Genomic DNA, 115,343 nt, shown 5'->3' with positions numbered 1-115,343 from the left:
CATATCAGCAGTCATATTCTTGGCTATGTGAGTCAACAACCTGGCGTAATTGTAATTTTCATTATAGGGTGGAGTCGACATCCACGACTTCTGAAATTCACTAACTGACTTCAGAGCAAGTGCCATAGTACCCTCAATGTAAACTTCCATATCTAATAGGTCTCTACGTACTAACGGATGTTCAATTAAGGGTTTTCCAAATGCTTTCCTCTTTTGTGCGTAGTAGTAAGCCTCAAGATACGCTTTCCTGGCTAATCCCAGAGCTCCAAATGCATTAGCTATTCTGGACACAGTTAAGGTCTCGACTGTGTAGTATATTCCCTGATTTAACTCTCCTATAGGTTGGGCTTCAGAACCATGAAACTCTACCTCTCCAGTAGGAACACTGATAGTAGCACTTTTTTCCTTTAATCTCCTGATCAAAAAGTTCCTTCTCCCTGAGGAATCTAATTTAGGGGCTAAGAAGAGACCTAACCCTTTTGCTCCTGATGGAGCTCCCTTAGGTCTGGCTGTAACTAAAGCGTAATGAGCTAACCCTGCATCACTGGCGAAATACTTGGTGATTCCGTTTAATTTCCAAGTATTCCCATCTTTATAAGCCTCAACGAGGTTAGCACCTAAATCACTTCCTCCCTGAACTTCTGTAAACCATGTTGCACCAAAGAGTATCTTATCGTTTTCACCGATCATTCCGTCTACAAGTGTTCTCTGATAAGCGTCTCCGTACTTGTATAGGGTATAAGCTGTTTGATTTGTCACAGTCAGGATACACGCTATTCCGGGATCTGAGATTAGGTATATTGATGCAAAGTGCTGGAACCAATCCCCTCCCTTATACGGATAGGCATTAACGTGGTACTCTTTTAACAATCTCTCTAGAACTAACCTTTGCATAGGTGAAATCCAGACCTCATCAACTCTTTGTCCGTCTATACTCCACATGATGTGTTTAGGGTGAGCCCCTTTATCTATATAATCTGAAATTTCCAGTAACTCCCCTCCAGCAAATTCACCTAATGGTGTCAGATCGGGGACAGCCCCTCTAAAGTACTTCAAAAGTTGTTGAAATGGTTTATCAATAGTGAAGTGGTTTTTGCCGTAAGAGTTAGAGAGGTATGAATAAACGTTTTTCCATGAGTCCTCAGACATCATTATACATAATGTACTTTTTGAATATTAAATTTTCCTATATTTGAAATTTATTTTATAAATTCAAGATTGTCTTCAAGTTTCCTTATGTAAAGATAATTAAAATTTTTAATCCCAATTTGTCTAGTTAACAAGAAGTGAAAAGTCAGTTATTAGCTGCAGATATTTAATTAGTTAAATATATCTATAAATTAGATCATTATGAAGAAAAACAAACCACTTCTGAGTTTGTCCTTAAGAAACCGAGACGTTGAAAAAGATACAACAATCTTGGGATCAACAGGGAGCGTATGTGGGACAGACCACCATTCTAAATTATCTCCCTCGACGATTGTGCAACTAGGAGATAAATACGCGATAAATACTCTCCTTAACCATATCAGAACTTCAACACCCACTGGACAGTTTTAGGAGGTGATGTAAAATTAGTATTAGGAATTACGTATTTGCAGGCATTTTAGTAGTTGTGTTAATACTAGTATCTCTGTTCACTCTACCCCTTGCGATTTTGAACCCTTACTTAGGAGTCTGGGTTACAACAGGAAACACTAAGGAATTAACTTACGTAACCCATATTAATGGGCTTCAGGGTAACGTTAATATATATGTGGACAACAATGGTATTGCCCACATTTACGCTGATAACCTTCATGACCTTCTCCTGGCAGAGGGTTATTACGAGGCGAGCCAGAGACTCTTTCAGATGGAGTTTTTCGGTCTACTTGCCATGGGAAACCTGAGCTCATGGGTAGGTAGTAGGGGACTGAGCTCAGACATTGCCATGCACTTAATTGGTATACCTCAGAACGCTAATATGAGCACCAACTATATAAGGGAAAATTATCCTACCGTTTACTCTTACCTCGTAGACTTCTCTGAGGGGGTCAATGATTACATTAGCACTCTGAGTTACAGGAATTTACCACTCGAGTTTAAGTTTTTAGGGGTTAAGCCGTATAACTGGGCACCGATATATTCGCTGGCGTTCGGAGAATACATGGCATGGAGTTTAACCTCAGGTTTTTCGGACGAACTAGCATCTGCCCTCCTCTACGCATATTTCAACTTCTCAGAGGTCAACGAGATAAATCCTTACTATCCGCACTTCATTGATGGTAATCTCACAGTGATGCCTGGTGATGGGACTGTTAACGGTTACAATCTCACAAGTCAGGGGATATCTCCGTCATATCTATGGTCACTGGACTGGTATCAGTCATGGGCAACAGGCTTAACTAAACAACAGCTGATAAGTCTAGTGCCCTTAATGAAATATGCTCTACTAAACATCTCAGACCCTTACGTTGATTTCACTGCACCTATTCTGGCAAGCAACTCATGGGTAATTACATCTAACTTCTCATCTCAAGGACCTATATTAGCCAATGATCCACATTTACCATTACTTTACCCTTCAGTGTGGATACCCTTACAACTAGTTGGGGGAGGATTTAATGTTACAGGTTGGGGACTAGTTGGAATCCCTGGAGTACTTATAGGGCATACACCTTACACTGTGTGGGGGTTGACAACTCCAGAGGGGAGCTCGTCTAATGCCTATGTGGAAAGGGTTAATGGGACTTACTATTACTTTGACGGTAAATGGTATCCGATGCAGGAATATAACTACACACTTATGGGAAAGACCTATACCGTTTATTACACTAATAACGGACCATTAGTTGCAAGAGAAGGAAATTACGGGATAAGCCTTTATTGGACTGCTATGAAAGAACCAATACTTACTGTTATTGCAATACTTCTGCTAGACAACTCCACTTCCTTCAACGACTTAATAAATGCTGCTAAGTACTGGGTAATACCACCGCAGAACATAGCAATGATAAGCAGAAACCATGCGGGCTACATTGTGGCTGGCTCTTATCCCCTTATAAACGAGACCTTACCCAACGGGAAGACCGTCTTAGTCATTGGTGCAAGAACACCCCTAAACGGTACCACCAGTAAGTTTGAACCAGTAGGTTATGTTCCGTTCAAGTACTTACCCCAAGTGTTTGACCCGTCAAGAGGTTATGCCTTCGCTCCAAATCAGCCAACTGCCTGGATAAATTATCCTTATCCATTTATAGGTGGTTATTGGAGTTCTGGAGGAAGAGCAGAGGACATATATCATTATCTTAAGTACCAGAAGTCTGTGGACGTGAGCGATATGATGTCATTACAGTCAAATGTGACGGATTATTGGGCTTCTCAGCTCACACCTCTTCTACTTAAAGCCATAGGTAACGGGAATACGACAATTGAGGCTCAAGCAGTACAATACCTTAAATCATGGAACTATACATTCTACCAGGGAGAGGTCGCACCCACAATATATACGTATATAGTGGCAGAAATGGTAAACATGAGTATGGCTAGGATACTTGACAACTATGGTCTAGGAATTATAGGCATCTCCGGTATACCTTATGTTGTCCCTGACCTTATCTATATTGCTCTAAATGATCCTACATCAATATGGGTTAACGGTAATTTCAATAGCCTTGTTCAAAATGCCTTTGCCAAAGCTATCTCACTGCTCCAACAAGAGTTAGGAACTAATGTAAGTGGCTGGAACTGGGGTAAAGTACACTTCCTTGAGATCTATGATCCATTACAGTTAAGTCAGTTATCCATAGGTCCAATACCCATATTTGGAGACCCTCACACTTTGGCAGTGGGTTCAACCCCATACGTACCGACTGTTCCACTACCATATGTTACTGTAGGGTCCTCACTTAGATTTGTCGCATGCATTAACTCCTCACTGTTCTACGGGATATTCCCAGGAGGACCATCAGAGGGAATATTCAATCAGTACAGCCAAAACCAACTACCACTTTGGCTAAACTTTAGGTATGTATCATACTCCGGGTATGGTTACACTACTATCGCTAACATAACATTGGAGGCTGATTGAAATGAAGACTAGATCAATAATTTACATAGTTGTGTCCATTATTCTAGCTTACATCTTTGAACTGTTTGTACTTTACCCATTTACTGCCATACTAGTTGGTATTCCTTTGGGATTACTGAGTAGAAAATACTCAGCTATCTCAGGGTTCCTAGTAGGGTTTATAGCCTCACTTTCGCTTTACCTTTTATATCCCCTAGGGAACGTTCTTCAATTGGCAGATAAAGTTGGTGGAATTTTAGGATTGAATGGGGTTGTAGTGGTATTGCTTTACCCATTGATCTATGGCATAATATCGTTACTGACAGCGTTAATAGTGAATTTAATAATTAAAAAACCCTCCACCTCAAACAAGTAAATTAATCTTTTTTCACTTAGATCTTAATTTACCTGAAATCTCGCTCTAGTTTTTTTGATTACTTGAAGAGAATATAACTGAGTGTGTATACTTTAACTTAAATTAAGGGTCTCAAAAACTCCGTGGTTTTAGGCACTGTTAACTTAATTTAAGGGGATAATGCTTATTCTTTGTGATAATAGAAGAAGACTCGATAACAAAAATCCGTGATTTAATCGTTCAAGGTTCATATACCGACTTAAAGAACTGGTCAGACAATGTTGAGAGCTTATTCCTCAGTTTTTGAAATAGCTCATATGCCTCGTAACCTACCCAATTTGGCGGTAGTAGATCTTTAGGTAAGTTTGGATCAATGTGTAAAAATTTCCTGTATTCATGAACCAATCTAATTCTGGTTATGAATGCCTCATTTGGTTTCAGAGAAGATATGTTCTCCATAACTTTGCCCCATTGGTTCACAAACTCCTTATATTTCTCCTCGACCTCTTTCAGATCCCAACACTTCCTTACTATCTCAAGGGGATTTCCAACAAAGTCCGAAATAAAGAAGAATATGTCAACATTGGTTCTACTATCTTTTAATTCATTAATGAATTTAGTTAGGCTCTCCTCAACTGGGTTTGGCGATATCCATGTCGATTGAGCCAGGTATCCAAAGCCCAACCACTTTAAGGTTTTTCTCATCTCGTCTCTGACACTCCTATTTGACTCAGGTATATTGTAAACTACTATTCTCCATTTTCCGTCCCACTCTCCGTTCCTCTTCTCGTAGACTCTTTTCATACCTTCCTGTAACCTATATAACCCAGCTTCGGATAAACTACACCTCCTCCTGTCAATCATGTCCACCAGTCCCTTTTGCCTTAAACGGAATAGACCTGCCCTTATTGCCCCCTCTGTGAAACCGAACTCTCTCATTATCTTTATCAAACTCCTCACAGTTATGCTATTTCCGTAGTTTATAATGTAGTCTCCATAAATCGTGAAGAACAGCGTTTGAAACTTCATATTACTCACTTAATGCAACAGAAATTAATTTAGATATCTCTCCCTCGAATGTCATACTTTTTATTTTTGATTTAGAAAGACGACATAATACACAATCTTGTGTAAAATTATGTGTGAATATAAATACGTCAGAAATATTTGAAACCTTCATAATATCACATTCTTCACAAAGATAAGTAAAAATTTAAATTTTTAGTCATAATATTCAGTAACAACATGTTAACATACATCTCCTAGTGGTTGGACAATAATACTTAAGATTTCACTTCACCGGTTCTGAACTTATAACGTTGAATCTTTCCTGTAGCTGTCTTAGGTAATTCATTAACAAACCTAATCTGTTTTGGTATTTTATACGAAGGAAGTTTGCCCTTCAAATACTCCTTTATTCCCTCCTCTAATTTTTCATTAGCCTCATATCCCTGCTTAGGTACAACAAAAGCGACCACCTTAGTCAATCCCACCTCATCCTTTATTCCCACAACTGCTGCCTCTAGCACTGCTTCATGGGTGAGTATAACTGACTCCACCTCAATGGGGGAAATCCACATACCCCCTGCTTTGATCATGTCGTCAGACCTCCCGATATAGTACAAATATCCATTATCGTCAAAGTAAAATTTGTCTCCACTTCTAAACCAATAACCTTGCATGTTTTTTCTGGTGTCCTCATACTTGTGTAAATAATACATGGCTACACTGTCACCTTTCACATACAAGTCACCTATTTCCCCAGCCTTAACCTGGTTACCATTTTCGTCAACTATTTTAACCTCATAGCCAGGGACTACTTTTCCCGTGCAGTTAGGTCTTGATTCTCCAGGAAAGTTCGATATGTATATGTGAAGAGCTTCCGTTGAACCTATTCCGTCTAAGATCTCAACAACATACCTCTTCTTCCACTCTTCATAAATTTTTCCAGGTAATGGCTCTCCTGCTGATACGCAAAGCCTTATTGAGCTTAAATCATATTTTTTCCACTCCTCCACGTTAAGTAGAGAGTTGTAAATTGTCGGAACTGCGAAGAATATTGTGGGTTTATATGTCTGGATATAATGAAGGACTCTCTTTGGTTCTACTCTCTCAGGCATTAAGACCACTGATGCACCATTTCCGAAGGCAAAATAAGAGGAGTTACCTAGCCCATATGCGAAGAAGAGCTTTGACGCGCTAAAGAGCTTATCATTTTCATTAATTTTCAGAACGTTCTTAACGTATGTATTTAAAACAACTATTATGTCCTTGTGGAGATGGACAGCACACTTGGGATGCCCTGTGCTCCCTGAAGTGTATAGTCCAAATGCAGGTTCGTCAGGGGACGTCTTTGCTGGATTTAAGTCAGTGGATTCGTGGGGGACTATATCCTCATACAGCATAACCTTAGCTGGGTGAGGGGAAATATGTAACTGTTCCCTATGTCCTCCGGGCAATATCATGACATACTTCAACTCCTCAGTTCTACCGTTTAATTTACTGGCTAGCCTGTCCCAAATTTCAGGCTCTACGACTAGGACTTTAGCTTTACTGTCCTCCAAGTAGAATATGTGGTCATCGGGTATTGTAAATGTATTAACTGGAATTGGGAAGGCTCCTATTTTCATTGCGCCATAAAACACTGATATGAAGTATGGCGAGTCATAAGAAATCATGAGGAGTCTCTGTTCTCTCTCTAAGAACTTCTTCAATGCATTACCTACTCTATTTATTTCGTCTATCAACCTCCTATAGGTCCATATCTCGTCTTTGTAGTATATAGCAGGTCTCCCTAGCTCATTACTCCTTTTCGAGAAAATAGCATCTGTTACATTTAAAATGTCCCCATACTTACTGCTCATGCTATTTCCTAAATATATTTTTTATAATTCAGTATTTAAGTATTTTATTCTAAAATTGTTATACGTAAAATTGTCGTATATATCAAACTACTGTTACAATGACCCCAATCAGGAGGAGTTTTGAGGATTAACATGGGTCCACAGATTCGTAGAGCAGGAACTTTTTATCTAAATGATCAAAACAAGAACTACTGGTCTTGGGGAGATCATTAACTCCTTTCTTCAGACATGGAGTAATGCGTTAGTAAGATGGTTTATATAAACTGATTAGATTTCCTAAACTTGTCACTCTTATGACAAGTTTTACCTTAAAGTTGTCAACCAATGACAAAGTTTATATTAAACTTGTCAATACATTAACAATGTGTCACTCATATCACGAATGGTCTTTCAAAACCCTTGGTGGAGTGATAAGAGCAAAATTTATGAGGACGAAACAGTGAGAAAGGTAGCTAATTCCCCTTATAGAATACCTCCCATCCGAGAGAACATTCTGTTACTGGGTCCCAGGCAGGTAGGCAAGACGACCTTTCTGAAGACTACCATAATGGAGGTTCTAGAGAGCGAGGCTAATCCTAAAAAAGCCCTTTTCTTCTCATGCGATTCTATGAGGGACATGGAAGACCTAATAGAGCTAATACATGAGTACAGGAATTTAATTAATCCCAACAATGGTTACATCTTCCTTGACGAGATAACCTTTGTAAAGGACTGGAATGTTGGGCTTCTACACTTATTTAATGCTGGATACTTTAGAGACTCAATAGTTTACGTTACTGGATCTACGTCAATGTACTTAATGAAGGAGACACTACCAGGAAGACCACTAAAGAAATTAGTCTTTTACCCACTTGACTTTAGGACTTATTTCAACGTATTCTTCCAAAATAAGATCAACGTAGACAGGATAAACCTGTTCAACCTTAAGGAAAGTTATGAGAAGGCTAAAGACTTATTACCATACTTACAGGAGTTAAATACTGCGTTATTAAGATACGTTGAAAGAGGAGGCTTTCTAGCCACAAACTTAATCGATAACCCATTAGAGTTATATAGTGTCTATAAGGATGCAACATTAAGCGATTTAGCGAAATTAGGCAGGGACGAGAGAATATTTATTGATATTATAGGGGAGATAATTGACTCTCTTGGTAGCAGAATCTCCGAAAACACCATAGCAAAAAAGACCTCAATAGGTTCACACAATACGGTTAAGAGCTACCTTGAGCTGGGTGAAAATTTATTCACTTTCAGAGTGTTCAGGAAAATCGAGAACGGACACTTTAACAATAAATCCTTTAAGAAGGTTTACTTTATTGACCCCTTTATATACAGGGTTATGAAAATGTATACCAGAGGAATCGGTGATATCAGTAGGGAGGAGTTGCCCAGAGTCGTTGAGGGAATAGTAGGTGAACATTTGGCTAGAGAGTACGGACGTGAAGTTGGATATACTTTCACTAAGAGCGGTAAGGAAGTTGACTTTGTGGTAAGAAATGTGGGAGTGGAGGTGAAGTATGGGAGTGCAAACTATAACGACTTAAGGTTAAGTGAGGGGTACATATTAAGTCTCGATGAAATAGGGATGAAAGACAACAAGGTAATAATGCCCATATCCATCTTTTTATACCTGATATCTTCAGAAAGAGTGTTTTACGAGATTTTTTAAACTTCCGATAGCGATGAACGTTAGAGAGCTTCAACAAAAAGAGGAAAGAGAACAGTTATAGACTTGTTTAGCCATAAAACGGACTTCCTCAACTAACTTAAAATGTGTTGACATTTGTTGTCCCTCAAGTGTGGAGTGGAGTTGTTTTGGAAGCTAAGATCAATATAATGTTAAAATAACTTTAACTATTTGCCCCTGAACACTGGTTTCCTCTTTTCAAAGAATGCCCTTGCACCCTCCTTGGCATCTTCTGAGGCTAACGCCTGATTCTGCATTTCTCTCTCTAGTGCAAAAGCAGTGTACAGAGGTATATCTAAACCTTCATTAACAGCCAACTTCGCAAATCCCACTGCCTTAGCAGGACCACTAGCAACCTTCCTTGCAAAGTCCATGGTTTCTGTATACAACTTCTCTGGTTCCACGAGTCGCTCAACAAGTCCCAACTCATAGGCTTCCTTTGGAGTAAGAGTCTTGCCTGTAGTCATAAGATATATCGCCTTAGACCTACCTACTATCCTAGCTAAAAATTGTGTTCCTCCTTCCCCTGGGATAAGAGCAAGGTTAGAGACCTCTGGCATACCTAATTTAATGTTATCGTCATTGGCAATGAACCTTATATCGCAAGCCATTGCTAGTTCCAATCCACCACCCATACAATGTCCGTTTATAGAGGCTATTATCAGCTTCCTCGTAGACATCATCCTAAGCATAACTTCCTTACTGTACTGGCTGGATAGACCAATGTACTCAGGGGATTTGTCCTTTATCTCGTTTATATCGAACCCAGCAGAGAAAAATCTAGGAGTATTGCTGGTTATCACTATAACCTTTACATTGTCATCAAACCTCGACTCCACTATTATGTTATCAAGCTCTCTTAGCATTTCCAGATTATGAGCGTTTGCTGGAGGTCTATTTAGCTTCACTATACCTACTCCGTCTTCCACTTCTATCTTGAAGAACTTTGGTGATAACTCTGACAGACCCATGATAGATGACTGTAATTCCTTATTTATATATTTTATGTTATGTTTAATGCGCGTAAAATAAACGTATAGAAATTATTCATAAATCTCAAAAATTACAAGATTTTCGCTAAAAACGTAACACGTATAGAAAGCGTTATATACGCAAAATGTGAAAGTTATAACATGGTAACAAAGTGGGAGTATAAGAAACCAAAGAGGGTTATTAACTGGGGCGACTTCACAGGTATTAGGAAGTTTGAGTCAGTTTACGAGTTGCCACAGGAGGCTGTGGAGGTTCTATTAAAATTATTGAGTGTCCAAGGGGATACTGAATTTGCCTCAATTGAACAACACCTATATTGGCTATTTCACGCCCCTAGTCTCACCGAAAGGGTTACCATAGCAAGAATTATGGCAGACGAAATGAGACACGGATGGCAGATCATACAAGTGCTCAAGGAGTTTGGCGAACCGGGGAAAAGAATCGCGGAGGAACTCCTAGCCACTAGGATGGGTAAGCACAGGTTAGACGCCTTTAACATGCCTTTCAACTTATGGGAGGATACAATAGCCTTCACGTTCTTAATTGACAGGGTCGGTCTTTACCAATTAATGGCTTTTGAAGATTCAAGTTTTGGTCCCCTCTCAAGGATAATACCAACAATGCTGATGGAGGAGGAGTTTCACATAAACTTTGGCTACACTGGAATAAAGAGGCTCGTAGAGAGCGGAAAGAGGGACATAGCCCAAAAGTTAATTAATAAATGGTACCCTAGGGGCTTAGACATGTTTGGGCATTCCAGATCTAGAACTATTGAGTTAGCTTACAAATACGGCTTAAAGAAGTGGAGTAATGAGGAGATGAGAAAGATGTATATGAAAGACGTAGAGGAACTAGTATCGCCTCTCGGTTTAGAATTACCTGATCCCTACAAGAACAGGAGAGTTCTTTAGGGACATATAATGACAATCAAAACTCCCAGCGATATAAAAGATGAGGAGCTGAAGACGGAGCTCTTAGATCTAATTTTTGTGATCGCCGATTCTAAACTAGCTATTGTGGAGCAAACATCTCCATGGCTAGTTAACTCCCCAACTGTGGACTCCAGACTATTCACTGCTAGGTTTGTCGCAGATGAGCTGAATCACGCATGGCAGATGTCTCGTATGATCGAGGACTTTGGTGAAAAGGATAAGGTTAAAGAGCTACAAGAACTGAGGCTTGGATTACATAGGTTAGAGCCCTTCAATTTGCCCTTATTTACATGGGAGGACGCCGTGGCGTTTGTTTTCGTAATTGACAGCTACAACGTAATTCTGATGAATTCACTTATGGATTGTGAATACGAACCATTAAGTAAGTTGGCAAAAAGTATAGTAAAGGATGACGAGTACCACACTATGTTTAGCGAGAACGAGATAATCAGACTTTCAAGAGAGAACAGAAATAAGATACAGGGAGCACTAAACTTCTGGCTACCTAGACTAAACGACGTCTATGAACATATGAGGAAACTGAGACTGGATAAGTTATTCTCTCTCAGAGTAAACAACTGGCTTACAGAGGAGAGCGAAAGTAGTTTAGTAAGTAAATTAAATGAAAAACTAGTGAAAATTGGCTTAGATTCGGTTGCTGTGAAAAAATATACACGTAATTAAAATTGAAAAAATTAGAGTGAGTGAGGAAAAAACAACTTCTTCCTCTACTTCAACTTCGCTTAATTCTAGCCAAATTACTTTGCTACCTTCACTTTAATTACCTTGATCAGACTAAAGACAGCAGTAAAGGGAACAGCAATTAAGGTTATTGGCAATAAGAGAGTGGAAATTCCTGGCTGTCCTAGTGCTATGTATTCGTTCGCTATTACAACTGTTGTTAGAGATGAAAGGATTACTAAAACAGGGATTAACACCCACTTTCTTTTGCTGAATTCCCTTGAGACCAAGAAGGAAATAAGTATTGAAGGAGAGGCTGAAAGAAATGCGCCAAATCCTAACAGTGTGTCGCCAAATACGTAGATTTGGCTAGCTTCCAGATAGAAAATCACGTAGTCTATTATAGGTAGTACCACAGTAAGCAAGATGGGTATCCAAGAACTCCTGATAAATTTACTCAGAAGGTAACCTACAACACTAAGGACGAGTATACCTATGATTACTCCCTCTAGAATTGGTATGGATTCACCCACATAACCTCCGTAGTCAATGACACCAATGAAATCTAGAATGGATCCTCCCACGCTTGAGATTAATAGAAAACCGAGAATACATATGGCTAGTTGCTCCACCATTCTAATCACCTTACTTGACTCTCTCAGTGAATACTTCTGTGAGACAATCACCGCTAACAACTGTACACTTCCAATTAATAATAAGAATTGAGGGGTCAAGAATAGGGGAGTGAAACTCACATCATTGCTTATGTAAACTTTCGAAGATATAGAGGCTAAAGTGAGGTTAGTAGATCCTGAACGTTGATAACCAAGTTTATTAAATGGTATTTGTGGTGGGAGAGGAAATAGTTTACCCAAATTACTGTACTCCTGTATAACGCTATTATTGAATGTAAAATAAGGTGAGGAGGGAATTGGAAAACCTGACATGTTTATTGGAGGTCTTGGAGGTTGAGTGAAATTGAAGAAATCGAGAGGGAGATAACTGTTTAATACAAACTTGTTAAGAGCTGGTAAACCCCAATTATAGTCTATGAAGGCTATTAAACTAGCGTGGGTTAAGAGTGTATTTGAGACGTAATCTTCCTTACTGTAAGGTGATATAACTATTAAAGGAACTCTCTCACCTAACTGTTGCCCTTGAAATACAGGAGGAGGTACGTGGTCATAATAACCTCCTGCCTCATCGAAGGTTATAAATATGGCGGTACTATTCCACTCAGGGCTCCTCATTACTGCATTAACGATGTAGAGTAACCACATTTCACCTTGTAGCACATTTGCAGGAGGACCCATATCTGTCGTCGGACTTGGTAAAATCCATGATACTGATGGGAGAGTACCGTTATTTAATTGGTCTATGAAGGTAGACCAACTGCCCACGTGGTTAAGGTAGTCCTTTACTCCGCTGAAGTACTTTAAGTCAGATTGACCCCAATCAGAGGCGTTAAAGATGTAATATCCCCAGCTTACTCCATATTGGCTTAATTCAGCAAATATTGTCTCATTAAACGGTATGTAAGGAGGAGGACCATAGTCATCTATAACTGGTGAATAAGCTGTGTAGAGGTAAAGGTGATTGGGTGCACTCTCTGACATCACAGGAGAGAAGTAATTGTCTGCCAATCCATATTCCTCTGTTAAATCCCACAGTGGAGCTAACTGTGACACTGTGTAGTAAGTGAGACCTTGTGGACCTGAACCTTGAAGAAAGCCATCCATCTTTCCCCCGTTCCAGTCCTGGTGATACGGGATATACCCTTCGTTGGGGTCCACTGTAACATAAGTGCCGTTAGGGACAGGCTTAAGCTGGCTTAGAACAGGTAATCCCAGTAAATTATTGGGTTTTGTTAACTCATTGCTCAAACTTTCATTTACTCCTCCAGTTGGATAAACTCCAAAGAAGTTGTCAAAGCTGTGATTCTCCATGAAGATTATTATCACATGTTTAATTGGAGTCCTGGTTTCGCTTTCAGCATAGGATATGTTTGAAATAAGGAGTAAAGCTATAAGTAGGAAGACAAACACAAGAATAGTATATTTCATTAATAATAATTATATTAACTTCGTCTATTAATTTATACTTGCTTCGATAATTTTATTTCAACATGACTGAGGAGGAGATTCAAGAGTCCGGTGAATGTAGTGCATCATCAAGTAACTAACCATGTGCTTTGCTCAGTACATCTCGGACTCTGTAGATACAAAAGATTATTTCTTATATAACACCCATGCGGACAATAGACCTTGATACCTTTTTACACTGTCAGGAAATAACGAGAATAACTCTTTGGCGCTTATATTCCTGGGGTCAGGACCGAATCCCTTCCGAATTGAAACAAACGCTAAACCGCCAGGCTTTAAAACTCTCTTTATTTCATCAGCCAACTCTTTATGCAAAACAGTACAGCATAATACGTCCTTGGAAAGGACAAAATCAATGGAGTTTGATGGTATTGGAGAAAGGTCTCTTGACACGAAGGTTTTCACATTTGTTATCCCTTCTCTCTCCAGTTTGCTGGATAGAATCCTTATTTGCCTTTCATCAGAATCTAAAGCATAAACTAACCCTTTATTACCAACCTTTCTAGCCAAGGAAAATGTATAGTAACCTGGACCACAACCATGGTCCAGAACTACCATACCTGGTTTAACGTAATCTATGAAATCGTCTTCACTTTCAATTAACCTCCTTAATGGTAAAGAAAGTATAAATGGACTTATTTTTCTGTCTTCTACGTTCTTCATACGATTACATTTGTAAGTACCGTTATAAAGATTTGTGAGTGCTTTTGAAATAAACTGAATATGTACCGTTGAAAGGAGCATGGATTTAATTTTCGTTATACTTGTTCAACCGCCTTTACGTTTCTAGTTTTTTCTCTCGTGATATTTAGTTGTCCCTAGCTCGGTGAATTCAGTGTTATGTAAATGAGGAGAGTTAAAAATAGACTTTCTTCCTATTTTTCTTCTATAAGGTTATTCCTGAGTACTCCGATTTTACTTATTTCAGCTTCCATGACGTCTCCTGGCTTCAAATATTTCCCTGTTGCTAGTGCTACTCCAGATGGAGTACCTGTAGATATCACATCTCCTGGCTTAAGGGTTATTCCATTAGATAAGTACTCTATTATCTGCTCTACCTTAAATATCATGTCCTCAGCGTAAGCGTCTTGTCTTATTTCGCCATTGACCCTTAATTTAAGTCTCAGGTTGTTAATGTTGTCTATTTCGTCCTTAGTTACTATCCATGGTCCCATAGGTGCAGCAGTGTCTAAACCTTTGCCATGTACCCATCTCATACCGTAGGGTATTTCAGGGGGGAACTGCTTATCTCTAAAACTGATATCGTTAAATATAGTGTAGCCAAAGACGTAATCTAATGCTTTTGATGAGTTCACATACTTAGCCCTTTTACCCATTATCACAGCTAACTCTATCTCATAGTCTACCTTATTTGATGCCCTAGGAAATAGTACAGGTTGATTGTGCCCAATTAAAGTGTTGTTGAATTTTGTGAAGATATATGGTTCCTTTGGAGGGTTATTATTCGTCTCCTGACCATGAGCCCTGTAATTCACCGCTAACAAAAATATTTTCTCAGGGTCAGTTACTGGAGGATAATATATGATGTTTTCAGGGTCTAACTCAGCACTTCTTTTTATAACACTGTCCAACTTGTTAAAATCGTCTAAGACCCTTCTTACGAGGTATAATGAACCCTCTCCTCCTTCTATTAGATCTCTCATGTTGAAAAACCAGTTTGGAGGTGTAGCATCGTAAACCATCTCATAAGCCTTCACCAAGTCTACGACTTTTCCTTCATGGTACACTCCAATCCTTTTCTGCTCACCTAAGTTTGGTGAGAACTGAAGTAACTTCATAATATGATATTCTCATATAGTTTGTTATAAAACTTATTAATCCCACACTACAAGCCTTTTTACCTATCAAACTTTGTTAAACCCCTCAAATAACGTGACAAATGAAAAAAAGTAATAAATGACTTAAACTTATTTGTCTCATATACTTGCTAATGATTTCCCTTCTTAATAAAGGGCTGTATAGCCTCTCATGAAAGACATTTAAAAGGTATGGAGATATATCGCTGACGATGCCTTATTATGCTTTCACTTCTCTATTTTCCAGCCATACTCTTTCATCAACACCTCATCACCGTAGTTTACCCACTTATAGAACTTCCTAAGTTTGCCACCAGTCTCCCTCTCCACCAATTGCTGAAGGATGAATTCTAATACATTTGAGAGAGGCCATGCCATAACGAATGCCATAGTTACACTTATCCATGGAAGTGGGGGGAGGAAGACCGACAATATCATGGGACCGAGTATAATCAAGATTATAACAGCTAGACTCCTGTTTGCTTCTCTTTTACTTGTCCTATACTTGGGTTCGTAAGTTATAACTCCCTTGCTTATCAGTTCCTTAATCTTCTTTAGCATCTTCCAATCCTTAAAAAAGAGGAGAAATGCTGAAAGAGGAACTATCACGGTAAAAAGGGGAAGGTAAGAGAAAAATGCTACTAAAAAACCTAGAATTACAAACGTTGATGAAAAAACTACCTCCTTAAGCGTAGTTAGTGGTCTTTCCTCAGTATAAGAAGCACGCGACATAGTGGTCATTCGTCCCGCCGGTCAATCCCGGTTCCTTCTGTCTACAGACATCCATGGCAAAGGGACACCTTGGATAATACCTACAGCCCTTGCCATTATATGGCTCTGTCTCTTCTTTAACCGTTAAGGAAAATAGGGTCGTTCTACCAGAGGGATCAGGAATAGGGACTGCCGAAATAAGTGCCTTAGTGTAAGGGTGTAATGGATTCCCTAGAACCTCATCTGCTGGACCGCTCTCTATTATTTTACCTTGGTACATCACATAAATCCTGTCTGCAACATAACCTATAGTTGAAATATCGTGAGTTATCATTAATACACTCTTTCCCCTCTCTTCCTTTAACTTCAAGAATATGTCTAACACGCCAGCCCTAATTGACATGTCTAGCATTGAAACTGGTTCGTCTGCAACTATGAAACTAGGATCTAACACTAAGGCTCTGGCTATGGCTACCCTTTGCAACTGCCCTCCAGATAACTGGTTTGGTAGAGAGTTGGCGTACTCCTCTTCTGGTGTAAGCCCAACGTCCTTCAAAGCTTTTAATATCATTTCTCTTTCCTCATCCTTACTCTTAGTGATGCCATGAACCCTTATTCCCTCAGCAACTATATCGTATACTTTTAGCCTTATATCTACCGCTTCATATGGGTTCTGGAATATAATCTGGTTCTCCTTCCTAAAGGCCTTCTCCTCTTTTCCCTTTAACTTAAACACATCTTTTCCGTTCCATAATACCTTGCCTGCTGTAGGCCTTTGTAAGTTAAGAATTGTCCTTCCCAGAGTCGTCTTCCCGCTACCTGACTCACCAACCAGTCCTACTATCTCCCTCTCCTTTACCTTAATGTCTACACCGTCTACAGCCTTAACTATAACATCCCTGGATTTGAAGTAAACCTTAAGTCCTTGAGTCTCTATCATTGTTTGGTCACCGCATGACAAGCAACATAGTGAAATCCCTCAATCCTTGTCAATGGAGGTTCCTTCTGACTACATATGGGCATTGCTATTGGACATCTGGGAGCAAACCTGCAACCCTTGGGTGGGTTCTCTAGGTCTGGAGGATAGCCTGGTATAGAGACCAGTTTCTTCTTTTTTCTCAACCTTAAGTCCGGTATTGCATCAACAAGTGCCTTTGTATAGGGATGAAGAGGATTCCTGAATAACTTCTCGACATCGCCAAACTCCACTACTTTCCCTGCATACATAATGAGAATACTATCACTTATATTGGCTAATAGAGCTAGGTCATGAGTAACAAACATCATACTAAACTTTCTGCTCTCCTGTAAGTCCTTCATTATCTTCAAGACCTTTGCTTGCGTTATAACGTCTAAGGCTGTAGTAGCCTCATCTGAGACAACCATAGAGGGGTTCAGAAGTAGTGCCATGGCAATTACCACCCTCTGCCTCTGTCCTCCAGAGAGTTCATGTGGAAACATATCTGCTTTTTCTGGGGGAACCCCTACACTCTCTAATGCCTTATATATCCTCTCAGTTGCCTCAGCCTTTGATACATCCTCATGGGCTAAGATTGTCTCTATCATCTGATCTTTTATCTTGTATACAGGGTCAAGTACATCCATGGAAGCTTGCGGAATATATGCTATATCTCTCCATACTATGTTCTTCCTAAACGTCTTCAGGTCCATTTTCAGAATTTCCTGACCTTTAAATTTCACTTCCCCTTCTACAATTTGTGCATTTCTGGGAAGCACTCTAAATATGGTAGTAACTAAAGTAGATTTGCCACACCCAGACTCTCCTGCGACCCCTAAAATTTTAGCCCTGTCAACAAAGAGCGAAACTGAGTCAACTGCCTTTACGTTACCAGTTTTTGTCTTGTAATAGGTTTTTAGAGAGTCCACTTGGAGTAAAGGTTCCGTTGATTCCTCAAATATCAACTTCACTCACCCCTGAGCTTGTATGGGCTCAATGCGTCTAACATGGCTGAGCCGAAGAAATAAAACGCCATGCTCAGCAGGACTATACCAATTCCAGGTGGCAATACCCACCACCAGGCGAAGCCATTTACGAAGGATATGTTATATGTAGCATAACCAAGCATGTTTCCCCAAGTAGGGAAACCTGAAATTCCGAGCCCTAAGAAATCTAGACCCGATTCGGCTAATATTACCCCAGGTACGTCATAAGCTAACTGGGCAAAGAGTATACCCATCAGGTTAGGGAGTATATGCTTGAAAAGAATTCTAGTCCTTCCCTCACCTAAAGCCCTTGAAGCCTCAATAAACGTTCTGTTCTTGAGAGAAAGTGTCTGTCCTCTTATAATTTTTGCCGTACCTGGCCAGGACAATAGAGATATTATGAGAAGTATAAGCAATGGCTTACTTATGTTGACTATAGTACCAGTTACATCGAAAATACTTATAAGAACTATAAGTAACGGTAATCCAGGTATTAGGAGGAAGAAATCTGTTAACGCGTTAAGTGAAAGATCTGTAAACCCACCTACATATCCGGCTAATAAGCCTATCACAAGGCCTATCCCTATAATTAAAACAGAAGCCACTACTGAAAGATATAGGTCAAACCTCCCCCCATACACAAATTCAGCGAATACACTGGCTCCGTTATCATCTGTACCGAGTAAACCATATTTATATCCCTGTGATTTATATGTAGGCAAAGACATTATGAATGTCTCCTGCGTGTTACCTGTATTGTTGAAAGAGACTACTATATAGTAAGTTCCAGGTTTAGGTAATGCATCTGCCGGAAATTCGTATGCAGCCAAAGCCTGCTTGGACGAAGGAAGAGTAGAAACATACGGAGAATTACCTACATTAATTTCTTGCGAGTTAAATACTATAAAACTTGCTTTCCCTGGAGTAATCGAGACAGCTGGCGGAAGTGGAAAAGGTAGTGGGGATAACTCCATTGCATATATGTTGTTAAAATATAAGTTTATGATGAAATTTTCAGAATTTGGAGATAAAAGCTTAAATGAGACAAGTATATTATACGGGTGGCTCCAGTTCCAAATTAAAGGAAAAGATACATTCACTGTTTCATTCGGAGGAACTAATACTTTTATATATGAAGAATTAACCATTGTTACATAATTACTATTGGAAGAACTAAACTTACTAAAGGTAAACATTACGTTTGGGGGTAAGTCCTTATATTGTGGAAATATCGAAGCCCAATAGGGAACGGCATAAGGTGCAGCTATCTGTTGTTGGGACGGTAAATATGGATTGTTATATTGTGTCAATACAGGAGCAGCTAAAGACAAAATAACAAAGAACCCAATGATTATTATTGAGAACACGAAGGACTTTTTAGAAAACAGATATCTAATTGTCTTGTTCATTCGTACTTCACCCTAGGATCTATAAGCGGATATAACAGGTCTAACGCAAGTAGGATAATAATAGCAAATAGGCTTATTATGTAAAAATCTCCCTCCAGTAGAGGCACATCTAGGTTTGCCGCTGCGTTTACTAATAGCCTCCCTAGGCCAGGGATATTGAATATGTCCTCAATAAACACTACGCCCGCAAACAAGAAGGCTAAGTCGATGCCTACCCTAGTCACTACCGGTATAATGGCGTTTCTTGTGACGTGTTTATAAAGTATCTTTCTATCGCTTATACCCCTAGCTCTCAGATAGTTAACAAAGTTGCTACCCATTAACTCTACGCCATTATTTCTAAACAGGATATTTCTAACTCCATAGCTTATAATGGTTATAAACAAAATTGGAAGAGTTAAGAACTTCATCAAGCTAACCCAGTACGTAAAGCCTTGAAGTGCCATGCCATTACTAGTGGTTATTGCCTGTGCTATATTAGTTGGAAATATGTTTAGGTAGAACCCTAGGATGTAAAGTAGTATTTCGCCAAGCCAAAATGCTGGGATGAAATAGGTCATTATAGCTGTAAAGCTAATCACACTATCACCTATCTTACCCTGCCTGGATATGGAGTAAAGGCCTAGTACTACTGCCAAAATGGTACTTAAAATCAAGCTTGGGACTACCAAAAGTGCAGTTACGGGAAACCTTTCCACTATTAACGTCAATACTGACCTATCATAATGCATGGATATTCCCAGGTGGAACGTTAATAGGGACTCAATGTAAACGAAGAACCTCTCCTGAAGTGGTAAATTAAGCCCGAATTGTCTATCAAGCGCTTGCACAAGCTCACTTCTTGGGAGTCCTTTGTAAGTTAAGGGTACATAAAGTTCAGCAGGGTTAATATGGTAAAGGGTGGGTAAAATTTGGAATATGAAGAAGTTGAAGACGAGGATGCCAAATAATAACACCAACCTTTCAAATACTCTCTTCAAGATATACCTCTTCAGGCCTGTTATTCGAAATCCTCTTCTAGCCTCCTTGTTGTCGACGGCTGTTGAGGAGCTCATCTTAATTCCTGATACATTAATACTCCTCGCCTTTTAAAAACTTTGTCACTGCAATGTCTATATTCATATATGGTCTGTCAATATTAGAAATAATATCTATGTAAATATTATACATACAAGCTCTACTTGGTTAAACATAATATATCGTACTATTAGGTTAAAGTTCATGTAAAGGAATTATGAAAATATGTATTTTTGATAAATTATTTTTAATGTATCAATAATTAAAAACGTATTATTACAAATCTTTTCTTCTGACAAATGTTTAACGCTATGACTTCCTAAGTTTCATAAGACACGCAAAATAGCTATTATGAAAACTTATGTTAAAAGATATAGTCTATTGATAAAAGATTAATACCCAATTGACAACTGTTTTTCCAGGTCTGATATAATGCTAAGACCCTTCAACGAAAGCAAGAAGAAATGGCCCAACGGTAAAAAGATACTTATAGGCCTAACGTTGCTCGTGGTAGTTATAGCTGTAATAGGGTTTTATCTTTATTATAATTCCTCATTACTCTTTAACCCTCCAGAGGTGAAGGTGATAGAAGGTACGTATACTCTAAATGACGTAATAGCAGTGAGTAATAACGTAGTCGCGTTTGCTGGAGCTAACCTATCAAACAACATATCAGAAGGAATTGCGGGAGAATATTTCCTCCAGAACTCCTCTTATTTATTTTTTAACTTGGGAGAATACTTGCAAGATGGGACAATATACTCAATAGCATATAACGGGTCTTCATTCTTGCTTGCTGGAGCGCAGAGTATAAAAGAAAATAATGTAACAGTGCTTCAACCTGAGGTAGTGCTTTACACAAATGGTAAGGCAATTAACATATCTAAATTAATACCTGACACCTATACCCCTGGTCAAGCTTATGCAGCTTCATGGACTGGTAGCTACTGGTTAGTAGGAGGAAGTTCACTTGTTATAGAGGGGACAGCACAGTACAACGTACCTTTTCTGGTAAAGATCTTACCGAATCTTACTTCTATAGACCTTACTCCAAAGCTACCTAACTATTTCTATAGCCCACTTAGTGTAGGCTCTGGAATATATACTGTATCTTCTCATAATGGACAGTTCCTGGTTGGTGGGAGTCATCTTTTTAATTATAGTGTTACGTTATTTAACGGTAGTTCCTTCCAGAAGTATCCACAAGATCCTGGATCTATACTGTCTTCAGTCTATTCTCCTGAAGGATGGATAATAGGGGGTTACAATTACAGCTCTAACCCTAACGTTTCGTTAACTATGCTGGGCGTAGTTAACGGGAGCGATATAGACTTTATTAACCTAAAGTACTCCGTAGGGATTGTTGTTGCAGTGGGTTACGGTGATGATACATACGTAATCTCCCTAAGGGTACCAGCAATAAATGAAGGAACCGGTACAGCTTCCGAGGAGGGCATTATATTGATGGGGAAGACACTCACCTCCCTTTCAGAGATATATAGTGCGACTAACACAAGCATTAATTCAGTGACCATAGCGGGGAACCATTTGGTAGGAGTAGGCTACACAGTGACTAATCAAGAGCGACATGGGATTATTTTGATCCTTAGGATGACGTAAGGCTCAAGATTCTCGGACAACGTAGATGTGGGACAAAGAAGACAGATAACTTCGCCATTATCAATTGCTAGAGAACATGATGTACCTAAACACATTCTTTAATCAGAAACAATTTCCTACATGTAAACTAATTATCATTTTAATTCTAGCCTTGAGGTACCAAAAGTCATTTTTTAATGACTTTAAATTAAAGAAGAGTCTTGTTTTAAATAATTTCTTTCAATTTTATCAAAGTATATTCGTCGTTTAATATTCTCGTTATGAAAAGATTTAAATAGATTACTATTAAAACTTATTATACGCAAGTGATTAAGAAATGAAAAAAATGTTCCTTATTATAGGTCTTTCTCTGATTTTAGCATTTTTAATAGCAATACCAATCCAAGTTTCGGGATTTGCAATTGCAAACTTCAACGCCCCTATACTTAATCCCTCACAGGTAATATACAACGAACCTTGGGTAGGAACTATTGTGTACACATATGCATATAGTACACATACAGACGAGTTCAATGCACTCCTGGACGGTAAGGTCGATTTTATAACTCTTACACACGTGTCAGAGATCCAAGAACTAGAAAAAGCTCCTTATAATAACACTGCGTTTTTGGCCATAGCCCCAGCAGAAAGCTTCGCACAGGTAGCATTCGCTTTCGGTAATAACTTAACAGCTAACTTATACTTCAGGTACGCTATCGCCTCTCTGATAAACCCACAGAACGTAACCTCTTACGTCTTGGACAACGGAGTGCTAGGCACGGATTACCCCTTCTTCGTAAGCCCATCACTACAAGTTTACAAGGCTTGGTTTAATTCTCAGGTTGAATCATACTACGAGCAGTACCAGTCCTATAACTTGACCAGAGCTATAATGTACCTCGAGAGAGTACCTGGAATAACACATGTAAATGGACAGTGGTACTACAATGGACAGCCGTTAAAACTTACCTTCTATTATACCTACCCACCAGAGACACTAAAGAAGTTCGCTGACCTACTCCAGTCTTCAGCAGCTGCTATTAACCTAACTATCGTACCTGTGCAAGAGACCTTTGCAGCATTAGAAAATCAAATTCAAACTCCACCTTATAATGACTTTAACATGAGTACATTCGGATGGACAAACATAGGACCGTTCCCCAACTCTTGGATGGACGGTATATATACATCGCCAGCCAATGTGGCAGGGTTCTCAAATTCTACCATTGACGCTACATTACAGAAAGCCCTTAACGCACCAACTCTAGCTCAAGAGATAGCCTACACAAAAGAAGCTGAACTTCTACTACAACAACAGCTTCCTTACGTCATTTATGTCTGGTCCAACGCGATACAAGCTGTCTACCTGCCAGGCTGGGCCGACTATATATACCTACAGTACGGTACTCCTACATATGCTATAAACATAATGGATGTCCATCCTACCAACCAAGCCCTTAACGGAACATTCATATTCTCTTCTATTACTAGCGGCTTCCCAAGGCACATAAACATTTATGCGAGCGTGAGTGTATATGCCTTTAATACCCTAGATGATATGTACGACTCTCTGGCCATTACTAGCTTCGCTAACGAGACTCAACTCATGCCTTGGGTAGCGTCTTCTTGGACCATAACGTCACCAGTAAATATGACTCTGCCGAATGGCGATAAGATAGTAAATGGGACTATACTCACGGTAAACTTGGTACATAACGACACCTGGATAGACGGTTATCCTCTTACTGCGTATGATGTAAACTTCACAGTCTGGTACTATGACCTGCCAGGAATGATGGGTACTAATACATTTGACGGAGTCCACTTGAATTATACCTACTTATCTCAGGAAGACTTCATTAATGGAGACTTATTCGGAACTATAACGGCATTAGTATGGACAAACGTAACTAACCCGTACCAGATAGTATTCTACCTAAACTCTTCCTCTTATGTTAATGATTACCTAGTATTATCAGAATACCCCATAATGCCTTTACATGCAATAGGACCAGTTAATGTTGTGACACTCTATCACAGCACTCTAGCCCCTGAGATTTCTTCTGGTCCATACAGGTTCGTTTCCTTGAATGAGGAAGCAAAGACAGTGACAGTTACTTATAATCCTTACTACTTCAGGATAAATCCATCTATCTTTATGCAAAACGTTACTCAAGGTCAAACCTACACATTCACCGCTAACTTTACTTACTACACCTGGGACGACGCAACATCATCTCTAGTCCCACACCAAGTAAGTAATGGCACTGCAACCATGTGGCTTAACTACTTGGAGGTACCTGGAAAAAGCTACACTAATGCTACACCTCCAATGCCCATGAAGATGGTAGCTCCTGGAGTATATCAAGGATCGATAAACACTTCTAACCTAGCTCCTGGAGTGTACGAAGTAGTTAGTAAAGTAACCTGGAATAATGGTGCCAATGAGCTGTTCTACTATGGTTCAATTAACGTAACGAAGCCTCTAACCACTGTTCCCCCAGCCACTAGTTCAACAGCTCCACCTACCAGTTCAACAACTACTTCAACATCATTACCCTTAACAGCCATAGTTGCAGTAATAGTCGTAGTGATAATAATAATAGCGGCTGTAGTGATATTGAGAAGAAGGTAAATTAGACAAGGTATCATCGAATTTTTTCCTTCTTAGTTTTTCTTGCTTAAGATCTCTTGCTTCTATGGTAATTACTCAAAGGGATTATCGATAAGCAAATTCTATGATATCTAGAGACCTAACCTTAGAATACTTCTTATGCCTAGACTAAGTTTAGGAGATATTAACTCTTCGTACATAAAGATAACATTATGAATTAACACACCTTTAATCGAAAATTTTCATATCAGAAGCTTTACCGTCAATTCTTATTACCAATCAACTAATAAGAAATTCTTATGATTGTAGGTTTTTCAGGTAAACTCTACAAGAGATATGACGGTGATGGAATAGATCTCATTAAAGAAGTCGTAGATGAAGCGTTAGATATGGCAGGACTGGAGTACAAGGACATAGACGGAGTGCTATCTACCTTTGGAAGAGGGGGGTTCCTTGGAAATAAGAGCTTCATAAGTGGTTCAGATCAACTGAGCGAATACTTAGGAATAAGAGCAAGATATCTCGACAATATACAGTACGGAGGACCCTCAGCGTTAACCATGATTTACAGGGCTTACAAAGCAATCAGATCAGGTGAAGCCAATACTGTGCTTTGTGTTCAGGGTGGGAAAATATCACAGTTTAGAGATGGACTAGTGACTCCACAAAAGACAGACTTCGTGGACACTGCCTTCGACGAATTCATAAAAGTGTATACTCAGATGTCTCCCATATCAGATTACGCTATGGTTGCTTATAGACACTCTAAGTTGTTTGGAACCACGGATGAGCAAAGGGCATTGGTCTCCGTGTCGCAGAGGTACAACGCCATGAGTAATGAAAAGGCTATGTTTAAAACTCCCTTAACTGTTAAAGATGTCCTCAGCTCCAGAATTGTCTCTTATCCACTTCACCTACTAGAAATAGTTTATCCTGTTGACGGTTTTCACGCATTCATCGTGAGCAAAAAGACCTCTAAATCTAGTCTGAGAAATGTGGACATATTAGGATATGGGGAGGCTCATTGGTCGAATCCACCTCCAGAGTGGGAAGACATAATTTACACTCCTGCTGTTGAGAGCTCAAAAATGGCGTCGTTTAACTTAAACAGGGTCGATGTCTTTGAGTTATATGACTCATTTACTATAACAGTTATGCTTCAAATGGAGGATATAGGCTTAGTTGAAAAGGGTAAAGTGGGGAAGTTTGTGGAATCGAATGACCTCACATATAAGGGCAATATACCCTTAAATACTGGCGGGGGATCTCTTAACACTGGACAGCCTGCATACATGAGTGGAGGAGTTATACTGGAAGAGGCTCTTCTCCAATTGAATGGGATGGCTAAGGGAAGACAAGTAAAGGATGTTAATACCGCCTTCCTAAATGGTATTGGATGGTGGAGTAGAAGACACTCAGTAACGTTAGTTTTAGGTGAGAAGAAGTGAGATATGAGGAGTTAATTAAAGCGTATTTTGACAGTTTTGAAAGTGAGAGATTACCCTACATTAAATGTACCAAATGCGGTAAGGTCTTTTACTACCCAAGGACGTTCTGCATCAATTGTAACAGCACTGATTTACAGGTGAAAACAAGTGAAGGAAAAGGGAAAATATTCACTATGACTAAGTTCAACAATACTATCTATGGAATAGTTGAGTTAAAAGAAGGATTTAGATTATACACTAACATTATTGATGAAAATGGTAAAGCGGACATAGGAGTTGATGTGGAGGTAAGGTTTACAGTTGGTAATGGTGGAAAGAAGTTCCCAGTATTTAGGGTAGTCTGAGTTTAAATCCTCAAATAGAAAAGAAAACAACTAATCCATTAAGCCTTGACTTTATTTTAAGTCACTTTATTCTCTCAAATTCTTCATAGAACTTTAGAGCGTGCTCTATTGCCTTATAGTAGTTGTCCACTGTTATGTTTTCATTTGGTGCATGGGCATTTGAGGACGATGTTCCTGCTCCTATGGCACTCACAATCTCGTCAATACCTAGGTCGTAGAATATCCCCATTGGCTGGGTACCTGCAGAGTTTGGTATCACCACAGGTTCTACTTTGTACACCTCTTTTGCTGAACTGATCATCGCTCTAGCCACTTTAGTCTTAGGACTAGTTCTAACAGGTTTTTCTAGCCCCATGTCTATAATTTCCACCTTCGGATCGATCCTCTTCACATGTTCAACTAGTTCATTGAAGATCTTCTTGGGGTCTTGTTTAGGCACTAAGCGGAAGTCCATCTTAACGTATACGTGTGATGGTACTATAGTTTTACTCCCCTTACCGATGTAGCCTGAGTATATACCGTCAATATTACATGTGGGCTCGGTAAACAATGCCTTAACTACCTCTTTTCTCTCTTTATGCTTTAGAGCATAAGCTCCCAATGACTTTCGTAATTCCTCGACATCCACATCGTATTTGTCCAACAACTCCTCCACATCCTTACTGATAGGCTCAATCTCGTCATAAAATCCTTTGATCTTTACCTTCTCGCCGTCATATATTGAGTTTAGTATTTCTACCAATCTCCACACTGGGTTATAAACGATCGGTGCATTTGATGAGTGAACATCCCTCTCCCCTGTCCTAACCCTAATTTCAACGTAAACTAAGCCTTTGACTCCAAGGACTATCATTGGTCTGCCTTTGGTATCAAGTCCTGCACCCTCCATTATTACAGCATCAGCCTTTAACCTGTCCTTGTTTCTGTCTACAAAATGATGTAAGTTTATACTGCCTATCTCCTCTTCCCCTTCAAAAACAAACTTGAAGTTAAGCTTTCCCTTATACCTGGAGAAAGCCATGAGCCTAGCCATTAGAGTCCCTTTGTTATCAGAAGCCCCTCTAGCGTAAATGTAGTTATCCTTTACCGTAGCAGAAAATGGATCATATTTCCACTCATTTAGAGGATCGACAGGCTGGACATCATAGTGATTGTAGACCAATAATGTCTTATCTCCACCATTATTAGCCTCTCCATATACAACAGGGTGACCTGGTGTCTCCTCAATCCACGCATTAATCCCCAAGTCTCTCATGAAATCCTTTAACCATAACGCAGTGTCCCTTACCCCTTCCCCTGTAGCAGAAACTGAGGGATGTTTTAAAAAGTCCAAGAGATTTTTTAATGCTTTTTCGTTTTCCATACATAAATATCTGTGAAGAGATAAATAAGCATGATTTTAAATTTAAACTCTTTTTACTAATTTTAAAAGAAATTGCGGAGAGACCTCAATAGGCAGTGTAAATTTCTTAACAACGTGCTTCTCTTCATGGGCTATTTTCATCTTTTCCATAGTTGCGTGTAAAAGATGAACTTAAACGTTTCTCTAAAACGTCTATTTCTCGTTGTACTTCCGTTTAAATCTAAGATTCCTAAAGTAAATACACGTAAATAAGAATGTATTAATGTCAATTACATAGTCTTACTCAGCATTTTGTTATAACAATGACTTGGCAGTCTCGAATATTTCTTCTAACATTTCTATTGTTAGTCTTCTTGTCCTAACATTCCTAGGGCTAGGGTGATAAGAACCTATCAAATAAACTATGTTTCCATCTTTCACTAGTTTAACTATTTTCCCGTGACTGAATTTACGGTCACCGTTCAATTCGTATCCTTTACTCTTAAACAGATTTATGAGAGAGTCCCAAGCTACCTTGCCCAAAGCCACGTAAACTTTAGCCTCTGTTAACATTCTTGTCTCTTCCTCAAGGTACGACATACAATTTCTGATTTCTCCTGTAGTGGGCTTATTCTCAGGTGGAACACACTTTACCACTGCAGTTATGTACACATCATTAAGTTTTAGTCCATCATCACGCGATACAGAATATGGTTGATTTGCTAGTCCAGTGTCGTAGAGAGCTTTAGTGAGGTTGTTTGAGCTTTCGTCCCCCGTAAATACCCTTCCTGTACGGTTACCTCCATTTCCCGCAGGCGCCAAGCCGACAATCACAATTCTGGAACGAAGGTCACCATTGGGAGGAACTGGTTTCCTCCAATAGTTTTGTGGAAAGGAATTCCTATGCTGTACTAACCTGGGGCACTTACTACAGGATAGCAGACTTGATAAAAAATTTTGATAACTAGACATAATATGATACTGGCATTACTTGAAATAAATGTTTTTGACTACATAATGGAACATCTGTGATTGCTTACCTTTACGTAGATACAGGGTAGTCATGTGAAAAGTAGTGTTCTAAATCCTTGTGGCTATATATGTTACTCCCTAGTGATGAGGTTTCTGAAACTTATGCTTAAGCTACAACTATGATCCACTTGTTTACCTCTTAAGCATTAAATATTCTAGCGAGAAAACCTAACAGTTTGATACTACTCTAATCTACCAACTTTTTGACCACATTGTATAACATTAATGAAGTTTGATATACTAGTGCAACTGATCCCACAAGGATAAATATATCTGGAATTAGCATTGGGATATTGAGATTAACATATCTTATAAGTAAGAATGAGGACGTAGCGTACATACCCATAGGGAATACAGCCCCCCAGAACTGTGGATCATATACGAGTAGAGGTACTCTGTTTATCACATGCTTCCATATTCCCATATATATGAGCCATGGAATCCACCAAGTTCCTGTAGACCATAACAGTATTATAAACGTTAGAACGATTGTCCTTAAATCTCCAATATATGCTGACTGAAGGTTAACCTCGTTTAAGTAAATGAGGAGATCTATACCGGCCAACGCACTCAATGCTGCTGCGCCAGTGATTATCCAATACGAGCCTGAGGCGTCTTTAGGTTTTAGACCCTTAAGTACAATTCTTCCTAAAATAAGGGAAGTCATAACTATGTATTGGGCAACACCTATAAAGAATAAGATCAGTGATAGAGTGTAAAGGTAAGTATGGAAGGGTGAAAGTATTGAGCCCAAATCCACCACGGATTGTGTGGAGGCTGGGATTAATTCCCAAATACCGTTAACATACTCTATATTTCTATCATTAATGTTGAAGGAAATTGCTGATAAGACCGCATATTGGTAAAAGATCCATAGGATCAATCCGAACATAAAGAATGCATATGCTAAACTGTAATCTTTGAAAATCAACATATACTCTGAGCCAATTGTGTTGGTTGCAATTACCTTTGATAAGAAACCTGGGCTTCTGCCTAAATCTTTTAACTCATTTAAATAACTCCGGGGGTAGTAAACCCACCTAATTACTGTAATCACCCATAGTGCGAAGTATATAACATTACTCAGATATGATAATAAGTAAGATAAGACGTTGTAATTGTATAGAAAAAATGCTATTGAAAAGATACCAATCGCCATTACTGAGGCAAAATATGAGGGAAGTAATTTAGAGGATTCGATTTTCAGCTTACTCCAAAAAGACTGCACATTCTTATTTTGATGATAATACTGATAAAATTTTATTGAGGAGGTCTATCGTTTTATTTACTCCAGGGACTCTTTTCACTTATAATCTGAAATTACCTCAGAAGTAATGAGAAAAATTAAATTTAGTTCAACAAAAATAGTTTTATATTATTATCTCATGAGCTTATTAAGCTTATTAATTGAGTCAGACTAGGTAAATTGGAGTTGCTTGCGCCTATATAACTTATGTAGTACACACTATTTCCTTTCAGAGCATACAAGGACTCAGATAGCCCGTGGGTGTAGGATGAAACTAAGTAACCATCAACACTCTGTGGACTGCTCAGAGCGTTGCTGTAGAAGAAGTCTGATGCCTGTGAGACTGATGGAAAAGTGTACTTAACAACTATTAACACGTCTCCTGAGGAGTCATATAGCGTTTCAGATGTAGTATTGCTTCCCACGTGAAAACTCTGGATGAACCAACTTCCTCCTAATACACTACTAACAGCACTACTTGAAATGAACGGGTTCCTACCCACGAGAAATCCAGAGGTACCAATTATCAAGACCGCTAAGACTATTAAAACCGGAATAATGACATTCTCTCTTTTCATTATCACTCAATATAATATACGCAAATATCATTTAATAACTTTTCTCTTTAATCATTAAAACTAGTATAAGTATCTAAAGTTTTTATATAATATACACATATCTTAACATGTTAAAAACTAAGATATCAAGTTGGGGGGAGATAAAGATTATACCATTTCACTATTTTTTGGTATCCGGAATTCAGTTCTATATACTTGACATAAAAGCCTATGGGCAAATATACACATAAGTTACAGTTCCATTTAGGTTGACATAACATATATATGGTGAATAGTTAGTTTACATGAACTACATTTAACTTCTAACTTATTACTTCAACTGGAATTACTTACAGATTTTTGCATGACCAAAAATGTGAGTACATACTTTTTACGTTTCTGTTAAAAATAGGTCTAGAAATCCCGGGCTTACTTAGAATAAAATTCTCAAATTTCACAATAGGAGGGACAAGTTATTTATTAATACTATTAATGAAATTCCTGTCCCGACTAGTAAAACCATGTCCATTTTAGTGTACTTGTAAAGCATGTAGACTGCACCCAATACTCCCACTTTAATAAGCAAGAAGATAACGACAAATAATGAAAACGGAAGTGTTGAGTATAGTCCACTTATTAGAGGATTACCTTCAACGAGCCCTTTAGATAGACCAATGACAGTAGTCAAAACGTCCAATGTCATCAGCGTACTTAAAGGATATATCAGAAATTGCTTCATGGGATTATTTTAGTTCATTTTCCTTAAAAATACGATATATAAACTTACATGCATTTATGTTCAGATATCTACATTTATATTTTTCAAAAATATCATTTAATAAAGAAAATGAAAAATATAATAGATTAAAGAAGAATACGAATGGACTAGTGTAGCGTTATTGATAGCCAACTCTTTTAGGGTAATAACGTTGGACAGTCATAAAGAGTGAGAGGTCAGTGGAAATTTCCCCTAAGTCATGTTAAAACTTATGGCTTTTATATTCTCTTAGATATACTTCTATATATGTGGATAAAAGACCCAATTGACCTCATCTATTTTGAACATTGCGTCTTGAGGGTGAGGTACTCCATTGGTTTATCTCTATTAAACGACGACGAGAAAAATGCCATTAACGTAATAATGACAACCCATGACTTCGTCGTTAACTGGCATGCTAAAATTGAGGATAAATATATCTTCCCTCTGTTTGGTGAAAAAGCAAAACCTTATTCCAATGATCACTTGCTTATTGAAAGGTATGGAAACTCAGCCATTCAACAGAGAAATGTAGAGTGGATAAAAAGATATGTGAAGATAGTGTTGGACCATAACCTAAATGAAGAGCGTAATATCTTCATAGACAAAGTTCAAGCCAAAGATATTATGAATGCAATACTGAAGGAAATGAGGAATTATCCCTCCTATGAGGAGATAACTGGGCTGAAAATTGACTTTGAATAGGTACCACGAGTCAACTAACTATAAAATAAAAGCTCACACACCCGTAAGTTTAAGGGTCGGTGTTTTATAATTATAAATACTGAAGTTCATTTATGAAAAGCTATATCCCTATCCTGAGTAATGAAACAAGAAGAGCCATATATTCAGAAGTTTTAAAGTACCTTCCTCCAGTAAGAGTCAAAGAGATAGTGGGTGAACATACTAAAACCTATTTTTGGAGTAGCAGAGCAAAAATCTCTGATGAGACAATAGAAAAGTTAATGCAAAATCTTCCTCCAGAACTGAAATTGAGAATACTTGATATGATTGAATCTGAGATTAAGATGGTTTTAGAGCAAATAGAAGATGAGAAAAGGAGATTGAGAAATCAAGCATGACAATATGGAGGTTTCATATTTCACTTTAATCCATGATCATCTTTGCCCTTAATGAGGGTAAAAGCTTTCCTGAAGAGATTAACGTGTTAGAAGAGTATACGATTCTTAGACTTCTAGCTTAATGTTGTCATATCCTTAACCCGCATACAAATTTTATTAATTTAGATTCTCTAAATTATATTGTGCCTAAAGAACTAACTCCGTTAGAACAACTACAGTTGCTTATTCCAGGGTATAGAGGGTATAAAATCAAGGATTTGATAAGGCAAGATGACTTTCTGATAAGGCAGTCAACAATAGCAAAACTACAGAATACAATAAACAATTTATCAACCATAGAATCACAAATTGCCTCCTCTAACCCCTTTTCACCTATCCTGAAACGCATAGAGTCCATAATTTCTGAAATTAGAACCTTAATAGGCATGATCCAGTCTTCGCAAGGAGGAGGAGCAGATATTTATGCGCGATATAAGATCCAGACAGAGCAACTAGATGAAATAGTTAAGAATGACTTACAGATGATATCTATAGCTGATCAAGTTTATAATCTATCCCTTTCATTGGACAACCTTGAGGGAATTATCCCTTTATTGGGACAAATTCGTCAAGTAATAATTTCAAGACAGAAGTTGTTCTTCCCTGCAGAATATAGATAGAAAACTTTAATTGTTGCACAAAATAAGTTTATAAGATGAGTATATGTCCATATCAATAAGGGGTCAAGTTATATCAACCGAAATGGAAAACGGAACTTCGTTCATGGCTCCAGATGTGATTATTTTTAGATATCCCAAAGAGAACATCACTTCAAAATCACTAATAATCGTTCAACCAACAGAGCAGGCTGTTGTACTTATACAGGGGCAAATCGCCGCTGTCTTACCTGCTGGAACTCATAATATACAATCTCCACAAAACCCACTTTCAAACATCTTATCAAAATTTAAATATAATACATTACCTTACGACACTATTGTCTACTTTGTCTCCCTTACCAGACATGAGGTCAGAGTTTCAGGTGTTAGCCAAACTGATGACCTAGTCCCTTTAGAATATGAGGTGGCTGTGTATTACAAAGTGTCAAACCCAGGACTCCTAGTGACAAACATACAGTTTGCCTCTCAGTATTTTAGAGATGGGGAACTTGCAAATTACATTTCTCCGATAATTGACCAGGAAGTAAGCCAAGTACTTAACCACGTTAAATTGGTGGACGTGTTCAAAAAGTTCGCAGACATTTCCACTGCAGTGACAGCAGGGTTAAAGACTTTTCTAGCTGAAATAGGTGTTGATTTAATATCAGTAAGAATAACAAAGCTAATCCCACAAGATCCTGAATTGAGAAGGATTCTGCAGTTAAGAGACCTGGGCATAGAAGTATATGATGCAGTCAGACTAGGGCTGGCTAGGATTTTAGCTGAGAGTAGAGACCCATCTAGCGTAAATATGGCTCTGGGAGTACCATATTTCCCACAGCTCTCAAGTCTAGTATTAGGTAGCTACTTCCCATATGGCTTACCCCCAACTGGTACACAACAGCAACAACTTCCACAATTACAGACAGTTCTAAGACAGGTTTTAGGAGGAGGTAGTCAAAGTAGTGAGACCAGCAACAAGTAGACTATTAGGATGGAATATAATAGCTGGGATAGGCTATTCTTTTATTTTAACAATTGCCATGTTTATCATATCGTTAGTGATAAAGGCATTTTATCCTCCCACAAGTATACAAGTTTCTCCTATAATTTCACTTTACATTTCACCTGCTCTAGGTATTATACAACTAATTTTACTTGGATTATTTGGAGCTTTCGTGAGCCCCATCAGGACAAGTGTTGCGGAAGAGAGCTTAAAACAGGTAAGAAAGTTAGGAATATATACTGTGATAGGTTATTTAGGTTTCTCATTACTTCCTTACTTATTTGTTGTACCATACCTACAAACTTACATCGGATTAGTAATAGCTTTTAACATCTTAAATGGTGCCTTCTCAGGGACTTTAACCTCAGTCTTATGACAAAATATTAATAGATAACGAGACAAGGACTCACTTGAGCTATTTTTATTACTAAATACGAAATAAAAAATAATAAACTAAAAAATATCTTCACACTACCTGGCTAACCCCACATATAACCTGGGGCTGACGAGGAAGACGATGTGGACGTGGTAGTTGACGAAGATGGCAGTGTAATAGAATTGGAGATTATAGCATATGGAGTGGAAATAGTACTTGAAACTATTAAGTCAACCCACATGCCGTTTTTTGCATGACCTGGAAGTCCACACGCTATCCAATAGTATCCAGCTGGAATATTCTCTAGCATTCCAGATGCCTCATTACCGCTTGAAACACCAGAACTGTAGTAGTTGGAAGGACCGTCTCCTACATAGAGTATTATCTTTCCGTCGCTTGATATATTAATGCTATTAGGTATTGGCGTGTTATTCTGCACAATGTTAGCATTATGAGGAAGAGATTCTGTGTTCTTTAAAATTACCATTACGTTCCATCCTGCCGGGACATATATTTTAAGAGAGCCGTCAGAAGTACCATTGAAGTTGAACAGATTAGAGGAAGATGATGAGACAACTAGATATATAAAGACTGTCTTATTGTTGGAGTTATAAGGTAAGGCATAAGCTCCTGAGGGCAATGATGAAGATATGGATGAGGAGCTCGATGACAACGAGGAGCTTGATTGCGAAGTACCACTTGAGGTACCACCTATCCTTGTTGCCAAGTATACCACAACGCCGAGTACAACTATTATTACAACTATTATTGCTATTAATGTTGAAGTTTTCATAAATGATGATAATTAGATAGATAGCTTTAAATTTTTGCCAAAATTAATTCTCAAGCCCTGAAATACGGAACTTTACTTCTAAACATTTACCATTTCACGTAATGAAACTAATTTAAAGGACAAAAAATTGATTTAAAATTTGGAATAAAAAATAATAAACAGTATATATTCGATCTACATAATGAAAAGAATACTATTATTTTCACTTATAATGAGCACATTAGCCCCTGGAATTCTGGCTACAGTACACTTTTCTCCTTTTATTTCCTTGTTCTCTATAGCTCTAGGTTTCGACATTGCCTACATAACCTACTTATTAGTTAACGTGGACTGGAACTACTCCGGTCTTTACGGTTACACTAAAAGACTAAGCCCTTTGGTGTCTAAAGTTTTTCTGGGCAGTTGGCTAGTAAGTTATTATCTTTATGTTATATACACGCCGTTGTATATTGCATATTATGTTTTAAACCTGTCAGGGTTAACCGCTATCCTCTTAACGTTTATCCTGGTAAGCCTGTCCTCAATTTTAGCGGTTACTGAATATGGTTACTACGCCTTTCCAGTTATAATGTTGGCACAAATTGTATTTGTCTTACCTGTGGGGTGGAAGTTTAACGTTAGTGTCCTACCTGCTTCCATATCGTACCTATTCCTTAACATACTCTCGTCGTCATTAGTCGTAGTATGCGTAACTCTTTCCACATTTATAAAGGGCGATAAGCGTTTTTCCCATTATATTCTTTTAGGCTATGGTATCTCGTCAATATTTTTACTTTATGGATCCTTTATGATGCCTAATTCTATCTCCGTGTATGGTATAAGCTTAGGTAACTTCGGTCTAGTCCTAGCTGAATTCCTCATGCTAAATAATCTTTTAAGACATGAACTAAGAGTAAAGAAGAACAATATATATATTCTCTCTGTTGTAGCAACTGTCCTCTCTACGCTAGGGACTTTAGATTATGAATTTTTCTATACGTACTTAATATACCCCTCAGTAATGTTATTATACTTGAGTCTCCTCCTCTCTTTTCCCTCCTTATTCAAGTTTTATAAATCCATTTTATACCGATTTCTAGGATTTCTCTCCCTGTTACCTTTTTCCTATGGGATTTATAGTGTGGTAACTTCATCAGGTACACTCTCAATTCAGATTGTGACTTTGAGTACCTTAGCCCTAATAGTTACCCTTGGCTTAGTCCTTGGTAAAAGATCTAGTTCTCGGTTACAACATCGTGATACCAAATGAAGTTAAACAAATAGAGCGTAAAATATTCTTAAAGAGGAAAAGGGGTGGGAAAAAACTTGGTTATATTTTTGGTCACATGTCTTTTACACTAACTCCTCTGTCTTAACCCCCGTTCTAGGTCTCCAGCCCACTCCATATGCTATAGCTGTACCGATTAGTCCTATTGCAACGTTAATTATAACAGAGATTGCACCTATGTACATAACTCCTATGGGTGTTATAAAGGATGTTGTCTTTATTGGTCCAAAGTGATTTGCTAACATTGTTAAATATATTCCGCTAAACATTCCTGCCACCCAACCTGCAATCAGTGAATGACTATTAAGCTTGTGAGTATATAATCCAAGGAAGAGTGGTGGAAGGGTTTGAAGTATTATTACACCGCCCAATAGTTGTAGTTGTATTGCATAAGTTGCGGGCACAGTGAATACAAGCGCTAGTGCAATGAACTTGAACGCAGTAGATATCCATTTGGCTAATGATGACTCAGTGTTAGGGGACATATTAGGCTTTAACTCCTTTATTATATTTCTGGTCAGTAGATTTGCTGCACCTATAGCCATGATTGCAGCAGGAACGAGCCCACCAATGAATATCCCCAGTAATGCTACACCCACAAACCAGTCTGGCATGGTGTAACCAATTAGGGCTGGAACTGCAACTGCTCCGCTCTTCGCATGAATGATAAAATTCAAGACATTGGTATTTGCGTAAACTAAGATTCCAAATAAGGCTATGATCGCTAATATTAGTGAGTAAAATGGTTGCAGAGCTAAGGATATCTTTAACGACTTTTTAGAGTCTGCACTAACACTTCCATTGACCGCATGTGGGTAAAGATATAGTGCGAAAGCACTACCTATAGCTAACGAGATGTAGGCAAGATTATTTGACACTGTGCTCTGCAGATACTGGTAAAATATTGGCTTGTTAACACCATTTAAAGCACTGTTCACTTGACTACTGTATGTTGCAGCATTACTAAAGGCAGCTGAGAACCCTCCAAATGCTAAAGGAACGTAAATTGCAACTGTGATAACTGTAGCTAGTATTATTATGTCCTTATAAACTGCAGTAAGTGCGGCTCCTCTTAGTCCGCTTGTAAATACAAACGCAGCCAAAATTATAAACGATACTAGCAGACTGAGGTCATTCACCAACGATATATTGCTAACACCTAAGCCTAAAAGTAATATTGAGAGGGCAGCTTGCATTCCAACTATTTGTAAAGCTATGTAAGGTAACTCTGCAACTACACCAGTAACAGCAACTAACCCTGCTAGGGTCTTACTATTAAACCTGTCCTTTACAAAATCCGCAGCCGTAACATAACCCTTATTCCGTGAGACTGCCCATAATCTTGGCATAAAGAGTAATGCTATAAACGCAGTCACACCAGAGTAGAATGCAGCGTAAAAACCAATGGGACCGCTTGCCAGAACTAATGATGGAACTGCGATAAAGGTATATGCAGTGAACAAATCAGCTGTTAGTAAGAACCACATTAGGTATGGACCTAGTTTTCTTCCTGCCAGTGCCCATTCAGGGAGTTTAGATAGATCTCCTTTTCTCCACCTACTGGCATAAAATCCGAGGTAAACGAATACTGCAAAAAGAACTATGAATATTACCAACGATAGAATTGAAACATGTAAGCCGTCCATAGTCTCAATCCTTTATAACTAAAATTACTATGAAGAACACTATGGCGCCTATTGGCATGAGGATCATTTGGTACCAGTAGAACATTGGCAGTCCCAAAAACGTGGGGCTTGTAGTTGAGTAAAGTGGCAATAGCGAGTACAGTATAACGAACACTAGGGCTAGTACTCCTACTATTGGGTAAAATTTTACTGCCATTTCACTTATCTTATATTAAATTAAATATTAAGCTTAACTATTCGAATTTATTATTTATATATTCATAAATATTATTTTAGAGTTTAGTTTGGCTATTCTATCGGAAGCCTTAAATGACTAAAATTTTAAAAGAAATTAAAGAGAAAAACTTTATATTAAGCCACAGTAAAATAACTCTTCATGCCTACTATAGCTCAGCAGATTTACGACCTCTTGAGCAAATACACTAACTCAATCTATGGTAATCCCGGCACAACGGAACTTCACTTTTTAAAATACCTTCCAAATAACATGAAGTACTATTTAGCTCTTCATGACGGTGTTGCAGTGGGTTTAAGTGAGGGATATTATCTGAAATCACGTAACCTAGGAGTTGTAAACCTTCATGCAGGTCCTGGACTGTCAAATTCCTTTGGATATATTTACTCAGCCTATCGTAACAAATCGCCATTGCTCATTATTGCTGGACAGCAACCATCATATAGTTCTCCAGAGGAGCCTATGTTGTACTACAATTTCTCCTCATTACCCTCTGTGAAGGAATATGTGGAGATTAAAAACAGTAAGGAGACGATCAAGTTCATGAACAGAGCCATAAGGACTTGTTTAACCTATCCTTACGGTCCAGTAGTAGTTTCGTTACCCTATGACATAATAGAGGATATATCAGATGAAGACGTAAACTATGGCAAAGTTGTAGAAGGGAATATGTGCTCCGAGTCTGTAATAATTGACACAGTTGAAAAAATCAAGAGTAGTAGCCAGATTGCTATAGTTGCAGGATACGAGATTGAAACATTTGATGCCTCCCAAGAGGTTATGCATCTTTCCAATAAACTGAACTGCCCAATATACGCTGAACCTTATTTGTCCAGATCATCAGGTATAAGAGTAAATGACACCCTACCCACAAGAGCCAGTGAGTTAAACAAGATAATAAGGAATTACGATCTAGTCCTAGTCCTTGGGGGTGAACTCCACAGAGTACTCTACATGGATGAAGACATTCACTGGAAGAACGTAATCCAAGTCACCTCAGATGTAAACGAAGCTAGGAAAAGACCGTGGAACACTATAGTGTGTAATTTGAAGTACTTTACAGGCAAACTTAATGAGCTGATTACCCCCAGAAGTAGTCCAAGTAGGATTATACAAAGGCAGAAGAGGAGAAACGAAAAGATAAGTAATATGCTTAAATTACTCTTGAGTTACACTGACGGTTACACTGTTTTTGGAGAAGCCTCTTCACAAGGTGAAGAAATAAGAGAGCTATTCTCCTCAACAAGATTTTACTCTAATAGGTCTGGACTACTAGGATGGGCACTTCCTGCTGGTGTCGGATACGCATCTGCTGGTGGAAAGTCACTAGTTATAATGGGTGATGGGAGTTTCAACTATGCGCCTCAGGCAATATGGACAGCATCAAGATATGATTTGCGAGTCAAGATACTGATTATAAACAACAGTGGTTATGAGGCTTTAAGATCCAGGGCAGGATACAAACGTGACTTCTTCTCTCCTGAAACACACCCTTGGAGGATAGCAGAGGCTTATGATTTTAGGGCTAAGGAGTTTGAGGACTATCAGTTAGCCGTAAAATGGTTAATGGAAGGAGAGGAAAGGAAGCTAGCTGAAATTAGGGTAGAAGAATAGGGGAGTGTTATGTGTTTTTCATTCTGCATAATAGGGTCTGCTATACACCTACTGTTTCAATGAAGTTATTTCTAGTTGGTAGCTCTAACATTTATATATTTTTATTATACTAGAAATTATGAGAAATTAAAGAGTATTAACTTAATTAATTAGCCATAAATTGGTGTGTTCACCTTCCTAAAATCTTTACCAAAAATATTTTCATATGATTAACCAATCCTGATACAGTAAAGTCGAGATCATAAAAGTGTATTCCTTGTAGTATGTTATTTCTATTTCAAGACCATAAATCCTCTAAGTTTACGGGCACCTTTGTTATTCTTCTCTTTATTACATCCTCAATTGCACTGGTAACTGCGGCTACAGCCACACCCACAGGAATCTCTCCTACTCCTTTAACACCGTAGGGAGTAACCTGTGATGGAGTTGGAACTATATTTACCTCGATATCTGGTAAATCTGCCGCAGTCGGCATACCGTAATCGGCAAGGTTTGTAGTGAGTAGATTACCGTTGTCGTCATAAAGATATCTTTCATATAAAGCCAATGCAATACCAGTAGCTGTACCACCTATTACCTGCTCTTTAACTAGGTCTTCGTCGATCGGATTACCTGGGTCAATGTACACAACATGCTTTATGGGTTTAATCTTACCGTCTTCAATTCTTACAACTGCTAAATCACAGGCAAAAGGATATGCGTTAAACCTGTATTTGCCCTGAAGAGTATAGGTAAACTCTACTTCTTCTCCCTCAAACTGGGTGATCTTGATCTTTCCACCTTTTTCACCAACAAAGTATCCGTTCTCATATGATACCTTATCCCCCAAAACAGCCTCAGCCTTCCTCCTGGTTTTAGCCTTTAATTCCTCTACAGCTCCTGAAACTGAGCCATAAGTGAATGCAGCCATCCTACTTCCGCCGGGTCCAAAAGACGTGGGTAACTCAGTGTTATCTAGAGCCTCATATGTTATGTCTTCAGTTGGTAAACCTAGAAGCTTTGAAGCTAAATACACTGCTGTATGTTCATTCCCTTGTCCCTCTGCTCCAAAACCTAAGCCAATTACGATTTTACCGTTCTTCACTTTTATCTTTACTCTCTCACTTCCTGAGGGTGTGCTTGGGTCTGTGGATAACGCTATCCCAACTCCAGTCCTCTCATCTCTCATTGAAAATATGTCTTTCCTGGACAAAGCTAATTCTAACAGACCTTTTGGATTTCCAGAATCTATGTACGCAAAACCTGTGTCATAGGGGAATGTGTCAATGGCATTAATTTTCCTTATTTCAGCTCTACTAATACCTAAGTCGTCAGCTATTGCATCCATGACTCTCTCCAAAGCCCATGTGTGAGGAGGAGTACCTGCTCCCCTGAAAGCACCAGGTGGGTTCTTGTTTGTTGCAACTAAAGTCCCTGTATACCTGATATTAGGTATCTTGTAAGGTCCAGTAAGGAAACCTAAAGGTTTGAACGCTTGACCTGAATCTATTGATGCACCTACATCTTCCCACAAATGGATGTCGAGAGCATTAACTTTACCATCAGAGCTATAATAGGCATTGATCTTGAACTTTCTTTCAGGACCACTGCTATTAGATGCTAATAAGTGTTCACTTCTGGTTTCAATCCACTTAATTGGAACCTTATATTTCAAAGATGCATAACCCAACACAGACAAGTACCTTACAAATGAGAACTTCGCACCAAAACTTCCTCCCTGTCTTGCATTCTTGTGAACTACTTTAACGCCCAAAGCTTTCTGAAGCTCGTTGGAAACCACATTACCCGCCTGCTGATTTGAAATAACTATTAACCCATCGTCCTTTGGAATTACTTGGGCACCATAAGGCTCTATTGGATTACCTGAACTCCTGGACCAATAAAGGTTAATTTCTATGCTTTTGCCTTTATTTTCCACCTTTCCAAACTCAAAAGTCTGTTCCCTGACTACGTTACTCTTTAAATCCTCAAATATCAGGACTTTGTTCTCCAAAGCCTTATCAATATTTGGTACTGCCTGTAATGGTTCATACTCTACCTGTACTAGCTCTGCCAGGTCTGATGCCCTGTAAGGATCGTCTGCCAGAACTAGTGCAACAGGCTGACCGACATATAATGCCTTGTTAATCGCTAAGAGAGAGGTATTTAGACCTGCCCCTTCCCTTTCTCCTGACTCCACACGTTTTGTGACAATGTCTTTTCCTGTGAGAACTAGAGCCCCTCTGTTTACTGCGTCTGTGGGGTCTATCTTAAGTATTCGAGCATGAGGATATGGACTTCTTAGAAAGAAGGCGTATTTACCCTTAAATTCAAGGTCGTCAACATATCCTCCTCTTCCTATTAATGAATTGTAAACATCTACTCTTTTCATGAAATGATATTGCCGTATAGGAAGCAAATAAATCTATCTACGAAACAACTTAAATTCAACTAACGTGCATTATGTAGGGACACACTCCTTTTTAAGGCTTATCAGACAATTTTGGTGCAAATGAATAGAGACATTGGAAAAAGTGCTGAAAGGGAACTGGTGTCGATTTTAAGGTCTGAGGGCTTTAATGCCGTTAGAATACCTACGTCTAATTCCTCTCCTAATCCACTACCTGACATTTTCGCTACAAAAGGGAACATCCTATTAGCTATAGAGTGCAAGAGCACTTGGGAACATAAGGTGAAAGTGAAGGACAGACAAGTGATAAAGCTGTTTGAGTTTCTCTCTATGTTTACTATGGAAGGGAGAGCCTTAATTGCAGTGAAATTCAAAGAAATCCACAAATGGAAAGTAATGGAAATAAGGGAAATAAAGGAAGTAGAAGTAACTGTAGACAACTCTATATTTTTAGAGAATTATATATCTCAGTTCCTAGAGAACTACATACCACAGGCTGGAAGAGAATTAAGTAAATTGTGATATTTATTTTTCCTGTTAGCGAGATGTAAGAATTTTCCTCCCTACTCTGGCTTGTTGATTGCATACTGATGATCCTTTAATTCACAATGAGTTCCTAACTCTTTCCCTCGTTAAATAACAAGAGACATATTCTTTGTATTATCTATTTAAATGATCACTTACATTATTTTCCCTGTGATTAAGTACACCAGGGGGCTAGAAGAGGAAAAATTACTTAGAGAAATAATACAAGTACTAGGTCTTGAATACATAAATGCCGAAAGGGTGAGAGTCGTATACTCCGTCAATTCTAAGTCTAGAGCCATAGCAAGAATCTGGAGTGTTCCAAAAGTGATACTGACTTCTTTTCAGCTTGAACCACTATATGTGATAGAACTGATTACTGAAAGGTATTCTAGACTCAGTGAAGAGGAGAAGATAAAGGTGCTTATACATGAAATCCTCCACATACCTAAAGGTTTCAGCGGTGGTCTACGAGCCCATGGAAAACATGTGAACAAGAGAGAAGTGGAAAAATTATACAGGGAGTACTACAGTAAGAAGAGAGGGAACTGGAAAAGTAGATAAAGGTAATATGACGACATTCTGGTCAATTTTATGTCTGTCCAACAAATCGTCTACATCCTACTTTGGCAAAAACTGATCAGGTATTCCACTGTCCCTGTGAACCACCTAGGACTACTGAAAAATTTTATATTAACTAATGATTTTTAGCTACCAAAATTATTATAATGTGATCAAGGATATTATTTTCTTATGATAGACTTCCATTTCCACGCACCAGTAAGGGAGTTCGTGGAATTTTTAGGAGAATATGCTGAACCTGCATTTAGATACTTTAACGCTAAGATAGAGCTCAAGGAGTTCAAGGAAATACTGGACTACTATGAGGGGATAGGGATTAAGAGGTTCGTAGTCCTACCCATAGACTCCACGACCTTTCTGGGGAGAAGAATTCACAATGAAGCAGTTCCCAATGATGATAGGGTTGTAAGGTTCGTGTCTGTAGATCCAATGAAACCAAATGCAGTAGAAGAACTGAAGGAGGCGATAAAGAAGTTTGAACCTGTAGGAGTGAAACTACATCCTCAACTACAAGGATTTCATCCCCTCGACGAAAAGGCAATGAAGTTGTATGAAGTGGTCAACAATCACGGATTAATTATAGTTTTTCATACTGGTACCTCAGGAATCGGGGCAGGTTTAAGGTCTAGTATAAGGTTAGATTACGGTAGACCAATATATTTTGATGAAATTGCTGTAAGATTTCCAGATATAAAGATAGTTTTAGCCCATTTTGGTTGGCCATGGACTGAGGAGGCAATTGCAATAGCTCTGCATAAGCCGAATGTGTATTTAGATCTATCAGGTTGGGCACCAAAATATGTACCTGATGCCCTGTGGAAGAACGCTAAGAGATTAAAGGATAAGTTGCTTTTCGGATCCGATTTCCCCTTAATAAAACCAGACAGATGGATCAATGAATTATCACAGGTAAATCTTGATGCTGATCTAAAAAATAAGATACTGAGTGAAAACGCAGGGAGGCTCATTAAGTCTACCGGAAGAGGCTAATCTGTACACTATCGTTTTAAGATATTTTAGTTCGAACAACTTCACCTATTTTCTTTGTTTTACTCTCTTTATTTTATTATGAAATTCTTTATTAGCATCAAGGATTAAATTTGTAGTATGTCGGAAACTATAGAGGTCGTATCTCCCTCCAATTTAAAAGTCATAGGTAAAGTGAAAAGGATGAGTAGAGATGATGTAAGGGCACAAATTGAAGAGGCAGATAAGGGTTTCGAGGATATATCTTCACTTCCCCTATATAAGAGGACGGCAATTCTAAAGAGAGCTTCAGATATCATTGAGAGGGAAAAAGAGAGATTAGCTAGGTTACTAGCCCTTGAGGCTGGAAAACCAATAAAGGATGCCAGAGTTGAGGTAACTAGAGCTTCAAGACTATTCCGACAGGCAGGGGAGGAGGCAGTTTTTGTATTGGAGGGTAAAAACTACAGGGTAGATGGGTATGAGTATCCTCCTGGAAATGAAAATAGAATTGTAGTGAGCCAAAGGGAACCTTTAGGAGTGGTTAGTGCAATACTACCCTTTAACTTTCCCGTTAACTCGTTCGCCCATAAGGTGGCTCCTGCAATAGCTGTAGGTAACTCTGTAGTAGTAAAACCTAGTATTAACACTCCATTATCTGCTCTGGAGATGGCTAAGATCCTTGTTGAAGCAGGTTTAACAGAGAAAGCTATCAGAGTAGTTACTGGGTATAGTAAGGAGATAGGCGATGAGCTCTATACTCACCCCTCAATAAGCTTAGTTACATTAACTGGCTCTACACAGACTGGTTTAATGATTGCGTCAAAGGCTGTTTCACTAGGTAAGAGGATAATTATGGAGTTGGGAGGATCTGACCCAATAATTGTATTAGAGGACGCAGATATCGAAAGATCATCGTCCATATCAGTTAGAGCCAGATACGAATACGCTGGACAGAATTGTAATGCTGGAAAGAGGATAATAGTGAGAGAAGAAATATATGAGAGATTTGTGTCATCTTTTGAGAAAAAGGTTAAGGAATTGAGAGTAGGTGACCCACTAGACGAGAACACTGATGTAGGACCTGTAATAAATAGAGAGAGTGTGGAAAACCTCAACTCTGTAATAGATGACGCCAAATCTAAGGGAGGAAAAGTTGAGATACTAAATAAAGGACCTGATAATGGACATTTCTTTCCCCTTACTGCAGTTCTAAAGCCCAGCTTAGACATGTTAGTTACTAAAACAGAGGTATTTGGACCTGTTGCACCTATAATACCAGTGAAAAGTGATGAGGAAGCCATTCAAGTGGCTAACTCCACGGATTATGGATTGCAATCAGCTGTGTTCACTAAGGATGTAAACAGGGCTCTCAGGATAAGCAAGGCTCTTAAGTTCGGAGCTGTAATCATTAACGATAGTACAAGACTGAGGTGGGATTCACTACCATTTGGTGGGTTTAAGAAGACCGGGATAGGAAGAGAAGGTGTTAGAGATACAATGCTGGAAATGACTGAGAACAAGTTGGTGTCCATAACCCTCCTGTAAGGAAGTTAGTTTTACCGTTTTATCTCTCCTCAGTTATCTAAAAGGTTACCTTTAACGTAATCTTTGTGTGGTATTAGATATATCTATCACTAGAATGAAAAAAGATGAAAATTAGTGTTTCTTACATTTTAACTTATTATAAATTAAGTCTTATCTTCTACATTTAAGGAATAGTATGAATGATTTTTTAACTCTCTTTCACTTAGCGTTAATTATGCCATATAACACATCTATACTCAGAGTATTAATGACTGTATTTTTATTAGTACCTATTCTATCTATACCTCTACTGACATTACAGCATCCCATAAGTGCATCAACTAGCCAAAATAACACTTTCAAAGTAATGTACCAAGACTACTCATCTATGCTAAGAACATCACCTGCTGGCACAAAATACACATACTCTGAGGTTACATATAATATGACGGCAGATAATTCCACAACCAAGACTATCAGTTACGATAGTTATACATATGACGTAAATGTTGGAAGTTTACAGACTTTCTCTGGAACCATAACTGTATCAGTGTCCAACTTTAACATAACAGTGAACTCAGAGATCCCTCAACTTGCCAGAGTAATACTAGAGGAACCAAACCTAGATGAGGAACTCGTGTGGGCTGGTTTCACAAACGGAACTGCTAGCATAACTGGTCTGGCTTACTTTAACTCTTCAGCAAAACTGATATTAGAGTTCTTAAATGGAACAGGCTTCTCTAACGTTACGTTCGACATAAATAGACAGCAAAACTCCTACTCACAGACAGTTTCCCTACAGCTACAGAAAGTCACCTTAAACCTTTCAGGTTCATTTTCCTTTACAACTACTATTGAAAGCTCTCACCCTAAGAGATACTCACAGGTTGAGTTCCACTATAACGGATTGAATGGAGAGGCTAACTATAACGCAACCTTAGCCTACTTCCAGGGTTCATATGTTCCAGCCATGGTGTGGACTACATCAACTCAAGGACAATTCTCAACACCCTCAATAAGCTTCCAAGCCCAGGGATACTTTACTGGAATAGAGTTCTTGGGTGTTAACGGTACATTGGCAGGTTACGTCTCAACATCGTATGTTTCAACTGTGGCAAGCTCTAGTCTTAGTATACTATCAGGCGGTATAGATGGTGTCAGTGGATCTGTAAAAGTTATCGTTAACCCACAGGCACAGTACGGTAGTCCAAAAGTAGTAACTAAGGTTATGGTAAGTGGAAACCCTGTCATAGTTGTGGTCACAAATAACGGTGTGATGAGCACTGCTAATGTAGACCTATCAAGAAATGTTGAAAACGGTAGAGTGTTAGTTGACCTAGACGTCAATGGAAATGGACAGTATGTACTTGTATTCCCCAATAGCTCGTCAGCCTATGTAAGGTTGGTTGTACCTCAGTCTGTGAATGTCCAGAATGTAACCATAAACGGAAAGTCCTATGAGAGCCAAGTAGTCTCAATAAATGCAACAGGATATGTGGTATTTAACGTTTCATTACTTAAAAATGAGACAGTTGCTGTGTTTGCTAAGAACGGGAACTCACTAACACAAGTGAATTCAAATGATTACTTCGTCGATAATGGAAAAGTTGTAGTGTTAGTGGACCCTGCTAACACTTACTACGTAGTGTATGGTTACTCCCCATCTCCATTAACCTCAGGTAGTACGATGTACATAATAATTGGTATAATAGTTGCTATAATTGTAATAATTGCAGTAGTCCTGCTGACTAGAAGGAGAAAATAAAAGTTTTCACATTTTCTCACTTTTTTCCATCAAATAATTAAAATATACCTCATTAACGTAAAGCCTTACAAACCTAATTTTATCAAAGCCTAAGCTCATACCCCTCTTTTCCCTAAGTTGGTAATCAATTATCTCGGTGTCTTTCTCGTGTTTTAGTGAAAGGAACACGTCCTCATAACCATTTATGAACGTCTCGTCAAAAACCTTGTCACTAACAATTCTCCTGTTTATAACCATAAAGCTCCCACCATTTACCACTTCTTTGACAACCTCCCCTGCAAATTTCTTGGCTTTAAGCATGGAGTCTATTACAGTGAGCTTACTAATCCTTAGCTTCTCTCCATATTTTAGCGTTAAGCTACCGTAAACCTCTGCAGGAGGTATACGGAAGATTTTACCAATGTTCTTCATGACCTTCAAATAAGATCGATTAAACTTGATTATCGATACCTTATACGTGTGATAACTAGAGGGCTTCGCAAATACCAGACTCCTATCAGTAGTGCTTAACTCCTCGACAAGTTTAGAGGGATTTTCAGCCTCAAGAACGTCATCATTTGATACCACGATCCACTTAGGGTGAAACTCCTTTAACGCAAACTGAATTCCGTGGTTTACACTTGTCGCATAATTAAAATAAGGTCCTGAACTAAGTACAAAAACTAAAGTAAGGTCACTGTAAATTTTACGTAATTCCCTGCTAACTCTTTCAAAGTTAGCAGTTGGTATAACAACAACCACCTCACTGTCTTTACCTCCAATCACCTTAATCTCTGTTTTAGCCCTGGGTCTGCTCGCCATCCACTTCAGTATCCTCTCTCTATCACCTATTTCGTACACTCTCTCAGGTTTATTTTGAAAATAGTATTCTAGCTCTTTATCCAATTTTTATCACTTAACCTATAGAACAGAGTGTAAAGCATGATCATGGAAAAGGAATATATGAAGTCCTCAATCGGTATTGTAAGTACCCTAACTCCGAGTATTGAGTTAGAAGCTCCATACAGCACCACAGGAATTGACGTCAAAAAGTAATCGAAAACTAAGAAGGGAACATATGTGAGACTCATGAACTTCCAAAATACTGTTGACCTCAACATACCTTCATCTAAAATTGCCGATATTATTAGTGACATGGACAAGTAGAGTATAACAATGAACGTGTAGGAATAGTGGAGAAATAGAGCCAAGTCAACAACAACTAGAAGTGCTGAGATGATAAATACTAGGCGTCTGTTTATGAACCTTATTTCGGAACCCTTACTCCTCTTAAGTATATCGTAAATAAGAAGAGTAGCAAAGGGCGTTACGACAAAGAACATTACCTCCTCTATAGGTAGATTAATTACGTAAAAACCCAGAATCCAAGTCCTGTTAAATGACCATGAACCAAAAGCTGTAGCAAAGAAGTCCCAATACAAGAACAGAGGGCTAACAATGGCTATAGAACTTAGTAAGGCTAGATAATTTCTTCCCTTCAAAATAAGTGAAAGTATAAGAGTGGGAATGAACATCATTAAGTCTATTTCCACATAAGCATATCCCTTCAGAAAGATAGGAAGTTGCGTAAGAAGTACACCCCTAAAGCGTTGTATATACCCTGGGCAATTACTCTTCTCTTCTTTGGCTTTATCTTCCTCTGCTTGATTATCTGTGGATTATTCCATATCTTCTTTGCTGTCCACTTGTACATATCTGCAGCAGTCTTTATGGCAATTAGGTACCTGAATGGTATGTAACTATACCCTTTCTCAGCTGTCTTCTGGTATTCAAAATATCTGCTTATCTGGAACCTTATGAACTCATTAAATCTTGGAGAGCTATCAAGCAAGGACGTCTTAAACTCCATCATCTCCTGGAAAGGTAAATATTGTCTACCCAATGCCATGTCCTCTTCAACATCTCTAATGAAATTTATATACTGCATTGCCCTCCCTAACATTCTAGCGTAGTAGTAAGACTCCTCAGGTAAGTCCAATATCTTAGCCATCATTACTCCAACTACCTCTGCTGAACCATATATGTACTCAAGTAGCTCATCAATAGTGTAGTAAACACTCTTCTTCAAATCGCTCTCCATAGCATCAAGGAAGGCATCCACCCATTCCTTGTCAAAGTTCTTTCTCCTCATTAGGTCTACAAAGTTCTTCAATACAAGGTCGTTTGAATCCTTACCGTCTAGCTGTTCGTAGTACTTACTTCTCAGCTCATAAAACTCTTTAGCCTTTTGAGGAATTGAGTCCACTAGGTCATCAAAAACTCTCACAAAAGCGTAAAGCTTAGTGACATCCCTCCTAACCTGAGGGGGGAAGAACACTGAGCTGTTGTAATATGTGACGCTCGCTCTTTTGAATATCAGTGTTAAGTTGACCACAGTATGGCTTACACAGGTATTTAAATAAAAATATGTTATATTATTCCTTATTAGGATTTATTTGGAGATATACTAATTTTGCTTACATGGTTTTATAACTAGACAGCGAGATCATCAGACTATGAATGATTTGTTGATAATTCTTCCCACGGCGGTAGTTATGTTCTTTTCTATGGAATTCATAGCGAGATTTGTACACAAATATGTAATGCACGGGTTTATGTGGTTCATTCATAAGGATCACCACAGGGACCAACACGGCACCTTTGAACGAAATGACTTATTTGGGGCACTTTTTGCTACACTAGCTGCTTACCTTATATTCAATGGTATATTCAACCTTAACCCTATATCCCTAGGCTTAGGCATAGGAATGACCTGTTATGGAATATCCTACTTCTTTGTACATGACATGATCATACACGACAGACACCTACACCTTAGATCCTGGGCAATGAAACACAAATATTTCAGGGAGTTAGTTATGGTCCATGACGTTCACCATAACAAAGGTAGGGGTAACTGGGGATTCTTGTTAATAATAAGAGGACTAGACGAAATACCTGAAGGAGTGGATCGAGTATAAAAGCAGTTATAGTTGGTGCGGGAATAGGCGGACTATCGACTGCTCTTTATCTAGCTAAAAAAGGGATAAATGTTACAGTCCTAGAGAAGAATTCACTCCCTGGAGGAAGAGCCAGGTGGTTTAGTGAAGGGGACTACGAGTTTGATATGGGACCATCATGGTATCTTATGCCTGAAGTTTTTGAAAAGTTCTACAGAGAAGTTGGAGAGGAACCACCCACAATTAAGGAAGTAAGTCCTTTATTCTCTTTGATATCAGAGAGGGATAGGAGGTCAGAGTCATTTTATAAATATGATGATAGGTTAGCCAGTTACCTAACAGACACTGAATTCATGTACAGTTTAGCGATGGAAAAATTTCTCTACAAAGAACTAAAGATCTCAGACCTACTTGACTCTACAATAATAAACAACATGAATAGGTTTCCCATATTCAACACCCTTGACAACTTTAACAGAAGGTATTTCCCTAATGACGAGTTCCTTCAAAAGGCACTAGGATTCTCGGCAGTATTCTTAGGGGGATCTCCTTTTAACACACCTGCGATATACGCCATGGTCAATTACGCCATATACGGAAAGGGCGTTTTCTATCCTGAAGGAGGCTTTAAGGGATTAGTTCTGAAGCTGTTTGAAGCCTGTAAAAGAGCAGGAGTGGAGTTCAAGTTTGATTTTGAAGTGGATAAGGTTCAAGGATCAAATGGAATGTTGAAGTATGTTGAGAGTAAGGGAAGGGCAGTGGATGGGGACTACTTCATATTTAACATGGACTACCATTATGCAGACAAGTTGCTGTCAAGTAATGATGAAGTGTATTGGATGAGGAGGAAGTTGGCACCATCAGCAATATTAGTTTATGCAGGCGTTGAAGGAGAGTTAAAATCGCCTCACCATGTAATAATAATTAATGGTGACTGGAGGTATCACTTTAACTCGATTATGAGGGGAGCTGAGCCAGACTTAAACAACCTATCATATTACGTAAGCTACACCAGGGCAACCGATAAGAGGATTAAGGGGGACAGTTTAGTGTTCCTTGTACCCATTTCAGCTGGGCTATTTGGAATAAACCCCGAGGCTTATGTGAAGAGAGCTATACAGGATTTCAAGGAGAAAACAGGTAGTAAATTTGACGTGAAATTCATGAGAGTGTATACTCCTTTTGATTTCCTAGTGGATTACAATGCATATAGAGGGACAGCCTTTGGGATTTCACATACATTAGACCAGACCGGTCCATTTAGACCTCCCATGAGAAATAGGAGATGGAGAAATGTGTATCATGTTGGGCAATATACACAACCTGGTATAGGTGTGCCCATGGTTACAATATCTGCAATGATTGTTGGTAAGAAAGTACTAGAGGACATGGAGAAAAGAAAATAAGGAAATGCCTGAGTAAGAGTCTCCGAACTTATGTTCGTCAAATTTTTAATTAACAAATTGAAAATGTACAATAATGAGCATAAGTAAAAGTGAGCTAAGGAAAGTTACTTTAGCTGCATCAATAGGCACATTTTTAGAATACTATGATCTACTTTTGAGTGCAACCGCTGCTGGAATAGTTTGGCCTTCACTGTATTTCAATCCTGCTACTAAGAACCCAACTGTAGGATTGGCATTATCTCTGTCCACAGTGGGAATAGCCTTCATAGTAAGACCCCTAGGCGGTCTAATATTCGGGCAAATAGGAGATAAGTTAGGTAGAAAGTCCACACTGATCATTACCCTTTTACTTATGTTCATAGGAACATTTGGACTAGGTGTCTTACCAACTTACGCACAAATTGGTGTAATATCAGCTTTCATGATAATAATACTCAGAATTATTCAGGGGATAGGCTTTGGAGGGGAATGGGGAGGAGCAGTATCGTGGATGGTTGAGTTTGCTAAAAAAGCGAATAGTAGTCCTACATACTGGACGTCTTTTCTCCAAGGTGCAGTGCTCTTCGGTATATCTGCATCAACATTCGGATTTGCGATAGTTTCAGCATTACTAGACAGGGCTTCTTTCCTGTCATGGGGGTGGAGGTTATTATTCATAGTAGGGGCTATTATAGTCGTGTTAGGGGCTTTAATGCGCTATTACACCTCTGAAAGTCCGTTGTTCCTTGAATTAAAAGTTAAAGGAGAGTTGTCCAAGTCGCCCGCCCTAGAAACCTTGAAAAAATATTGGGTTAGTATAATCCTTCTAGCGATAGCTTGGTGGTATATGACAGTAACCACTGTTCTAATTGCCACTCCTTACTCTATACAATTTGCCTCAGCTATAGGTGTGAATACTATACTTGGTTTGAGCTCGCAGTCTTTTATGAACCTGGTAATAGGTATAGGTTACGTAGTGGGCGGTCTCGCATCAATAGTACTTGGTGTAATGACCAAAAGCATCAGGATGACTAGGTTGAACGTGATCGTTGCTGTAGTTTGTTCAGTATTGGTCTACTTGTACTTTTACATGATATCACTCAAAGAGGCATACTTTGTTATCTTGTCTTCAGCGATATTTTATGGAGCAGTGTTCTATCCCTTTGGAGGATTAGCGTCTTGGTTCGCTGAAAGCTTCCCTACAAAATACAGGTATACTGGTACTGGTCTGGCTTATCAGATAGGAGGATTACTTAGCGGTATAGTATCTACTTTCGTCCCCCCGATAATTTTGCTTTACACTAAACTTCCTGTATCTCAGTTGTGGATATACTATGCACTTACTTATACGATAATATGCGTAGTATCAGCTCTAGCTACTATAGCCTATTCTCGAGTCTATGGAAAAGTAGAAATGCCAAAATAGATTACAAAGAGTTAAAGCACCTCTCTTCTATCTCAAAAATTTTTATACGACATGTTTCTCATAATCTTATTTAAATGAGAAAACGGTCAGCTATTTTCACTGTCGTTTTGATAATAGTGGTGATAATAGCGTTGTCCCTACTGCTATTTATGAACCGTGCATCATCCCATAGCTCCACTATTCAGAGTGGAGGAACCATATCTGGAAAGGTAAACAATGTGATCATAAATCAAGCCATTGAAAAGGCTTCAAATGTACCTGACAAAATGTTTGTTGAAGTCAACATTACAGTTTCTTATAACGGTAGCGGGAGTGTAAATATAGTCCCACAGGACTTCTACTTAACCACCAGCAGAGGCGTTTACGAGGGCAGTCCAGGTGAACCAGTATTTGGAGATCCTAGCCCGTTTCAGCCTACAACACTAAAGAACGAGACTAGTGCCAATGGTATAGTCTCATTCCTTACTCCTTCCAATATTTCTCTCCACAATATTTACTATAAAGAGAATGGCAAAATTCTCCTTAACATCTCCCTGAGGGGGACTAACCTAACCTATTTCACATGGATAAGTGTAATTCACATTTCTTCGAACAACAGTTTAACTGTTTATTTCACAAATGTTTCCTCAAACCTCATGGGGTTCAGTGGTAATAAAATAGTACTAAATGTTACAATTCACAACCTAAACTATAACGAGACCGTTAAGTTAATGAACCTTACCGTTCAACCAAATATTTTCAATTACACTTACTCTCCACCTGTAGGAGAGAACTTGACAATAAAACCTAACGGTTTCCTTTCTCTCGTTCTAACCATAATCTTACCTAGAGTAAGCTACTACGGAGACGTTTATATAAAAATAACTTTTGCGTAAAAACAGTCCTAGGCTGGTCTACATGTACCCTTTTCGTCTAGGACTACACTCTCTTCAGGTTCTATGGCACTCCTGCAGAAAACCTTTGCTCCTCCTAAGTCCACAAGGCACAGATAGTAAGAGTCCTCAACCCCCTCGGGTGTAGCGGTTAACTTCCAGTACTGTACTACCTTACCCTCTCTCTTTTCAACAGATGAAAAATCAGAGTTGCCACACTTAGGGCATCTTGCTCTCTCTACTGAAAATGAATAACCGCATCTCTTACAGGTATATATCATGGTTCCTCACCGTAGATCAGGACTGTAGCTGAATTACCAAACCCAGCCATACTTAGTGAAAGTCCAGTTCTTGCATCCTTAACTTGTCTTTGACCTGCTTCTCGCCTCAGCTGAAGGAAAGCCTCATAAGCCTGGGCTACACCGCTAGCTCCTATAGGATGTCCTTTGGAATTTAGTCCACCGCTTGTGTTTATCGGCATTTCACCATTTATTTCAGTGACAGTATCGAAATACGCTTTCCAACCCTCTCCCTTCTTCAACAGACCTAGCTCTTCAGCTTGGACTATTTCCAAGACCGTAGACATATCATGAAGTTCTGCAAAGTCCACTTTCTCTACTTTCGCCGTTTTCTTGGCAATTACTCCTGCATTTCTCACTGAGTTCAGAGACAGGATGTTTTCCCTCTCAGATATACTAGATGTGTCCGACGCCGTCCCTATGCCCTTTATGAACACAGGCTTTTTGGTGAAGCTGTAAGAGTCTTCACTCCTTACCATTAACAGAGCACATGCACCATCACTTATAGGGGTAAATTCATAGAGAGTCAAGGGATCAGCGATGACCGGAGATTTGAGAACTTCCTCCAAGCTAACTTCCTTTTGAACATGGGCGTAGGGATTTAACGAACCATTGTGATGATTTTTAACCGCCACCCTAGCAAATGCCTCTCTTGGCGCATCATATCTCTTCATGTACTCCTTTGATAACAAACCGGCTAGGGAAGGTAATGTTAGCCCAGCCATTCTTTCCTCTCTCGGAAGAAGGGATGCAATTACAGAGGTTACCTGCTTAGTGCTCTTCTCTGACATCTTTTCTGCCCCTATAACTAAGACAGTGTTAGCCATTTTCGAGTCCAATAGCGACTTAGCTACTAGTAAGGCTGAGCCCCCACTCCCACTTGTATTGTCTACTCTTATGGAGGGTACCTTGTCTATGCCTAAATATGTTGTAGCTAAATTATTCAGACCTGATATCGAATTAAGCTCTCCTGAGTAAGTGTTTGAGACTATGACAAAGTCAATCTCGTATTTCTTTACTAGGGGTATTCCGACTTCGGATATCAGTTGAAGTAAACTTTCCTTCCTTTTTCCGAACTTCGTAATTGAGCCATCGACGATCGCAACCATTATCACCCTTACGTTATAAGCGAATTTAAAATTATAGTTCTTAGGAAGAGAATTATATAATTATAAAATACCTTCAGTAGTATATATTACACATATGACATACTCAATAGTAATTTACGACCCAAACGAGGAAGCATGGGGAGTAGGTGTTGCCAGTAAGTTCTTAGCAGTGGGTGCTTTTGTCCCTTGGTTGAAACCAGAGGTAGGGGCAATAGCAACTCAAGCCCTAGCTAATCTAGAGTATGGTAAAAAAGGATTAGAACTCCTAGAGAAGGGTTATGACGCAAGGAGTACGGTGAATAGTTTAACTTCTGCAGACCAGCTTAAAGAAAAAAGACAATTAGGTGTGGTTGATAGTAAAGGGAATGCGTATGCGTTTACTGGAAGAGAATGTTACCCATATGCAGGTCATATAATTGGTAATAACTTCACAGTACAAGGAAATATATTAGCAGGAGAGGAAGTGCTAGAGGCTATGGCTAAGGAGGCAGAGGGGAGAGGAAGGATATATGAAAAAATACTGAATGCATTGAAGATGGCAGAGAGCAAAGGAGGAGATAGGAGAGGAAGACAGAGTGCAGCAATTATAGTTGTAAGAAAACCAACTAAGAGTAATACCGAGTTTGAACCATCAAATGTTGGAAAATATGTTGATATAAGGGTTGATGACAGTAAGGAACCGTTAGTAGAGTTGGAAAGAGTGTTGAATTTATGGATTGCGACTTTCCTTGAGGAAGAGATGGTGAGTGTATACGATTACTTAGACAAAATCAATAGTGCGTTGAGTAAGTTGGGTTATCAAGACCTGAAGAGTTGGGTCGAGATAAATAACTTTGAGGCTAAGTTCTCTGGGGATAAAATAGGAAAGACTGTTCTTAAGGTGCTGTTTGAGCAAGCAGGAGTAAGGACATGATAAGCAACTAGATCCCTTATTAGGTCTCATAAAGATACATATCGATCTCCTTTTTTCCTCGAGTACACAGACCAAAACTCCCTCTTATATGCTATTTTCTAGTGAGGTTAACATACGTGATCTAACACATGATATTTAACCAGTGCATGTACATTATATTTTTATAATTAATAATTTAAATAGTGTATTTATGGAACAACTACCATGGAACGTAACTGTACTTGATTTAACTAGGTTATTACCGGGTGGAGTTGCAACTAGGCTACTAGTCGACTTAGGATTCAATGTGATAAAAGTAGAGGATACAGAGAAAGGGGATTACATGAGGGAGACTAGTCCTGAAGTCTTCAACTACTTAAACTACGGAAAGAAAAGTATATCCATAAACTTGAAAGATGACAGAGGGAGAGAGATCTTTTACGAGCTAGTTAGAAAGAGCAGGATAGTGATAGAGAGTTTCAGGTCTGATGTAGTTAAGAGGTTAAAGATAGATTATGATACACTTAGAGTGTTAAATGAGAAATTAATATATTGCTCCATAACAGGCTATGGATATGAAGGTCCATTATTGCCAAACCATGATATTAATTGTAACGCTTACGCAGGAATTGATAAAGTACTTCCAGTCCAGGTAGCTGATATAGGTAGTTCATTATTAGCTGTCATAGGAATACTCAATAAGATGTGGAGGAATGAGGGCGGATTCGTAGACGTATCAATGGCTGGAGCATCTAAACTGTTTAATGTGATAAACATTCTGACTGAGGGTAAAAGCGTACTTAATGGTGATTACCCCTGTTATAACTTGTATGAGTCTAAGGATGGGAAGATATCACTAGGTGCGTTAGAACCTAAATTCTGGGTAAACTTCTTACATGCAGTAGGAAGGGAAGAGTTAATAAACAGACAGTTTGATCCTAATGCAATTAAAGATGTATCTGAGATAGTGAAGAGTTATACTACAAAGGAACTTATGGAGATAGCTGAAAGGTATGACGTGCCTATATATCCTGTAAGAAGATTAGGAGAAGTTAAGAGGGAATTTAAGTATGAGAGAGGACCAGTAAGGGGAGAAAATACTCTTGAGATTCTGAAAATTTTAGGAGTACCAGAGACTAAAATAAAAGAGTTAGCTCATGACGGTGTTGTCTTAATTCAAGAAAAGGACTTTCTGACTTGAACTAGTGTTTTTATATACAGATGTGATATTCGATGTTCTTCTCCTCTAACTTTTATGTCTTAAATCATATTTATCTCGATTTTATTGAAGGATGAAAAGAAATAAGACAAAAAAGTAGGAAAAATCTTTGTTTCAAAAAACATTATTTAGGGATCAGGAAGTCCCTCTCTCTTTACTTTCCGTACTTTTACTCTTCGCCATTTGTGGAGGAGATAGGAGATTCTCGTTAATTTCCTCCAATCTGACACCTACAGTCTTAGGTACAGTAAACCAGAGTATAACTGCAGCTATAACAACAGGGAACGCCTCTAACCCCCAAGCAGTAATTGGACCAAATGATGCTACTAGTGGGAACAGAAGCAATGGACCTATCGCACCACCTATATGACCCAATCCATCACTGATAGCAAACCCTGTTGACCTGGCTGATGTTGGGAATGACTCGCTGGACATTAGATAACCGGCTAGATATGACATCCCTCCTCCTATTGCATTCAGTATGAATCCTAGTGTTAATGCCATTCCCAATAGGTCGAAACGTGTAACGAAATAAGCGGCAACTATGGTACCTATCAGCCAACCAAACGACCCAATTTGAGTTATTAGTCTCCTGTCTGTCTTCTCTATAAAGGCTAGTAGGAGGAATGCCATAGCTGTATCTCCCAAGGCAGCGAACCCAGTGTAAAGTACATATTGGTTAAATGTGGATCCCGTTATGCCTAACGCTAATCCATAGTAGTCCCACAAAGTTGAAAAAGTGTACTGGACAAAGTAGATAAAGAACCAGAAAATCACTAGACCCACTAGCCTCTTGAGAAATGTTCTATTACCTAAAACTGACCATGTTTTAGTTGGCGTATTATATTGAATTATCTTTGGTTCAGGTAGAGAGCTAACTTTAGCTCTAGCCATAGCTGTCTCTTCCATACTCCTGACCAGTTTTTCAGCCTCATCTATCTTACCTTTTTTCACAAGGAATCTAACAGTCTCTGGTGCTGCCACTCTAAGTACTAATGCAGCAAACGCCATTATGGCAGCTATACCAAAAGCTAATCTCCAACCTATTCCAGGCAGTGAGGTCACTAACACTGATGCTATAGTAGCTCCTACACCAACTGCGATCCAACCTGAGAGATAAATGTAATTAGCGTATTTACCTCTTTTAGCACTCGGGGCAAACTCTGTTACATAGACCATTGCTAAGTTTAAATCACCACCAATACCAGCTCCTTCAATAAATCTGAAGACCGCTAGCATAGGGAAGTTTACAGAGAGAGCCATTCCTAAGCTTCCTATGGCAGTAAGGGTAACTGTCAATATAAGCACAGGTTTCCTACCAATTCTATCAGCCAAATAACCTAAACCTAAGGATCCTGGGATATACCCAAATAATCCTATTGAAGCAATTAATGAGGCTGTCGATGCGTTGAGAAATGGTATATATGGTAAGGCTGCACCTATGTTGCCTACGGCGTCATAAAGGGTTATAAAGTAGCTGAAACCTATTGCATATAGGATTACGTAAGATAGTCCCCAGGTTGGTAATCTATCAATTCTTGCAAGATATTCGTCCAAAACATTTTTATTGGTCATAATTGGGCTTTTGCCTTAATTATTTATAAGAATTATTTTTAATAATCAAGTTATATTCACTTATATTTTGACTCTTTTATTAAAATAGTATAGCTTAAATATAATAGTTAAAATAAAAAAATCCGAGGCTATTAAAGACTAAATAAAAGCATAAAGACCTGCTCACCACGTCTTGAAGCCAAAATTCTCTCAAATAATTACTGAATTATATACAGCCTCTACCACGTCCCTGGAGAGGATTTTGCGAGCATGTTCTCCCTCAATTTTACCCTTTAATGAGTGACCTGGGTTTTCACCAGCTCTAAGTTCAATTTGCTTTAGTCTTCCTTCCCTTATTACGTGTAATTTTACGTAATCCTTGACTTCTAGGGGCTTGGATATACCGTCTACACCCACGATCTGATCCTCGGGCATAAGACCAGCTAAATCTGCCGGGGAATTCTCTTCAACAAACTTAACTCTCTGATTATCTAAAGACAGACCGTAGTACTTTTTACCTTTATCAACAAACTGCAGGTCTATTATCCTCCCTATAGCCTCTACTATTTGGTAAGCTGGTTTATTTGCCAATTCTAACTCATGAAACCCTAACCTCTCCAGTGTTTTTTCCACATCTCTGAATGTATACCTTTCAGGCAACGTCTTAAACAGCTCATCTATCCTGTTTCCCCTTTCAGCTAAACGTAAATCAACGTAGAATCCTAGAGCCAGTCCACCATCATAATACGAAATAGATGCATTTAGGAAATTCTCATCTTGTTTATAATACTTTATCCAGGCTGTTTTAGACGCTTCAGATAAACTCACCCTTTTTGCACCAGGAAATGTGAGATTATGCAGAGATTGTAGTATTCTCCTGAATATCTCCTCAGGAGTGTTTAGACCAGCCCTGAGACATATGAGGTGTGCCATATAGTCTGTAAATCCCTCCGCAAACCATAACAAATCTGTGTAAACTTCAGTTTCGTAGTTGTGGTTTAGGTCTTTAGGAACCAATTTCTTCACATTAAGCCTATGGAAATACTCATGGGCGAACAGAATAGAAAGATCCTTCTTGTCCCACGATACTACTATTCCTGTGGACTTCTTGTGTTCAATACCACCAAAATTTCTATCACTCCTCCTAAAGTGGAAAATATACTTATCCTTAGGTTGAATCACCTTATCAGCTTCACTAACTATTTTGCCCAACATGGCTAAATCCACATCGTCTATAGTGGAAACATAATGTCCTTCATCTACCTGAAGAACCTTGAGTTCTGGTGATGCCTCAATCGGCGAATCTGCAAACTCATGGTAGTTGTCCGCACAATAATAACCGTTTTCTTCCTGGAGAGTCGTGGCAACTTTCCAGTTGGTTTCAATCTTCACACAGTACTTTTCATAAATGTTCTGGAATGGAAAGACCGCTGGCGGATTTATGAATAGATAATCATTTGTGGATATTGCCTCCCTCTGATCCCTGCTTGAGGCATACACTAGGTACTTGAAATTCTCCTTCACATAAAACTTGTTCTTAGTTATCCTAAAACCTTCAATCTCAACCACGTTTCTTTCCAGCTCCCTTATAACATAAGAACCAGGAACATAAGTAGGGAAAATTACCACACCCTCTTTTCCTTGGGCTATAACTTCTATATATCTATTCCTTGGTTTTACAATAAACTTCATAAAATATATAAGGCTAGGGAGCTCCTTTAAACTTTTTCACTAGCCCTCCACTTTACTTGTCATCTTTGGACTCTACGTAATTGGATTACACAACGAGAATACCAGTCAATTATCTTTGAAGCGTATGATACTAACATATAGTTATCCCATAGGCACCACTAGATTAGAAACGTTTTCACGCCTTAGATCCCTCTTTTACCTCAACAGTAAAAACAGGATCAATATTGGATATATTGTTATTAGAGCTAAACCTTCACTTATCTTGATGTTCTTGTCCCTAATAATCATGAGTAATGATAAAACCGAAAGGGGGATTAGTATGATGTCCAGGTGGTTTGAGACCAGGTTCACTGTAGTGTAGAACCCAGGAATACTCAACATTAATGTTAGGTTCTCCAGTTTTCCTCCCATAAAGTTAGTGATTACAGTATCGACATTCGAAGCTGAGTTATACAATAGACTTAATGCTAAAAATCCGTCTCCAAGTTCTGACGCAATAGGAACCAAAATTGACGCCAGGACAACAGTGGGTATATTTAAAACTGTAGACAGAGAAACTAATGAACTCACAAAGAAGTTTGATATCATAAAAAGCATCATAGCCCCTATACTTAAGAGGAGAATTGTTTTCCTTACGTTAAACTCACGTCTCACATATACTCTTCTCCCCCTATACCTCCTATAAACGTAATATACATAAGGTATCAAAAGCAGGATTGACGCATAATAATTCACACTTCTGAATACCAACAGAACTAGGGTAAACGTTACCAATGCTATAAGTAACGATGTGTACTCGCTGGAGATATCCCCGCCTATTTGAATAGTTTTAGACTTGTATCTAAAGTAGTAGACGACCGAGATCAACCCTATACCAAACGTAAATATGAATAAGAGGCTTCCCGTTATGGAACCTACAGCTACTTCATTTGCACCAGACAGGACAGCTTCCGTTATTATGATTGTTTCAGGCAGACTGTTTATTAACCCAAGTATTAGTCCACCGGTCAATCCACTATCTAATTTCTTCTCAATTTCCATGGTAGCCTTTGCTAGCAGTGTGGAAGTTAAACCAATTGAAACTATCCAAAACAGAACTTGTAATATAGGTATAAACCATACGTCCAACTTATTATAATATTCTCCTTACTATCTTATAAGCTATTGTTCTAATATAAAAATTATTTTTGAATTAATTAAAATCAAATTAATAACCGATTATTACAATACTCAATTCAAATACCTACAAATATTACTTTAAGGCAGTCCTAGTTTAAATAGAAGTGAAATTCCACCAGTTAAAATACCACAAGCGAGGTTACTCCAATTCCCTGGCAGATAACATAGATTTATCCACATAGTGGAATATTTTACCTGAGCCGTGAAGTAATAGGTTAGTCTTACGTAAATCCAGTCCAGATTGATTGGTAATGCCGTCCCTAACTTTACTTTTTAACACCTCGAATACGAATAGAGTGCATTCACCAACATCTATCTGATTATATATCCTGGTCTCATATATGGCTATAGCCTTAGCCATCCCAGGAACATTTATCTTCTCGCTCTCCACCAGCTCCACATTGAACTTCTTCACCTTATCTACATCCTTTCCGCTTACCGAACCTAGAGAGTAAGTGAGATCCAGTAGTTCTGGTCCAGGAACATTTATTGTAGCGTAAGGATGAAACTTTAAACACCTGTATGTGAAGGTCTCCTTGTATACTGATACACCTATTGTTTCTGGCTCTTCACTTATGGGCATATTCCAACTAGCTGGCATAAGATTTACTCTTCCGTCTTCACACAGAGTTCCTATAATAACAGTAGGTCTAGGGTGTACCAGTCTATAGAATTTTCCTCCATAATGTATAAAAGTCATCAAATAATAGAGCCTCAGTTACGGATTTAAAGCTGACTTTACACTGAGTGAATTAAAGGACTAAGATATTACAAGGTGGTGTCTAATGCATACAACCAATCTGGGTTAATTTACCCTGTCTCACGAGATCATAAGCTACCCTACTCAACTGATCAGCCTCCTCATTCTCTTCTCTTGGAACCCACTCCAACTCAGCGTTAAGTTGCCTTACTAGTTCCAAAGCCTTTTCATAAAGAGGCTTTATTCTCAACGATTTTACCTTGTACTCTCCCCTCAATTGTCTTATTACCAATTGAGAATCTCCCCTTATTTTTGGGTTACTCAACTTCAGTTCAATCATTTTACGCATCAGACAAATTATTCCAGTATATTCAGCTACATTGTTTGTGGAATCCTTTGAGAATGGCTTGGAGGCTAAACCATATCCTTTGACAGTATTTCCGTCCTCCAGAATAATCACAAAGCCATATGTTGCAATTCCTCCAGGATTTTTCGGTTCACATAAACCATCAAAGTATCCGATGTTCATAGGCTTAGAAAACTTACACGTATTTTATAAAACTTATCTTCCCTAAGCAAAGTGGGATAGGAAATAACTTATGATCTCTAAGACAGTTACGTTTGCCCTCTTATTCAAATAATACTTTGTAGAGGTTTTATTATTATTTTGAATTGCGTAATTAATTCACATGGATATTTACATTGGTACTTCGGGATGGAGTTACAGCTGGAATGAGGGAGGAAACTTGGACTGGTACTTCAGAAATACAGGTTTTAATGCCGTCGAGTTGAATATGAGCTTTTACAGGTTTCCCAGCCCTAAACTAGTGAACTCATGGAAAAAGTATAACCTGAGGTGGAGTGTAAAGGTAAATAGGATGATCACTCATGTGAACCGTATGAAAGACTCGGAATTGTGGAAAAAATTTGAGGAAATATTTTCAGGGTTAAACGTGGACTTCTATCTCTTTCAATTACCACAAAGTTTCAAATATAGCCCTGAAAACCTTGAGAGAATAAAGAAGTTTGAGGAAACAGTGGGAGAGAAAATGGCTGTTGAGTTTAGGGACCCTGAGTGGTACAAAAGAGATTTGGATTTAAACTGTGTAGTTGTCTCAATAGACTCTCCCATAGGTAGATACATTGAGATATCCCCTCAAGGTACTGTATATTTAAGAATGCATGGGGCAGATAATTGGTACCAGTATGACTATAGTGATGAAGAGTTAAGAGACATAGCAAAAGAAGTCTTAGCTCTACATCCCAAAAAGATTTATGTCTTCTTCAACAATGACCTCTGGATGTTAGAAAACGGACGAAAAATGATGGAGATATTGAAAAAAGAATGTGGTTGATCACCTTGCAACACTTTATCTGGAACTAGCCTTAGCCTCCTCTTGCTTAACAGTACCTTCCTCCTTGTCTAACCTCTCCAATAAGTAAACCCATGCTAGAAAACATGGGTCTACCTTATTCTGTTTTTCACTCATTTTGATACCCTCCTAAGGAAGTTTTTGACCCTCTCCCATGCATCCTCTGAGGCTTCCTTATTATACACCCTACCTCTGTCGTTAAAGAACGCATGATATGCTCCAGGGTATATCTTGAGCTCTAAATCCTTCTTGTATTTAATCATCGCAGAGATCAAGTCAGGTAGCCCAGCGTCTATTGGTGGATCTTCTCCTGCATAAAGTCCTAGAACAGCTCCCTTCAACTTCTGAATAGCTTCTAAAGGTTGCGGATTTCTACCATAAAATACTATGGCTCCGTCGAGGGGAACCTCAGTTGCTAACTGAAATGCTAGTCCTCCACCCATACAAAAGCCCATACTTACTATCTTGTTAAACCCTTGGGAGTGGAGATAGTCATAAGTCTTTACTAAATCTTTTATCATTTGCTCCTCAAATTTTGACCTGTTTAAAACTAGAGTTTCCACTACTCTTTTGCCCTTATCGTCAAGAGATGAGAGAACTTGTTGGTAAACATTAGGGTCTGACCTCTTTTCAGGGGGAATACTCCAGACTTTTGACATTACCCTTTCTATGTTTGACGGGGAAAGGATGTCTTCCTGCCTAGTGTATAATTGCGGTGCAAACGCTAGGTAGCCCTCATTTGCTAGTCTTACTGCTATATCCTTTATATTCTCATTCAATCCCCATATCTCATGGATTAAAATTACAGCCAGCTTTGGGCTTTCTGGTCTTGCTAAAAATGTTCTTAGTTTGGCTCCATCATACGATTCAAAAAATATTTCCTTACTTTCAACCATAAAGTATCATTACTATTAATGGATTTAAAAATTAATCTATGGAATTTATTACCTTATTTAGGGTTAAATGCTTCCCAACAATACGCTGTGAAGATGTAATTGAAAGTAATAATTTACGGTCAGTTTTGTATATTATATACAGAACCACCCACTAGAGTAGATATAGTTTGAGAGGAGACCAATTCAATTTTCATAAATTTTCAAAGATTGCTTATATCTATGTAATTATGCTTAAATATTAGGATAGAAGTATAAGTCTAAATACAAAAATTTAAATATTAGGAGACAAAGTATATACTTGAGCGAGGTAAAATGATTGGTAGGATAATAAAGGCTGTTGGTGGACAAGAGTCTAAAGTAAAATCCAGTGACTGGAAAGTGGATCTAGCAGTAATTCTGGGAGCAATAGCTGTTATGGGAGTGGCATTAGCGATATTGGCTATATTTGCACCTGAAATAGCACCATATTATCAACAGTTCCCTCCATCTTACGCACCTTAAAAATCAGTTACCCATTTTCAGTTTCTACGTCAAATTTCTTTTTTGATTTAGCACCACGTCGTAAAACTAACGACTAGCAAAAATCTCTTATTTTATCCAAATAATCCTCCACTCTCCTGTCTTTTGCTTCACTCCTCAAATAACCCTCATCGAGAATGTCCCTCTGAGAGCAATAAACAAGTACCGCCTTATTTCTGTCCTCTGTACTTGACCAGTATTTCCACGCCTCCAAGTACGTGAGAATAACTTCTTCAGGTGGAAGAATATATACATGGTAGGAATCTACATAGATTTTCATAGGAGGTTTCTTCCTATCGTAAGTATTACCTACAATGTCTATACCTTTCTCCGATATCTCTCTAATTTTAGGAAGATATATTCTCAAGCCGAGGTCAGAGATAGAACGTAAAAGGTCTCTAACGATACCTTCTGCTCTTCCTTCTACCAATATATCTACGTCTCCTGTTCTATAACTCCTCCCTGAATATATTTCAGACGCAAACCCACCTACAATGATTATTCTTCCTAACTCCTTCTGTTCAATCAGAGTATTTAATATTGCTAAAAATTTTAGAAATCTATCAGTTTCATTTCCTCTTAGCTCATTTATTCTTGAAAGAAGTTCCCTAAGCAACCACTCCTGTAATATATAACATCACCGACTACTTTCCAACATTCCAATCTCTTCATCAATTCCATGTTTTCTTTAGCTAGTTCAGCCAGTCTTTTTAGATCAGCCTCACTCATTTTACTCTTCCTGTATCTCTCTCTATCCTCTAAGATCTTTATTATTACTCTGGAATCCACAATTCAATTTTAAGTCTTCCTCTAATTAAACTTGACTTATGTTTTAAGTCACATGTTACCTCAATTGAACTCATGAAGGCAAACTACCACTCCCATAATTTACAATGTTTAAACTACTCCTCCCTTCACTCACTTAACATATAAACATGTCTGCTTATATTCCTGAGATTTAACAATAGTTTATGCCAGAAAGTAAATTAAATAGTCCTTTAAGATATCACGGTATATATAATGCACCGCATAGGGCTTTTTTGAGATCTGTAGGTCTTACAGATGGCGAAATAAACAAACCACTTGTTGCAGTGGCTACAGCCTGGAGTGAAGCTGGTCCATGTAACTTTCACACATTATCTTTAGCACATGTAGCTAAAGAAGGGGCAAAAGAAGGAGGACTAACACCACTAGCCTTTCCAACTATAGTTGTCAACGACAATATAGGTATGGGAACTGAGGGAATGAGATACAGCTTAGTTAGCAGGGATCTAATAGCTGACATGGTGGAGGCTCAATTTAACGCACATGCCTTCGATGCACTAATAGGTATTGGAGGTTGTGATAAGACAACTCCAGGAATCCTAATGGCTATGGCTAGGCTTAACGTTCCCTCAATTTATATTTATGGTGGATCAGCAGAGCCTGGCTTTTATCTCGGAAGGAGATTAACAATAGAGGACGTCCATGAAGCCATAGGTGCATTCATTGCAGGTAAAATAGATGAACATGAGTTATACGAAATAGAGAAGAGAGCCCATCCAACTGTAGGTACATGCTCAGGTATGTTTACGGCAAACACAATGGGCTCTATGTCTGAAGCACTAGGTATGGCTTTACCGGGAAGTGCCTCTCCGACAGCCACTTCTTCCAGAAGAATAATGTATGTCAGAGAGACTGGAAAGGCAGTGAGTAGACTACTTGAGAACGGAGTTAAATCAAGGGATATACTAACTTTTGAGGCGTTTGAAAATGCAATAGCAGTTCTTATGGCAATGGGAGGGTCAACAAACGCAGTGCTTCACTTACTCGCAATAGCTTATGAGGCTGGAGTGAAGCTAACATTAGATGATTTCAATAGGATCTCAAAGAGGACTCCTTACATAGGTAGTTTGAAACCTGGTGGAGACTACGTCATGGCAGATTTAGATGAAGTGGGCGGTGTGCCCCTTGTAATGAAGAAGTTATTAGATGCAGGATTGCTCAATGGAGACGTACTGACTGTTACTGGCAAAACAATGAAACAAAACCTCCAAGAGTACAGAATTCCAAATGTTCCACATAATCATATCGTAAAGGATGTCAAGAATCCCATAAAGCCAAGGGGAGGGATAGTCATACTTAAGGGAAGTCTAGCACCAGAGGGGGCTGTTATAAAAGTTGCAGCGACAAATGTTACAAAGTTTGAGGGCAAAGCTAAAGTTTACAACTCAGAGGAGCAAGCCTTCAAGGGTATTCAGAGTAATGAAGTAAAAGACGGAGAGGTCGTTGTCATAAGATATGAGGGACCAAAAGGTGGACCTGGTATGCCTGAAATGTTGAGAGTCACTGCTGCGATAGTTGGTGCCGGATTAAGTAATGTTGCCATGGTTACGGATGGTAGATTTTCAGGGGCTACCAGAGGACCTATGGTGGGTCATGTAGCTCCTGAAGCTATGGTAGGAGGACCAATAGCAATTGTGGAAGATGGTGATGTTATAGTAATAGATGTTGAAAACGAAAGACTTGATATAAAACTATCTGACGCTGAGATTAAAAGGAGGCTCAACAATTGGTCTCCACCAGAACCCAGGTATAAGTCTGGTTTACTGGCAAAATATGCGTCGTTGGTAGCTCAATCTTCCATGGGTGCTGTAACGAGACCTGTGATTAAGTGAATACTTTATACTTTATTGACGCTATGATTGTTCGGTATCAAGCGATTTTTTCCTTTATTTTTTAAAAGAAAGCTTATATACATGAAAATTATTTAAAAAGTGATGAATTTTAAATCCATTTGTTTAATAATTTTGTTAAGTGCCTTAATAATACCATATATTCCACAAAATATCTATTTTTTCCCTCATCGTAACACAACAGGAGCCACAATAAGCTCAGGTCTCTATGTGAATCCCTATCTCTACTATACATCTCCTCCAGCTCCTGCAGGCATTGCATCATTTGGACTTTATAACTACTCAGGTAATGTGACGCCATATGTAATAACTACAAACGAAATGTTAGGATATGTTAATATAACCTCATTATTAGCGTACAATAGGGAAGCACTAAGGTATGGAGTAGATCCCTACAGTGCGACTTTACAGTTCAACATAGTACTCTCTGTAAACACGAGCAATGGAGTATATGCGTACTGGCTACAGGATGTTGGACAGTTTCAAACAAACAAGAATTCCTTAACGTTTATTGATAATGTATGGAATTTGACAGGAAGTTTATCAACTTTAAGTTCAAGTGCAATAACAGGTAATGGGCAAGTTGCATCCGCAGGTGGTGGACAAACCTTCTATTATGATGTGGGACCGTCTTACACCTATTCCTTCCCACTCTCATATATATACATAATAAACATGAGCTACACCAGTAATGCAGTGTATGTATGGATAGGTTATGAGATTATACAAATAGGACAAACTGAATATGGTACCGTAAACTACTACGATAAGATAACAATATACCAGCCAAACATTATCTCTGCATCACTTATGATAAACGGAAACAATTACACTCCAAACGGTCTATATTACGATGCCGAATTAGTTTGGGGTGGCGGAGGAAACGGTGCACCAACATCATTTAACTCATTAAATTGTACATTAGGGCTATACTATATCAGTAATGGTAGCATAACTCCTGTTCCTTCACTGTACACTTTTGGCGCCGACACAGCCGAGGCTGCATATAACGTCTACACAACAATGAACAACGGAGTGCCTATAGCATATAATGGCATTGAGAATCTTACCATATTGACAAATAACTTCAGTGTTATACTAATTTAATTGTTGTCCAAGCCAAAAATAAGGAAGAGAAAAAAGGGAAATGTGCATTCATTTTTTACTTTTTCCCACTGTTCTTTACCTATTTCATTGTAGCTGGCTCATTACTCTCTATAAATCAATATGATTTAGGAAGATTCAATATATGATTTGCAATGTATGATAAGACTAAATTCTGAGAGACCGGTGCTACCTTGTAAAGCCTTGTCTCCCTCAACTTCCTCTCTATTCCAGTATCAACAGCATATCCATACCCTCCGTAGGTATCCATGGCAATGTTACCTGCCTCCCAAGCTATCTCAGTAGCCAGGTACTTAGAAATGTTAGCATAACTACCAATCAATTTGGAGTCTTTATCCTTATCAAAGTGCTCAATTCCATCATTGAAGTATGACTTTACTGCCTCTAACTCTGCATATACTTTAGCTATGGGAAACTGCACACCTTGATAACTTCCGATTGGTTTTCCAAATACAACTCTATTTCTAGCGTATTCAACAGCCTTATTTATGAACCACTCGGCATTACCTATCATTTCCGAAGCTATCATAAACCTCTCGGCATTAAGTAAATCAAGGAGATAATAGAAACCTCGATTCACTTCACCTATAACGTTTTCCGCAGGAACTTCAAGGTTGTTAAGAAATACTTCAAAGGCTGATGTATTTGACATGGTCTTAATTTCTTTCATATCAATATTGTCCCTACTCACCCTCAGATCTACGAGAAAGAGAGTTATCCCATCGGTCTTTCTCTCCACAACGTCATATGGTATTGTCCTAGCTACAACAATCATGAAATCACTATACTTTAACCTTGAAATGAATATCTTATGACCATTTATCACATAAGTCCTATCGTCCTTTTTCCGGGCAAGGGTTTTTATTCTTGTGCTATCTGAACCCACATCAGGCTCCGTTAGTGCCAATGACAGAACTTTTGCGCCCTTAACAATGCCTTCAAAATATTTTTCCCTGATCAACTTACCGGCGTGTTTAACTAGAAGGGTTGTATTATAATAGTGCCCGTGTATGAAATATGAGTTCCCTCCATTAACATTAACGTGATAAAGTATTTCACATGCTAATCTTAGACCCTTTCCGGCACCTCCATTTTCTTTAGGAATTAGAACTGATCCTAAGCCTAACTCACTGAACTCTTGAAGGAAATCTAATGGAAACTCCCTCTTCAAGTCCTTATCCAACCAATACCTTTCATCATATTTCTTCATAAGCTCGTTAACTGTGGAGAGAATCAGCTTTTCTTCCTCGTCCTGTACTCTTGCTAACATGAGTATTAAATTGTAGAAACAAAAATAAAGATACACATTATATCTTCAATGAGTTAAAGTGTCTCCTATAGAATAGAAAAAATTGTAGAAAAAATGATAAGTAAATCACAAAAGCTGTCTCCCATTACTCAGGTGAAGTGGTAACCCTAACAATATACACTATCTTTTAAATGTAAATACAAAAGTTTTTGTTGAACGTTGTGTTAATAGAATATATGAACAAAGCAGAATTACTTTTCGATGCCTATAAGAATAGGAAAGAAATAGAACCTTTCTCCCTAGAGAAGGAAGAAGGCTATCAGGTTTACAAAGACTTTTCGAAAATGTTAATTGATCATGAGGGACTTGTAGGATATAAAATAGCGCTTCAAGGAAAGGCTTTAGGAGTGATAACAAGACCTATGATAACATTTGATGAGGAAGTAGAACTATGGTTTAAGACCCATAAGTTAGAGGTTGAAATTATAGCACTTGTGAAGAAAGGTAAAGTGGAAAAGACTTACCTGGGACTTGAGATACCAGCAACTAGGTTTAACACATGGAATCTCCCTGAACACTATATAATTGCTGATGACGCATTCGCAGGAAGACTTTTCGTAGGGGAACAATTAGAACCACCTTTCGGAAACTTTAAACTCTTTATAAATGACAAGCTAGTAGGAGAGGGTGGTCCTGCCTATAATCCCTCAAGTGTAGTCAGACAAGATATGGAGGGTTATGTGTCTTTAGGTGTGTTCATTGGACCTCATGCTATAGGGAAAGGAGACAGAGTGAGGGTGGAGGGTAAGAAGACTATAAGTGTAAAGTTTGTGTAAAAAAGAAGGAAAAAATTTAAAATTTATGGGTAAAAGCATAGAAAGAAGATGAGAAATATTAATATTCTCCGTTTGAATGACTGGATTTTTTGAGGAAAATTTTTATAATACAGCGCATGTATACACTTTAAATTAACAAATTTAGTTATATAGGTTCTAAGTTAGGTTTAAAATAATCCTATGAATCTATTAATCCTATGAAGTTATCTTCTCTGCCCTACTTTGAGAAGTGGTTCATCCTTGGTGTGATACTCGGCATAATAGCAGGGTTGGCAGCTACTGCATTTTATCTACTACTTCATGTATTTGAGGGCTTATTCTTATATTCCCTAGTATCAATTTCCATTCCTAAACCATTAGGTGAAGGTGGTTCATTAAACTTTGTATTTAGCAGTGGAAGATATTACCTCATTCCCCTTTCGGTTGCTTTAGGCGGATTACTGTCTGGTTTAATTGTTTACACTTTTGCTCCTGAAGCTGAAGGTCACGGCACTGACGCTGCAATAAAGGCATATCATTATTATCAAGGTAAAATTAAGTGGATAGTTGTACCGGTAAAAATCATTGCTTCAGCAATAACAATAGGGTCAGGTGGAAGCGCAGGAAGGGAAGGACCTACTGCACAGTTTTCTGCAGGAGTCGGATCAATTATAGCCGATTTGTTAAAGCTATCACCCGAAGACAGAAGGAAAGCTGTAGCAGTGGGAATAGGTGCTGGTATAGGAACGATCTTCAAGACACCTATTGGTGGGGCAATTTTAGCTGCGGAAATACTCTATAAGAGAGATATAGAGCCTGAGGTCATTTACCCCACATTAATTGCCTCAGCAATAGGGTACACTATTTTCGGTTCCATCTTTGGTTTTGAACCAGTATTTGGATATTACACTGGTTCTTTCAATCCTTTAAGACTGCCTATGTACGCCATTTTAGGAGTGATCTCAGGATTACTGGCAATACTCTACGTAAAAACTTTTTACGGTATAAATTCGTTCTTTAAGAAATTAAAAACTAAAAATTATATTAAACCATTGATAGGTGGGCTAGTCTCAGGAGCCATTGCACTACTTGTGCCTGAGGTTATGGGTGTGGGATATGGTTGGATAAATTTAGTAGAATATGAAAAATTTTCTAGTTTCTACTCTCCTATACTTCCCTTTTTCGTTATTCTAGCATTAATTCCATTTCTAAAAATATTAGCAACCTCCTTCTCTATTGGTTCAGGAGCTAGTGGAGGAGTCTTCGCACCTGGTCTATTCATAGGCGCATTTATGGGAGCTGATGTGGGTTTAGTGTTCCATCTTCTATTTCCAACAATTGTCCCAGATATATCTCCCTTTGTGATCATAGGAATGATGAGCTTCTTCTCAGCAGCAGGAAAAGCACCCTTATCAGTGATAATAATGGTTACGGAAATGACGGGGAGTTTACAGTTATTGCCGGGAGCTATGATAGCAGTAGCAATATCCTATCTAATTTCGGGTAATTATACAATCTATCAAGCGCAAGTACCAACGAGAAGAGACTCCCCTGCACACTTACAAGAGTATGAAACCCCTCTTCTTACCCTTATCAAAGTAAGCTCTTGTCGTATTGAAGATGTGAAAGTAAAGGTATATACTAGCGTCAAGGAAGCTCTTAAAATAATGCGAGATAAAGACCTTTTGAGTTTACCTGTAGTTGACGATAATTCTAACTTTATAGGTATAGTATACATGAAAGATATTGAGGGAAGAACGTCGTCTGACCCTGTTATTAAATACGTGGTTAGGGGAACACCTTATGTAACACTTAACTCTTCGCTTGAAGAAGCATGGGAAATATTGAGTAGGTTAAAAAGCAGGTGGGTTCCAGTGGTTAATCATAATGTGTTCTTAGGGATAATTACTATCGATGACCTACTAAATGCTTACAAAGAAGAGATGAAGAGGGTAGGGAAAATTGGTGAGATTAACACTTAGAATACAGACTCCTTATGTATTGCCTGGAGTACCAGTTTCAATCTGATCAGTTTGCAAAACTATCTTTCTATCGCTAAGATTCTCTGGTTTGCTATTACTGACAACCTCACATGCCAGTATTGACTTGCTATATTTCCTAACGTGTTCTATGGCGTTCTTAACTAAGTTCTTAATGTCCTCGTCAGCCAAAGAATAGTAAGAGAACTTTCCCTCCCTTCTTACCTTAACTATACCACAATTCCTTAGGCAAGCCAGATGATGTGATATAAGGGATTGAGATTTGTTTAAAGTCCTACTTATTTCATCAACAGTTACCTCTTCTTTCTCCAGAAGAAACAACACAATACTTAGCCTAGTCTTATCTGATAATGCCGAGAAGAATGATTCTAATTCGCTTAAAATCGGTTCCATGATATTAGATTAAAAGCCCTATTAATTAGTCTTTTTATGAACACTTGTTCATATGAATAAATATTTATATATGTGAAAAGTTATAGTATATGTGATTTGAAGTGGTTAAGATAAGAATGAATAAAAATGAGTTAAAGTGCGAAAACTGTGGCATGGAATTAACAGAGGAACATATTTACACTAGGATGATTAAAGGGAAAGAGCATTACTTTTGCTGTGCAGACTGCTCAAATGAATTTGAAAGGAAATTTAATTTTTAATTTTTTAGTTTTGTTTTTTATCTTTAATCACGGGAAAACTATAAAGAAGATAGGTGAGAAAAGTGTATGACCTAGCAATAATAGGTTATGGTGCCGCAGGCTTCTCAGCACTGATAAGGGCAAACGAACTGGGAATAAAACCAGTAATAATAGGCTATGGGGAAATTGGAGGTACTTGTGTGAACGTTGGCTGCGTACCTTCTAAGAGATTGTTAAGTATTGGTGAAACTTATAAGTACGCCTCAATAGCCTTAAATCAAAAGACTACGCCAAACTTTGAGAAGTCATTCGAAGATAAGTCAGAAATAGTCTCGTCTCTCAGAAAGGAGAAATATGAGGATGTATTAAACAGTTACGATGCAAAAGTGATCAAAGGCAGGGCTCACTTTATTTCGCCTAACGCCATTAAAGTTAATGGGGAAATTGTGGAGGCTAAAAAATTCATCATAGCAACTGGTTCATCACCATCTATTCCTGATATTAAGGGTTTGAGAGAAGCTGGTTATTGGACTAATGTCGAAGCCCTATCCCCTACAAGGAGGATTTCTTCATTGGCAATAATAGGGGGAAGGGCATTGGCACTTGAATTCTCACAAATGTATAAAAGATTAGGCGTAGACACTGTCATCCTCCAGAGGAGTAATAGAATTTTACCTAACTGGGAACCAGAGATCTCCCTGTCGGTCAAAAGTTACCTGGAAAATATGGAGGAGATACCCGTTTTTACTCAGGTTAAAGTAAAAGAAGTGGAGACTAAGAATGACCAGAAGGTCATTATAACGGATATGGGTGAAGTAGAGGTGGATGAGATACTTGTTGCAACGGGAAGGAGACCCAATGTAGACTTAAATTTGAATGTCGCAGGGGTCAGTTTAAACGAAAAGGGAGGAGTAAAGGTTGATGAAGAGTTGAGAACTACGAATCCAAACATCTTTGCCGCTGGTGATGTGATAGGTGAGCAGATGTTAGAATCCGTCGCAGGGAAGGAGGGTTTTATAGCTGTAGATAATGCGATACTGAACTCCCATAAAAAAATTGATAAGCTAAGTATTCCACAAGTGGTCTTCATTGATCCTAATGTATCTAGAGTTGGTTTAACTCAGGTTGAGGCAGAGTCCTCAGGATATACTGTGGATTACAGGGTAGTTAACATGGAAAGTGTTCCTAAAGCCAGGATATTAAGAGAGAGTCATGGTTTAATTAAGATGGTAGTTAACAGGGAAGATATGAGAATTCTAGGTGCGGAAATATTTGGTAAGAACTCGGCTGAGATAATTAATGAAGCAGCCCTTGCAATTAAGTTTAGGGCTACTATATATGATATAATCGATACTATTCACGTATTCCCTACAATGTCAGAGAGCTTAAAAATCGCCGCAATAGCATTTGAGAGAGACGTAAAGAGAATGAGTTGTTGTGTAGACTAGTCTTAGCTTACAAGCAGAATTCTCCCCTCTCGTTAATATCAAAGGAGAAATAAAACCCACAGTATGAGAAAAACCACGCCATTTGGGGGGGAAGTCAGTCAATAAGTAATAAGTAAAAAATTAAATACTTGGGATTGTTCCTCCATATTTTAACTCTCCACTTTGCAATAGCTGGTTTATAGGCTGGGGTAGTGAGGTGGAGTTGTTGTAAAATAGTACTGCCGGGTACACTGGAGTCACACCAAACTGCGATAACTCGCTCTCATGGGACAGAATAAACTGGATGAACTGATATGCTGCATTGGGATTGGTTGAGGTGAGTGGTACAGTGATGTACAAGTACACAGGATTTCCGTGAATAGTGAGAGTTTTTCCTGATACTGTAATGTTATAGGAAAATTGACTATACCACTGCGTCTCATTAGGATAATAACCGAAACTCAGCCAAGGAGGTAGTTTTAAATAGTCCAGCTTCTGAGAAACAGCATAGGATACATAGGAGAACGTGAAGTCCAGCTCTCCTGCTTTTAGCGGAGATACGAAAGCGGCAGTTGTTGTAGCGCTCTTCACATTTGGATTAGCCTTTACCAGATCGGTGAAGTAGCTACTGTTGTGGTTAGCATATAGGTAACCAGCCATGTTTAAAATCAAGTAAGCATATAGCCCCTCAGGATCAGTATTTGGATTAGCTATTCCCAAACTGAACTTAGTTGAAAGTAGATAGAAGAAGTTATACCAGTACTGTGTTTGATTGGTTTTCATAGCCATAGTGTAGTTGGAATAGAGCTGATTCCAGTATGGAGCACTTTCAGTGTAATTTGAGTAGACTATGGTCATCTGGTCTGATAGGAAAGCAATTGTCCAACCTGGGTTTTCAGATCCCTCAAGTGGAATAGCCTGTATGAATGCAACTGGCACAAAGACGTCTACAGGTGAACCCTGAGAGATTTGACTTGCCAAAGCAAATGACCCACCTGGATTAACGTGCGTTTGAATCCCTGTCTGATTTTGAAACTGACTCGCTAGATAGTTCAGTATTGCTGCGTAAGCTCCTGCGCCATATATAACTAAATTCCCACTTTGGCTAGTAGATGATGCTGAATTTGAAGAAGAGGAGGAAGTAGATGAACTGGAAGTAGGAGATGAAGAAGGTTTCTGGCTTAGAAAGTAGACTGCCACTCCTACAACTGCGATAACTATTATTACTACTATTACTATGGCTTGAACTCTAGTTATAGCTTTTTTATAGGACATATGTAGTATAGGAAATATTTACTTTTAAAAATTTTTCTAACTAATCATATTTACCTGAAACCATATATGTGACGTTTCTATAGCGCTATAACAGAACACAGTCTTTCAGACCTTAACCACTGCATTCCAAGAGCGAGTATGGAAGTCACACATCCTTTTGATGTTACTTCTTGTTGTGAGGTACATATTCAAAGTTGTTTTTACACTCCTTAAGGCTAGGCCACCTTAAGTCCTTTTGTGATACGATAGGGTTCTGTATTGGCCAGTTCACTCCTATATCTGGGTCGTCATATCTTATTCCTGCCTCACTGGGAGGAGAAAAATCGTTTCCAGAGATGAAGTAAACAACATGAGAGTTCTCCAGAGCTTGAAAACCGTGAGCAAAACCTGGCGGTATCCACAACATCTTCCCTGGGACTAAGATCTCGCTAACAAACTTTCCATACCACGGTGATCCTCTTCTAATGTCTACAGCTACATCGTATATCTTACCATCGATCACTGTAACTAGTTTACCCTGTTCTTTGGGCTTTAGTTGGTAATGTAACCCCCTTATTACCCCTTTCTTAGAGTAAGAGTAGTTAACTTGGACTATACTATCGATGAAAATGAAGTTAGACCTCTTGAATAGCTCCATCAATAACCCCCTCTCATCTTCATATTTATCGGTCTCTATAACAAGAACATCAGGAATATCTTTCTCATTTATTCTGAACATCGTTTATCAACCTCCTTAATCCCTCCTCTAAGGACAGATTGACACTCACATATTTCTTAACAGTTGACGAGTCCAGGGAAGAGTCCTTGGGTCTTTTTGCCCTCCACGACATTTCTTCGTAACTAGCAGCTTCTATCAAGTTTTCATTTAGAGAGGACATTTTAGCAATTTTTAGGGCTAAGTCATATCTTGATATCCTATCCCCAGCAATATTCAAAATACCCGTTTTCCTTAAAGGTAACAGCTGTACTATAGCCTCAGCTAGTTGTTTAACATTAATAGGAGAGTAATACATATCCCAAACTGCCCTTACCTTACTCCCCTTCTCCAGTGACTTCAAGACATAAAGAGGAAAATTCTCCTTGTTACTCCCATAGATCCCAGAAGTCCTTATTACAAGTGAGTAGTCGTAAGATAAAGAATACGTCTCTCCAAGTAACTTAGTGAGCCCATAGTAATTCAAAGGGTTTGGTAAATCGTCTTCATTATAGTTCCCCCTGTTTCCGTCAAATACATAATCTGTAGATATTTGAACGAAGTATGACTTAGTTATTGAAGCCGCTCTTACCATGTGCTTCACAGCCAAAGAATTTACACTATGCGCATTGATTCTATCCACTTCGCACTTGTCCACATCTGTAATTGCAGATGTGTTTATGATAACTTCAGGTTTAGTCTTCATGATCAAGTCTTCTACCCTTATGTAGTCCCGTGTATCTAAGTAAATACCACCTTCAATTGGTCTTGAGCTAAAGGTGAGTATACTGTCCTTTATTAACTTTCCAAGTTCCTGACCTAGTTGTCCAGAGCCACCGATTATTAGAGTCACCATGACGTTTCCCTCAAAAAGTATTCATCATTTAAAAGTGGTCTCCACCACCACTCATTTTCCAGGTACCATTTAATTGTCTTGCTCAGTCCCTCCTTTAAGGGGGTAACTTTGTAACTCAATTTTGTGGAAACCATTGAGTATTTTTTGTCATGACCAGGTCTATCCTTAACAAATTTTATCTTAGGTTCCCTCCCCATTAACTCACCTATCATTTCGACAAGTTTTATATTAGTTGTCCTCTGACCCCCTGGTACATTGTAAATTTCACCTTTCTTTCCTGTTTCAACTAATTGAGCGATAACCTTTGCAGTGTCTTCAACATATATCCAATCCCTTTCCTGATCACCTTTACCGTAGATTGGTATTTCAAGTCCCAACAGTGTCCTGACAATGGTTTTGGGAATTAGCTTCTCGATGTGTTGTCTAGGTCCGTAATTGTTTGATGGTCTAATAATTATTGCATCAACTCCATAGGTACGAACATAAGCTAAAATGAACATGTCGGCGGAAGCTTTAGATGCAGAGTAAGGGGAAGAGGGTCTCAGCGGAAAATCCTCTGTAGCATTCTCCTGTTCTCCGTAAACTTCGTCAGTTGAGATTTGAACTAGGCGGGTATCATACCTTCTGCATATTTCTAACAAGTTTACTACTCCATAGACATTAGTGTCTAAGAATATATGGGCGTTATTTATTGACCTATCAACATGAGTCTCTGCTGAAAAATTTACAATAATTTTTATATCGTATTTCTTTACAGTATCCTCCAACTGACTGTAATTTCGTATATCTCCTTTGACAAATATATGGTCTACACCTATTAGGTTCTCTAACCTCCCTGCATATGTTAATAGATCAAAGATCACAGGTTTTTTCACTTCACGTGAAAAAGAAGAACCAATAAAACCAGCCCCACCAGTGACCATGATCAATTTAGCTCACCTATACCTCCACTAAAGAATTCTCACCTATAATGAATATCCTACCAGTTGGTAAATTCTCCTTCTTTAGGACTCTTGCCCCACTCCCAATTAATGATTGAGTTATGGATAGTCCCTTAATTTGAACATCGTCCATTATTAACGAGTTTGACACTTCTGAGTCCTCGATCACTACATTATCGCCAATGGATGTAAAGGGCAGTATGTGAGAACCCCTTATTTTACAGTTCTTCCCTACATACACTGGTCCTCTGATAACAGACTTCTCCACTACACTTCCCTCGTCTATTACCACTCTACCCTCCACTCTCGAGTCGACGACTTTGCCTTTATTCACAGTTTCCAGGTACCTGTCGAGTAAGATCATATTTGCCTCCAATAGATCATCGGGTGTTCCAGTGTCCTTCCACCACCCCTTGATGATTGAGTAGGACACCTCTTTACCTTCATTAATAAGTTCCTGAATTGCATCAGTTATCTCAAGTTCTCCTCTCCAACTCGGCTTTATCTTTTCAATTGCATGAAAAATTTCAGGGGTAAACGTATAAACACCTACAAGAGCTAAATCAGATATCCTCTCCTTAGGTTTCTCGACCAGTCTCACGACCTTATTGTCGTTGTTTATAACAGCTACACCAAAACGGTTAGGATTATCCACCCTTGCAAGGAGTATTGATGCTGAACTGTTGAAACTAACGAGTTTGTCTAACCCCTCAAGAACCACGTTATCGCCTAAATATACTATGAAATTATCGTCTTTTACAAAGTCTTTTACCTTGTAAATAGCATCAGCTAGACCTCTTGCCTCTCCCTGATATATATACGTAACCTTTATGCCGAATTTTGATCCATCACCATAATACTCGATCACCTTTTCTGGGTGGTTATTCCCAAGTATAATCCCAAAGTCTCTTATGCCTATATCCCTCAGTGATAAAACGCCCCATAAGGATATGGGTTTGCCGGCGATCTTGATGAGTTGCTTTGGTCCTGTGTGTGTTAAAGGTCTTAGTCTAGTCCCCTGACCGCCGTGAAGTATAATGGCTTTCATTACTAAAGAGTGTATTGGGTTTGTAAAAATTTTAATCTTATCCAACCCAAAATTCTCTTTTTGTGACAAAGATCCTATGTAAAAAAGGTTGTATCCAAAAATTAATATATTTTATACAGCTGGAGAATCCATAAATGAATATTTAAATTAATTAATTCAAAGACTAAAAACTTAGACTTTATCTTCTAGTTATTTTAAAAATTTTCGCAGATTCCCTGTTATATTATATGTCATCTCTGATAAGTTATTAGAGTATTCCCTTCTTTATACTTATACTTTTTAACGAATATCAAGTTTAAACGTGTTGTGTAGAAGGATTTTAAATCCCTCAAGAATAGATTGAATATTATGAGAGTTGTCATCCTAGGGGGAGGTTTTGCTGGTCTTTCTGCGTTGAAGACTTACAGAAATTCAATTTTAATTGACGAAAAGGACTACTTTGTATTAACCCACAGACTAGTTGATGTAGTCAGGACTGGAAACCCTGAAATAGCTAAGTTGCCCTACAGAAAAGTGTTAAGGGCTACGGTTAAAAGCGTTGACTTCAAGGAGAAAAAAGTGATTACTACTGAAGGGACCATACCATACGATAAGCTGATTATAACCTTGGGCTATTCACAAAGGCTCATACCTGGTTCAGAGAAGTTAGAAAACATAGAGGACGCATTAAGAATAAGAGAGAAGTTAAGAAAGGCGAAAAAAGTGGCAGTACTTGGAGGAGGTGCTCTTTCTGTTGAACTTGCAGGTTATGCTAGAGAGCTAGGAAAGGAAGTTTACCTAGTGGAGGAAAGGGATAAGTTATTAGGATTCATGAGTAAGGACTCCTCTGAGTACGCAAAAAGAAGGTTGGAGGAAATGGGGGTTAATTTATATCTGAAAACGAAGGTTGAGGGAATTGACAATGGTACCTTAGTCACTACTAACGGTAATTTAAAAGCAGATTTAGTAATATCAGGTGTCGGATTTAAGGGACCTGAAATAATAAGCAGATTGGGGCTAACGAACGTCAACAGCAGAATGCTAGTTAATGAATATCTGAGGTCTGAGGACTTTGAGGATGTTTATGGGGCTGGTGATTGTGCAACTACAAAAAGTTTCATACCTATGTCAGCTCAAGTTGCAGTCCAAGCAGGAGAGAGAGCCATGCTGAATGCAATTGGTAACGAGGATAAATTCAGGTACAAACAGTTAGCAGTTATTGTGAAAATTGGAAGTGAGTCCTTTGGAGATTTTATGGGAAGGTTCGTCAGAGGAGATATGGCTGAATTAGCTAAAAAGTTTGGTATATTTAGGGCTATAAGACTAATTAACTAGATTTTTAAGAAGAAAAGACCAAAGTAAATACACGACTTTTACTCGTGTCTTACTCATTACTTGAACAGGTATATTAAAAAGTCCATTAACAAACTCATGTTAAATTTCTCCTACCGATTCAAGTACAAAATGTAATTTAGTAATACATATGAATTCCTTACTTTGGGTCCTCCAATCAACGTTCTAAAACGTAACATGTATTTACATAAACAAGTAAAAAAATCGTATTAAGCTCTACTGTACTATTTACATAAAGATAGAAAAACTTTTAACTTAAGCTCTTTTAAACTAGTTTATGAGTGTTACAAGCTTCTTTGAATTGAAAGCAAGGAACACGAATCTTAAAACAGAAACAATTGCGGGAATTACGACATTTCTAGCAATGGCATACATATTGTTTGTAAATCCGTCCATACTTACAGGTGGATTTGAACTAGCCCTGAGGACATCACTTGGACTCTCTCCTACTGCCCCTATACCAGCAGCGTACCAGTCTCTGGACAATGTTATAAGGATTGGTTTCACTGTAGCAACTGCCACTGCAGCAGCTGTAGCGACATTGATTATGGCATTGTTTGGAAAAATGCCATTTGGACTAGCTCCAGGAATGGGTGAAAACGCCTTTATAGCTTACACTGTTATACCTTCATTTACAAATGTACTAATAACCTCACACTACATGCAGGGAGAATCAGCTGCAGTCTTTGCAGTATACCTTTCCCTTATTTCAGTATTTTTTAATGGTATACTCTTTTTGATATTTTCTGTTGGAGGGATAAGAGAGTTTATAATAAACTCTGTCCCTGAGACATTGAGGATTGGCATTGGTATTGGTATTGGGCTATTCATTTCGCTTATAGGACTTGCGGATATTGGTATAGTAGAACCTGGACAGGGAACACCCATTCAGCTAAATACCGCCCTATTATCTCAGGGAGCTTTCTACCTAGGATTGGTAAGCTTCTTCATTGCAGCTGCACTACTTATAGCAAGAGTAATTGGTGGATTCATAATCGCAATTATTGCCACAACTGTGGTAGGAGGGGTAATGGGGTATGTTAGCCTTCCATCAGCTATCCTTACAGTTCCTGATTTTGCCACATCTATTGTTCCAAACCTAAGTACTTCATTCTACCTATACTTTGTGCTGTTTGGACTGGGCTTCCCGATAGCGTTTTCCCTCTTCCTTGTGGACTTTTTTGACGGAGTTGGAACCATTTCAGGTTTAGCGACGAAGGCTGGTCTTATAGACGAAAAAGGGAAGATAAAGAACATTAACAGGACGCTAATCTCTGATGCACTTGCGTCCATATTGGCTCCATTCTTTGGGACTTCAACAACTGTAATTTATGTAGAAAGTGCTACAGGAATAGAGCAAGGGGGAAAGAGCGGATTAACTGCACTTGTGATTTCGCTTCTCTTCTTCGCATCAATTCCACTAGCACCACTGTTTTCTGTAGTCCCAGGCTTTGCCACCGGTGGGGTTCTCGTGCTAGTTGGCTTACTCTTCTTATCGTTGGCTGGTAAACTGGTTACAAATAATGATATGACAGATACTATACCGGCATTTGTTACAATGATCTCGATCCCATTCACTTACAGTATAACAGCAGGTATAGGATTAGGCTTCATAAGTTATGTTGTTTTGAAGCTAGCCTCAGGTAAATTTAGAGACCTAAAGTTAGGAAGCATAATAATTACAATACTATTTATAATATATTTCGCATTACTGGCTACAGGGCTGTAGAGTGTTTTTGTGAATATAATATAAAGAAGTTATTGTTTATTTTTTATACATATCTCTTCGTTTCCAAAACACTTTATCAGGTGTATAAACATTCTATACTATCTCTTTTCACTTGGAACAGTTGGGTTTCTACTCTTTTAGATATACTACTAATATAGTAGTTTAGTCATTAGACAATTAATGTATAACATGATAAGCTAACTAAGAAAAAAACTAAAGAAAGAGGGTTGTAGGCTCTATCTTAATCAGAAGTCACGTAACTACTCTAATTATCTAGACAGGTTTAGATAATTAAAATAATGTTTAAATATATATGTACAAACAAAAATATATCCGAGTGAAAATATTTTGAGGTGAGATATTGGAAAAAGGAGTGTATATAGGTAAATTAGTTAAACCAGTGGACAGGGAGTGGTATGAAGTAAGAAATCCAGCAGACTATAGAGAAATTGTGTCAAAATTTCCACGTCTCCACAGAAAAGATGTCGTAGACGCGATCAAAATAGCAAAAGAGTCCTATGAGAAGTGGAGAGAATATACAGCATATGAGAGGGCTAAGATCCTCTTCAAAACCGCAGATATATTGGAATCTAGAATGCAGGAGATTGCAAAGACCTTGACCATGGAAGAGGGAAAAACCCTTGGAGAAAGTGCGTATGAAGTGGAAAGAGTCACATCCTTGCTCAGATACTATGGCGGGTTAACGCTAAACAGCCACGGCAAAACCTTACAGTCCAGTATGAAGAATAGTATGCACCTAACCGTAAGGGAGCCAATTGGGGTTGTAGGGATCATAACGCCATGGAATTTCCCTTTCCTAATCCCTGGTTGGAAGATAGCTCCTGCTTTGGCTACAGGGAATACAGTTGTATTCAAACCTGCATCCAACACTCCCACAGTTGCATTTGAGCTTGTTAATGCACTATACGAGGCTGGTTTACCTGAGGGTGTAGTGAACTTAGTTACTGGGTCAGGAAGAGAAGTTGGAGACGAAATAGTGACAAACAAGGAGATAAAGGCTGTTTCCTTTACGGGTTCACTAGAAGTTGGGAGAGAAGTAAATAGTAAAATAGGAAATAGATTCACCAGATTACAGTTAGAGCTAGGAGGGAAAAATGCTACAGTTCTCACCAAAAATGGTGATTTCAACTTAGCTATTGAACATGTTACGTGGTCGGTCATGGTAAATACTGGTCAAGTTTGTTTAGCCACGTCCAGGTTCTTGGTTCCAAAAGAGTTGCATGATAAGGCTGTAAACGCAATGACTGAGTCCTTTAAGTCCTTAGTTGTGGGTAATGCGTTAAAACAACCTGTTCACATGGGTCCTTTATCCAGTAGAGACCAGTACGAAAAAGTGCTAGGTTATGTGGAAATAGGAAAGGATGAAGGTGCTAAACTAGTTTACGGAGGTGAGCCTATTAAGGGGGAGGACTACGACTATGGTTATTTCGTGAAGCCTACAATATTCGATAATGTAACCAAAGATATGAGAATCGCTAAAGAAGAGATTTTCGGTCCAGTCTTGGCAATAATGACTTATGAAAGCTTAGACGAGGCAATAGAGATAGTCAATTCAACGGATTACGGTCTTACAGCAGAAATAGTGACCAATAACTTAAATGAGGCTATGAAGTTCAGTGAGGGTGTAGAAGCAGGGGTTGTAAAGGTCAATAGACCTACAGTTGAGTTAGACCAATGGGTGCCCTATGGAGGTTTTAAAGGTTCAGGTAATGATGTATATAAAGAGTTAGGTGAGGAAGCCTTAGACTTCTATACTAAGATAAAGGCAGTCCACTTACAATATTAAGGGACTTGAGAAGATGAAGGAGACTCTCCTGCCCTATCTCCAAGTCATATCTTCTCCTTTTTTCTCCAAAATAAGCCCTTTGTGGAAACTTAAAAACATGCCTAGGTCGTTGTGGGTAAAAGAAACTAGCTAAGATTTAATTAGTCATGAATACAGATACATTTGTGTTAGTAGAAGTTAATAACGTATGGAAGTTATACGGAAAATTTGTGGCTAACGAGAACATTTCCATGAATATCGAAGAGGGAGAGATAGTTGCTTTATTAGGTCCCAATGGTGCAGGGAAAACAACACTGGTGAAGCAACTTTATGGGGAGCTGAACCCGAATAAAGGGGAAATTAGAGTTTTAGGATCTAAGCCTACCGACAGAGGAATAAAGAAACATATGGGAGTGGTTCCCCAGGAATGTGAACCTTACGGTGACCTCACTGTTTGGGATAACATCTATTATATGGCTAGGATTAAAGGAGTAGATAAGGAAAGGGCAAAGGAGAGGACTAAGGAACTGTTAGAACAATTGGAATTGTCAGATAAAGGTAAAACATTAGGGAGAGATTTGTCTGGTGGGTTAAAGAGGAGGTTATTAATCTCCATGGCTCTTGTTAATGACCCAAAATTGATAATATTAGATGAGCCCACAACTGGTTTAGACCCTCAAGCCAGGAGGGAAGTTTGGGATATATTACTTAAGCTTAAGAAAGAGGGTAAAAGTATATTGTTGACTACACATTACCTGGAAGAGGCAGAGCGACTAGCAAATAGAATTTATTTCATATATAGAAAAATAATAGTAGAAGGTACACCAAACGAGGTTAAGGACAAATTCGCAAATTGGTATGAGGTCATAGATTACTCAACAGGTAATGTATACAGGGTTAAGGGAGAGGATGAAGTTAAGAGAATAATCCAACAACTAAATGGAAAATTTGAAGTGAGGGCACCAAGTTTAGAGGACGTGTACTTAGAGGTGATCAAAAGTGTTCAGGGAGTTCATTAACCTCTTATTTATGCAATTCAAAATGATTAAGGCTTACTTGCCTGTATTTATTTTCTTCTCCATTCTATTTCCGTTAGGATTCATATTCTCCTTTGGTACAATTATACAGAGGACTTTGTCCACATACTTGATATCTGGATCAATAACATTCTTCATATCCATTAACAGCATTATATCCGTTGCACAGAATCTAGCCCTAGAGAGGAGCAGTGGAAGGTTTTCATTAATGATTGCCAGTGGTATACCCATACAACTTTACGCTATAAGTATAACCATATCTAATGGTATTCAAACTCTAATGTTGATACCTGTCTTTCTAGTCCTAGGATATTTTCTATTGGGCGTAAGAATAAGTTCAGCACTCTTCTTCGTCTTGTCTATAATAGGATCAATATATATGGCATCAATGGTAGGATTGTTGATAGGGACTGCAATAAGGAACTTACATGCAGTAAATCAGTGGTCATCAATTATAGGATTTATCCTATCCTTCTTTGCACCAGTTTATTTCCCATTGACACAGATACCACTTCCATTTAGATACTTAGCTTATCTAGAACCTACAACTTACGTATCCCAATCCACCTACTTTGCTCTAGTGGGTAACCCAATCTCTTTAGCATGGTTTGGCGGAACAGTAGTCATAGGATTTCTGTTCTCGTTCTTGAGCTCACTGCTGATGAAAAAAGCTTTTTAGATTCTATCATTTAATCGACTTTTATGAACAGGAATAAGTTCGTGATAATTGGCTTTATCGTAATGAGTTTCAACTCCTTATACCAGTACTCATGGAACGCACTTGAGCCTTTGCTTGAGAAAGGACTAACACAAAGTATCATTCAATTATCTTTAGGTTTTACGCTTTTCTCGTTCTTCTCTTCAATGTTCCAACCTTTGGGAGGTCACTTTGCGGATAAACAAGGACCACGAAAGATAGGAGTGATCTCGGCAATTTTATCAGCTCTAGGGTTTCTTGGAACTTATTTTTCACCTAACATTTATGTGTTTTATGTATTTTGGACATTAGGGAGTATAGGAGAAGGTATACTCTACGGTATAGCTGCAAACTTAGCAATGAAATGGTTCACGGACAAAATGGCATTTGCTACGGGTATAGTTTCCATGGGATTTGGAATAGGATCAGCTGTTGCTAACCCATTCATATCTTTAGTTGGTAATTACAAGACTGTTACCTTAACTATTGGACTAGTTGAGATTGTCCTATTACCTATACTATTATGGATTTCAGAATATCCAAAGACTCTAAAGGGACAACCACCTAGAGAGACAATAATAGATATGAGGTTTTGGTTAATTTACATCTCGTTTATTGGTGCGACAGCAGTACTTAGTGTGCTCTCTTCCCAATTATCAGTTCTGGGGAAAGGTCTACCTAAACAGGAGTTAATTACATTGGTTTCCATATTACCATTACTAAGTGGAGGACTGAGACCTATCTTTGGATATGTTGGAGATAGGATAGGTCTGGTTAGAACAGCGTTATTACTGAATGTCGTGTTAACTTTTGGCGCATTTATGCTCCTATTTAACCAATTAGCTTTATCAACAATACTTGTAGGTTTTGCAGGTGGGTCAATAATAACACTATACTTCAATATATCTGGGGAAATTTTTGGGACTAAGTTTTCGACAGTTAATAGTGGAATATTATATACAGGAAAGGCTATAGGAGGAGTTTTAGGAAGTAGTGTATTTGCACTTGTTTACACGATAGGTCTTATAGCTTCCGAGATTTACGTGATTATCCTAGGATTAGTGGGTGTATTCTCCCTACTCAGTGTGGTCCTCAGTAAATCCTCTGTAAAGAAAGTGTACAAGGAGAGGACTTGAGAGAGCGTTGAAAGATTTTTCCTTAATTTTTGTATACTATGTGTGAAATAACTTACATGACTATATAATCAATGACCAAAGAGCTCCGAATTACTGTTTGAAGGTCTTTACATAGGTCGAAAAACACTGTTTGATATTATGAACTAATTTAAACCATGTAGAGGATTAGAAACATCCTCTTTATTAAGAATTTCATTCCACAACTATCCCAGCAACTACAATAATACCTGAATTTTCAGCCTGCCCCTTTATTTCCTTCTCCGTAGAGTTAGTTACTAAAGATTTCTTTACAGGCTTGTTATACAGTGACACAGATATTTTCTCCCTTGTCTCAAGTTGTTCTATGGCTCCTTCATCAGCTAAATTCTTGATCTCGAAGAGGTATATGTGATCATTTGTCTCATAAAAGTCAACCTCATATTTTCTGCCTCTAGATACCACTCCAAGCTTATCCTCAATATACCCGTGTTTAACCTTTGAAGGATCTATGCCATGTATCTCTAGAGCCTCCTTATACAACTCCATTATTGTTTTCTCTATATAATGACCTCCCCTAGAAGTATATGAGGAGAAGGCAACGTTTAATTTTTGAATTTCTTTCCATGTCTTTCTGTTTTCCTCTTGTAATCCTTGAATATTCAAGTTGATCTTCTCAATACTCTCCCAAATACTCTTTTATTCTCCTTTATCTCCCCCAACTCTTTCAATATCCTTTGCTGACTTTCTCGAACAAGAGAAATCTGATCCGTGTTATTCTGTGATACTTTCTTAATGTCCTTTATACTCTCTACAAGTTCCTCAGTTACTTTTTCAAGTTCCTCAATTCTCTTGATAACCACATGGTCCTTTATCTTCTCAAAAATTTTGCCCGCCAGGGTATCTAAAAGCTTTGGGCTCCCCATTATCTTCTTAATAATCTCCTCCTCGCTACTCACATGTGATAATGTATGTTATCCTATCACTTTAAGTTTTTGCATCAATTAGGTCAAACACTCTTATCTCAAGGCTCATATTCTACGTATTATTGAATACTCTTCAGAAGAATAAATCAAGATAAAATCAGATAAGACTAAACCAGTCCAATGTGTATTCTATAGTGAATTGAACTTTTTGTATTAACCTAACACCATTTTTAACCTATATTAGCTCATTAAAATCTCTCTTAATCTAAAGTTTAGATAAAGTTTAAATCAATCCGATTTTCCTTTTTAATAGTTCCTGTAAATTCATCTCATCATTTCTTCTCTGCTCTTTGTAATAAGTCATCAAGTTCATACACTATTTCCTTTGCTGTAGGTCTAGACTTAGGGTCTGGACTTACCATTCGTTGGATCAAGTCCTTAATCTTATCATCATCAATCGAATCAATATTCCAAGTTGAAAGGTAAATTATATCATCATTAATTAATTTCTTAGCCTCGTCATGATTACCCTTAGATAGAGCTTCCAGAGCAGATACAAGATAATTAGGTTGCCTTTTCTTCCTTGTCAGTAGCTCATAAAATGTTATTCCCAGAGAGAATATGTCCATTGTGGGTCTAGCACCCTCCTTAGTATAGTGAGCCTGCAATTGCTCAGGTGGCGCATACTCTGGTGTAATTTCAAGTATCGATTGACCAACTCTTTTCATTGAATCTAAATCTCCAAGTTTAACCCTTATATCGTCACCTTTTACAGACTCAATGAATATATTTGAGGGTTTTACATCTAAATGGACATAACCCTCCGAGTGGAGGTACAATAGTCCCCTCGCAACCTGGAATATTATTCTGTATACAAGTTTCTTCCACCTCACAGAGTAGAAGTATTCATCCCTCAAAAGTAAGTCCTTAACAGTTCCATTGCCCATATACTCCATTGCAACATAGGGGGGATCCTTAAGATACAAATAAGTTATGCCTTTAAAATAACTCTTGATAACTTCTAGATTCACATTCACATCATAGAATTTTATAAGTTTGGGGTGGTCTAACTTAGATATCTTGTTTATATTGTTTGCTAACTCTATCATGGAATCTCTGAATAGAGCAGTCTCGCCCTGGTTTTCGCTCTCGAGCCTGTAGATCTTTACTGCTAACTTATTAGCCTGCTTATCCTCAGCCAGCATAACATAGCCTGCTCCACCACTACCCAAAATTTTGCTTATTTTATATTTCCCACCAATTTTCTTCTCTAACCAGTACTCAGGGATTGTGCTGGTCTCCCTATAAACTATTTCAGCATTATCAGGAGGGGAAGCACTACCTTCGCTTTGGATAGGTTCATAAACCTTGTTCTTCTTTATGACCTTTGAGGCTTTCCAAATTATAGGTTCTATAAAAGTGACAGTCTCATTTGAAAGGTAGTATGGTAATCCATTAACTACCACTTTCGTCAAAACGTCAGGGGGGAGACCCTTCACAGTAAGTGTAAGAACCTTCCTAGAAGACCTTGGCGCGCCAATTATACTCATTTTTGATACACTACTACTTTCCATATCTTATATACTTTTATATATAATGTTTTAGGTAAGAGATATCATATTACCTTTAACCAGACTTAGGAGAATCCTACAGCTTAGAATATTTTGCTCCTACAAGTAATAAAGTGCAATAATTATAACAGCATATGCAATTATTAGTAAAGACGATTCCAAAACAGTTAATTTCCTATCAAAGAGCACACGTAAGACAGAAACATTAACCAGAATCAATGATACCATCTCTGGAATAACTGGGCGTAAACTGTAGTCTCCAAATAATCCTATGATACCTAGAAGGACTGTATTATTTTCTATCTTACTACCTACAAAACTCAAAAGCGACAGGGAACCTCCTTTCTTTGAGAGTGTTATAAGCCTAAATGCAGAGATCTTCTCCTCTAATTCACCTGCTATAGGGGACAAAACTAGAGATATCCAGACAGCGGGAATACCAAAACTGAGGGAAATCTGGTCTAATTGTTCCACGAAATAATGTGATAGTATGATGAGTAATATAGCCCCAACCACCATGAAAATTGAGATTTTAACGTAGTCAACCTCCTTTTTTGCAATCGGTTTATCCCTCTTGAATTTCCTCAGCCTATATATTACGTAGTAAACATAGATCAAAATTAGACAGACCCCAGCTATCACATTTAGCTTAGAGTAAAGAGTGATTAAAACTAGAGCTACTGTACTAATTATCAAAAATTTATTCTCCACCTGGTACTCCTGGTCCATTACCAAGTTGTTTTTCCACTTCCAAAAATAAACAATTCCCACCAGACCCGCTCCCACAGTGAACAACAATATATTGCCCCCTATGGCTGAACCAAAGGCTACGTCAAGACTACCCCCAAGAGAGGCTATTATAACAAATATTGTCTCAGGAAGTGCGGTTATAAACCCTAAAAGTATACCACCCGTAATCCCTTGACCCAATACTTCCTCTAACTCATCGGCACCTTTAGCGATCAGCTCTGCTGAGATAAAGAGACCAATAAAGGTACCTATGAATTCGACCCAGAACAATAACATTTTCAAAATATCTTACTCAGAAAGAATTTTAAATCTACTTTCAACTAACGGAGTATAGTCTAACTGATCATTTCGGAATTTCCTTAATCTACATTGAGATTAAAAATAGAAAATCAAAGCAAAATGCTTAGACATTTTTAGTTACAAGAGAAAACTTATGGATCAGCTTTACCCATTACCAGCCAACGAATAGGCACGTATCTCTCACCAATTTCCAGGTAATTTAACAAAACCTCTATTTCGTTAAAAGGGCATAAGGGGTAAAATTAAGTTTGATGAAAACACTCTTCCCTGAACCTATAACATCCTCTGCAAATACTTCTACTGGGCTATGTCCCTTAGGTTAGCTCTCCCACACTGCCTTATACTCATGATAAGGAGACTCCTCTGAAATTTCCTTCAGAATCTCCTCTATTTCTCTTTTGTCAAGGTTACCTTTATACCTTAAAATAACAACAGCCTTGGAATTGTCAAAATCTGGAGTAATATTTATATCCACGACATCAGGTAGGGTAGCCAAGGCTCTCTTAATTTTATACACGCAATTACCACACTCCACATCAAATACCTGAAATCTCATGACCCTAAGTTCATTATTAATTTCTTTTTTGTTGAATTCGTCCATATGATAAATTAATTAATTAAAACTTATAAACATTTTACTCCATAAACTTGGCTGAAAAAATATATTCCTTTCGGAGTTCATATAAATATGAAGATAGTAGATCTACACCAAGACCTTGCATATTCAAACCAAATGGGAAGAGATGTGATTGAAGAGGAACAAAAGCAGTCAAGTATAAAGATGCTACGTAACTTCGACAGTTTAATTTTTGGCTCAATATTCCCCCATATTGACACACTTAACGATAAGAGTCATAAGCTGAGTAACCTTTACGGTAGACCCACCAGGGGAACATCTTTCTCTTTTTCCCTATTTCTTGACCAAGTCAAATTCTACTACTATCTCGACAGGAGAGGTTACATCACACTTGTGAGAAGAAAGGAGGACTTAGAGAAACCAGGAATAAAGGTACTCCTATCTTTAGAGGGAGCAGACGTACTAAGAGACTACGAGGATATCTACCTACTTAAGGAACTGCACGTATATAACCTGGGACTAACGTGGAATTATGATAACAAGTTTGCCTCATCGTGCATGTCTAACAAAGACTATGGGTTGACAGATGAGGGAGAAGAATTAGTCAAGACAGCAAACTCACTGGGAATAATAATTGACTTAGCCCATGCCGGAAAAAGGACTCTACTGGACGTAGCCTCAATAAGTAAAAGACCAATAATAGTGTCACACGGCAACGCCAGAAAGCTTAAGGACCATAGAAGAAACTTAGACGACGAGGAAATAGAGGCTATAGTAAAGACGAATGGTGTTATAGGAGTCACAGCGATAGTTGAGACACTTAGGGAACCAACAATTAATGGTCTAGTGGAAAACATAAAGTACATTGGTGAGTCCTTTGGATGGGAATACGTAGCCATAGGGACAGACTTCTTGGGGATTCAAAAAGTCCCTGAGGGATTTGAGAACGTTATGAAGTTAAGGGAATTATCTGATATGCTAGATGGACATAGTGAGGAAGTATTATGGAAAAACGCAATGAGAGTAATTCTTAAACACTTTGAAACCTAATAGTTTAGAGGGGAACAAATTTGAAGGCTTTAGCTTTTGATAAGAACGGTTTAAATAACCTAAAGTATGTTGACTACAAAGACCCCTCAGTAGGACAACACGACGTGTTAATCAAAGTTAAGTTGGCAGGGGTCAATCCTGTAGATTACTACACAATAGAGGCATTAAAGGTAAATCCGATCCCCCACATACCTGGAGTAGAGTTTGCAGGAGAAGTGGTTAAAGTCGGAGAACATGTTAGGAGTGTAAGACCAGGTGACAGAGTCACAATATATGGAAGGATATTCGACGGTACCTGTGACATGTGTATGTCAGGCTATGAGACTGTCTGTAGAAGTGGAGGAAGAGTGGGGGTAGACGCTAATGGTGGGTTTGCTGAATATATCTCACTGGAAGAGAAGTATGTGTTCAGACTTCCAGAGAGTTATTCATGGGAACTTGGTGCAAGCCTAACAGTAGCAGGGCTTACAGCATACCACTCTCTAAAGGAAGCTAACCTGAGACCAGGTGAAACAGTTGTAGTGTTTGGTGCCTCGGGAAATACAGGGATTTTTATAGTACAGTTAGCTAAGAAATTTGGAGCTAAAGTAGTAGCAGTTAGTAGAAAGAAATGGCTCAAGGACTTTGGGGCTGACCTAGTAGTAGACTATAATGAAGTTGAGGAGAAAGTGAAGGAGGTAACCAACGGAAAGATGGCTGATGTGGTAGTTAACTCACTAGGAGAGAAATTCTGGGAGAAGAGTTTCTCAGTTGTGGGAATAAGGGGGAAATTAGTGACCTTTGGGACACTCCTAGGAGCTGAGGTAAAAGTAAACCTGTCTCAGCTCTACTCAAAGCACATAAGCATTCTGGGAGTCAACAGGGGTAATAGAAAAGATTTTGTGGAATTACTGGAGTTATGCAAGGACTGTAAGGTCAAGACTTGGAAGATATTTGATCTGAAAGACGGTGTAGAAGCAGTAAAGTCCTTATTTAATGAGGATAGGGACGGTAGGATATTCATAGGAAATAAATGATCCATGTTCGCTCTAACTTTTTTAATCTCACACTATGATTCAGTCTATTTTAATAGACTAAAACTTTTTTCCACATGGTGAGGAAAGTCTAGCCCTTTAGGGTATAGAGGAAGTCAGCTAAGCCCTCCCCCACAACTTGAATTTCACTTCAATTCACATACCTTTCTGTTTATCCTCCTAAGTTCCAAAAGGTTGTAATACAGAATTACGCTAGATAAAATAGGCAAACCAAAATACACAAAGTTGAAGTAGACCGGAGATGAGAGTATAGGCAGAATTGAGGTAACTGCACCTATTGACAGTGAAACATACAGGAGGATTATTGTTGGGAGGGAGATACAACACGCTGTACCAGATATGACACCGAGCGTTGGTATAGCGACGATAGAGGAAGAAATTCTACTTCTTGACACACTTACATTTCTACTTAGTTCCACAATACTCTGAACGTTTGCACTGAGGAGCAATCCAAGTATGACACCAATTACCAACGTGAATGGTAGTATGTCACTCTCATAAGGACCTATAAACATCCAAAACGCTGGACTAGAGGCTACCCAATAAATGAAATATTCGGGCGAAGGAGGAACAGCAAACCCCACACCCCAACTGAAATAGGGATAGAAGCCCACATAACCTAAGAGTACTGTTAGGAAAGTACCATAGAGAATGGAGTGAAATATTAAGTAAGAGGAGAGAGTAATCCAGTATGCCTTCCCCTTTCTCAAGCTAAAGAATGTGGAATTATAAAACCTCTTAGGAATTAACAGAAGTATTGCGGACCAGAATGATAAAGCTGAGGTCGTAGAGAGGATTAAGACAGAATAACCCGTACTTTTAGCTAAGGCGTAAGCTAAAAGGCTTACAAGTAAAAGCAATGTTATTATGACAGCTCTCTTTTTTAAATCCACATATTACTGTGTGTTTTATAAACTAATTAATACTTTTTCAATAATCCACCATGATTATACCAACATTTTACTTATCAGTTATATAAGCTAACAAAAGAAAATTACTGTATGAAAGAAAGTAAAATTGCAGGTTACTTAGCCTTAATTGGAACATCCCAATTTTTAATCCTAATGATAGTAGCAGAAGCTCTATACCCTGGATACTCAGTAAAAAACAACTACATAAGTGATCTAGGGGTTGGGAGAACTGCCGTAATATTTAACGTATCAGTAGCCCTTCTTGGAGTGTTGGTGATTGTAGCGTCAATCTTAATGAGAAAAGTGTTCTCATATGCCTCATACCTAGTTCTGCTGAACGGAATAGGAGCCCTAATAGTCGGTCTCTTTCCTGAAACAACTGGTCTACCCCACCTTATCGGTGCACTATCAGCTTTCCTCTTCGGTGGTCTAGCAGCTATACTAACGTCAATTAAGAGGAATTACTTCTGGACTGTATTAGGAGCAATAACACTAATTTCACTGTTTCTATATCTAGGAAAAATGTATGGACCTCTAGGTAACGGAGGTTTAGAGAGGCTTATAGTGTACCCTGAGCTGGTTTGGGGTATAAGCCTAGGGACATACCTAATTGAATACAAATAGAAGGTTATAAAAGGTTAGTAAAGAAAGCCAAAAATCTTCTTTTTAAATTCTCCCCGTATTTTGTTTCCTTTGTTTGTTACCAAGTATTGAACTTTCGTGTAAAAGTATTAATAATTTAGACCAAGGCTGTAGTGTTAGGATATAACGTTGCATACACGGTTGTCTGATACGCCTTAAGCTGTAAAATCAAAGTATAGTTCCAGTACTGAGCTGGAACGGTAAAGTTGTATACCATAGCGACTGGTAGAGACTTTCCAGTATTGGTCACTTTACCACTTGGACTTATAGTAATCACCCCCACTGATTGGGTTATATTGTAAATTTTACCGTTACTCAAACAATAAACACCAAACAATGTGTAATTTCCGCTTTGTTTGAACACCATTATAGTCGGACCCTTAGGAGTTGCATTATAGTAAATCGGTACACCACCGCCATTAACCTGATTACTTATTATAGGATAATAGTTGATCTGTTGAGTTGAGGGTGAAGAATAGTTTGTAAGTACAAGAAAAAGTGGTATTAACAATACTACAATTATGATAAGCGCTATTGCAAACCCTATATAGTCTGAAATCGCCCTCATATTGGCACCCATTTTATCACATAGTCGTAGTAGACTGTTATGGTCATTGGTTGATTAATAATTATGTAGCTTGGTATGTCAGGAAAATAATAGTTCAGTATCCCGTTATTTCCAGCAATAGTCACTTCTTTTGCTTCGTAGCTCATAGAACCATTAAATATCCCAGTAGGAACAAAACTATAGTTACCCCCTATTATCCAATATCCATATGTATTATTATAATTATACTCCGTACCATTTAAAATTACAACTAATCCTCCGCCTGGAGGAGGTGGGGAGTCGTAATAGTCATAAAGAAACACTTTATAATAGTTATAGTCGTTGACATAGTTTATTTGCACATAAGGCAATGAATTAGGGGGAAGGAATAGTAGCTGAGAGTTAGTTACATAAGTATTTCCGGTATAATTAATTGTGTTAAACTTATAATGTTTAATAATTCCGCTACTCATTGAACTAGTATCATTTCCCTGCAGTGTATAAACTGTAAAGTTGACATATCCTGCTGGTACAGTAGCTGATAATGCATGATTATTTACCGTATAATTCACACCATTTATATTAACCACTATACTAAAGTTGGCATTAGTCTTAATGGAAAGATTTACACTCTGGACTAGCTGGGAATAATTAGCTATTAAAATGACAGGCTTCCCTTGTAATGTAACTGTAATTCCCTGAGTTGTTGTACTATTTACTGTTGCTGAACCTAGGATTTGCCAATTACTAAATACTCCCGTGATAACTTTACCCGTCTTACTGTTAATATAGTAGATGTACTCTCGTGCCTTTACTTGAAATGTCCCTGTCTGGTTGGGAAAAGTTATTGGAGTAGTGTAATTGCTAAATTTTCCATTTATGTTGGTTGTAATATTAATTGAGGTTGAATATATTTGAGATGAAGTGTAAATCTGGGATATTATAGTTACTCCACCTTTACCAATGGAGTTAGAGTACGGACCAATACTTGACCCAGGTTGTAAAAAGAATATATTACCCAGTGAAGTCACCAGTATTATAGGTTTACCAGCTACATTTGATGGCAGATTAACTGAACCAGTCCTATTTAGAATTATAGGATACTTAAGGCTCGTTATATTCTGCCAAACACCCAAATTGTTAAGGTAGAGAATTCCTACAACAACTATACTCGCATTGGGCACGAAAGTTCCGTTGGAATATAGGATAAATAGAGAGCTACCATTATAGTACACGCCTGGTCTACCGGATACTGCCCTCTGTTGTTCCAAGTTCTTCAGATAGATATAATTATTGAATTGAGCTTGAGAGATCTGGTTACTTTGAGATAAGTATGTTACGTACGTAAGGAAAGGAATTAGAAGCAATATGCCAATGACTAGAATTATGGCAAAAGTAATGGGAGCAGATATAGCCTTAGCCATTTTCCACACCACCGTATTCCCACACCTGATTGTTAATTATTATAAGTGGAGATATTACCTGAATTGTCCCATAATTTAACTGATTTATATTAAAATAATAGATTTCAGGTCCACTTAAATAACTAGAAACGTTGTAGACCGTAACGTTATTTGGATTTGATAATAGTGCTGTAAAATTTTGTGTTTTACTATAATAATCATAATAACTTATATTAAATGTACCATTAATATTATGCAAGTAGTCAATGTATATATAAAGACTAGTGTTTGCCATAAAATAAATTTTCTCAGGTACATAGTTCTGAGTTGGACCCAATACGATATTTTGACCTGTAGTAGATACATTTACGCCTAGTAGTTGTGCCGCTATATCGCCTAAAACTGGTGTATTATTAGTATAATTATAAACGTTACCAGGAAATGAAAAATTATTGTAAACTGTAACTAAGTAATACGTGGAGCTATTACTAAACACACCCTGAACTGTACCGCTACCTTGTAGAAATATCTCGGTGCTACCAAGCACTGATATATTGCTAGAACTAGATGATAGGCTTTGAAATGTATATGTGGTAATTTGACCACCTAATACTGGTTTTGTGAAATAACCACCAGTATAGTTAAAGGTTATATTGTAATTTGATGGGAACTGAATAATGTGGTAACCGTAAGATAAACTTAATGTTATGCCGTTTTGTCCGACTTGATATAATCTATTGTCTACAAAAACTGGAATAGTATTATTCAGAGAGGTCAGAGTGACTGTAGTGCTTTCACAGCTTAGATAATAAACTGTACAATCTCCTGTAATAGTGTAGCTCAAACTTGTCCCAAGCGGTATGTTCTTTGGCACTATGAGCACTTTATAGGTCTGCGTAAATGTCTTATATACTGCAGTTATCACGAGTGGACCAGTTACAGTGAACGTGGTAGACGGGTTTGTAGCGCTTGTTAACTGACCTGATCCCACATAAGACCAGTTCATAAACTGTGCGGTTAGACCGTATTGCTGTAAAAACACTCTAATATTGTTGTCAGTCAGCTGATAGGTACCTGGTGTCAGGTAGAATATTTGAGGAGAGGTAAAGGGATTTGTCTGTCCAAGTGTCATGTTAACGTTTAATGGTAAATACCTTGACCCATTTATGGCAAACGCTGTAATGTAAACTGGTATTTTACCTGCAGGTCCTGATACCCTGATTGCTGTGACAGAAGTGTTAGGATATAGGAAATAGAAATTAGATAGTGCACTTACTATCAGCAGAGGTTTATTGAACACATAATTTGGTAATGGAAGTGTTACGTTATACCCTACAACTATATTCTTTGTCACAGGTAACCATATTGTCCCATTAAAGTAATATACAGTGGAGATGTTGAAGGGGACAGGTATGTTATTATAAATAAAGACTAGAGTTGGGGTGGATTTTTTGTTGAATTATAGAAGATATTAGGATTTCCTCTAAGTATTTGCTGTTGTTCTTTTTCTTTAAGTTGTTGCTGACCAGAGTTAGCTATGTTAGATTGGGAAAGATATGAGGAAGAAGAATTAAATATAATTATAGCTGGAACCAGAACTAAAGCTAATATAACTAGAAATATCAAGAGACCTATAGGGATTGATAAACCAATACTTAATTTCCTTCTTTTCATTCTCCTGCATATTATTATAGACATCTATTTAATAAATGTATCTTTTTACTCACTTATGGTCGGAAATGTAATATATTTAACTATAAGTAGTATTACTCAACTCCTTGACTTTATTTAAAGATTTTTGAAAGCAAAACTAGATTAGAGGGAAATTATATGAAGTCTTTAAAAACAGGGTCTATGTATTCGCAATAAGATTTTGACTATACTGCAATATAAGTATTTGGTGAAGTCTCAGGTATAGTTGAGTTATGCAGTTTTTCAGAGTTCCAATACCACAATAAGCCTGAAATTTGTTTGGGAATTGGGAAAGAGGGGTTTACAAAATACCAGTATCCTATGGCGTAAAGTTCATTTTCGCTATTGTAGATTATAGAATACAATACTTGAGTGTTGTTATAGAGATAACCGTTATTTAGAACCTGATTAGACACATTGTAGAACGCCGATGGAACTTGTTGGTCTTGTAAAGCTGTTTTGTCTTGGGTAGTAACGAAAAACGCTTGAAATATCGCAAACTCAGAGTACTTAGTAGATCCAAAAGTTACGTTAAAGTAGCGACTGTTAGCTGAACCTTGACCAAGGGGAATTAATATTCCTCCTTTTATTAGGCTTGTGGAATTGTATAAATCTATAATAACATTCTTAGACTTCTCAACTTGAGACCCAAAACTAAAATTGAGGAAATAATATTGCCTAACATTAAGCTGTGCAATATTAGTAGTAATAAATTTTTGAGGTTCTGATGAACTATAAGATACTACATACAAATTACTATTCTTCACATAAAATGTTAACACATAAGTAGTTCTCTGAGAACCGCTGCCTCCAGATCTACTTACAGAGTTAAATGATATATTAAGTAATGGAACTTGAATCGATGAGTTTATTATGGGAGAAAACCACATGCCAAATTGGAACCCCTTTTGATTCGCATCTATTAAAGGTGGAGGAGCTTGTGGAGCAGTTACCTTATATTTACCTGTACCTGAAATAGTATTTATAGCTAATGACGGATTAGGGTCCAAATAACCATAACCTAGTCTGTACCAGTTCCCATTATAGTATAGTAGGAACCAAAGGACTATTATTTGACCAGGCTTCACATTCGCGTAAATTATGTAGGAGGAGTTGGAAGACACGTTATACGCATAAATATTGACCAAATTTCCCAACAGCATACTCTGTTGTGGTATATATACAGGTCCGTTTATCTTGAAGTTTTTAAGGGGAATATATCCTGTTGAGTTGGCTTTTGCAATTATTGCATTTTGTTTTGTTGATGGTTGAGAGTAAAATATGCTAGGCGAATTTAAGGTCACAAAGGGGACAACTGTGAGGACTTTAGTAGGAGAGTTAACTGTGATTAAATAGCTAACGTTAAAGCTAATCAGGTTTGGTGAGACACCTTTAAATGCTACACTAGAGACACTTATCTGTATAGATTTAGATAGACCTATAAGGTACTCTTGGTTTAAGATTGATGGAGAAAGTAAACCCAAGTATCCTGCGTAATAGAAGAAGACTATGATAGATATCAAGAATACAGCTACGACTAATATGAATGTAGCTACTACAGTAGGCACATTCTAAAATTGTATAAGACAGTTTTATATCTTTCGATTCCTCTGAAAAACTTATATATTGTCGATTATAGTTGTTAAACAATGGAGTCAGTAATTCCTCAATTAATACTGATTATTGCTGTAGTAGGTATTGGGATTGCACTTCTAGCATTCTCATTCGCTTACTTCTTACCAAAAGAGGTATTTTCAATATCACAGCAACAAGCTAACCAAATAGCTGGTTCCACTTCTCTGTCTGTGGGACCTCTACTTATAAATAACACTGTAGGAAGTGTAGTGGCAGAAGTTTATAACCCCAGCGTTAACGGTAGTATTGAGGTAGTAGCGTTTACAATACCTGCATCACTACAGCCCAGTGTAGGAGTAGTTACACCGTCTACTTCTTCACTGAATTATCAAGTTTACTTGACAAACAATAAACGAGCTAACACCACCACTATATCAGGGAGTATATATGACGTAGGAGGGTCAGTAATTTATTCCCCTTCTAAGCTACAGGTCTACACGGTCTCCTTTAATTCTCCATTTACAATAATATATAATGGAGTCTCTAGTAACCAAGATTTAGTAGTGTGGATTATATATAAAGTAAACAACTATTGGTTTAGAATAGTATATACTTATACAACTGTACCTCAAAGCCCATAGATATAGAGGACGAATAGAGAGGAAGAATGAAAGCCATTGAATGGAGAAAAAGAAAAAATAGTTTGTTTAAAAACTAATCTGGGAGCGAAACAGGTGGCTGAGTAGAAGGTAATATAAACTGACCTGACGATATGAGCCCCATGTTTGTATAAGTCTCTATGGTTAATACTCTATAAGTTGAAGACAAGGTCAGAGTTGCTGGTCCTTGATTGTCACTATTTGATAGTAAATTATTTAGCAAGACATTTGGTAAGGTCAATGGTATCCCTACCTTCAGATCTATGTCTTGATATGTACCAGGGTAAACATACATATTGACAGGCACTTGAACCATACCAACTATTTGCCCTAGTGTTGTTGGTCCACCAACACCGCTCAATGTATCGTATTCCTGAAGCATGATATATGTATAATTAATGTATAGTAACTGCGAAGTAGGATTGTATACTACGCCTTTTAAGGTTATTATTTCAGGAGTCACTGCAGCTAAATAGATGATGTTAACACCCGTCACCTTCTCTGCAGATATTATAATTGGAGGTAGTAAAGAAGACACTGCAGAATTTCCCAATCCTGATACTCCTTCTATTAAGGAAGATAAGAGGGTTCCTAAATTAGATAGTCCGTCTATTGTACTTGAGAGCAATGTGATTAATGGTAAAACCAGGCCAGTGGGTAGATCGTTTATAATTGGAATTGCGATATTGCTTAGCAATGTCCCATTCATATACCCAGTGAAGAATGTAAAACCAGGCTGTACATTTCCTGATAAGTAAACTATTGCATTCTCTATATTTCCCGTTAACTTGGTTACGTTTAAAACTTGAGTATTTGTTACTGAGATTTGCCCAGAACCTAATACTGATGCCGCTTGATTGTTTAGCACTACTGTAAGACTAGAATCATTGTACTGTTTAATCGTTCCATTTGGAAATAGTACCTTACCTGTAAATTGAGATAATTGAACCTTAGCAGTTCCTGTAATATTTATATTCCAATTATTACTTTGAACGCTCATTGTTGAACCTGGGGCTAAACTCATTACTGCGTTACTAATGTTTCCGTTAAATAGCTTTGAAGAACGTAGAATATACATAGGTCCCTCATAATACCATGATATATAATTATTTTGACTAGGTAATATTCCAAAGGCATAAAACGTTAAGGTGTTCCCGTATTGTTGTATTAAGCTACTGAGGTTTGGTGAGCCCAGTAGAATTAACGAAGGATTCTGTAAAACGTGAAAACTATTAGGATCCAATGAGATTATTGCTGACATTCCATTGGGTTGATATAAACCACCGTCGTACTTGGGTACAGCTATAATGTTTCCCAACTGAGTTATGACAGCCAACTCCACATAATTTCCGCCTATTCTAATCAAATATGCGGGATATCCGGCTAAACTAGTTCCAGGAGTGTTTGGACTTGCTAACAAAGGTAAATGAGGGAAGACATTGTTCACTGTAACCCATTGACCATTACTGTTAAGTCCTAGAATCGAAGTTATATTGAGTACTACATTTGGGTTATTTTGGAGAATAACGATATACAACCATGATCCTGTATTATTAACGTAGTACATTAATGCGTAGTATATAGGAGAAGTCGATGAAAACTGGGTATTCCTAGTTATTATGGATTGCAACTGTGAGGGAGTCTCTATTACTGCGATTTCGCTTAATTCTTGTTGAGCTATACTTGACACAGCCTTTGAGTTCTGAGCTGCAACTTGCTGAGATGTGGGAACAGAAAAAAGTAAAATTGATAATGGGATTAGAACTGCTACTATTATTATCAAGACAAAAATCATTCCTAATGCAGGAGAGATGGCTTTTTTAAACTTGGATATTCTTCTCACAAACCCCATATTTCTCACCCAGATAACAATACGTAACCTATTCTGTAATACTGATTATTTTGGAAAACTAAGAACCATAATATTGCCTTTTGACCTGTAGCAAGGTATATTATTTGAGGTGCATTTGGAAAAGTTTGCTGTAAACAGATCTGACCATAGTATAGGCTTGTGTCTGAATCAGTTTGTACATTAACAAGACCACTACAGACAGGTGAAGTCCCATTAATGTTTATAAATCCCTGACCAAGATTTGGTGTAACTACTGGTTGCGAATTTACGTATTGAGAAGAAATCAGAAAACCTGAGACATATAACGTACCCTTATAGTTAGGTATATAAGGTATAACAATGAAGCTTGTCTCTGAGTTACTTATTTGAGACTCTATCAGTCTTACCTGGAATTCTGAAGCAATTTGTTGAATGTTCTTTACTTGATTGATTTGAGTTGCATTAATACCGTAGTAAGCTGAAAACAGCCCGAATATAGCTATTCCTACGAATATTGTAGCTATGACCAGTATGAATGTGGTTACTGAATTGTCCATACTTGGTCTTGCAAATTATAACTTTGTTAAAGTCAAATTTATACTTTACTATATTGTTTTGAAAAGGATGAAGATTATCTATACAAATTTGTAAGAGATATGAATATAAAGAAATGTAAACGTTTAAAAATATAATTATAGATACCTTTTTATATTTAAAAACATAATAAAACGTAATTATTATAATTATAGATATATCGTTTTTAGTACAAAATATTTTATAAAAAATATCCACAAATCTCTCTAGGTAGTGTACGTAAAAACACTATATTTAAAGCCTTTTAGCTACAATTAGTAGATATAGTTCTACGATTATTGCGTTTATATTTTAAACAGATTTAGGTATTGAGAGATAAGTAGATAGATCTTTCTACGCTTACTACTAGTCTATAGTGAGAGTACAAAACCTATACAGTTGTCTAGAGAACATGATCCATGATACAAAAAATTATTTCTTTAAATATTTATCGAACCATTCTAGCTTCCTTTCCAGCCTGTCTCTCATATTTTTAGGCTTTCCCCTCCTAGCGTGTTCATGGCTGTCCTGTTGATATCTCACAAGTATTGTATCAACACCATTCATCTTGAGTGCAATAAAGAATTGCTCAGATTGCTCTATGGGACATCTGTAATCCTCTTCACCGTGTATTAGCATTGTTGGAGTCTTAACGTTCTTTACGTAATATATCGGTGACATTCTCATTAACTTCATTTGGGATTCCTCAGTCCAAGGGTCGGTCACACCAGATTCAACAGCATTGAACCAAAAACCTATGTCACTAGTACCACACATGCTTACTAAGTTCGATATCCCTCTTTCACTAATGGCAGCAGAGAAAACGTTAGTCTGTGTCACTAGCCAGTTTGTCATGAAACCCCCATAAGATCCCCCAGTGACCCCTATTTTGCCCTTGAGATTGTACTTCCTCTTCACCTCTTCAACAAATAGTAGCAAGTCGTTCATGTCTTTTCCACCCCAGTCACCTACACAGGCTTTAGCAAACTCCTCTCCATAACCTTGGCTTCCCCTGGGATTTGAGTAAATTACATTATATCCGTTTCTAGCGAAATACTGAAACTCTATGAAATAAGCATAGCCATAGGCTGTGTGAGGACCACCATGGATGAATAGGATTGTGGGATTGTTCTCTCCAGAGATTATTGCCCATCCTTCAATACCATTTACTTCAACCCTCTGGGGGGATAATCCCTTGACATCAGGATTGGGGTCATAAGTTTGCCCCTCATAGTACAATACTACAGGCTTCTCAGGTGTAGAGTAAGTGTAGACTAGTTTGCCCTCTTTGTAGTCAAAGGATCTCACTACTATTTTACCGTCTGTCATCTTTTGGCTCTTACCATCAGATAACAGATAGAGGTGAGCCTCCCCGCCCTCCTGACCTGGGGAGACTATAACATCCCCTTCGAAAATTAGCCTATCTTTTACACCGTCAAATAGATCAGACAACACATGATTACCACAGGTTTTACCGCATTGATATGTAATCCCTAGCTCAGGCAGAATAACTTTAGCGGTAGACCATGGTGTTTTACCCTCTCTATGACCTAGATATGCGACTTCACCCTTCTCGTTCATGGCAACTGCAACTACAGTTCCTTCACCTTTTGTAATCCTCTTCAGTTCACCAGTTTCTACATCTACCTCATAAAGGTCTCCTAAACCGTAATCGTCACCCTCTTTAGTTGCTGAGATAATAATCCTCTTCCCGTTTGTCGCCACATCAGTCACGTCAAAATCGCCTGAGACTACTTTTCGTAGTTCGCCGTGAGAAAATAAATAGAGTGAGAGTCTACTTCTTAATAATCCCCTACTGTCAAATCGGTATTTGAGCTTTGACGCCACGAACGGTGATTTTTTGTCAGTCTTATCCTCACCTATTACCAGAATTCCTTTGTCATGGAAGGTATACTTTGATATCTTGCCCAGCTTGAAGAGCTCCTCGGGTTGACCGAACTCTTTTTGCATGACCAGAGAGTTTCTTTTTGTATTAACGTAGTATAATGTGTCGTCTCTAATAGTAGGTGATGCCTCGTACCCTTTGTTAGTTATCCTTTCAAAGTTTAAGAAGATATAACTCCTGTATTCCTCTCCCTCTATTTTATTTTCAGTATGTAGAATACCTTTATTTACTATCTTTACATCTGGTATTACCCTTATGGAATACGCTTCTTCAGGTTTTTGCATAAATTAAAAGTGTTAATAAAGTCTATAAAGGCTTTTTTCAAAAATTTATCAAAGTGGTTGATTTTTGTGAAAACTGCTAAATATTTTTGAAAGCTGACTTCCTTCCCCCAAATGGCGAGGCTCTCCTCATATCGTAAATTTTCAGCTTTTGAATTTATCATAGGATAGAACGTCTGCAGAAATCTCTTAGAAAAGAACTGAACTCATCTTATCTCTAAACAGTGACAAATGTTTTCTTATTGCGCCCTCAGCACCAAACGCTCTCTTATACGTTTCGGTCATAACAACCCTACTTCCGCCTTTAGCTTTAGAGATTACGAACTCAATTCTCAGCAAGAACTGACCGAACAACTTGGTATCATAGCCAAAATAACGTATAATATAACGTGGGGTTGGAGTCTTTACCTTATAAATTACAAAGGGAATTTCTCCATAAGTCTTTATCTTAAACATATATGACTTTGGGGCTACTCTTCTTACACTTACTAACTCAGGTATAAAGCTGGTGAGAATAGTTGGAGTTCCCAGTTTGGACGCAATCTTTTCAGGCTTAAATGGTACAGTAACGTCTGTCATAGAACTGGGCAAGTCTTTAGGTAAATCTTTCTTCCTCCTAATCTCAAAAGTGGTCACACCGTCCTCGCCTACGCTCTCTTTAAAAGGATAACTCAGTAGCTGACATAGTTCAAATATTCTAACTATACTGTCGTCGTCATCAGCTTTAAGCTGAATAATTGGTCTAACAGTCAAAAAAGCTGAAAGTATAGCGAATCTCTTATCACCATCAACTTTTGTCAGATCAACCTCTTTCACATTTAGCATAAAAGGAACACCTTTCAATCTCGTGAAGATATTTTTATGTATTTAGTGTATACATTAGACGATATATAAGTTTTGCTAATTTTTAAAGATATTTCCTTCTTCACTAGTCTTTAGGAGTATTTCTTATTGACACATAATTTAATAAAAAGCAGACCAATCAAAAATGTTTTAAAAAGTGTTCATCAAAGCTCTTAGCTTGCGAAAATATTAGTATCAATTTTTTCCCAGTCTACTTCTCACTATCTCAATAACTTTATCATCAGCCCTCAACCATCTCGCCTCCTCCTCAAGAACTTCCATTCCATATAGTTGAACATCATGTAAAAGCCTTGATATTTTATCCGACTTAGATTGAAGAGAGATTATAGCCTCCTCTAAGCTCTGATCTAATTCTTTTACCCTCAGAATTATTTCAAGTATCTTATTTATTTCATCAGGAACTCCTATTATGCTACCTCTCAATTGGATCTTTACCCTTGGAAAGCTATATCCTCTGCTCAAGGCTAACCTCTCTGTAGCCCTGTCTAACCTTCTTCCCTTGTCCACTATACCACCTATTACAAAAACGTTATGATCCCTCAGTATCTGGTCTGTGGCTACAACATCACCGTAAGGATCAAGAATAACTGGGTTATCTTCATCACTTAAACTCAAACTTTGAACAATGTTAGCCCTACCTAACACGTAATCAGCTTTTCCCACTACTGTTAAATTACCGTCCCATAGAAATTTCCTTATTACACTTAGACACAAGTCTACTTGAAGTAAAGTCTTTTCCTTTTCCTCCTCGTTTAAAAACTCAAACAGACCCAAATCGATTACCATCTTAGGATACTCAGGTAAATGAATACTTACTTTCTTACCCCCCTTACGAAAGGTATATCTGGAGGTCTCGGTTCCCTTGCCACTGATCAACTTAATACCATGATCCTGAGTTATTAGCATACCTTCCCTTCTTTCCTCTACAAGTCCGTAGTTTTTAAGGAGCATCTTGATAGCCAATGACTGTAACGATGGTCTCTCATGACCAATGTAAATGCTTGATATGCCCAGTTCTCTTAATTTTTGCGAAAAAACCTTTGCAAGTGTCAACTCTATTTAAATAAGAGTTAACATGGATAAAAAGCTAAAACAGGATACTATGTAGTTTCTCTTTAAATAGAGATATGTGTTTCTTTATTTTGTCGTCTGCTAGAAACATGAAGGAGCCCTTGTAACTCTCCGTCATCTCTATTTTGCTTCCCTTAGAATTTTTGGATACTGTAAAGTCAATCTTTAAAAGAAATGTACGTGTTAATGACTTAGTATACCCTAAATACCTAATAATATATTTAGGTCCGTAACCCTTGATCTTATGTAACACAAAGGGGACTGTTATTTTATTAGGCCAATTCACGGTGAAGAAGTAATAACTAGGACTTACGTCCTTTATACCTCGAATTTCAGGAATGAAAGAGAGTAATATGGAAGGATTCGTTAGTCTATTGGCTATTCCTGAGGGACTAAAATTGGCTATCACACTAACTTTATCAGTTATAGCATCAGAGACCTCCATTTCTCTCTTAATCTCTATTAGCGATATCCCCTTTTCCTCCTCTAACTCCTCTCTGTAGGGGAAGTCTAAAATCTCACAAAGTTCCACTATAATTTTTTTACCTTTTTCATGGGTCCTAAACACAACTATGGGTTTTGCGGTTAGTAATGTCTTCATCACTAAGAATCTGATCTCACCACTAACCTTAGTAAGGTCTACCCTCTTCACATTTATCATTGTTGATACCTCTCTAATATCGAGATCCCTCAATTCTAGTAGATAATGCAGAGAATATTAATAAACATTATGCAAAATTATTTTTACACTGATATTAGCACATTTTACTAAAAAACTTGAACAACTGAACTATTTTTAGATTGTGTACTTTTTCGAAATACTAATATTATTTTTATTAACATACTAAAAATATTTTCTCTAATTAGTACTTAGCTTAAGAGTTATGAATAACTAAACATAAATGCTACGTGCCCTAATGTGGTTAATCCAAATCCTTTACAGAGTTATTGAGCTGACTTCCTCCCGGCCATAAATGGCGAGGCTATCCTCATATCGTTAATAGTGACGGGTGAACCTAGTTTCTGCTATAATATCAACATACCCTTTGTATCAGGAAGAATAAAATGGTGTGTTACTCTCCCTCTATTTCAGTTCACGTAACTTCACGTAAACTAGATTATACGTGTTTTCTTTTTATTAACTCTTATAAGTTTATGAGTGGTAAAAATTACAATGCACCTATGGTGGAGATATCATCTAGCAACCATCATAATTCTCTTTGCAATGATCTTAACTATCTACTTTCTAGTTCCTCCATTGTTCTACATAGAGATAATCGGAGTAATATTTATTCTCTTCTTGTGGTATATAATTTCTCCTGGAATATTACTCAGGGTAATAAAGTCAAAAAAGGTAGAAAATGAGGACGTATTAAGGAAATTCGAATACGCGTTAGCATTGGTACAAATGAAGAAGATAAAGTTACACGAGATAAACTCTAGTAAGCCTAATGCCTTCGTACTAGGTAATTTCCTATCTTACAATGTTATAGTTACAAGGGGGTTGTTAGAGTCACTTAACGATAGAGAGTTAATTTCTGTTCTATTACATGAGTTACACCACATCAAAAACAGAGATATTGAGATACAGCTAATATATGTTTTAATTGTTAACACATTCTACATCTACATAGCGAATTACAACCCACTACTAGGATTATCTGAACTAGTTATAGGTGTAGTTTTGTTGTTCCCTGTTCATAGGCTTTTAGAGAAAAACGCTGATATAAAGGCATGTAGAACGACTAACTGGATACCATTAAATCTGGCTAATGCACTAGTTAAAATAGGTTATCTGAGTAGATTTCTACCTCATGAAATAATCAGGGACTACTCCGAGGTAGACCTAACGCTGGCTAAGGAGACAATACTAAGGGATGATAAGAAAGGCTTTATCTTCTCCACTCATCCTGCATTATCTGAAAGGTTAAAGTATATCTCTAAGTTTATCAAAACCCTATAAGTGATGAATACAGACCATGCTCTGACCTGAAACACGTTTAATCTTGTTTCATCGGTCTTCATTACAGGCTAATAAACAAAGATCTTAAGTGAAATATTACTTTATGCCACTTTTACGTTCTTAGAATCCGCAATAATAGGTCTCTACTCCTTTTACATCAACTCTTTCAGAGTAAACAAATCCCCCATCAGGGTGATCGTTAGCTGTTGTGATGAATAATGTATCCATATTACTCCCACCAAAGATGACTGAAGTGACCCTTGGGGCAGGTAATCTCAGCTCTTGAATTACCTTTCTCTTTTCCACATCAATTCTCAAGACCGCTCCTCCTCCATATAAAGCAACCCACAAGTTTCCCTCACTATCAATGGTCATACCATCTGGGACTCCTTCGTATTCTTTGAGATCTATAAGAACCTCCCTCTGTGATATGTCCCCTCTCTCCAGGTCAAATTTGAACTTGAATATTTTTCTAGTTGGGGAGTCAATATAGTACAGATACTTATTATCTAGGCTCCACGCTAATCCATTTGATATGGTAACATCTGTTAAAACTCTCCTAAATTTCATATCAAGGTCAAGTACAAATAGACCACCTGTAGGATACTTCTCCTCTAAATTCATTGTCCCTATCCAATATCTTCCCATCTGATCACACTTTCCGTCGTTAAACCTGTTCCTAGAATCCCAGTCTTTAACCTCATATAATAAGGAGATTTGATCCTTATCTTTTACTAAGTAAAATCCGTTTCCTGCAGTGACTATTATGCCACCTCTTTTAGTAGGTTGTAATGAACTAACATAAGTTGGAAATTTTACAGCCCAATGTGTGCCATCTTCTTTCAGATTGTGCAATTCTCCCTTGGGTATATCAACGAAGTACAATGAGTTATATGCCCATATAGGACCTTCATACAATTTCCCCTTCTGATTAAATATCCTGATCATTAGTTTATCACCTCATTCATTTTTGTTTTACAATTTAAAAGTAAATCTTTAACCACGTTACACTAATAGAACTTACCAAGAAAAATTTATACCCATATTTAAAAAAGTGCGAGTTACTACTAAGAATCCATATGAAGTTAAAGTATGAATTACCCTTAGCAGTTGCAGTATGGTGGATTCCGTTATTAGGACCTTTTATATTAGGTTTCGTTACTGCAATGCTGGAAAGAGAGTTTAGGAGAGGGCTAATATCACTGGCAATCTGTGATGTTGTCTCGTCAGTAGTATATCTTTCACTTGTTTATTTTCTACGGATATCCTTCTTTGGGAACATCTTCACTCTACTCATAATCGTGTTTACCATAGCTGGTGTAGCAGTATCCGTATTGTCCCTTATGTTCTTCACAAACAATATAACGACTACTACGATATCTGGTAATACGATAAATACTGAATTTTACGCTTCCTCTTTAAATGAAGTAGAAGAGAAAGTGGATAAATTTCTTTCAAATATCGGAATAAATAGGGAATACTGTACGAAAGACACCACAAGTCTAGGATATGATATGATAAAGAACGTTTATAACTGCAATAATGTAAAAGTTGAGTATGAGATAACTAAGCCTGGACGAAAGTATAAGGTTAAGTTGACAGTGAAAGTGGCTTACTGAACATATTCACTATTCTCTTACAGTATAACTCCACCCTGATATTTTCCTGAATATGTTTTTGAGGAAGGCTCATCTAATCTGAGAAAGATGAGGTGGTGAGTTGACATTCCCTTCTTAAGTTTTGTACTGTAAACTGGAGTTAGCGCAATCGCTATTTTCCCCTTGTATCCCGCATCAATGACAGTGGGAGGTGCTAAGAACCCGTTCCTAGCCATAGTACTCTTTAATGTTATTAGAACAGCTAGGTCACTTGGCATGTCAAACTCCTCACAAGACTCAAATAAATAAGTTTTAAGCGGTTTTAATTCTGCAAAGTCGTCAAATCTAAACTCTCTCAGACTACTTCTCTTATTGGGAAGTTCTGCGTCTCCGAGTACCTCATAGTACTTCTCACCACATATCCTAAGATCATAACCATTTTCCCTAATATTATCAATGGAGTAATTTCGTAAGACCTTATCAAGTAGTTGCTTTATGTGTTGATGGGGAAGCATAAATTATAAGATTAGTTGGAAAGAGAAAAAAGGCTTTTTACCTTATACAGAAAGTCCTGAATTTTAAAAACTACGAGATTTTAAAATATGGAAATATTCCCTCACGTAATGTTAGATATCTTACAATTTTGAAGGGAATTGTATTCTTTAACGGATTTTTGCTAATTACACTGTTAAAGGTCAATGAACTGAATAAGCCAATTATCATCGCTAATATCAACGATACCAGAGAAGAGTAGATAAATGGAAGGAAACCTGATATGTAGTATAGTAATGAACCTACTGCATATCCAACAGTCCAAACCAAGGCTTCTGTGAGAGCAACTTTTATCGCATGCTTCATTAGACTTGGTCTCGACTTCTCTATTCCCAATGCAACTAAGGCTTCTGATGATCCGTAAAACAATATACCTATAGGTGAAAATACTGAGAATATTATCCCTGAGAATATTATCAAAGATAACATTATGGCGTTTTTAGACTTCCACAAAAACCACGACATTAAAATACCTAGGATTTGCCCCGAGGAGTAAATCACCCATATCAAAGACTCTCTCACATCTAAGTAGAGAAACGGCATTACTATAGAGAGCGGAAGGACTACAAAGATTACATTTTTAGGAATCCCAACGTCATAACCAACCATATGGTCCTCATCAATTCGATGTTTAACTAAGATTAATATTATTGAAGAGGTTAACTGAAGCAAACCTCCTAGTATAAATATAATTATTTCTCCCCATCTTATCAATATCCCAGCGATTACTGGCATTATTATTGCAGGGACCATCGATATAGACCATGCCTTAGTTAGAGAGCCCTCCTCTTCAGACAGCAAATAGTAGAAAATTGGAACTGAAAGCCAATATAGGTTGTAAAAGATAAAGCCAATTATGGTCAGGAGCTGATTAGCATCTACTCCTATCATTAACAGTCCTATGCCTGAAAGTGCTAACCCTATAGTTGATAGCAGTTTCACGTGACGTTCAAGAGCTAATAAACTTAGACTACCAATACCTGAGGAGATTATGTAAAAGGGACCCACAAAAAGTGGATTATTAATTGAGTGTTCGATGGCAGAAGAAAGATAGGGAAGTGTGAGATATAGCGCTAGACTCCAGAGAGTCCAGCTTACGACCGCATGGCTCACTGATCTCAATTTTAATCACCTCAACCTTGGTCATTTCACTCTCTCTATATTATATTTAGTCCAAATGATTTAAAAATTTACTTTAGAGTTGGGTATAGGATACTACAAGCAAACCCATATTAACTATACTAAAATAGACTCATAACTTAAATAAATAAACTCCAATTATACTATGAGAAGTAATAAATGTTGACTAAAAGACTTAGACCTATATAACTATAAATGTTGACTAAAATGGATTATCATAAAATTTAGAGTACAATTAAGCAAGAGTAGAGAGGCTTTGCTTTTCTGCTTGATCAATTATCGCATTAAAGAATGCTAATACACATTCCTTATTTTCTACCTTGTCTAGTAATGTTAAAATGAGATCCTTATACCTTGTCCTCACTTGAGTTAAGATGTTCAGCCCTTCCTCTGTAACTTTAATTATGACCACTCTCTTATCTTGTTCATTCTTACTCTTTTTTATGTAACCCATCTTCTCTAATTTGTCTAAAACCTCAACCATAGTGGACTTGTTGACATCCACTAGTTTAGCTAACGTAGAAACATTCTTCTCACCAGAGCTTAGAGAATATAGTACTTGAACATCAGTATAAGTTAAACCTAGCTTCTCTGCTTCATTCTGAAGTAACTTCCTCAGTTTCTTGTGTCCTCTTAATATTACTTCCCACTGTTCCAACTCTTACACCCTTTCTTATAAGTGACAATATTCCTGACAATATTAATAATGCAGTGGAAATATATAGCATTAACCTAAAAGCTGACATAAAGGAAGGAGCTATCGCAGAGACGAAGAATTGTGGACTGTCTATTACATGAGCTAATGAGGGAGATAAATTCGAGGTAACTGACGCCAATGGGTCGTAACCCAGTAGGGCAGAGAATATTGCGACAGATGCTGGTATATTTATACTCAGATTGATACCATGGGCAAGAAGAGCAGATGATAAAGAGTTGTCTAAGCTTCCTGCCATTCCTGTAATTATCACACTAAAGTATACACCTACACTTAGCGCTGACCCAGTATTTTGTAATGAAGCCCTCATACCAGATGCTATACCTCTCTTTTCCACAGGAGCTGAAGCCATGATATCTGCCATATTAGGTGAGGAGAAAAGACCCATCCCTGCACCCATAATAAAGGTTATTACAAAGAATTCCCATGGGTCAAAGTTATAAGGTAATTCTGATAACAAGAAGAAACCTATAGCACTAAGAAACAGACCTAGACTGGTGAAAAGCTTAGAACCATATTTATCCGATAATATTCCACTTATTGGACCAAACACAGCGAAACCTAGTACGTTTGGAATAAGATATATCCCCGCCCAAAAAGGAGTATCGGCATATGCTACACCATGTAGAGGAAGCCAAATGCCTTGTAATAGGACTAGGAGCACTAACAGTATACCTTGTCTAGTAAGGGACACTACAAAATTGGTGAAATTACCTATCGAAAAGTCCCTTATTTTAAATAGTGACAAATCAAACATTGGATTCTTAATCCTACTCTCGATAAACAGAAAGACTCCAATTAGAACAAGGGATGAAACT

The 115,343-nt window shown here is 38.0% G+C and carries 110 protein-coding genes (2 of these 110 running past the window's edge); 47 read left to right on the top strand and 63 right to left on the bottom strand.

Annotation, left to right across the window (positions count from 1 at the left end; genetic code table 11):
* Positions 1-1,152, bottom strand: the 5' portion of a protein-coding gene (locus tag SACI_RS08505) for an acyl-CoA dehydrogenase family protein (protein WP_230937941.1). It extends 525 nt beyond the left edge of the window; 1,152 of the gene's 1,677 nt are visible here — the first part of the coding sequence; it begins with the start codon at positions 1,150-1,152; its stop codon lies off the left edge, out of view.
* 463 nt (positions 1,153-1,615) lie between these two features.
* On the opposite strand from SACI_RS08505, the gene SACI_RS08500 reads away from it, so the two are divergent.
* On the top strand, positions 1,616-4,069 hold the full coding sequence (locus tag SACI_RS08500) for a penicillin acylase family protein (RefSeq protein WP_011278585.1): 2,454 nt from the start codon (positions 1,616-1,618) through the stop codon (positions 4,067-4,069).
* Between the two features lies 1 nt (position 4,070).
* Positions 4,071-4,424 (top strand): hypothetical protein, encoded by a 354-nt coding sequence (locus tag SACI_RS08495; RefSeq protein ID WP_011278584.1) that lies wholly within the window; start codon positions 4,071-4,073, stop codon positions 4,422-4,424.
* A gap of 219 nt (positions 4,425-4,643) precedes the next feature.
* Here SACI_RS08495 and SACI_RS08490 read toward each other — a convergent pair whose 3' ends face one another.
* Together SACI_RS08490 and SACI_RS08485 are read right to left on the bottom strand one after the other, a co-directional pair.
* Positions 4,644-5,432: a transcriptional regulator PaaX gene (locus SACI_RS08490; RefSeq protein ID WP_011278583.1), complete on the bottom strand. Its 789-nt coding sequence runs from the start codon at positions 5,430-5,432 to the stop codon at positions 4,644-4,646.
* Between the two features lie 254 nt (positions 5,433-5,686).
* Positions 5,687-7,267, bottom strand: a complete 1,581-nt coding sequence (locus SACI_RS08485; protein ID WP_011278582.1) for a benzoate-CoA ligase family protein — start codon at positions 7,265-7,267, stop codon at positions 5,687-5,689.
* 382 nt (positions 7,268-7,649) lie between these two features.
* Between SACI_RS08485 and SACI_RS08480 the strand changes: the two genes are divergently transcribed.
* On the top strand, positions 7,650-8,936 hold the full coding sequence (locus SACI_RS08480; protein WP_011278581.1) for an ATP-binding protein: 1,287 nt from the start codon (positions 7,650-7,652) through the stop codon (positions 8,934-8,936).
* Between the two features lie 185 nt (positions 8,937-9,121).
* Here the strand turns inward: SACI_RS08480 and SACI_RS08475 are convergent, their stop codons facing one another.
* A complete protein-coding gene (locus tag SACI_RS08475) occupies positions 9,122-9,925 on the bottom strand; it encodes an enoyl-CoA hydratase/isomerase family protein (RefSeq protein ID WP_011278580.1) in 804 nt (267 codons plus the stop codon).
* Between the two features lie 162 nt (positions 9,926-10,087).
* Here SACI_RS08475 and SACI_RS08470 point away from each other — a divergent pair, with 162 nt between their 5' ends.
* Both SACI_RS08470 and SACI_RS08465 read left to right on the top strand, forming a co-directional pair.
* The gene (locus SACI_RS08470; RefSeq protein ID WP_011278579.1) at positions 10,088-10,858 is read left to right on the top strand and encodes a 1,2-phenylacetyl-CoA epoxidase subunit PaaC; all 771 of its coding nucleotides are present in this window, start codon (positions 10,088-10,090) and stop codon (positions 10,856-10,858) included.
* Positions 10,859-10,867: 9 nt separating this feature from the next.
* Positions 10,868-11,563: a Phenylacetic acid catabolic protein gene (locus SACI_RS08465; RefSeq protein WP_011278578.1), complete on the top strand. Its 696-nt coding sequence runs from the start codon at positions 10,868-10,870 to the stop codon at positions 11,561-11,563.
* A 74-nt stretch (positions 11,564-11,637) separates the two neighbouring features.
* Here SACI_RS08465 and SACI_RS08460 read toward each other — a convergent pair whose 3' ends face one another.
* The 8 genes from SACI_RS08460 to SACI_RS08425 all read right to left on the bottom strand — a co-directional run bounded on the left by SACI_RS08460 (position 11,638) and on the right by SACI_RS08425 (position 20,598).
* Positions 11,638-13,623 carry an alkaline phosphatase family protein gene (locus tag SACI_RS08460; RefSeq protein WP_011278577.1) on the bottom strand — a complete coding sequence of 662 codons (1,986 nt, stop codon included), beginning with the start codon at positions 13,621-13,623 and terminating at the stop codon, positions 11,638-11,640.
* A 165-nt stretch (positions 13,624-13,788) separates the two neighbouring features.
* Positions 13,789-14,325 carry a class I SAM-dependent methyltransferase gene (locus SACI_RS08455; RefSeq protein ID WP_011278576.1) on the bottom strand — a complete coding sequence of 179 codons (537 nt, stop codon included), beginning with the start codon at positions 14,323-14,325 and terminating at the stop codon, positions 13,789-13,791.
* A 212-nt stretch (positions 14,326-14,537) separates the two neighbouring features.
* Positions 14,538-15,464: a fumarylacetoacetate hydrolase family protein gene (locus tag SACI_RS08450; RefSeq protein ID WP_176586696.1), complete on the bottom strand. Its 927-nt coding sequence runs from the start codon at positions 15,462-15,464 to the stop codon at positions 14,538-14,540.
* 243 nt (positions 15,465-15,707) lie between these two features.
* Positions 15,708-16,211, bottom strand: a complete 504-nt coding sequence (locus SACI_RS08445; RefSeq protein WP_011278574.1) for a hypothetical protein — start codon at positions 16,209-16,211, stop codon at positions 15,708-15,710.
* On the bottom strand, positions 16,189-17,130 hold the full coding sequence (locus SACI_RS08440) for an ABC transporter ATP-binding protein (RefSeq protein WP_011278573.1): 942 nt from the start codon (positions 17,128-17,130) through the stop codon (positions 16,189-16,191). The genes SACI_RS08445 and SACI_RS08440 overlap by 23 nt, the downstream gene beginning before the upstream one ends.
* Entirely contained in the window at positions 17,127-18,113 is a 987-nt protein-coding gene (locus tag SACI_RS08435) for an ABC transporter ATP-binding protein (RefSeq protein WP_011278572.1), read from the bottom strand. Before SACI_RS08435 ends, SACI_RS08440 begins: the two co-directional genes overlap by 4 nt.
* 2 nt (positions 18,114-18,115) lie before the next feature.
* Positions 18,116-19,543, bottom strand: a complete 1,428-nt coding sequence (locus tag SACI_RS08430; RefSeq protein WP_011278571.1) for an ABC transporter permease — start codon at positions 19,541-19,543, stop codon at positions 18,116-18,118.
* Complete coding sequence (locus SACI_RS08425) at positions 19,540-20,598, bottom strand: ABC transporter permease (protein ID WP_011278570.1); 1,059 nt, start codon at positions 20,596-20,598, stop codon at positions 19,540-19,542. Before SACI_RS08425 ends, SACI_RS08430 begins: the two co-directional genes overlap by 4 nt.
* A gap of 394 nt (positions 20,599-20,992) precedes the next feature.
* Here SACI_RS08425 and SACI_RS08420 point away from each other — a divergent pair, with 394 nt between their 5' ends.
* The 4 genes from SACI_RS08420 to SACI_RS08405 all read left to right on the top strand — a co-directional run bounded on the left by SACI_RS08420 (position 20,993) and on the right by SACI_RS08405 (position 26,565).
* The gene (locus SACI_RS08420; protein WP_011278569.1) at positions 20,993-22,180 is read left to right on the top strand and encodes a hypothetical protein; all 1,188 of its coding nucleotides are present in this window, start codon (positions 20,993-20,995) and stop codon (positions 22,178-22,180) included.
* A 316-nt stretch (positions 22,181-22,496) separates the two neighbouring features.
* Positions 22,497-24,794, top strand: coding sequence for an ABC transporter substrate-binding protein (locus tag SACI_RS08415; RefSeq protein WP_011278568.1), 2,298 nt, complete (start codon positions 22,497-22,499; stop codon positions 24,792-24,794).
* Positions 24,795-25,072: 278 nt separating this feature from the next.
* Positions 25,073-26,221 carry a thiolase family protein gene (locus SACI_RS08410; RefSeq protein WP_011278567.1) on the top strand — a complete coding sequence of 383 codons (1,149 nt, stop codon included), beginning with the start codon at positions 25,073-25,075 and terminating at the stop codon, positions 26,219-26,221.
* Entirely contained in the window at positions 26,218-26,565 is a 348-nt protein-coding gene (locus tag SACI_RS08405) for a Zn-ribbon domain-containing OB-fold protein (protein ID WP_011278566.1), read from the top strand. Before SACI_RS08410 ends, SACI_RS08405 begins: the two co-directional genes overlap by 4 nt.
* Positions 26,566-26,626: 61 nt before the next feature.
* On the opposite strand, the gene SACI_RS08400 is transcribed toward SACI_RS08405, so the two are convergent.
* The 5 genes from SACI_RS08400 to SACI_RS08380 all read right to left on the bottom strand — a co-directional run bounded on the left by SACI_RS08400 (position 26,627) and on the right by SACI_RS08380 (position 31,481).
* Positions 26,627-27,928: a M20/M25/M40 family metallo-hydrolase gene (locus tag SACI_RS08400; RefSeq protein ID WP_011278565.1), complete on the bottom strand. Its 1,302-nt coding sequence runs from the start codon at positions 27,926-27,928 to the stop codon at positions 26,627-26,629.
* Between the two features lie 294 nt (positions 27,929-28,222).
* Complete coding sequence (locus tag SACI_RS08395; protein ID WP_080504025.1) at positions 28,223-28,879, bottom strand: uracil-DNA glycosylase; 657 nt, start codon at positions 28,877-28,879, stop codon at positions 28,223-28,225.
* Between the two features lie 247 nt (positions 28,880-29,126).
* Complete coding sequence (locus SACI_RS08390) at positions 29,127-30,167, bottom strand: tellurite resistance/C4-dicarboxylate transporter family protein (protein WP_011278563.1); 1,041 nt, start codon at positions 30,165-30,167, stop codon at positions 29,127-29,129.
* A gap of 155 nt (positions 30,168-30,322) precedes the next feature.
* Positions 30,323-30,763: a hypothetical protein gene (locus SACI_RS08385; protein WP_011278562.1), complete on the bottom strand. Its 441-nt coding sequence runs from the start codon at positions 30,761-30,763 to the stop codon at positions 30,323-30,325.
* A gap of 433 nt (positions 30,764-31,196) precedes the next feature.
* On the bottom strand, positions 31,197-31,481 hold the full coding sequence (locus SACI_RS08380; protein ID WP_011278561.1) for a DUF5658 family protein: 285 nt from the start codon (positions 31,479-31,481) through the stop codon (positions 31,197-31,199).
* A 285-nt stretch (positions 31,482-31,766) separates the two neighbouring features.
* On the opposite strand from SACI_RS08380, the gene SACI_RS08375 reads away from it, so the two are divergent.
* The 5 genes from SACI_RS08375 to SACI_RS08355 all read left to right on the top strand — a co-directional run bounded on the left by SACI_RS08375 (position 31,767) and on the right by SACI_RS08355 (position 34,601).
* Entirely contained in the window at positions 31,767-32,204 is a 438-nt protein-coding gene (locus SACI_RS08375; RefSeq protein WP_230937942.1) for a cation-binding protein, read from the top strand.
* A 92-nt stretch (positions 32,205-32,296) separates the two neighbouring features.
* The gene (locus SACI_RS08370) at positions 32,297-32,581 is read left to right on the top strand and encodes a hypothetical protein (RefSeq protein ID WP_011278559.1); all 285 of its coding nucleotides are present in this window, start codon (positions 32,297-32,299) and stop codon (positions 32,579-32,581) included.
* Positions 32,582-32,763: 182 nt separating this feature from the next.
* Entirely contained in the window at positions 32,764-33,240 is a 477-nt protein-coding gene (locus tag SACI_RS08365) for a hypothetical protein (RefSeq protein WP_011278558.1), read from the top strand.
* 43 nt (positions 33,241-33,283) lie between these two features.
* Positions 33,284-34,204: an SPFH domain-containing protein gene (locus tag SACI_RS08360; RefSeq protein WP_011278557.1), complete on the top strand. Its 921-nt coding sequence runs from the start codon at positions 33,284-33,286 to the stop codon at positions 34,202-34,204.
* Complete coding sequence (locus tag SACI_RS08355; protein ID WP_011278556.1) at positions 34,185-34,601, top strand: hypothetical protein; 417 nt, start codon at positions 34,185-34,187, stop codon at positions 34,599-34,601. Before SACI_RS08360 ends, SACI_RS08355 begins: the two co-directional genes overlap by 20 nt.
* Before the next feature lie 103 nt (positions 34,602-34,704).
* Here SACI_RS08355 and SACI_RS08350 read toward each other — a convergent pair whose 3' ends face one another.
* Positions 34,705-35,394, bottom strand: a complete 690-nt coding sequence (locus SACI_RS08350; protein ID WP_011278555.1) for a sulfocyanin — start codon at positions 35,392-35,394, stop codon at positions 34,705-34,707.
* A gap of 181 nt (positions 35,395-35,575) precedes the next feature.
* Between SACI_RS08350 and SACI_RS08345 the strand changes: the two genes are divergently transcribed.
* Positions 35,576-36,643, top strand: coding sequence for a hypothetical protein (locus tag SACI_RS08345; protein ID WP_011278554.1), 1,068 nt, complete (start codon positions 35,576-35,578; stop codon positions 36,641-36,643).
* Positions 36,644-36,726: 83 nt separating this feature from the next.
* Here SACI_RS08345 and SACI_RS08340 read toward each other — a convergent pair whose 3' ends face one another.
* On the bottom strand, positions 36,727-38,307 hold the full coding sequence (locus SACI_RS08340) for a sodium:solute symporter family protein (RefSeq protein WP_011278553.1): 1,581 nt from the start codon (positions 38,305-38,307) through the stop codon (positions 36,727-36,729).
* Positions 38,308-38,311: 4 nt separating this feature from the next.
* Positions 38,312-38,503: a DUF3311 domain-containing protein gene (locus tag SACI_RS08335; protein ID WP_011278552.1), complete on the bottom strand. Its 192-nt coding sequence runs from the start codon at positions 38,501-38,503 to the stop codon at positions 38,312-38,314.
* A 180-nt stretch (positions 38,504-38,683) separates the two neighbouring features.
* On the opposite strand from SACI_RS08335, the gene SACI_RS08330 reads away from it, so the two are divergent.
* Entirely contained in the window at positions 38,684-40,156 is a 1,473-nt protein-coding gene (locus SACI_RS08330; RefSeq protein ID WP_011278551.1) for a thiamine pyrophosphate-binding protein, read from the top strand.
* A 277-nt stretch (positions 40,157-40,433) separates the two neighbouring features.
* Here SACI_RS08330 and SACI_RS08325 read toward each other — a convergent pair whose 3' ends face one another.
* Positions 40,434-42,527 (bottom strand): xanthine dehydrogenase family protein molybdopterin-binding subunit, encoded by a 2,094-nt coding sequence (locus SACI_RS08325; RefSeq protein WP_011278550.1) that lies wholly within the window; start codon positions 42,525-42,527, stop codon positions 40,434-40,436.
* A 120-nt stretch (positions 42,528-42,647) separates the two neighbouring features.
* Here SACI_RS08325 and hjc point away from each other — a divergent pair, with 120 nt between their 5' ends.
* The 5 genes from hjc (at position 42,648) to SACI_RS08300 (ending at position 47,910) form a co-directional block, all read left to right on the top strand.
* A complete protein-coding gene (gene hjc, locus SACI_RS08320) occupies positions 42,648-43,067 on the top strand; it encodes a Holliday junction resolvase Hjc (protein ID WP_011278549.1) in 420 nt (139 codons plus the stop codon).
* 174 nt (positions 43,068-43,241) lie between these two features.
* A complete protein-coding gene (locus SACI_RS08315) occupies positions 43,242-43,634 on the top strand; it encodes a putative metallopeptidase (protein ID WP_176586694.1) in 393 nt (130 codons plus the stop codon).
* Positions 43,635-43,823: 189 nt separating this feature from the next.
* Positions 43,824-44,642 (top strand): amidohydrolase family protein, encoded by an 819-nt coding sequence (locus SACI_RS08310; protein WP_011278547.1) that lies wholly within the window; start codon positions 43,824-43,826, stop codon positions 44,640-44,642.
* Between the two features lie 117 nt (positions 44,643-44,759).
* A complete protein-coding gene (locus SACI_RS08305; protein ID WP_011278546.1) occupies positions 44,760-46,166 on the top strand; it encodes an aldehyde dehydrogenase family protein in 1,407 nt (468 codons plus the stop codon).
* A 214-nt stretch (positions 46,167-46,380) separates the two neighbouring features.
* Positions 46,381-47,910 (top strand): hypothetical protein, encoded by a 1,530-nt coding sequence (locus SACI_RS08300; protein WP_230937943.1) that lies wholly within the window; start codon positions 46,381-46,383, stop codon positions 47,908-47,910.
* A gap of 6 nt (positions 47,911-47,916) precedes the next feature.
* Here the strand turns inward: SACI_RS08300 and SACI_RS08295 are convergent, their stop codons facing one another.
* Genes SACI_RS08295 through SACI_RS08285 form a run of 3 tightly spaced genes read right to left on the bottom strand, consistent with a single transcriptional unit; the run spans position 47,917 to position 50,284 of the window.
* Positions 47,917-48,795 (bottom strand): hypothetical protein, encoded by an 879-nt coding sequence (locus tag SACI_RS08295; RefSeq protein ID WP_011278544.1) that lies wholly within the window; start codon positions 48,793-48,795, stop codon positions 47,917-47,919.
* Entirely contained in the window at positions 48,780-49,442 is a 663-nt protein-coding gene (locus SACI_RS08290) for a lycopene cyclase domain-containing protein (RefSeq protein ID WP_011278543.1), read from the bottom strand. Before SACI_RS08290 ends, SACI_RS08295 begins: the two co-directional genes overlap by 16 nt.
* A 14-nt stretch (positions 49,443-49,456) precedes the next feature.
* Positions 49,457-50,284: a phytoene/squalene synthase family protein gene (locus SACI_RS08285; protein WP_011278542.1), complete on the bottom strand. Its 828-nt coding sequence runs from the start codon at positions 50,282-50,284 to the stop codon at positions 49,457-49,459.
* 121 nt (positions 50,285-50,405) lie between these two features.
* Between SACI_RS08285 and SACI_RS08280 the strand changes: the two genes are divergently transcribed.
* The 4 genes from SACI_RS08280 (at position 50,406) to SACI_RS08265 (ending at position 54,535) form a co-directional block, all read left to right on the top strand.
* Positions 50,406-50,870, top strand: a complete 465-nt coding sequence (locus SACI_RS08280) for a porin (RefSeq protein ID WP_011278541.1) — start codon at positions 50,406-50,408, stop codon at positions 50,868-50,870.
* Entirely contained in the window at positions 50,867-52,255 is a 1,389-nt protein-coding gene (locus tag SACI_RS08275; protein ID WP_080504024.1) for a phytoene desaturase family protein, read from the top strand. Before SACI_RS08280 ends, SACI_RS08275 begins: the two co-directional genes overlap by 4 nt.
* A 73-nt stretch (positions 52,256-52,328) precedes the next feature.
* Positions 52,329-53,660: an MFS transporter gene (locus tag SACI_RS08270; protein WP_011278539.1), complete on the top strand. Its 1,332-nt coding sequence runs from the start codon at positions 52,329-52,331 to the stop codon at positions 53,658-53,660.
* Positions 53,661-53,734: 74 nt separating this feature from the next.
* The gene (locus SACI_RS08265; protein WP_011278538.1) at positions 53,735-54,535 is read left to right on the top strand and encodes a hypothetical protein; all 801 of its coding nucleotides are present in this window, start codon (positions 53,735-53,737) and stop codon (positions 54,533-54,535) included.
* An 8-nt stretch (positions 54,536-54,543) separates the two neighbouring features.
* Here SACI_RS08265 and SACI_RS08260 read toward each other — a convergent pair whose 3' ends face one another.
* Both SACI_RS08260 and SACI_RS08255 read right to left on the bottom strand, forming a co-directional pair.
* On the bottom strand, positions 54,544-54,813 hold the full coding sequence (locus SACI_RS08260; protein ID WP_011278537.1) for a hypothetical protein: 270 nt from the start codon (positions 54,811-54,813) through the stop codon (positions 54,544-54,546).
* Positions 54,810-55,940, bottom strand: coding sequence for a thiolase family protein (locus SACI_RS08255; RefSeq protein WP_011278536.1), 1,131 nt, complete (start codon positions 55,938-55,940; stop codon positions 54,810-54,812). Before SACI_RS08255 ends, SACI_RS08260 begins: the two co-directional genes overlap by 4 nt.
* Positions 55,941-56,034: 94 nt before the next feature.
* Here SACI_RS08255 and SACI_RS08250 point away from each other — a divergent pair, with 94 nt between their 5' ends.
* A complete protein-coding gene (locus SACI_RS08250; RefSeq protein WP_011278535.1) occupies positions 56,035-56,853 on the top strand; it encodes a DUF1028 domain-containing protein in 819 nt (272 codons plus the stop codon).
* Between the two features lie 190 nt (positions 56,854-57,043).
* The gene (locus SACI_RS08245) at positions 57,044-58,033 is read left to right on the top strand and encodes a CaiB/BaiF CoA transferase family protein (protein WP_011278534.1); all 990 of its coding nucleotides are present in this window, start codon (positions 57,044-57,046) and stop codon (positions 58,031-58,033) included.
* Between the two features lie 153 nt (positions 58,034-58,186).
* On the opposite strand, the gene SACI_RS08240 is transcribed toward SACI_RS08245, so the two are convergent.
* The 5 genes from SACI_RS08240 to rnhA all read right to left on the bottom strand — a co-directional run bounded on the left by SACI_RS08240 (position 58,187) and on the right by rnhA (position 63,705).
* The gene (locus SACI_RS08240) at positions 58,187-59,626 is read right to left on the bottom strand and encodes an MFS transporter (protein WP_015385665.1); all 1,440 of its coding nucleotides are present in this window, start codon (positions 59,624-59,626) and stop codon (positions 58,187-58,189) included.
* Between the two features lie 189 nt (positions 59,627-59,815).
* Complete coding sequence (locus SACI_RS08235) at positions 59,816-61,297, bottom strand: M61 family metallopeptidase (RefSeq protein WP_011278532.1); 1,482 nt, start codon at positions 61,295-61,297, stop codon at positions 59,816-59,818.
* Positions 61,298-61,492: 195 nt separating this feature from the next.
* Complete coding sequence (locus SACI_RS08230) at positions 61,493-62,425, bottom strand: hypothetical protein (protein ID WP_011278531.1); 933 nt, start codon at positions 62,423-62,425, stop codon at positions 61,493-61,495.
* A gap of 190 nt (positions 62,426-62,615) precedes the next feature.
* The gene (locus SACI_RS08225) at positions 62,616-63,176 is read right to left on the bottom strand and encodes a flavin reductase family protein (protein WP_011278530.1); all 561 of its coding nucleotides are present in this window, start codon (positions 63,174-63,176) and stop codon (positions 62,616-62,618) included.
* Positions 63,177-63,258: 82 nt separating this feature from the next.
* Positions 63,259-63,705, bottom strand: coding sequence for a ribonuclease HI (gene rnhA, locus SACI_RS08220; RefSeq protein WP_011278529.1), 447 nt, complete (start codon positions 63,703-63,705; stop codon positions 63,259-63,261).
* A 160-nt stretch (positions 63,706-63,865) separates the two neighbouring features.
* Here rnhA and SACI_RS08215 point away from each other — a divergent pair, with 160 nt between their 5' ends.
* The gene (locus SACI_RS08215) at positions 63,866-64,531 is read left to right on the top strand and encodes a DUF72 domain-containing protein (protein WP_011278528.1); all 666 of its coding nucleotides are present in this window, start codon (positions 63,866-63,868) and stop codon (positions 64,529-64,531) included.
* 131 nt (positions 64,532-64,662) lie between these two features.
* On the opposite strand, the gene SACI_RS08210 is transcribed toward SACI_RS08215, so the two are convergent.
* Positions 64,663-65,445, bottom strand: a complete 783-nt coding sequence (locus SACI_RS08210; RefSeq protein ID WP_011278526.1) for a dienelactone hydrolase family protein — start codon at positions 65,443-65,445, stop codon at positions 64,663-64,665.
* 312 nt (positions 65,446-65,757) lie between these two features.
* On the opposite strand from SACI_RS08210, the gene SACI_RS08205 reads away from it, so the two are divergent.
* Positions 65,758-65,946, top strand: a complete 189-nt coding sequence (locus SACI_RS08205; RefSeq protein WP_015385663.1) for a hypothetical protein — start codon at positions 65,758-65,760, stop codon at positions 65,944-65,946.
* Positions 65,947-66,019: 73 nt separating this feature from the next.
* On the opposite strand, the gene SACI_RS08200 is transcribed toward SACI_RS08205, so the two are convergent.
* Both SACI_RS08200 and SACI_RS08195 read right to left on the bottom strand, forming a co-directional pair.
* Positions 66,020-66,580: a hypothetical protein gene (locus tag SACI_RS08200; protein WP_011278525.1), complete on the bottom strand. Its 561-nt coding sequence runs from the start codon at positions 66,578-66,580 to the stop codon at positions 66,020-66,022.
* Positions 66,553-66,753 carry a hypothetical protein gene (locus SACI_RS08195; RefSeq protein ID WP_011278524.1) on the bottom strand — a complete coding sequence of 67 codons (201 nt, stop codon included), beginning with the start codon at positions 66,751-66,753 and terminating at the stop codon, positions 66,553-66,555. Before SACI_RS08195 ends, SACI_RS08200 begins: the two co-directional genes overlap by 28 nt.
* A gap of 182 nt (positions 66,754-66,935) precedes the next feature.
* Here SACI_RS08195 and ilvD point away from each other — a divergent pair, with 182 nt between their 5' ends.
* Both ilvD and thpS read left to right on the top strand, forming a co-directional pair.
* Positions 66,936-68,621 (top strand): dihydroxy-acid dehydratase, encoded by a 1,686-nt coding sequence (ilvD, locus tag SACI_RS08190; protein WP_011278523.1) that lies wholly within the window; start codon positions 66,936-66,938, stop codon positions 68,619-68,621.
* A 102-nt stretch (positions 68,622-68,723) separates the two neighbouring features.
* Positions 68,724-69,746, top strand: a complete 1,023-nt coding sequence (thpS, locus tag SACI_RS08185) for a thermopsin (protein ID WP_015385662.1) — start codon at positions 68,724-68,726, stop codon at positions 69,744-69,746.
* 115 nt (positions 69,747-69,861) lie between these two features.
* On the opposite strand, the gene SACI_RS08180 is transcribed toward thpS, so the two are convergent.
* A complete protein-coding gene (locus SACI_RS08180) occupies positions 69,862-71,034 on the bottom strand; it encodes an acyl-CoA dehydrogenase family protein (protein WP_011278521.1) in 1,173 nt (390 codons plus the stop codon).
* A 215-nt stretch (positions 71,035-71,249) separates the two neighbouring features.
* Here SACI_RS08180 and SACI_RS08175 point away from each other — a divergent pair, with 215 nt between their 5' ends.
* Together SACI_RS08175 and SACI_RS08170 are read left to right on the top strand one after the other, a co-directional pair.
* On the top strand, positions 71,250-71,849 hold the full coding sequence (locus SACI_RS08175; RefSeq protein WP_011278520.1) for a hypothetical protein: 600 nt from the start codon (positions 71,250-71,252) through the stop codon (positions 71,847-71,849).
* Positions 71,850-72,046: 197 nt separating this feature from the next.
* A complete protein-coding gene (locus SACI_RS08170; protein WP_011278519.1) occupies positions 72,047-73,810 on the top strand; it encodes a chloride channel protein in 1,764 nt (587 codons plus the stop codon).
* Between the two features lie 12 nt (positions 73,811-73,822).
* On the opposite strand, the gene SACI_RS08165 is transcribed toward SACI_RS08170, so the two are convergent.
* Entirely contained in the window at positions 73,823-74,221 is a 399-nt protein-coding gene (locus tag SACI_RS08165) for an ArsR/SmtB family transcription factor (protein WP_011278518.1), read from the bottom strand.
* Between the two features lie 101 nt (positions 74,222-74,322).
* On the opposite strand from SACI_RS08165, the gene SACI_RS11700 reads away from it, so the two are divergent.
* On the top strand, positions 74,323-74,481 hold the full coding sequence (locus SACI_RS11700) for a TRASH domain-containing protein (protein WP_011278517.1): 159 nt from the start codon (positions 74,323-74,325) through the stop codon (positions 74,479-74,481).
* A gap of 62 nt (positions 74,482-74,543) precedes the next feature.
* The gene (merA, locus tag SACI_RS08160) at positions 74,544-75,908 is read left to right on the top strand and encodes a mercury(II) reductase (RefSeq protein ID WP_011278516.1); all 1,365 of its coding nucleotides are present in this window, start codon (positions 74,544-74,546) and stop codon (positions 75,906-75,908) included.
* Positions 75,909-76,028: 120 nt separating this feature from the next.
* Here the strand turns inward: merA and SACI_RS08155 are convergent, their stop codons facing one another.
* The 5 genes from SACI_RS08155 to SACI_RS08135 all read right to left on the bottom strand — a co-directional run bounded on the left by SACI_RS08155 (position 76,029) and on the right by SACI_RS08135 (position 80,701).
* Positions 76,029-77,162 (bottom strand): extracellular solute-binding protein, encoded by a 1,134-nt coding sequence (locus tag SACI_RS08155; RefSeq protein ID WP_011278515.1) that lies wholly within the window; start codon positions 77,160-77,162, stop codon positions 76,029-76,031.
* A 163-nt stretch (positions 77,163-77,325) separates the two neighbouring features.
* Positions 77,326-77,880: a dTDP-4-dehydrorhamnose 3,5-epimerase gene (gene rfbC, locus SACI_RS08150; protein WP_011278514.1), complete on the bottom strand. Its 555-nt coding sequence runs from the start codon at positions 77,878-77,880 to the stop codon at positions 77,326-77,328.
* Positions 77,864-78,712 carry an SDR family oxidoreductase gene (locus tag SACI_RS08145; RefSeq protein WP_011278513.1) on the bottom strand — a complete coding sequence of 283 codons (849 nt, stop codon included), beginning with the start codon at positions 78,710-78,712 and terminating at the stop codon, positions 77,864-77,866. Before SACI_RS08145 ends, rfbC begins: the two co-directional genes overlap by 17 nt.
* Complete coding sequence (locus SACI_RS08140; protein ID WP_011278512.1) at positions 78,706-79,635, bottom strand: dTDP-glucose 4,6-dehydratase; 930 nt, start codon at positions 79,633-79,635, stop codon at positions 78,706-78,708. The genes SACI_RS08145 and SACI_RS08140 overlap by 7 nt, the downstream gene beginning before the upstream one ends.
* 16 nt (positions 79,636-79,651) lie before the next feature.
* Entirely contained in the window at positions 79,652-80,701 is a 1,050-nt protein-coding gene (locus SACI_RS08135) for a glucose-1-phosphate thymidylyltransferase (RefSeq protein ID WP_015385660.1), read from the bottom strand.
* 348 nt (positions 80,702-81,049) lie between these two features.
* On the opposite strand from SACI_RS08135, the gene SACI_RS08130 reads away from it, so the two are divergent.
* The 6 genes from SACI_RS08130 (at position 81,050) to SACI_RS08105 (ending at position 88,418) form a co-directional block, all read left to right on the top strand.
* Positions 81,050-82,015, top strand: a complete 966-nt coding sequence (locus tag SACI_RS08130) for an NAD(P)/FAD-dependent oxidoreductase (protein ID WP_011278510.1) — start codon at positions 81,050-81,052, stop codon at positions 82,013-82,015.
* A gap of 295 nt (positions 82,016-82,310) precedes the next feature.
* The gene (locus tag SACI_RS08125) at positions 82,311-83,762 is read left to right on the top strand and encodes an NCS2 family permease (protein ID WP_011278509.1); all 1,452 of its coding nucleotides are present in this window, start codon (positions 82,311-82,313) and stop codon (positions 83,760-83,762) included.
* 361 nt (positions 83,763-84,123) lie between these two features.
* A complete protein-coding gene (locus tag SACI_RS08120; protein WP_011278508.1) occupies positions 84,124-85,569 on the top strand; it encodes an aldehyde dehydrogenase family protein in 1,446 nt (481 codons plus the stop codon).
* 146 nt (positions 85,570-85,715) lie between these two features.
* A complete protein-coding gene (locus SACI_RS08115) occupies positions 85,716-86,567 on the top strand; it encodes an ABC transporter ATP-binding protein (protein WP_011278507.1) in 852 nt (283 codons plus the stop codon).
* Positions 86,548-87,264 (top strand): ABC transporter permease, encoded by a 717-nt coding sequence (locus tag SACI_RS08110; RefSeq protein ID WP_011278506.1) that lies wholly within the window; start codon positions 86,548-86,550, stop codon positions 87,262-87,264. The genes SACI_RS08115 and SACI_RS08110 overlap by 20 nt, the downstream gene beginning before the upstream one ends.
* A gap of 23 nt (positions 87,265-87,287) precedes the next feature.
* Positions 87,288-88,418, top strand: a complete 1,131-nt coding sequence (locus SACI_RS08105; protein WP_011278505.1) for an OFA family MFS transporter — start codon at positions 87,288-87,290, stop codon at positions 88,416-88,418.
* Between the two features lie 192 nt (positions 88,419-88,610).
* Here SACI_RS08105 and SACI_RS08100 read toward each other — a convergent pair whose 3' ends face one another.
* From SACI_RS08100 to SACI_RS08080, 5 genes are all read right to left on the bottom strand, one after another.
* Positions 88,611-89,060, bottom strand: coding sequence for a hypothetical protein (locus tag SACI_RS08100; RefSeq protein WP_015385658.1), 450 nt, complete (start codon positions 89,058-89,060; stop codon positions 88,611-88,613).
* The gene (locus SACI_RS08095; RefSeq protein WP_015385657.1) at positions 89,057-89,353 is read right to left on the bottom strand and encodes a hypothetical protein; all 297 of its coding nucleotides are present in this window, start codon (positions 89,351-89,353) and stop codon (positions 89,057-89,059) included. Before SACI_RS08095 ends, SACI_RS08100 begins: the two co-directional genes overlap by 4 nt.
* A 299-nt stretch (positions 89,354-89,652) precedes the next feature.
* Positions 89,653-90,870 carry a serine/threonine-protein kinase gene (locus SACI_RS08090; RefSeq protein ID WP_015385866.1) on the bottom strand — a complete coding sequence of 406 codons (1,218 nt, stop codon included), beginning with the start codon at positions 90,868-90,870 and terminating at the stop codon, positions 89,653-89,655.
* A 120-nt stretch (positions 90,871-90,990) separates the two neighbouring features.
* Positions 90,991-91,923 carry a sodium:calcium antiporter gene (locus tag SACI_RS08085; RefSeq protein ID WP_176586693.1) on the bottom strand — a complete coding sequence of 311 codons (933 nt, stop codon included), beginning with the start codon at positions 91,921-91,923 and terminating at the stop codon, positions 90,991-90,993.
* A gap of 337 nt (positions 91,924-92,260) precedes the next feature.
* Positions 92,261-92,542 (bottom strand): heavy-metal-associated domain-containing protein, encoded by a 282-nt coding sequence (locus SACI_RS08080; protein ID WP_011278502.1) that lies wholly within the window; start codon positions 92,540-92,542, stop codon positions 92,261-92,263.
* A gap of 87 nt (positions 92,543-92,629) precedes the next feature.
* Here SACI_RS08080 and SACI_RS08075 point away from each other — a divergent pair, with 87 nt between their 5' ends.
* On the top strand, positions 92,630-93,568 hold the full coding sequence (locus SACI_RS08075; protein ID WP_011278501.1) for a dipeptidase: 939 nt from the start codon (positions 92,630-92,632) through the stop codon (positions 93,566-93,568).
* 20 nt (positions 93,569-93,588) lie between these two features.
* On the top strand, positions 93,589-94,584 hold the full coding sequence (locus SACI_RS08070; RefSeq protein WP_011278500.1) for a zinc-binding dehydrogenase: 996 nt from the start codon (positions 93,589-93,591) through the stop codon (positions 94,582-94,584).
* A gap of 143 nt (positions 94,585-94,727) precedes the next feature.
* Here the strand turns inward: SACI_RS08070 and SACI_RS08065 are convergent, their stop codons facing one another.
* Entirely contained in the window at positions 94,728-95,495 is a 768-nt protein-coding gene (locus SACI_RS08065) for a hypothetical protein (RefSeq protein ID WP_011278499.1), read from the bottom strand.
* 108 nt (positions 95,496-95,603) lie between these two features.
* Between SACI_RS08065 and SACI_RS08060 the strand changes: the two genes are divergently transcribed.
* Positions 95,604-96,137: a DUF998 domain-containing protein gene (locus tag SACI_RS08060; protein WP_011278498.1), complete on the top strand. Its 534-nt coding sequence runs from the start codon at positions 95,604-95,606 to the stop codon at positions 96,135-96,137.
* 115 nt (positions 96,138-96,252) lie between these two features.
* Here the strand turns inward: SACI_RS08060 and SACI_RS08055 are convergent, their stop codons facing one another.
* The 5 genes from SACI_RS08055 to SACI_RS08035 all read right to left on the bottom strand — a co-directional run bounded on the left by SACI_RS08055 (position 96,253) and on the right by SACI_RS08035 (position 101,365).
* Complete coding sequence (locus SACI_RS08055; protein WP_015385656.1) at positions 96,253-96,723, bottom strand: hypothetical protein; 471 nt, start codon at positions 96,721-96,723, stop codon at positions 96,253-96,255.
* Complete coding sequence (locus SACI_RS08050) at positions 96,720-98,126, bottom strand: hypothetical protein (protein ID WP_011278496.1); 1,407 nt, start codon at positions 98,124-98,126, stop codon at positions 96,720-96,722. The genes SACI_RS08055 and SACI_RS08050 overlap by 4 nt, the downstream gene beginning before the upstream one ends.
* The gene (locus SACI_RS08045) at positions 98,119-99,459 is read right to left on the bottom strand and encodes a hypothetical protein (protein WP_015385655.1); all 1,341 of its coding nucleotides are present in this window, start codon (positions 99,457-99,459) and stop codon (positions 98,119-98,121) included. Before SACI_RS08045 ends, SACI_RS08050 begins: the two co-directional genes overlap by 8 nt.
* A gap of 77 nt (positions 99,460-99,536) precedes the next feature.
* Positions 99,537-99,779, bottom strand: a complete 243-nt coding sequence (locus tag SACI_RS12370; protein ID WP_176586692.1) for a hypothetical protein — start codon at positions 99,777-99,779, stop codon at positions 99,537-99,539.
* A 203-nt stretch (positions 99,780-99,982) separates the two neighbouring features.
* A complete protein-coding gene (locus SACI_RS08035; RefSeq protein WP_011278495.1) occupies positions 99,983-101,365 on the bottom strand; it encodes a hypothetical protein in 1,383 nt (460 codons plus the stop codon).
* Positions 101,366-101,446: 81 nt separating this feature from the next.
* On the opposite strand from SACI_RS08035, the gene SACI_RS08030 reads away from it, so the two are divergent.
* The gene (locus SACI_RS08030) at positions 101,447-102,013 is read left to right on the top strand and encodes a hypothetical protein (RefSeq protein ID WP_011278494.1); all 567 of its coding nucleotides are present in this window, start codon (positions 101,447-101,449) and stop codon (positions 102,011-102,013) included.
* 73 nt (positions 102,014-102,086) lie between these two features.
* On the opposite strand, the gene SACI_RS12080 is transcribed toward SACI_RS08030, so the two are convergent.
* The 6 genes from SACI_RS12080 to SACI_RS08000 all read right to left on the bottom strand — a co-directional run bounded on the left by SACI_RS12080 (position 102,087) and on the right by SACI_RS08000 (position 109,251).
* Complete coding sequence (locus tag SACI_RS12080; RefSeq protein WP_011278493.1) at positions 102,087-103,883, bottom strand: hypothetical protein; 1,797 nt, start codon at positions 103,881-103,883, stop codon at positions 102,087-102,089.
* Positions 103,884-103,888: 5 nt separating this feature from the next.
* On the bottom strand, positions 103,889-104,419 hold the full coding sequence (locus SACI_RS08020; protein ID WP_011278492.1) for a hypothetical protein: 531 nt from the start codon (positions 104,417-104,419) through the stop codon (positions 103,889-103,891).
* A 448-nt stretch (positions 104,420-104,867) separates the two neighbouring features.
* Positions 104,868-106,625 carry a S9 family peptidase gene (locus SACI_RS08015; protein ID WP_011278491.1) on the bottom strand — a complete coding sequence of 586 codons (1,758 nt, stop codon included), beginning with the start codon at positions 106,623-106,625 and terminating at the stop codon, positions 104,868-104,870.
* A gap of 186 nt (positions 106,626-106,811) precedes the next feature.
* Complete coding sequence (locus SACI_RS08010; RefSeq protein ID WP_011278490.1) at positions 106,812-107,447, bottom strand: hypothetical protein; 636 nt, start codon at positions 107,445-107,447, stop codon at positions 106,812-106,814.
* A 213-nt stretch (positions 107,448-107,660) separates the two neighbouring features.
* Positions 107,661-108,539 carry a tRNA (adenine(9)-N1)-methyltransferase Trm10 gene (gene trm10, locus SACI_RS08005; RefSeq protein ID WP_011278489.1) on the bottom strand — a complete coding sequence of 293 codons (879 nt, stop codon included), beginning with the start codon at positions 108,537-108,539 and terminating at the stop codon, positions 107,661-107,663.
* 34 nt (positions 108,540-108,573) lie between these two features.
* On the bottom strand, positions 108,574-109,251 hold the full coding sequence (locus SACI_RS08000) for a hypothetical protein (protein WP_230937945.1): 678 nt from the start codon (positions 109,249-109,251) through the stop codon (positions 108,574-108,576).
* Positions 109,252-109,731: 480 nt separating this feature from the next.
* Between SACI_RS08000 and SACI_RS07995 the strand changes: the two genes are divergently transcribed.
* Complete coding sequence (locus SACI_RS07995) at positions 109,732-110,520, top strand: M56 family metallopeptidase (protein ID WP_011278487.1); 789 nt, start codon at positions 109,732-109,734, stop codon at positions 110,518-110,520.
* A 120-nt stretch (positions 110,521-110,640) separates the two neighbouring features.
* On the opposite strand, the gene SACI_RS07990 is transcribed toward SACI_RS07995, so the two are convergent.
* The gene (locus SACI_RS07990; protein ID WP_011278486.1) at positions 110,641-111,468 is read right to left on the bottom strand and encodes an SMP-30/gluconolactonase/LRE family protein; all 828 of its coding nucleotides are present in this window, start codon (positions 111,466-111,468) and stop codon (positions 110,641-110,643) included.
* 131 nt (positions 111,469-111,599) lie between these two features.
* Between SACI_RS07990 and SACI_RS07985 the strand changes: the two genes are divergently transcribed.
* Positions 111,600-112,139, top strand: a complete 540-nt coding sequence (locus SACI_RS07985; protein WP_011278485.1) for a hypothetical protein — start codon at positions 111,600-111,602, stop codon at positions 112,137-112,139.
* A gap of 17 nt (positions 112,140-112,156) precedes the next feature.
* Here the strand turns inward: SACI_RS07985 and SACI_RS07980 are convergent, their stop codons facing one another.
* From SACI_RS07980 to SACI_RS07965, 4 genes are all read right to left on the bottom strand, one after another.
* A complete protein-coding gene (locus SACI_RS07980; RefSeq protein WP_011278484.1) occupies positions 112,157-112,633 on the bottom strand; it encodes a dCTP deaminase in 477 nt (158 codons plus the stop codon).
* 70 nt (positions 112,634-112,703) lie between these two features.
* Positions 112,704-113,783 carry a hypothetical protein gene (locus SACI_RS07975; RefSeq protein WP_011278483.1) on the bottom strand — a complete coding sequence of 360 codons (1,080 nt, stop codon included), beginning with the start codon at positions 113,781-113,783 and terminating at the stop codon, positions 112,704-112,706.
* A 262-nt stretch (positions 113,784-114,045) separates the two neighbouring features.
* Positions 114,046-114,468, bottom strand: a complete 423-nt coding sequence (locus SACI_RS07970; protein ID WP_011278482.1) for a MarR family winged helix-turn-helix transcriptional regulator — start codon at positions 114,466-114,468, stop codon at positions 114,046-114,048.
* Positions 114,407-115,343, bottom strand: partial view of an MFS transporter gene (locus SACI_RS07965; RefSeq protein ID WP_011278481.1) — the 3' portion only. The gene runs 731 nt beyond the window's last position; the window shows 937 of its 1,668 coding nt (coding positions 732-1,668); its start codon lies beyond the right edge, outside the window — the gene reads right to left on this strand; the stop codon is at positions 114,407-114,409. The genes SACI_RS07970 and SACI_RS07965 overlap by 62 nt, the downstream gene beginning before the upstream one ends.

This window comes from Sulfolobus acidocaldarius DSM 639, from assembly GCF_000012285.1.
Lineage (GTDB): Archaea > Thermoproteota > Thermoprotei_A > Sulfolobales > Sulfolobaceae > Sulfolobus > Sulfolobus acidocaldarius.
Note: the sequence above shows the minus strand (reverse complement) of the source record. Positions and strands in the feature narration are given on the sequence as shown.

What these genes read in the sequence shown, in the direction of transcription:
- SACI_RS08495 (WP_011278584.1), top strand. Translation starts at nt 4,071, where the DNA reads ATGAAGACTAGATCAATAATTTACATAGTTGTGTCCATTATTCTAGCT.
- SACI_RS08490 (WP_011278583.1), bottom strand. Translation starts at nt 5,432, where the DNA reads ATGAAGTTTCAAACGCTGTTCTTCACGATTTATGGAGACTACATTATA.
- SACI_RS08485 (WP_011278582.1), bottom strand. Translation starts at nt 7,267, where the DNA reads ATGAGCAGTAAGTATGGGGACATTTTAAATGTAACAGATGCTATTTTC.
- SACI_RS08480 (WP_011278581.1), top strand. Translation starts at nt 7,650, where the DNA reads ATGGTCTTTCAAAACCCTTGGTGGAGTGATAAGAGCAAAATTTATGAG.
- SACI_RS08475 (WP_011278580.1), bottom strand. Translation starts at nt 9,925, where the DNA reads ATGGGTCTGTCAGAGTTATCACCAAAGTTCTTCAAGATAGAAGTGGAA.
- SACI_RS08470 (WP_011278579.1), top strand. Translation starts at nt 10,088, where the DNA reads ATGGTAACAAAGTGGGAGTATAAGAAACCAAAGAGGGTTATTAACTGG.
- SACI_RS08465 (WP_011278578.1), top strand. Translation starts at nt 10,868, where the DNA reads ATGACAATCAAAACTCCCAGCGATATAAAAGATGAGGAGCTGAAGACG.
- SACI_RS08460 (WP_011278577.1), bottom strand. Translation starts at nt 13,623, where the DNA reads ATGAAATATACTATTCTTGTGTTTGTCTTCCTACTTATAGCTTTACTC.
- SACI_RS08455 (WP_011278576.1), bottom strand. Translation starts at nt 14,325, where the DNA reads ATGAAGAACGTAGAAGACAGAAAAATAAGTCCATTTATACTTTCTTTA.
- SACI_RS08445 (WP_011278574.1), bottom strand. Translation starts at nt 16,211, where the DNA reads ATGTCGCGTGCTTCTTATACTGAGGAAAGACCACTAACTACGCTTAAG.
- SACI_RS08440 (WP_011278573.1), bottom strand. Translation starts at nt 17,130, where the DNA reads ATGATAGAGACTCAAGGACTTAAGGTTTACTTCAAATCCAGGGATGTT.
- SACI_RS08430 (WP_011278571.1), bottom strand. Translation starts at nt 19,543, where the DNA reads ATGAACAAGACAATTAGATATCTGTTTTCTAAAAAGTCCTTCGTGTTC.
- SACI_RS08425 (WP_011278570.1), bottom strand. Translation starts at nt 20,598, where the DNA reads ATGAGCTCCTCAACAGCCGTCGACAACAAGGAGGCTAGAAGAGGATTT.
- SACI_RS08420 (WP_011278569.1), top strand. Translation starts at nt 20,993, where the DNA reads ATGCTAAGACCCTTCAACGAAAGCAAGAAGAAATGGCCCAACGGTAAA.
- SACI_RS08415 (WP_011278568.1), top strand. Translation starts at nt 22,497, where the DNA reads ATGAAAAAAATGTTCCTTATTATAGGTCTTTCTCTGATTTTAGCATTT.
- SACI_RS08410 (WP_011278567.1), top strand. Translation starts at nt 25,073, where the DNA reads ATGATTGTAGGTTTTTCAGGTAAACTCTACAAGAGATATGACGGTGAT.
- SACI_RS08400 (WP_011278565.1), bottom strand. Translation starts at nt 27,928, where the DNA reads ATGGAAAACGAAAAAGCATTAAAAAATCTCTTGGACTTTTTAAAACAT.
- SACI_RS08395 (WP_080504025.1), bottom strand. Translation starts at nt 28,879, where the DNA reads ATGTCTAGTTATCAAAATTTTTTATCAAGTCTGCTATCCTGTAGTAAG.
- SACI_RS08385 (WP_011278562.1), bottom strand. Translation starts at nt 30,763, where the DNA reads ATGAAAAGAGAGAATGTCATTATTCCGGTTTTAATAGTCTTAGCGGTC.
- SACI_RS08380 (WP_011278561.1), bottom strand. Translation starts at nt 31,481, where the DNA reads ATGAAGCAATTTCTGATATATCCTTTAAGTACGCTGATGACATTGGAC.
- SACI_RS08375 (WP_230937942.1), top strand. Translation starts at nt 31,767, where the DNA reads ATGTGGATAAAAGACCCAATTGACCTCATCTATTTTGAACATTGCGTC.
- SACI_RS08370 (WP_011278559.1), top strand. Translation starts at nt 32,297, where the DNA reads ATGAAAAGCTATATCCCTATCCTGAGTAATGAAACAAGAAGAGCCATA.
- SACI_RS08360 (WP_011278557.1), top strand. Translation starts at nt 33,284, where the DNA reads ATGTCCATATCAATAAGGGGTCAAGTTATATCAACCGAAATGGAAAAC.
- SACI_RS08350 (WP_011278555.1), bottom strand. Translation starts at nt 35,394, where the DNA reads ATGAAAACTTCAACATTAATAGCAATAATAGTTGTAATAATAGTTGTA.
- SACI_RS08345 (WP_011278554.1), top strand. Translation starts at nt 35,576, where the DNA reads ATGAAAAGAATACTATTATTTTCACTTATAATGAGCACATTAGCCCCT.
- SACI_RS08340 (WP_011278553.1), bottom strand. Translation starts at nt 38,307, where the DNA reads ATGGACGGCTTACATGTTTCAATTCTATCGTTGGTAATATTCATAGTT.
- SACI_RS08335 (WP_011278552.1), bottom strand. Translation starts at nt 38,503, where the DNA reads ATGGCAGTAAAATTTTACCCAATAGTAGGAGTACTAGCCCTAGTGTTC.
- SACI_RS08330 (WP_011278551.1), top strand. Translation starts at nt 38,684, where the DNA reads ATGCCTACTATAGCTCAGCAGATTTACGACCTCTTGAGCAAATACACT.
- SACI_RS08325 (WP_011278550.1), bottom strand. Translation starts at nt 42,527, where the DNA reads ATGAAAAGAGTAGATGTTTACAATTCATTAATAGGAAGAGGAGGATAT.
- hjc (WP_011278549.1), top strand. Translation starts at nt 42,648, where the DNA reads ATGAATAGAGACATTGGAAAAAGTGCTGAAAGGGAACTGGTGTCGATT.
- SACI_RS08310 (WP_011278547.1), top strand. Translation starts at nt 43,824, where the DNA reads ATGATAGACTTCCATTTCCACGCACCAGTAAGGGAGTTCGTGGAATTT.
- SACI_RS08305 (WP_011278546.1), top strand. Translation starts at nt 44,760, where the DNA reads ATGTCGGAAACTATAGAGGTCGTATCTCCCTCCAATTTAAAAGTCATA.
- SACI_RS08300 (WP_230937943.1), top strand. Translation starts at nt 46,381, where the DNA reads ATGCCATATAACACATCTATACTCAGAGTATTAATGACTGTATTTTTA.
- SACI_RS08280 (WP_011278541.1), top strand. Translation starts at nt 50,406, where the DNA reads ATGAATGATTTGTTGATAATTCTTCCCACGGCGGTAGTTATGTTCTTT.
- SACI_RS08270 (WP_011278539.1), top strand. Translation starts at nt 52,329, where the DNA reads ATGAGCATAAGTAAAAGTGAGCTAAGGAAAGTTACTTTAGCTGCATCA.
- SACI_RS08265 (WP_011278538.1), top strand. Translation starts at nt 53,735, where the DNA reads ATGAGAAAACGGTCAGCTATTTTCACTGTCGTTTTGATAATAGTGGTG.
- SACI_RS08260 (WP_011278537.1), bottom strand. Translation starts at nt 54,813, where the DNA reads ATGATATATACCTGTAAGAGATGCGGTTATTCATTTTCAGTAGAGAGA.
- SACI_RS08255 (WP_011278536.1), bottom strand. Translation starts at nt 55,940, where the DNA reads ATGGTTGCGATCGTCGATGGCTCAATTACGAAGTTCGGAAAAAGGAAG.
- SACI_RS08250 (WP_011278535.1), top strand. Translation starts at nt 56,035, where the DNA reads ATGACATACTCAATAGTAATTTACGACCCAAACGAGGAAGCATGGGGA.
- SACI_RS08245 (WP_011278534.1), top strand. Translation starts at nt 57,044, where the DNA reads ATGGAACAACTACCATGGAACGTAACTGTACTTGATTTAACTAGGTTA.
- SACI_RS08240 (WP_015385665.1), bottom strand. Translation starts at nt 59,626, where the DNA reads ATGACCAATAAAAATGTTTTGGACGAATATCTTGCAAGAATTGATAGA.
- SACI_RS08235 (WP_011278532.1), bottom strand. Translation starts at nt 61,297, where the DNA reads ATGAAGTTTATTGTAAAACCAAGGAATAGATATATAGAAGTTATAGCC.
- SACI_RS08225 (WP_011278530.1), bottom strand. Translation starts at nt 63,176, where the DNA reads ATGACTTTTATACATTATGGAGGAAAATTCTATAGACTGGTACACCCT.
- rnhA (WP_011278529.1), bottom strand. Translation starts at nt 63,705, where the DNA reads ATGAACATCGGATACTTTGATGGTTTATGTGAACCGAAAAATCCTGGA.
- SACI_RS08215 (WP_011278528.1), top strand. Translation starts at nt 63,866, where the DNA reads ATGGATATTTACATTGGTACTTCGGGATGGAGTTACAGCTGGAATGAG.
- SACI_RS08210 (WP_011278526.1), bottom strand. Translation starts at nt 65,445, where the DNA reads ATGGTTGAAAGTAAGGAAATATTTTTTGAATCGTATGATGGAGCCAAA.
- SACI_RS08205 (WP_015385663.1), top strand. Translation starts at nt 65,758, where the DNA reads ATGATTGGTAGGATAATAAAGGCTGTTGGTGGACAAGAGTCTAAAGTA.
- ilvD (WP_011278523.1), top strand. Translation starts at nt 66,936, where the DNA reads ATGCCAGAAAGTAAATTAAATAGTCCTTTAAGATATCACGGTATATAT.
- thpS (WP_015385662.1), top strand. Translation starts at nt 68,724, where the DNA reads ATGAATTTTAAATCCATTTGTTTAATAATTTTGTTAAGTGCCTTAATA.
- SACI_RS08180 (WP_011278521.1), bottom strand. Translation starts at nt 71,034, where the DNA reads ATGTTAGCAAGAGTACAGGACGAGGAAGAAAAGCTGATTCTCTCCACA.
- SACI_RS08175 (WP_011278520.1), top strand. Translation starts at nt 71,250, where the DNA reads ATGAACAAAGCAGAATTACTTTTCGATGCCTATAAGAATAGGAAAGAA.
- SACI_RS08170 (WP_011278519.1), top strand. Translation starts at nt 72,047, where the DNA reads ATGAAGTTATCTTCTCTGCCCTACTTTGAGAAGTGGTTCATCCTTGGT.
- SACI_RS08165 (WP_011278518.1), bottom strand. Translation starts at nt 74,221, where the DNA reads ATGGAACCGATTTTAAGCGAATTAGAATCATTCTTCTCGGCATTATCA.
- SACI_RS08155 (WP_011278515.1), bottom strand. Translation starts at nt 77,162, where the DNA reads ATGTCCTATAAAAAAGCTATAACTAGAGTTCAAGCCATAGTAATAGTA.
- rfbC (WP_011278514.1), bottom strand. Translation starts at nt 77,880, where the DNA reads ATGTTCAGAATAAATGAGAAAGATATTCCTGATGTTCTTGTTATAGAG.
- SACI_RS08145 (WP_011278513.1), bottom strand. Translation starts at nt 78,712, where the DNA reads ATGGTGACTCTAATAATCGGTGGCTCTGGACAACTAGGTCAGGAACTT.
- SACI_RS08140 (WP_011278512.1), bottom strand. Translation starts at nt 79,635, where the DNA reads ATGGTCACTGGTGGGGCTGGTTTTATTGGTTCTTCTTTTTCACGTGAA.
- SACI_RS08135 (WP_015385660.1), bottom strand. Translation starts at nt 80,701, where the DNA reads ATGAAAGCCATTATACTTCACGGCGGTCAGGGGACTAGACTAAGACCT.
- SACI_RS08130 (WP_011278510.1), top strand. Translation starts at nt 81,050, where the DNA reads ATGAGAGTTGTCATCCTAGGGGGAGGTTTTGCTGGTCTTTCTGCGTTG.
- SACI_RS08125 (WP_011278509.1), top strand. Translation starts at nt 82,311, where the DNA reads ATGAGTGTTACAAGCTTCTTTGAATTGAAAGCAAGGAACACGAATCTT.
- SACI_RS08115 (WP_011278507.1), top strand. Translation starts at nt 85,716, where the DNA reads ATGAATACAGATACATTTGTGTTAGTAGAAGTTAATAACGTATGGAAG.
- SACI_RS08105 (WP_011278505.1), top strand. Translation starts at nt 87,288, where the DNA reads ATGAACAGGAATAAGTTCGTGATAATTGGCTTTATCGTAATGAGTTTC.
- SACI_RS08090 (WP_015385866.1), bottom strand. Translation starts at nt 90,870, where the DNA reads ATGAGTATAATTGGCGCGCCAAGGTCTTCTAGGAAGGTTCTTACACTT.
- SACI_RS08080 (WP_011278502.1), bottom strand. Translation starts at nt 92,542, where the DNA reads ATGGACGAATTCAACAAAAAAGAAATTAATAATGAACTTAGGGTCATG.
- SACI_RS08075 (WP_011278501.1), top strand. Translation starts at nt 92,630, where the DNA reads ATGAAGATAGTAGATCTACACCAAGACCTTGCATATTCAAACCAAATG.
- SACI_RS08060 (WP_011278498.1), top strand. Translation starts at nt 95,604, where the DNA reads ATGAAAGAAAGTAAAATTGCAGGTTACTTAGCCTTAATTGGAACATCC.
- SACI_RS08055 (WP_015385656.1), bottom strand. Translation starts at nt 96,723, where the DNA reads ATGAGGGCGATTTCAGACTATATAGGGTTTGCAATAGCGCTTATCATA.
- SACI_RS08050 (WP_011278496.1), bottom strand. Translation starts at nt 98,126, where the DNA reads ATGGCTAAGGCTATATCTGCTCCCATTACTTTTGCCATAATTCTAGTC.
- SACI_RS12370 (WP_176586692.1), bottom strand. Translation starts at nt 99,779, where the DNA reads ATGAAAAGAAGGAAATTAAGTATTGGTTTATCAATCCCTATAGGTCTC.
- SACI_RS08030 (WP_011278494.1), top strand. Translation starts at nt 101,447, where the DNA reads ATGGAGTCAGTAATTCCTCAATTAATACTGATTATTGCTGTAGTAGGT.
- SACI_RS12080 (WP_011278493.1), bottom strand. Translation starts at nt 103,883, where the DNA reads ATGGGGTTTGTGAGAAGAATATCCAAGTTTAAAAAAGCCATCTCTCCT.
- SACI_RS08020 (WP_011278492.1), bottom strand. Translation starts at nt 104,419, where the DNA reads ATGGACAATTCAGTAACCACATTCATACTGGTCATAGCTACAATATTC.
- SACI_RS08015 (WP_011278491.1), bottom strand. Translation starts at nt 106,625, where the DNA reads ATGCAAAAACCTGAAGAAGCGTATTCCATAAGGGTAATACCAGATGTA.
- SACI_RS08010 (WP_011278490.1), bottom strand. Translation starts at nt 107,447, where the DNA reads ATGCTAAATGTGAAAGAGGTTGATCTGACAAAAGTTGATGGTGATAAG.
- SACI_RS07995 (WP_011278487.1), top strand. Translation starts at nt 109,732, where the DNA reads ATGCACCTATGGTGGAGATATCATCTAGCAACCATCATAATTCTCTTT.
- SACI_RS07990 (WP_011278486.1), bottom strand. Translation starts at nt 111,468, where the DNA reads ATGATCAGGATATTTAATCAGAAGGGGAAATTGTATGAAGGTCCTATA.
- SACI_RS07985 (WP_011278485.1), top strand. Translation starts at nt 111,600, where the DNA reads ATGAAGTTAAAGTATGAATTACCCTTAGCAGTTGCAGTATGGTGGATT.
- SACI_RS07980 (WP_011278484.1), bottom strand. Translation starts at nt 112,633, where the DNA reads ATGCTTCCCCATCAACACATAAAGCAACTACTTGATAAGGTCTTACGA.